The 112106-nt window shown below is 68.4% G+C and carries 98 protein-coding genes and 4 pseudogenes (1 of these 102 running past the window's edge); 59 read left to right on the plus strand and 43 right to left on the minus strand.

The features are described from left to right. On the plus strand, positions 1–1095 hold the full coding sequence (locus ACREYQ_RS17620; protein WP_012354866.1) for a replication protein RepA: 1095 nt from the start codon (positions 1–3) through the stop codon (positions 1093–1095). A 130-nt stretch (positions 1096–1225) separates the two neighbouring features. Here ACREYQ_RS17620 and ACREYQ_RS17625 read toward each other — a convergent pair whose 3' ends face one another. Continuing rightward, a complete protein-coding gene (locus ACREYQ_RS17625; RefSeq protein WP_006159056.1) occupies positions 1226–1429 on the minus strand; it encodes a cold-shock protein in 204 nt (67 codons plus the stop codon). 378 nt (positions 1430–1807) lie between these two features. Between ACREYQ_RS17625 and ACREYQ_RS17630 the strand changes: the two genes are divergently transcribed. Both ACREYQ_RS17630 and ACREYQ_RS17635 read left to right on the plus strand, forming a co-directional pair. Beyond that, positions 1808–2464, plus strand: coding sequence for an AAA family ATPase (locus ACREYQ_RS17630; RefSeq protein WP_432262688.1), 657 nt, complete (start codon positions 1808–1810; stop codon positions 2462–2464). A 5-nt stretch (positions 2465–2469) separates the two neighbouring features. Next, a complete protein-coding gene (locus ACREYQ_RS17635; RefSeq protein WP_432261506.1) occupies positions 2470–3483 on the plus strand; it encodes a ParB/RepB/Spo0J family partition protein in 1014 nt (337 codons plus the stop codon). 87 nt (positions 3484–3570) lie between these two features. On the opposite strand, the gene ACREYQ_RS17640 is transcribed toward ACREYQ_RS17635, so the two are convergent. Then, complete coding sequence (locus ACREYQ_RS17640; RefSeq protein WP_432261507.1) at positions 3571–5184, minus strand: phage integrase family protein; 1614 nt, start codon at positions 5182–5184, stop codon at positions 3571–3573. A 520-nt stretch (positions 5185–5704) separates the two neighbouring features. Here ACREYQ_RS17640 and ACREYQ_RS17645 point away from each other — a divergent pair. From ACREYQ_RS17645 to ACREYQ_RS17695, 11 genes are all read left to right on the plus strand, one after another. Next, the gene (locus ACREYQ_RS17645; protein ID WP_432261508.1) at positions 5705–6559 is read left to right on the plus strand and encodes a response regulator transcription factor; all 855 of its coding nucleotides are present in this window, start codon (positions 5705–5707) and stop codon (positions 6557–6559) included. A 290-nt stretch (positions 6560–6849) separates the two neighbouring features. Continuing rightward, a complete protein-coding gene (locus tag ACREYQ_RS17650; RefSeq protein ID WP_432261509.1) occupies positions 6850–7338 on the plus strand; it encodes a DNA-binding response regulator in 489 nt (162 codons plus the stop codon). A gap of 96 nt (positions 7339–7434) precedes the next feature. Further along, positions 7435–7743, plus strand: a complete 309-nt coding sequence (locus ACREYQ_RS17655; protein WP_432261510.1) for a hypothetical protein — start codon at positions 7435–7437, stop codon at positions 7741–7743. A gap of 444 nt (positions 7744–8187) precedes the next feature. Further along, the gene (locus tag ACREYQ_RS17660) at positions 8188–8865 is read left to right on the plus strand and encodes a phosphatase PAP2 family protein (RefSeq protein ID WP_432261511.1); all 678 of its coding nucleotides are present in this window, start codon (positions 8188–8190) and stop codon (positions 8863–8865) included. Positions 8866–8992: 127 nt separating this feature from the next. Further along, entirely contained in the window at positions 8993–10396 is a 1404-nt protein-coding gene (locus ACREYQ_RS17665) for an undecaprenyl-phosphate glucose phosphotransferase (protein WP_432261512.1), read from the plus strand. Positions 10397–10503: 107 nt separating this feature from the next. Continuing rightward, positions 10504–10755, plus strand: coding sequence for an acyl carrier protein (locus tag ACREYQ_RS17670; protein WP_432261513.1), 252 nt, complete (start codon positions 10504–10506; stop codon positions 10753–10755). Next, positions 10752–11957, plus strand: a complete 1206-nt coding sequence (locus ACREYQ_RS17675; protein WP_432261514.1) for an acyl-CoA dehydrogenase family protein — start codon at positions 10752–10754, stop codon at positions 11955–11957. Before ACREYQ_RS17670 ends, ACREYQ_RS17675 begins: the two co-directional genes overlap by 4 nt. A gap of 10 nt (positions 11958–11967) precedes the next feature. Next, positions 11968–12960, plus strand: coding sequence for an amino acid--[acyl-carrier-protein] ligase (locus ACREYQ_RS17680; protein ID WP_432261515.1), 993 nt, complete (start codon positions 11968–11970; stop codon positions 12958–12960). Beyond that, positions 12960–13940: a DUF1839 family protein gene (locus tag ACREYQ_RS17685; RefSeq protein WP_432261516.1), complete on the plus strand. Its 981-nt coding sequence runs from the start codon at positions 12960–12962 to the stop codon at positions 13938–13940. Before ACREYQ_RS17680 ends, ACREYQ_RS17685 begins: the two co-directional genes overlap by 1 nt. Beyond that, entirely contained in the window at positions 13937–16546 is a 2610-nt protein-coding gene (locus ACREYQ_RS17690) for a glycoside hydrolase family 2 protein (RefSeq protein WP_432261517.1), read from the plus strand. The genes ACREYQ_RS17685 and ACREYQ_RS17690 overlap by 4 nt, the downstream gene beginning before the upstream one ends. A 429-nt stretch (positions 16547–16975) precedes the next feature. Continuing rightward, positions 16976–17698: a Crp/Fnr family transcriptional regulator gene (locus ACREYQ_RS17695; RefSeq protein WP_078198677.1), complete on the plus strand. Its 723-nt coding sequence runs from the start codon at positions 16976–16978 to the stop codon at positions 17696–17698. Positions 17699–17755: 57 nt separating this feature from the next. Here the strand turns inward: ACREYQ_RS17695 and ACREYQ_RS17700 are convergent, their stop codons facing one another. Further along, a complete protein-coding gene (locus ACREYQ_RS17700; protein ID WP_432261518.1) occupies positions 17756–18823 on the minus strand; it encodes a DUF1839 family protein in 1068 nt (355 codons plus the stop codon). A gap of 362 nt (positions 18824–19185) precedes the next feature. Between ACREYQ_RS17700 and ACREYQ_RS17705 the strand changes: the two genes are divergently transcribed. The 4 genes from ACREYQ_RS17705 (at position 19186) to ACREYQ_RS17720 (ending at position 26674) form a co-directional block, all read left to right on the plus strand. After that, entirely contained in the window at positions 19186–20766 is a 1581-nt protein-coding gene (locus ACREYQ_RS17705) for a mannose-1-phosphate guanylyltransferase/mannose-6-phosphate isomerase (RefSeq protein ID WP_432261519.1), read from the plus strand. Between the two features lie 104 nt (positions 20767–20870). Further along, positions 20871–23216 carry a polysaccharide biosynthesis tyrosine autokinase gene (locus ACREYQ_RS17710; protein ID WP_432262689.1) on the plus strand — a complete coding sequence of 782 codons (2346 nt, stop codon included), beginning with the start codon at positions 20871–20873 and terminating at the stop codon, positions 23214–23216. 118 nt (positions 23217–23334) lie between these two features. After that, the gene (locus tag ACREYQ_RS17715) at positions 23335–25182 is read left to right on the plus strand and encodes a serine aminopeptidase domain-containing protein (protein ID WP_432261520.1); all 1848 of its coding nucleotides are present in this window, start codon (positions 23335–23337) and stop codon (positions 25180–25182) included. A 61-nt stretch (positions 25183–25243) separates the two neighbouring features. Continuing rightward, the gene (locus ACREYQ_RS17720; RefSeq protein ID WP_432261521.1) at positions 25244–26674 is read left to right on the plus strand and encodes an aldehyde dehydrogenase family protein; all 1431 of its coding nucleotides are present in this window, start codon (positions 25244–25246) and stop codon (positions 26672–26674) included. Positions 26675–26933: 259 nt separating this feature from the next. Here the strand turns inward: ACREYQ_RS17720 and ACREYQ_RS17725 are convergent, their stop codons facing one another. The 4 genes from ACREYQ_RS17725 to ACREYQ_RS17740 all read right to left on the minus strand — a co-directional run bounded on the left by ACREYQ_RS17725 (position 26934) and on the right by ACREYQ_RS17740 (position 31554). Next, positions 26934–29183 carry a polysaccharide biosynthesis tyrosine autokinase gene (locus ACREYQ_RS17725; RefSeq protein WP_432261522.1) on the minus strand — a complete coding sequence of 750 codons (2250 nt, stop codon included), beginning with the start codon at positions 29181–29183 and terminating at the stop codon, positions 26934–26936. Then, positions 29180–29683, minus strand: coding sequence for a low molecular weight protein-tyrosine-phosphatase (locus tag ACREYQ_RS17730; RefSeq protein WP_432261523.1), 504 nt, complete (start codon positions 29681–29683; stop codon positions 29180–29182). Before ACREYQ_RS17730 ends, ACREYQ_RS17725 begins: the two co-directional genes overlap by 4 nt. Before the next feature lie 3 nt (positions 29684–29686). Next, positions 29687–30772, minus strand: coding sequence for a polysaccharide biosynthesis/export family protein (locus tag ACREYQ_RS17735; RefSeq protein WP_432262690.1), 1086 nt, complete (start codon positions 30770–30772; stop codon positions 29687–29689). A 227-nt stretch (positions 30773–30999) separates the two neighbouring features. After that, positions 31000–31554 (minus strand): putative colanic acid biosynthesis acetyltransferase, encoded by a 555-nt coding sequence (locus ACREYQ_RS17740; protein WP_432261524.1) that lies wholly within the window; start codon positions 31552–31554, stop codon positions 31000–31002. 197 nt (positions 31555–31751) lie between these two features. On the opposite strand from ACREYQ_RS17740, the gene ACREYQ_RS17745 reads away from it, so the two are divergent. Beyond that, positions 31752–32852, plus strand: coding sequence for a glycosyltransferase family 4 protein (locus ACREYQ_RS17745; RefSeq protein ID WP_432261525.1), 1101 nt, complete (start codon positions 31752–31754; stop codon positions 32850–32852). Here the strand turns inward: ACREYQ_RS17745 and ACREYQ_RS17750 are convergent. Then, positions 32849–33592, minus strand: a complete 744-nt coding sequence (locus tag ACREYQ_RS17750) for a polysaccharide deacetylase family protein (RefSeq protein WP_432262691.1) — start codon at positions 33590–33592, stop codon at positions 32849–32851. The genes ACREYQ_RS17745 and ACREYQ_RS17750 overlap by 4 nt on opposite strands. 261 nt (positions 33593–33853) lie before the next feature. On the opposite strand from ACREYQ_RS17750, the gene ACREYQ_RS17755 reads away from it, so the two are divergent. Genes ACREYQ_RS17755 through ACREYQ_RS17775 form a run of 5 tightly spaced genes read left to right on the plus strand, consistent with a single transcriptional unit; the run spans position 33854 to position 40143 of the window. Next, a complete protein-coding gene (locus tag ACREYQ_RS17755; RefSeq protein WP_432261526.1) occupies positions 33854–35062 on the plus strand; it encodes a glycosyltransferase in 1209 nt (402 codons plus the stop codon). Further along, a complete protein-coding gene (locus ACREYQ_RS17760) occupies positions 35059–36336 on the plus strand; it encodes a hypothetical protein (protein ID WP_432261527.1) in 1278 nt (425 codons plus the stop codon). The genes ACREYQ_RS17755 and ACREYQ_RS17760 overlap by 4 nt, the downstream gene beginning before the upstream one ends. A gap of 24 nt (positions 36337–36360) precedes the next feature. After that, a complete protein-coding gene (locus ACREYQ_RS17765; protein WP_432261528.1) occupies positions 36361–37551 on the plus strand; it encodes a glycosyltransferase family 4 protein in 1191 nt (396 codons plus the stop codon). Continuing rightward, a complete protein-coding gene (locus ACREYQ_RS17770) occupies positions 37545–38882 on the plus strand; it encodes a hypothetical protein (protein WP_432261529.1) in 1338 nt (445 codons plus the stop codon). Before ACREYQ_RS17765 ends, ACREYQ_RS17770 begins: the two co-directional genes overlap by 7 nt. Positions 38883–38913: 31 nt before the next feature. Continuing rightward, a complete protein-coding gene (locus ACREYQ_RS17775; RefSeq protein WP_432261530.1) occupies positions 38914–40143 on the plus strand; it encodes a glycosyltransferase in 1230 nt (409 codons plus the stop codon). 67 nt (positions 40144–40210) lie between these two features. Here ACREYQ_RS17775 and ACREYQ_RS17780 read toward each other — a convergent pair whose 3' ends face one another. From ACREYQ_RS17780 to ACREYQ_RS17800, 5 genes are all read right to left on the minus strand, one after another. Next, a complete protein-coding gene (locus ACREYQ_RS17780; protein ID WP_432261531.1) occupies positions 40211–41461 on the minus strand; it encodes a glycosyltransferase WbuB in 1251 nt (416 codons plus the stop codon). Positions 41462–41487: 26 nt separating this feature from the next. Continuing rightward, on the minus strand, positions 41488–42480 hold the full coding sequence (locus tag ACREYQ_RS17785) for a GDP-L-fucose synthase family protein (RefSeq protein WP_432261532.1): 993 nt from the start codon (positions 42478–42480) through the stop codon (positions 41488–41490). A gap of 6 nt (positions 42481–42486) precedes the next feature. Beyond that, entirely contained in the window at positions 42487–43698 is a 1212-nt protein-coding gene (gene gmd, locus ACREYQ_RS17790) for a GDP-mannose 4,6-dehydratase (RefSeq protein ID WP_432261533.1), read from the minus strand. A 135-nt stretch (positions 43699–43833) separates the two neighbouring features. Next, a complete protein-coding gene (locus ACREYQ_RS17795; RefSeq protein ID WP_432261534.1) occupies positions 43834–44799 on the minus strand; it encodes a glycosyltransferase family 2 protein in 966 nt (321 codons plus the stop codon). A 74-nt stretch (positions 44800–44873) separates the two neighbouring features. Next, the gene (locus ACREYQ_RS17800) at positions 44874–45845 is read right to left on the minus strand and encodes a response regulator transcription factor (protein WP_432261535.1); all 972 of its coding nucleotides are present in this window, start codon (positions 45843–45845) and stop codon (positions 44874–44876) included. A gap of 170 nt (positions 45846–46015) precedes the next feature. Here ACREYQ_RS17800 and ACREYQ_RS17805 point away from each other — a divergent pair, with 170 nt between their 5' ends. Further along, positions 46016–46291, plus strand: a complete 276-nt coding sequence (locus tag ACREYQ_RS17805; RefSeq protein WP_432261536.1) for a hypothetical protein — start codon at positions 46016–46018, stop codon at positions 46289–46291. A gap of 258 nt (positions 46292–46549) precedes the next feature. Here ACREYQ_RS17805 and ACREYQ_RS17810 read toward each other — a convergent pair whose 3' ends face one another. Further along, positions 46550–46705: a hypothetical protein gene (locus ACREYQ_RS17810; RefSeq protein WP_432262692.1), complete on the minus strand. Its 156-nt coding sequence runs from the start codon at positions 46703–46705 to the stop codon at positions 46550–46552. Positions 46706–46983: 278 nt separating this feature from the next. On the opposite strand from ACREYQ_RS17810, the gene ACREYQ_RS17815 reads away from it, so the two are divergent. Continuing rightward, positions 46984–47121: a hypothetical protein gene (locus ACREYQ_RS17815; protein ID WP_164704904.1), complete on the plus strand. Its 138-nt coding sequence runs from the start codon at positions 46984–46986 to the stop codon at positions 47119–47121. Positions 47122–47123: 2 nt separating this feature from the next. Next, a pseudogene (locus tag ACREYQ_RS17820) lies at positions 47124–47210 on the plus strand (cyanase); the annotation flags it as partial. 18 nt (positions 47211–47228) lie between these two features. On the opposite strand, the gene ACREYQ_RS17825 reads toward ACREYQ_RS17820, so the two are convergent. Together ACREYQ_RS17825 and ACREYQ_RS17830 are read right to left on the minus strand one after the other, a co-directional pair. Further along, positions 47229–48515 carry a cyanate transporter gene (locus tag ACREYQ_RS17825; RefSeq protein ID WP_432261537.1) on the minus strand — a complete coding sequence of 429 codons (1287 nt, stop codon included), beginning with the start codon at positions 48513–48515 and terminating at the stop codon, positions 47229–47231. After that, on the minus strand, positions 48490–48948 hold the full coding sequence (locus ACREYQ_RS17830) for a nucleoside deaminase (RefSeq protein ID WP_432261538.1): 459 nt from the start codon (positions 48946–48948) through the stop codon (positions 48490–48492). The genes ACREYQ_RS17825 and ACREYQ_RS17830 overlap by 26 nt, the downstream gene beginning before the upstream one ends. A gap of 177 nt (positions 48949–49125) precedes the next feature. Between ACREYQ_RS17830 and ACREYQ_RS17835 the strand changes: the two genes are divergently transcribed. Together ACREYQ_RS17835 and ACREYQ_RS17840 are read left to right on the plus strand one after the other, a co-directional pair. Next, positions 49126–50025 carry a LysR family transcriptional regulator gene (locus tag ACREYQ_RS17835; protein WP_432261539.1) on the plus strand — a complete coding sequence of 300 codons (900 nt, stop codon included), beginning with the start codon at positions 49126–49128 and terminating at the stop codon, positions 50023–50025. A gap of 129 nt (positions 50026–50154) precedes the next feature. Next, the gene (locus ACREYQ_RS17840; RefSeq protein WP_432261540.1) at positions 50155–50844 is read left to right on the plus strand and encodes a phosphoribosyltransferase; all 690 of its coding nucleotides are present in this window, start codon (positions 50155–50157) and stop codon (positions 50842–50844) included. 15 nt (positions 50845–50859) lie between these two features. On the opposite strand, the gene ACREYQ_RS17845 is transcribed toward ACREYQ_RS17840, so the two are convergent. The 4 genes from ACREYQ_RS17845 to ACREYQ_RS17860 form a co-directional block, all read right to left on the minus strand. Further along, the gene (locus ACREYQ_RS17845; protein WP_432261541.1) at positions 50860–51405 is read right to left on the minus strand and encodes a 3-isopropylmalate dehydratase; all 546 of its coding nucleotides are present in this window, start codon (positions 51403–51405) and stop codon (positions 50860–50862) included. Positions 51406–51452: 47 nt separating this feature from the next. Further along, complete coding sequence (locus ACREYQ_RS17850; protein WP_432261542.1) at positions 51453–52739, minus strand: 3-isopropylmalate dehydratase large subunit; 1287 nt, start codon at positions 52737–52739, stop codon at positions 51453–51455. Beyond that, positions 52736–53779 carry a tripartite tricarboxylate transporter substrate binding protein gene (locus ACREYQ_RS17855; RefSeq protein WP_432261543.1) on the minus strand — a complete coding sequence of 348 codons (1044 nt, stop codon included), beginning with the start codon at positions 53777–53779 and terminating at the stop codon, positions 52736–52738. Before ACREYQ_RS17855 ends, ACREYQ_RS17850 begins: the two co-directional genes overlap by 4 nt. A gap of 107 nt (positions 53780–53886) precedes the next feature. Continuing rightward, positions 53887–54672, minus strand: coding sequence for a GntR family transcriptional regulator (locus ACREYQ_RS17860; RefSeq protein WP_432261544.1), 786 nt, complete (start codon positions 54670–54672; stop codon positions 53887–53889). A gap of 686 nt (positions 54673–55358) precedes the next feature. Between ACREYQ_RS17860 and ACREYQ_RS17865 the strand changes: the two genes are divergently transcribed. From ACREYQ_RS17865 to ACREYQ_RS17900, 8 genes are all read left to right on the plus strand, one after another. Continuing rightward, entirely contained in the window at positions 55359–56966 is a 1608-nt protein-coding gene (locus tag ACREYQ_RS17865; protein WP_432261545.1) for a hypothetical protein, read from the plus strand. 181 nt (positions 56967–57147) lie between these two features. Further along, positions 57148–57558, plus strand: a complete 411-nt coding sequence (locus ACREYQ_RS17870) for a hypothetical protein (protein ID WP_432261546.1) — start codon at positions 57148–57150, stop codon at positions 57556–57558. Beyond that, positions 57555–58253, plus strand: coding sequence for a C39 family peptidase (locus ACREYQ_RS17875; protein ID WP_432261547.1), 699 nt, complete (start codon positions 57555–57557; stop codon positions 58251–58253). Before ACREYQ_RS17870 ends, ACREYQ_RS17875 begins: the two co-directional genes overlap by 4 nt. 10 nt (positions 58254–58263) lie before the next feature. Continuing rightward, positions 58264–59265, plus strand: a complete 1002-nt coding sequence (locus ACREYQ_RS17880) for a flagellin (protein ID WP_432261548.1) — start codon at positions 58264–58266, stop codon at positions 59263–59265. 78 nt (positions 59266–59343) lie between these two features. Further along, complete coding sequence (locus ACREYQ_RS17885; protein WP_432261549.1) at positions 59344–60759, plus strand: acetate kinase; 1416 nt, start codon at positions 59344–59346, stop codon at positions 60757–60759. 215 nt (positions 60760–60974) lie between these two features. Then, positions 60975–61487, plus strand: a complete 513-nt coding sequence (locus ACREYQ_RS17890) for a DUF1269 domain-containing protein (protein WP_432261550.1) — start codon at positions 60975–60977, stop codon at positions 61485–61487. A gap of 271 nt (positions 61488–61758) precedes the next feature. Continuing rightward, a complete protein-coding gene (locus ACREYQ_RS17895) occupies positions 61759–62895 on the plus strand; it encodes an ABC transporter substrate-binding protein (protein ID WP_432261551.1) in 1137 nt (378 codons plus the stop codon). A gap of 41 nt (positions 62896–62936) precedes the next feature. Then, on the plus strand, positions 62937–63728 hold the full coding sequence (locus ACREYQ_RS17900; RefSeq protein ID WP_432261552.1) for an SDR family oxidoreductase: 792 nt from the start codon (positions 62937–62939) through the stop codon (positions 63726–63728). Positions 63729–63793: 65 nt separating this feature from the next. Here the strand turns inward: ACREYQ_RS17900 and ACREYQ_RS17905 are convergent, their stop codons facing one another. Next, on the minus strand, positions 63794–64699 hold the full coding sequence (locus tag ACREYQ_RS17905) for a LysR substrate-binding domain-containing protein (protein ID WP_432261553.1): 906 nt from the start codon (positions 64697–64699) through the stop codon (positions 63794–63796). A gap of 114 nt (positions 64700–64813) precedes the next feature. Here ACREYQ_RS17905 and ACREYQ_RS17910 point away from each other — a divergent pair, with 114 nt between their 5' ends. The 3 genes from ACREYQ_RS17910 to ACREYQ_RS17920 are packed head-to-tail and all read left to right on the plus strand — an operon-like array spanning position 64814 to position 67558. Next, positions 64814–66175, plus strand: a complete 1362-nt coding sequence (locus ACREYQ_RS17910) for an acyclic terpene utilization AtuA family protein (protein WP_432261554.1) — start codon at positions 64814–64816, stop codon at positions 66173–66175. Between the two features lie 12 nt (positions 66176–66187). Next, positions 66188–66541 (plus strand): AtuA-related protein, encoded by a 354-nt coding sequence (locus tag ACREYQ_RS17915; RefSeq protein ID WP_432261555.1) that lies wholly within the window; start codon positions 66188–66190, stop codon positions 66539–66541. A 42-nt stretch (positions 66542–66583) separates the two neighbouring features. Continuing rightward, positions 66584–67558 carry a Bug family tripartite tricarboxylate transporter substrate binding protein gene (locus tag ACREYQ_RS17920; RefSeq protein WP_432261556.1) on the plus strand — a complete coding sequence of 325 codons (975 nt, stop codon included), beginning with the start codon at positions 66584–66586 and terminating at the stop codon, positions 67556–67558. 424 nt (positions 67559–67982) lie between these two features. Here the strand turns inward: ACREYQ_RS17920 and ACREYQ_RS17925 are convergent, their stop codons facing one another. Continuing rightward, positions 67983–68372, minus strand: a complete 390-nt coding sequence (locus tag ACREYQ_RS17925; protein WP_432261557.1) for a GNAT family N-acetyltransferase — start codon at positions 68370–68372, stop codon at positions 67983–67985. Between the two features lie 187 nt (positions 68373–68559). Between ACREYQ_RS17925 and ACREYQ_RS17930 the strand changes: the two genes are divergently transcribed. The 3 genes from ACREYQ_RS17930 to ACREYQ_RS17940 all read left to right on the plus strand — a co-directional run bounded on the left by ACREYQ_RS17930 (position 68560) and on the right by ACREYQ_RS17940 (position 70707). After that, positions 68560–70047, plus strand: a complete 1488-nt coding sequence (locus ACREYQ_RS17930) for an AMP nucleosidase (protein WP_432261558.1) — start codon at positions 68560–68562, stop codon at positions 70045–70047. Positions 70048–70188: 141 nt separating this feature from the next. Further along, the gene (locus tag ACREYQ_RS17935) at positions 70189–70389 is read left to right on the plus strand and encodes a hypothetical protein (RefSeq protein ID WP_432261559.1); all 201 of its coding nucleotides are present in this window, start codon (positions 70189–70191) and stop codon (positions 70387–70389) included. A 3-nt stretch (positions 70390–70392) separates the two neighbouring features. Beyond that, positions 70393–70707, plus strand: a complete 315-nt coding sequence (locus ACREYQ_RS17940; protein WP_432261560.1) for a type II toxin-antitoxin system RelE/ParE family toxin — start codon at positions 70393–70395, stop codon at positions 70705–70707. Between the two features lie 85 nt (positions 70708–70792). On the opposite strand, the gene ACREYQ_RS17945 is transcribed toward ACREYQ_RS17940, so the two are convergent. Beyond that, a complete protein-coding gene (locus ACREYQ_RS17945; protein WP_432261561.1) occupies positions 70793–71437 on the minus strand; it encodes an OmpW/AlkL family protein in 645 nt (214 codons plus the stop codon). A 341-nt stretch (positions 71438–71778) separates the two neighbouring features. Beyond that, the gene (gene leuA, locus ACREYQ_RS17950; RefSeq protein ID WP_432261562.1) at positions 71779–73488 is read right to left on the minus strand and encodes a 2-isopropylmalate synthase; all 1710 of its coding nucleotides are present in this window, start codon (positions 73486–73488) and stop codon (positions 71779–71781) included. A gap of 640 nt (positions 73489–74128) precedes the next feature. Between leuA and ACREYQ_RS17955 the strand changes: the two genes are divergently transcribed. After that, positions 74129–75439, plus strand: a complete 1311-nt coding sequence (locus ACREYQ_RS17955; protein WP_432262693.1) for a hypothetical protein — start codon at positions 74129–74131, stop codon at positions 75437–75439. Between the two features lie 372 nt (positions 75440–75811). Here the strand turns inward: ACREYQ_RS17955 and ACREYQ_RS17960 are convergent, their stop codons facing one another. The 4 genes from ACREYQ_RS17960 to ACREYQ_RS17975 all read right to left on the minus strand — a co-directional run bounded on the left by ACREYQ_RS17960 (position 75812) and on the right by ACREYQ_RS17975 (position 79685). After that, the gene (locus ACREYQ_RS17960) at positions 75812–76129 is read right to left on the minus strand and encodes a DUF6587 family protein (RefSeq protein WP_432261563.1); all 318 of its coding nucleotides are present in this window, start codon (positions 76127–76129) and stop codon (positions 75812–75814) included. A 14-nt stretch (positions 76130–76143) separates the two neighbouring features. Beyond that, the gene (feoB, locus tag ACREYQ_RS17965) at positions 76144–78000 is read right to left on the minus strand and encodes a ferrous iron transport protein B (protein ID WP_432261564.1); all 1857 of its coding nucleotides are present in this window, start codon (positions 77998–78000) and stop codon (positions 76144–76146) included. Between the two features lie 14 nt (positions 78001–78014). Further along, on the minus strand, positions 78015–78329 hold the full coding sequence (locus ACREYQ_RS17970) for a FeoA family protein (protein WP_432262694.1): 315 nt from the start codon (positions 78327–78329) through the stop codon (positions 78015–78017). 420 nt (positions 78330–78749) lie between these two features. Then, positions 78750–79685: a LysR substrate-binding domain-containing protein gene (locus ACREYQ_RS17975; protein WP_432261565.1), complete on the minus strand. Its 936-nt coding sequence runs from the start codon at positions 79683–79685 to the stop codon at positions 78750–78752. Between the two features lie 120 nt (positions 79686–79805). Between ACREYQ_RS17975 and ACREYQ_RS17980 the strand changes: the two genes are divergently transcribed. The 3 genes from ACREYQ_RS17980 to ACREYQ_RS17990 all read left to right on the plus strand — a co-directional run bounded on the left by ACREYQ_RS17980 (position 79806) and on the right by ACREYQ_RS17990 (position 83839). Then, positions 79806–81602, plus strand: a complete 1797-nt coding sequence (locus ACREYQ_RS17980; protein WP_432261566.1) for an acyl-CoA dehydrogenase family protein — start codon at positions 79806–79808, stop codon at positions 81600–81602. 94 nt (positions 81603–81696) lie between these two features. Next, on the plus strand, positions 81697–82671 hold the full coding sequence (locus ACREYQ_RS17985) for a Bug family tripartite tricarboxylate transporter substrate binding protein (protein ID WP_432261567.1): 975 nt from the start codon (positions 81697–81699) through the stop codon (positions 82669–82671). A 46-nt stretch (positions 82672–82717) separates the two neighbouring features. Then, positions 82718–83839 (plus strand): CaiB/BaiF CoA transferase family protein, encoded by a 1122-nt coding sequence (locus ACREYQ_RS17990; protein WP_432261568.1) that lies wholly within the window; start codon positions 82718–82720, stop codon positions 83837–83839. 180 nt (positions 83840–84019) lie between these two features. On the opposite strand, the gene ACREYQ_RS17995 is transcribed toward ACREYQ_RS17990, so the two are convergent. The 5 genes from ACREYQ_RS17995 to ACREYQ_RS18015 form a co-directional block, all read right to left on the minus strand. Beyond that, on the minus strand, positions 84020–85720 hold the full coding sequence (locus ACREYQ_RS17995) for a lactate permease LctP family transporter (RefSeq protein ID WP_432261569.1): 1701 nt from the start codon (positions 85718–85720) through the stop codon (positions 84020–84022). A 243-nt stretch (positions 85721–85963) separates the two neighbouring features. Then, positions 85964–87343, minus strand: a complete 1380-nt coding sequence (locus tag ACREYQ_RS18000; RefSeq protein WP_432261570.1) for an IS4 family transposase — start codon at positions 87341–87343, stop codon at positions 85964–85966. A 150-nt stretch (positions 87344–87493) separates the two neighbouring features. Beyond that, positions 87494–88939 (minus strand): LutB/LldF family L-lactate oxidation iron-sulfur protein, encoded by a 1446-nt coding sequence (locus tag ACREYQ_RS18005; protein WP_432261571.1) that lies wholly within the window; start codon positions 88937–88939, stop codon positions 87494–87496. After that, a complete protein-coding gene (locus ACREYQ_RS18010) occupies positions 88936–89637 on the minus strand; it encodes a LutC/YkgG family protein (protein ID WP_432261572.1) in 702 nt (233 codons plus the stop codon). The genes ACREYQ_RS18005 and ACREYQ_RS18010 overlap by 4 nt, the downstream gene beginning before the upstream one ends. Continuing rightward, entirely contained in the window at positions 89634–90416 is a 783-nt protein-coding gene (locus tag ACREYQ_RS18015; RefSeq protein ID WP_432261573.1) for a (Fe-S)-binding protein, read from the minus strand. The genes ACREYQ_RS18010 and ACREYQ_RS18015 overlap by 4 nt, the downstream gene beginning before the upstream one ends. A 126-nt stretch (positions 90417–90542) precedes the next feature. Here ACREYQ_RS18015 and ACREYQ_RS18020 point away from each other — a divergent pair, with 126 nt between their 5' ends. Further along, positions 90543–91262 (plus strand): FadR/GntR family transcriptional regulator, encoded by a 720-nt coding sequence (locus ACREYQ_RS18020; RefSeq protein ID WP_432261574.1) that lies wholly within the window; start codon positions 90543–90545, stop codon positions 91260–91262. Between the two features lie 45 nt (positions 91263–91307). Here the strand turns inward: ACREYQ_RS18020 and ACREYQ_RS18025 are convergent, their stop codons facing one another. Then, complete coding sequence (locus ACREYQ_RS18025) at positions 91308–92342, minus strand: AI-2E family transporter (RefSeq protein ID WP_432261575.1); 1035 nt, start codon at positions 92340–92342, stop codon at positions 91308–91310. Positions 92343–92544: 202 nt separating this feature from the next. Here ACREYQ_RS18025 and ACREYQ_RS18030 point away from each other — a divergent pair, with 202 nt between their 5' ends. Both ACREYQ_RS18030 and eutC read left to right on the plus strand, forming a co-directional pair. After that, positions 92545–93927 carry an ethanolamine ammonia-lyase subunit EutB gene (locus ACREYQ_RS18030; RefSeq protein WP_432261576.1) on the plus strand — a complete coding sequence of 461 codons (1383 nt, stop codon included), beginning with the start codon at positions 92545–92547 and terminating at the stop codon, positions 93925–93927. A 10-nt stretch (positions 93928–93937) separates the two neighbouring features. Beyond that, complete coding sequence (gene eutC / locus ACREYQ_RS18035) at positions 93938–94729, plus strand: ethanolamine ammonia-lyase subunit EutC (RefSeq protein ID WP_432261577.1); 792 nt, start codon at positions 93938–93940, stop codon at positions 94727–94729. An 86-nt stretch (positions 94730–94815) separates the two neighbouring features. Here the strand turns inward: eutC and ACREYQ_RS18040 are convergent, their stop codons facing one another. Next, positions 94816–95289, minus strand: a complete 474-nt coding sequence (locus tag ACREYQ_RS18040) for an aminoacyl-tRNA deacylase (RefSeq protein ID WP_432261578.1) — start codon at positions 95287–95289, stop codon at positions 94816–94818. Between the two features lie 81 nt (positions 95290–95370). Then, positions 95371–96297, minus strand: coding sequence for a LysR family transcriptional regulator (locus tag ACREYQ_RS18045; RefSeq protein WP_432261579.1), 927 nt, complete (start codon positions 96295–96297; stop codon positions 95371–95373). Between the two features lie 310 nt (positions 96298–96607). Here ACREYQ_RS18045 and ACREYQ_RS18050 point away from each other — a divergent pair, with 310 nt between their 5' ends. Continuing rightward, positions 96608–96946: a hypothetical protein gene (locus ACREYQ_RS18050; protein ID WP_432261580.1), complete on the plus strand. Its 339-nt coding sequence runs from the start codon at positions 96608–96610 to the stop codon at positions 96944–96946. Between the two features lie 205 nt (positions 96947–97151). Then, the gene (locus ACREYQ_RS18055) at positions 97152–97922 is read left to right on the plus strand and encodes a ferredoxin--NADP reductase (RefSeq protein ID WP_432261581.1); all 771 of its coding nucleotides are present in this window, start codon (positions 97152–97154) and stop codon (positions 97920–97922) included. A gap of 77 nt (positions 97923–97999) precedes the next feature. On the opposite strand, the gene fumC is transcribed toward ACREYQ_RS18055, so the two are convergent. Further along, positions 98000–99406: a class II fumarate hydratase gene (gene fumC / locus ACREYQ_RS18060; protein WP_432261582.1), complete on the minus strand. Its 1407-nt coding sequence runs from the start codon at positions 99404–99406 to the stop codon at positions 98000–98002. A gap of 116 nt (positions 99407–99522) precedes the next feature. Here fumC and ACREYQ_RS18065 point away from each other — a divergent pair. Then, positions 99523–99876: pseudogene (locus ACREYQ_RS18065) on the plus strand (LysR family transcriptional regulator); the annotation flags it as partial. Positions 99877–99922: 46 nt separating this feature from the next. Here ACREYQ_RS18065 and ACREYQ_RS18070 read toward each other — a convergent pair. After that, positions 99923–100273, minus strand: coding sequence for a four-helix bundle copper-binding protein (locus tag ACREYQ_RS18070; protein WP_432261583.1), 351 nt, complete (start codon positions 100271–100273; stop codon positions 99923–99925). A 317-nt stretch (positions 100274–100590) separates the two neighbouring features. Here ACREYQ_RS18070 and ACREYQ_RS18075 point away from each other — a divergent pair, with 317 nt between their 5' ends. Beyond that, a complete protein-coding gene (locus ACREYQ_RS18075; RefSeq protein WP_432261584.1) occupies positions 100591–100965 on the plus strand; it encodes a hypothetical protein in 375 nt (124 codons plus the stop codon). A gap of 18 nt (positions 100966–100983) precedes the next feature. Here the strand turns inward: ACREYQ_RS18075 and ACREYQ_RS18080 are convergent. Continuing rightward, positions 100984–101177: pseudogene (locus ACREYQ_RS18080) on the minus strand (hypothetical protein); the annotation flags it as partial. Between the two features lie 50 nt (positions 101178–101227). On the opposite strand from ACREYQ_RS18080, the pseudogene ACREYQ_RS18085 reads away from it, so the two are divergent. From ACREYQ_RS18085 to ACREYQ_RS18100, 4 genes and pseudogenes are all read left to right on the plus strand, one after another. Continuing rightward, positions 101228–103513, plus strand: a pseudogene (locus ACREYQ_RS18085) (EAL domain-containing protein); the annotation flags it as partial. A gap of 163 nt (positions 103514–103676) precedes the next feature. Then, a complete protein-coding gene (locus tag ACREYQ_RS18090; protein WP_432261585.1) occupies positions 103677–104780 on the plus strand; it encodes a putative 2-aminoethylphosphonate ABC transporter ATP-binding protein in 1104 nt (367 codons plus the stop codon). Continuing rightward, the gene (locus tag ACREYQ_RS18095) at positions 104777–106504 is read left to right on the plus strand and encodes a putative 2-aminoethylphosphonate ABC transporter permease subunit (RefSeq protein WP_432261586.1); all 1728 of its coding nucleotides are present in this window, start codon (positions 104777–104779) and stop codon (positions 106502–106504) included. Before ACREYQ_RS18090 ends, ACREYQ_RS18095 begins: the two co-directional genes overlap by 4 nt. 63 nt (positions 106505–106567) lie before the next feature. Further along, a complete protein-coding gene (locus tag ACREYQ_RS18100) occupies positions 106568–107605 on the plus strand; it encodes a putative 2-aminoethylphosphonate ABC transporter substrate-binding protein (protein ID WP_432261587.1) in 1038 nt (345 codons plus the stop codon). A 95-nt stretch (positions 107606–107700) separates the two neighbouring features. On the opposite strand, the gene ACREYQ_RS18105 is transcribed toward ACREYQ_RS18100, so the two are convergent. Continuing rightward, positions 107701–108024 carry a PadR family transcriptional regulator gene (locus tag ACREYQ_RS18105; protein ID WP_432261588.1) on the minus strand — a complete coding sequence of 108 codons (324 nt, stop codon included), beginning with the start codon at positions 108022–108024 and terminating at the stop codon, positions 107701–107703. 533 nt (positions 108025–108557) lie between these two features. Here ACREYQ_RS18105 and ACREYQ_RS18110 point away from each other — a divergent pair. Beyond that, complete coding sequence (locus tag ACREYQ_RS18110; RefSeq protein WP_432261589.1) at positions 108558–109475, plus strand: DMT family transporter; 918 nt, start codon at positions 108558–108560, stop codon at positions 109473–109475. 20 nt (positions 109476–109495) lie between these two features. On the opposite strand, the gene ACREYQ_RS18115 is transcribed toward ACREYQ_RS18110, so the two are convergent. The 3 genes from ACREYQ_RS18115 to ACREYQ_RS18125 all read right to left on the minus strand — a co-directional run. Then, a complete protein-coding gene (locus ACREYQ_RS18115; RefSeq protein WP_432261590.1) occupies positions 109496–109759 on the minus strand; it encodes a hypothetical protein in 264 nt (87 codons plus the stop codon). After that, positions 109731–110198, minus strand: a complete 468-nt coding sequence (fur, locus tag ACREYQ_RS18120) for a ferric iron uptake transcriptional regulator (protein ID WP_432261591.1) — start codon at positions 110196–110198, stop codon at positions 109731–109733. The genes ACREYQ_RS18115 and fur overlap by 29 nt, the downstream gene beginning before the upstream one ends. A gap of 648 nt (positions 110199–110846) precedes the next feature. Next, positions 110847–112106: the 3' portion of a response regulator gene (locus ACREYQ_RS18125; RefSeq protein WP_432261592.1), read on the minus strand. The gene runs 3033 nt beyond the window's last position; the window shows 1260 of its 4293 coding nt (coding positions 3034–4293); the start codon falls outside the window, past its right edge — the gene reads right to left on this strand; it ends in the stop codon at positions 110847–110849.

Here is a 112106-nt window from a genome sequence, read left to right on the forward strand (position 1 = left end):
ATGCCCATCAAACGCTCCCCGGCCGCCACGGGGGATCGCAGCGTCCTCGACCTGGACGCCGAACCCTCCCGCATCATTGTTCCCGGCAACGAGAACAACCTGGTTCCGTCCGAGAAATTCCAGCGTCTGTTCGACGAAGCGCAAGCCATGGAGCGCGAAGACGCCTGGCAAAGCGGCGAAGTGGGTTTCCTGAGCCGCGCCAGCGTCCAGGTCACGTTGCCCTACCGCGCGCCCAAGGGCGCGCCGCCGGTGTGGACGCGCACCAGCGGCAATATTTCGCTGATGATCCAGCCGGGCTATTTCACGCAGCAGCGCTCCGAGCGTGCCGCCAACGGCCGCCAGAAGCTGGTGTCCGAGACGGTGTCGCTGGGCTACCCGTATGGCTCCTATCCGCGCCTGATGCTTGCCTGGATCGGCAAGGAGATCATGGCGAAGAAGAAGCGCGGGGAATTTACCGGCACGGTGGAAGACCGGCGTATCTCGCTGGGCAATTCGCTGTCCGAATTCATGTACAACCTGGGCATCCCGATGGCCACCGGCGGCAAGCGCGGCACCATGACGCTGGTGCGCCAGCAGATGATCCGGCTGTTCTCGGCGACCATTGCGATCGTGCAGAACAAGTCGACACCCAGCCAGAACCAGAATCCCAACCACGAGCCGCTGTCGATCGACCGCGTGGGCTATCTCCTGGCTGACCAGCTGTCGACCTGGTGGGACCCGATGCAGCCTGGCCAGGGGTCGATGTTCGAGAGCTTCGTGGTGCTGTCCGAGCCGTTCTTCAACGAACTGGTCAACCGGCCGGTGCCCGTCGACATGCGCGCACTGAAGGCCCTCAAGCAGTCGCCATTCGCGCTCGACGTGTATTCGTGGCTGACGTACCGCTTTTTCACGATCCAGCGCCGCACGGAGATCCCGTGGGAAGCGCTGCAGATGCAGTTCGGCACCGAAACCGAAAGCGAGCGCAAGTTCCGCGCGCTGTTCCGCAAGGCGCTGAAGGATGTGCTGGTGGTGTACCCCGGTGCCAAGGTCGACGCGGACTCGTCCAAGGCACTGATCCTGCAGCCGTCGCGCACCAGCGTGCGCAAGCTCGGCTAAGTGCCTGGCGGGGCCACCGTCGGTAATGAGGGGCCCTGGATGCAAAAAAGGCAAGCGTAGAACGCTTGCCTTTTTTGTTTGCCCGCGACGGACGGATCCGCAGCGGGCGAGGGGATCCGCCGAGGCTGGATCAGGCCGGCTTGATCGCCGAAGCCTGCAGGCCCTTCGGGCCTTGCTTGACTTCAAACGTCACGCGTTGCCCATCCTTCAGGGTCTTGAAACCCGAACCCTGGATTTCGGAGAAGTGCGCGAACAGGTCTGCACCACCGTCGTCGGGGGTAATGAAGCCAAAGCCCTTGGTCTCGTTGAACCACTTGACCGTACCGGTTGCCATAGGAATTTCCTTTTCGAAGCAAGTTCTTGTACACAACGCAAACAACCGTTCAAGCACGTTGAGTTCTCGTAGATACCGAACGGAAGCCGACGAGGTGACACGACTTGACTCGACTGTAGCGCGCATCATAACCACTTTGGATTGCGGTGTCATGTGCGGCGTAATGCGCACTATAGATACTTTAGGCATATTCCAGCCTGCTTTTCAAGCAATTTTACGGTCTTGCGTTTTTCCGTGCCCGAGAGGGTGGTTTCTGCCCTGGAGAGCATATACATAAACTTTGTAAAATTGAAAAACGGTTGATACGTCACCTCGTTTTGGCTACAGTTGCGCCTTAAGAATCAACCGCGCGCTTTCAGCGCTGAAAGAGAGGTCGCAGTGCCAGCCAAAATCATCACAGTCTTTAACCAGAAAGGCGGTTGCGGCAAGACCACGGTCAGCATGCACCTTGCCGGAACACTCGGCCTGCGCGGCGCGCGCTCGATGCTGGTCGACATGGACGAGCAAGGCACCGCCACCCGCTGGGCCGCACAGGCCAGCGACGAGCGGCCTTTCCCGGCCTCCGTGATTGGCCTGGCGCCGTCCGGGGGGGCCATGCATCGCGAGGTCCGCAAATTTGTCCAGGATTATGACTACATCGTCGTGGACTGCCCGCCGGCGGTGCATTCCGCAGCGCCCTCGAGCGCACTGCTGATCTCGGACCTGGCCATCATCCCGGTAGTGCCGTCGCCCCCGGATCTGTGGGCGGCGGTGGCCGCGAAGACGCTGGCACAACATGCCCAGGTCCAGAACGAGTCGCTGCTGATTCGGGTGATGGCCAATATGGTCCAGCGCCGGGTTTCGATTGCCCGCCAGGCGATTGAAATCCTTGGCGATGACGGCGACGTTCCGCTGTTGAATTCGATGATCGGGTCGCGCTCGGCATTCCGCGAATGCCAGGCGATTGGCTGTACCGTGCATGGCGTCGCGGGCGCGCGCGAAGCGGTGCAGGAAGTCGACATGATGGTCGACGAAATATTGTCCTTGATTGAGTAATAGGCATGGCTACCAAACTGAAGAGCCTGAAGGCTGGCATGCTCGCCGGCATGGCGGCCGAAAAGAACCGCAGCGAAACCCTGGACCGCTTTGCCCGCGCAGAAGCGGCTATTTCCCAGCATCCGAATGGTTTGCTGCAAGGCAGGGGAGCCGATGCGACTCCTGCTTTCAGCGCTGAAAGTCTTGGCGATGCAGCGGCCGGCCGGCAGCTGATCCGGATCCCGCTGCCGCAGTTGCACGACAATCCCCTGAACGCACGGCGCATCTACGATCCCGCGGTGGTGCAGGAGCGGGCTGCGTCGATCGCGACACATGGCCAGAAGACACCCGGCCTGGCGGCGCCGGATCCGGCGCGTCCCGGCCACTACATCCTGATCGACGGCCATTACCGCAAGCGAGCCCTGGCGTCTGCCGGCAAGCTCGAGATGGAATGTTTTGTCGAAAACGACTTGAGCGACCTGGACTTCTACCGGCTGTCGTTCATGCTCAACGAGCAGCGTTCGGACCAGTCGGCGCTCGACAATGCCATCGCCTGGCGGCAGCTGCTGGATGAGGGCAAGGTCCAGAAGGAAGAGGAGATCTGCGAACTGACCGGGATCTCGGCAGGCACCGTGAACAAGACCCTGGCGCTGCTGCGCCTGCCGGAGTCCGTGCTCGGCGTGATGCGCGAGCGCCCAAGCGCAATCGGCATTGCCGCGGGCTACGAACTGACTTTGTACTGCAAGCTGGCGGGCGAGGAGCGCACCCGCGAGCTCGCCGCGCGCATTATCAATGACGGGCTGTCCAGCCGCGAAGTCGAGGCCATCCGCAAGCACGCGCAGGAAGGCAAATCACGCAAGGTCAAGGAAATCAGCCGCCAGTACAAGATCCGCACCGACAGCGGCCAGTTGCTCGGCACGATCAAGGAATGGGACTCCGGACGCGTGATGCTGGACGTGCAGCTGATCGACCGCAGCGCCCGCGAGGCGCTGGTCGAAGCGCTCAAGACCCGCTTCGGGCTGGACAAGACGCTGCTCTGAGCCGGGCGCGCACCAGACTTCCTTCGGACCGCCGGGCGTCCTGATAGTCTGACATGCGCGGCAGTCGCACCACTGCCTGCGCCATCTTCAGGCGAGCAGGTCGCGTGGCGACCTGGCCGCAAACGCCGGATCACAAGCCTCGCGATAGCGCTCGACCATGGCCGCGAGCAGCGCGTGAAGCCCTCGCACCGAATAGCCACCGAGCGGCAGCGCCGCACGCTTGCGCCTTGCACGGCTGGTCGGTGGTGCTGCGGGCGGGCCGATCAGGCAGGCTTCTTCGGTGCCCGAGCCATCCCATGGCAGGTCGCGGTCGTGCCAGTGCAGGGCCAGCGCGCGCAGTGTGCCAGAGGCAAGGACATCCGACGGATGGCTTGCGCCATCGGCGCCTTCGAGCGTCTCTTGCGCCGTGCCGCATGCCGGCCCGTGTGCCACCAGCGAACGCCGCGTCGCCGATGTCAGCCGTTCCAGGCTGAGCCCGTGGTCCCGCAACAGCAGGATGGCCGCGTGGGCGGTGCGGTAGCGCTGGCCGTCGCTGGCGCATGCCCGATGCTGCAGCCAGGACAGGAAGGGGGCCAGGCGGTCATCGGACAGCGGTATGCGGCCCGGCGGCGCCGTCACAGCCGCAGGCGCGGCAGCGTCCATCGAAGCCACGGCTGTCTCCGCGGCTTGCGCCGGCCAGCGTGCCGCAAACGGGTAGCCGTTGTCGTGCATCCACCGGAACAGGGCCGCCAGCACGCGCATGCTGTGGCGCTGGCTGGCAGGGCTGAGCGGCCCGGTCAGGGGCCGCCATGCGGCCTGCTGCCGCGGCGCCCGCGGGCCACACCAGCGGCTGGCGGGCTCGGGCCGCGCGAGGAAGGCCAGGTAGGCCTGGCGGTCGTCCAGGTCCAGCTGGCGCAGCCCCTTGTGGCGTTCCAGCGCCGCCCACAGCAACAGGCGCTCCGCCTCCTTGCGATAGGCCGCAAAAGTGCTGCTCCGGCCTGCCGCTGCCTCGCGCAACCAGGCTTTGACCACGGTGACACCCTCGCTGTACGGGCAGCCGCTGCCGGCGTCCGGCGCAGACGCGGAGGGAGCCTCGCTGAGCGATTCCAGCGGCAGCGGCTGCCGCATGGCAGGGCCCAGCGCAGCCGGCGCCAGGGGCGCCCGGTTGCCCACATGCGCGCCCAGCAGCGGCTTGCCATCATCCCCCTTGAAGACCGAACGATGTTCGCCGAGCCAGCGGTTGATTGCGCCGCCGGCGAGTGCGCCAATGCGCGGCACGGCCCGCCACCAGGCGCTGCCGCGTTGGTTGGCCATCCCAATAAGAGCATCAAGCGTCACAATTCCGGCATTGCGCAGGCGTCGGGCCAGCGCGGGCGCAAACCACAATTCCACGCCATGCTGCGCGCGCGGCGCCGCCGTGCCCAGTCGTTCCAGCTCGCCCAGCGCGTCCACGCGGCGATCCATGCCGCGATTGGAGCGCCCGGGACCGGCCAGCAGCAACTCGGCCAGGTCCGCGCGGCCGTGCAGGTGCGCCAGCTGCACCATGCGGTCGCGCAAGGCGAGCAGGATCCGCAGCGCCGATTCGGCGCCGTCATCGTCGTCGTCGGCTTCGTCAGCCAGGTAGCGCGGCACGACCATTGCCGCCGGCATGCCCTGGACATAGGCGCGCACGGCGGCGAACTCGCTGCGCGTGAGGCTGATCGTGGTCGTGGCGGGAATCATCGGCAGGCTTGCGCTGTATAGCTAACTTATTGATTTATAAGGCACTTCAAGGAAGCGAGAATTCATCCGCCCGGAAATGCATAGCAAAATGCAATGCCGATAATTTTATGCGCGATTTCGCTGCCTGGACATCCCCCGCAGCATTGTGCAGTTCGTATGCTTGGGGTCAACGGCGGATTGACGCGGGTCGGCGTCGAGTCGGGGATTACCCGCCGCAGCACCCCACCACCTTGCATTCGCCGGGTGCGTTTCATATGCTGCAGGTCAGGAGTTATAAAAATTAAGATCAGACTTCAGTCACATCTAAACGTCTTAAACATAAGCGTCTAACAACGCAAACCGGGGCGATCCGGTATCTCCAGGGGAAGTACGGACCTGCGGCCAGACGGGAAGGCTGCACGGCGGCCCGGAGCACTGGCGGATCGTATGGAGGTGCAACCGCAGGATAGCGGTGCACGTCCGGCAAGCAAGTGCGGATTGTCGCGAGGTCCGTGCTTGCCGCAATAATAAGAGAGCGGCCATGGCCACCATCCTCTTGATCGAGCCTCACCCCCTCCTGCGCCTGGGTCTGCGCCATCTGCTGGCCCAAGCACACATTCCTGGCGACCTGATCGATATCGATCCCCTGGCGCCGATCGATTCCGACCTGTGGCTGGACAATGCAGATCTGCTGGTCTATGGCCTGCCGGCCGACCAGGCCAGCGGATGGCCGATGCTGGATGAACTGTGCCGACGGCTGCGCCCGCAACGGGTGCTGGTGCTCAGCGACCAGGGAGCGCCTTCGCTGCCGGACGCCGGCCTGCCTGAACCGGTGCGCGGCTTCATTCCCAAGCGTTGCAGTGCGGATGCGCTGGACGCGGCGGTGCGCCTGGTGCTGGCCGGCGGCGAATGCTTCCCGGCGTCGGCCCAGCACGTTCCTGGCCAGCAACCCGAGGCCGATGCGGGGCATGCGCTAGTGCCAGCGGCAGCCGGACACGGTGACCCCCGGGTGGTGGCGCTGCGCGCCGGCGTGGGCGATGCCGTGCACGACAGCACGGCGCCGATGCCCCACCGTTATTTCCAGGCGCACGCGACGGAATTCGAGACCCCGTCTGCCGGCGCGCACCTGCTGAATATTACCGAGCGACAGTATGAAGTGCTGGCGCTGCTGGCACGGGGCTATCCCATCAAGACCGTCAGCCGCATGCTGAACATCTCGATTGCCACCGCAAAGACCCATGCCTGCACGCTGTACCAGCGCCTGCATGTGCGCAACAAGGGCGAGGCCGTCTATGTCGCTCTGCAAAAGGGCGCCACGCTCAACTGGGCGGGCCCGGCCAGCACCGCACCGCCGCTGCGCTCGCCGGCGCTGGCTCCGGACTGCCAGGCTGCCTGAACCGGCATGACCGGTGACGAGAAGGTGGCGCATGGGCCGAAGCGGACAGCAATGCCCGGATGAGGGCGCGGCTGCGGCGCGCCCTCATCCATCTGGCGCGCCGCTCTCAGCCAAAAGCATGAGGCAGGGGCCAAAACGGCTTGCTACCTTCTGAGGGAAGGCATCTGCAGACACTTTCGCCGGCGGAATGGCGCTACGTGGATGCCGTGCAAGCCGGGCCGCGCCGCAGCCCGGATCCCGACCGGGTGGCAAGCGCAGTTGCGGCCCGGGGCTGCCGCCGGACCGAGTCAATGTCGACCTACCTGATCGCCAGCAACGAAATGATGTGCCGGGTTCTGGCACGGCGCCTGAACACGCTGAACTTGCCGCAGCCGATTACCTGGCGCACCCCGCAATGGCTGCAGGAAGCGCAGCCGTCGATGTGTCCTGCGCCGTCGCCCGCTTCGGCGCCGCCGGACCCTGCCGATATCGCCGTGGTCGATTGCACCGGCCTGGAGGGCGACCCTCGCGTTTTGCTCGACCAACTCCAGGCGCGCCTGGCGCCGCGGCGCTGGCTGGTGCTGTCCGACCGCCTCGAGCCCGCGTTGATCGTGCATGCCGCGCTGCTTGGCGCCAGCGGATGCCTGGCATTGCCGGCAGCGGTCGACCTGGTCTGCGCGGCCACCGCGCTGGTGTGGGCCGGTGGCCAGTGTTTCCCGCGCATGGCACTGTCGCTTGCCGGGGCCTGCCCGGTGTCTTCCTCCCTCGTTTGTGCGAGCCGTCCTACAACCACCGGATGAGGGCCGCGACGATGCTGATCGCCTATGCTTGATTCGCCCGGAGCAGAAGCTGGCCCTCATTCGCAGGCCGGCCGCCCCGGGAGGGAAGGGGGTCGTATGAAGCCCGGACTGGAATTCCTCGTCGTGCGCGGCTTTGCCGTGCGCGAAGGCCGAGGCAAGTGGGCGTGCTGCTTCGAAATCAGGCTCGCAGCCCAATATGGCGAAGGATGCGGCGCGGATTGCGCTGCCGGCAGCGACGAACCGCTGCTCTACCGGGGAGAACTGCACGGGCGCCAGTTTGATTGCGAGCTGGCTGCCGCCGATGCCGCGCGCGCGGCCGGCGAGCGCGAAGCGCTGCTGCGCGTCGAAAGCCTCAAGGCGCTGATCATTGCCCAACATCGGCTGCGCGTGCCACTGGTTACCTGAGCCTGCAGGCAAGCGCGCAGCGCTTGTGCAGCGGCACCCGGCGCGAGCGCCCGGTGCCGCTGTGCGTTTGCAGCTTCCTTGTCTGCGCGCTTGCCGGCGCCTGGTGAACTTCCCTGGCACGGGTGGCCAAAAAAAGAAGCCCGCCGACCGGGGGACCATGCGGGCTTTGAAAACGCTGCCCGGTGAAGCATGGGCAGCGATCCCGATTGAACATATCCAATTGCGGAAAGACTCTCTATCCACCAGAAGGCCAATGCCGCAATGTGCCCTCAACCTTCTCTGCACCTCTTCCGGCAAGCCTGAACGCACTTGCTCATTCGTCGACGATGCGTGCGGCCGGCGCCCCAGGCAATGCGGACGATGCCGCCGCCTGCCACACGATGGTAGGCTGTCACACTGCGTTCCGACTCCTGACTTCTGACGTTTACAGCGCCCGCACGCCCCATGAGCCACTGGCCCCACTGGCATCTTGTCTCCCTCTTCGGCGAATCCGCATACCTGCTGCCGTGCGCACTGTTCCTGTGCCTGTGGCTGTACTGGCGCGGCGCGCCCGGCAGCGCGCGTCACTGGGTGCTGGCGTTCCTGCCGGCGGCGCTGCTGGTGCTGGCGTCCAAGCTTGCCTTCCTCGGCTGGGGCATCGGCAGCGAGGCGCTCAATTTCACCGGCTTCTCCGGACATGCCATGATGGCCGCGTCGGTCCTGCCCGTGATGTTCTACCTTGCCGTGCCTGCCGCCTGGACGCGCCGCGGGTGGGCGGCAGCAGGGGCAGGGGTGTGCCTCGCCTTCCTGGTCGGCGTCTCGCGCCTTGCGCTGCATGCGCATTCGGTATCCGAAGTCGCGGGCGGACTGGCCGTGGGCCTGTGCGTGAGCCTGCCGTTCATCGCGCGCCGCACCACGCCGCACGGCCCGCTGGCGATGGTGCTGGCCGGGGTGGCGCTTGCCAGCGCGCTGGTCGTGCCGATGACCGGGACCGTGGGCGCCTCGCACACGCTGATCCAGCAACTGGCCATGTTCCTGTCCGGACGTGACCGCACGTTCGAGCGCGGCGAGTGGGCCATGCTTGCTCCCGTGCATCTGCACAGCGACATCCACGCTGCCCTGCGCGCACGACTGCCCCACTGAGCTGCCTCTGGGGGCCGCCGCACCAGGTTGACCACCGCGCCGCGGGCTGTGTGCGCCCGCCAACAGACACTGCATGGTGGCTCGGCAACTATCGTCCCATCAAGCTTGCATGTGCGGTGGGGCGGTCATGGCATCCATTTCGACCTTTACGGCAGATCGCTATACGGCGTTGCACATCCTGTACCGGCTGGCTGACGCCGTGCTGGTCGGAGCCTGTGCGATCGTGATCGGTGCCCTGTACTTTCCGGAGGGCATCCGTGGCGCCGCGCCGGTCCATGGCTTCCTGGCCGCCTTGTGTTCGGTCGGGGTGCTGGCGGTGTTTCCCGCCTTCGGCATCTATGAGTCGTGGCGCGGCCGCAGCCGGGCGGCGCTCGTGCTGCGCCTGCTCGCGGCCTGGAGCACCGTCTTCATCGTCGGGCTGATGACGGCCTTCCTGATGCACCAGATCGCTGCGGTGTCGCGGGTCTGGTCGCTGGGCTGGTTTGGCTGCAGCCTGCTGGCGCTGGCCGGCGTGCGTGCCGTCATGTTCCGGATGCTGGGCAATGTGCGCGAGCAGGGCATCAACGCCAAGCGCGTGGTGATCTTCGGCTACGGCCCGCTCGGCCGCGAGATGTACCAGCGGGTGGACCAGATCCGCGCCGCGGGCTATCGGGTCGTCGGCATCTACCATGAAGAGCCCATCATCGTGCCGGACGGCGTGATCCCGCTGCGCACCATGTCCGAGGTCAGCATCTTCGTGCGCAGCCAGGGTGTCAGGGAAATCTGGCTGACCCTGCCGATGGTGGCCTGCCGGGACCTCTATGACGTGGTGCGGCAGTTCCGCAATGAGCTGATCGACATCCGCTGGATCCCCGACGTCATGTCGGTGGAGTTGCTGGGCCACCGCTTCAGCGAATTCCTCGGCCTGCCGGTGATCGACCTGAACAGCCCGCCGGTGTCGGGCATCACCGGCCTGCTCAAGGCCAGTTTCGACCGCGTCTTTGCCCTGGCTGCGCTGGCGGGCCTGTCGCCGGTGCTGCTGGTGGTGGCGGTGCTGGTGAAGCTGTCGTCGCCGGGGCCGGTGCTGTTCCGCCAGCAACGGCTTGGCATGGACGGGCGCCCGTTCGATGTCTTCAAGTTCCGCACCATGCGCGAGCACGCCGATATGGGCGTGACGCAGGCGGTACGCGGCGATGCGCGCATCACGCGCGTCGGCGCGTTCCTGCGCCGCACCAGCCTGGACGAACTGCCGCAGTTCTTCAACGTCCTGCGCGGCGACATGTCGGTGGTGGGTCCGCGCCCCCATGCCATGGAGCACAACGAGCTCTACAAGGAACTGATCGACCGCTACATGCTGCGCCACCGCGTCAAGCCGGGCATCACCGGCTGGGCGCAGATCAACGGCCTGCGCGGCCAGACCGATACCGTCGAGAAAATGCGCCGGCGTATCGAGTTCGACATCTATTACATCCAGCACTGGTCGTTCCAGCTAGACCTGCAGATCATCCTGCGCACCGCCCTGCACGGCTGGACCGGGGCGAGTGCGTACTGATACGGCGTCGGCGGTGCCCGGGGGCGCATTGTCTTGGTGCGCAAACGTACCGAAGCCGAAGCCTGACACGCGTGCAATAGGGCGCACCATAGAACGGGAGGTGTTCAATGAAAGCAACCATCCGCAACATCCTGGGCGAAGTCGCCCGGCTCGATGTGCCGGTCGCCGACCTGGCGGACAGCGATGACCTGTACGCCGCCGGCTTGTCGTCACTGGCCACCGTGCACGTGATGCTCGCGCTCGAAAATGCCTTCGATATCGAGATTCCGGACCAGATGCTGACGCGTCAGCTGTTCCGCAGCGTCGACTCTCTCGCCGCCGCGGTCGAGCAGATCCGGCAGCCGCGGGAGGCAGCATGAACCCCGTTGCCAGGGTGGCACTGGCCCATTCCAGTGCAGATCCCGAAGCCGTGCTGGCGAGCGGCGAAGCACTGATCGCCGCTGCCCATACCGCTGCCGGGATCGCGCAGACGCATGCCGATGCCGTCGACCGCGACGCGCGCTTTCCGCATGAGGCCTTCGACAGCCTGCGCCAGCTTGGCCTGATCGGCGCCATGGTGCCGGTGGCCCAGGGCGGCGCAGGGGCCTCGCTGGCGACCGTGGCCGCGATCTGCCGCGTGCTGGGGGCCGCGTGCGCATCGACCGGAATGATCTACGCCATGCACCAGATCCAGGTGGCGTGCGTGATCGAGCACGGCGCCGGCAGCACATGGCACGACACCCTGCTGTCACGGATTGCCGCGGAGCAGTTGCTGATGGCCTCGGCCACGTCCGAAGAAGCGATCGGCGGGGCACTGCGCAGCAGCGGCTGCGCGCTCAATACGGAGGGCGAGCGCTTTCACCTGCTCAAAATGGCGCCGACGATTTCCTACGGCGCGCATGCCGACGGCATCCTGATCACAGCGCGCCGTCACCCCGATGCCTCGCCGTCCGACCAGGTCCTGGTGTGCGCGCTCAAGTCGGACTACACCCTGCAAAGCCTCAGCACGTGGGACACGCTTGGCATGCGCGGCACCTGCAGCAACGGCTTCCGGCTTGAAACCACGGGCGATACGGCGCAGGTGTTGCCGGTGCCGTTCGGCGAGATCGCGGACGCCACCATGACGCCGGTGTCGCACATCCTGTGGAGCGCGCTGTGGCTGGGCATCTGCAGCGATGCGGTGACGCGTGCCAAGGCCTTCTTCCAGGGGCAGGCACGCGCGCGGCCGGGCTCGCTGCCGCCTTCGGCGGCTCGCGTGGCGGAAGCGGTAAGCCTGTTGCAGCTGATCGAAGGGCGGCTGGACCTGGCGCTGGACCAGCAGCGCCGGCGCCATGCCGAGCCGTCGGTGTCGGCGGCCTTCGCGCTGGCCGCCGGCATGAACGGGCTGAAGACCGCAGTGTCCACGCTGGCGCTGGAGGCCGTGCAGCAGGCCATGCTGGTGTGCGGCATGGCCGGATACAAGCACGGCACGCCGTTCAGCCTGGGGCGGCACCTGCGCGATCTGTGGTCGGCTCCGCTGATGATCAACAACGACCGCATCCTGACCAACACGGCCAATCTGTTGCTGGCCGGCCGTTCCTGAAGGAGGCCGCATGGACGCTCATACCCTGACCGACGCCGGCGCCATGGGCGGCGCCGTGGATGCCCGCGCGCCCGCGCCGGGCACCGGACCCGCGTCATTGACGCCCACGTTCCTCGAGCGGCTGCTTGCCGAGGGCCTGATGATCGAGACCGGCGTGCGCGGCATCTACGGCCGCAACGCCACCTTCGAATCCATCTGTGACGGCCTGAACGCCGTCATGACGCGCCTCGGGCACGACCAGGACGCCGAATCGCTGCGCTTTCCTCCGGCCATGGGCCAGGCGGACTTCGAGACCAGCGGCTATCTGAACAGCTTCCCGCAGCTGGCGGGCACCATCCACAGCTTCTGCGGCGACGACAAGGGCCACCGCCGCCTGCTGGCGCGGCTGGAGAACAAGGAAGACTGGACTGACCAGCAGCAGCCGACGGGCGTGGTCCTGACCCCCGCGGCCTGCTATCCGATCTACCCGGTGATCGCGCGGCGCGGCCCGCTGCCCGAAGGCGGCAAGGTAGTGGACGTGATGTCGTATTGCTTCCGCCATGAGCCGTCGCTCGAGCCAACCCGCATGCAGCTGTTCCGCCAGCGCGAATATGTCTGCCTGGGCACGCCGGAGCGCATCACCGCCTTCCGCGAGCAGTGGCTCGCGCGCGGCCTGCAGCTTGGCGAAGCGCTGCAGTTGCCGGTGGAGATCGACGTTGCCAACGATCCGTTCTTCGGGCGTGGCGGCAAGCTCGTGGCCGAAAGCCAGCGCGAGCTCAAGCTCAAGTTCGAGCTGCTGATCCCGGTCAACGACGGCGCAGGGCCCACGGCCTGCATGAGCTTCAACTACCACATGGATCATTTCGGCGCCATGTGGGGCCTGCGCACGGCAGATGGCGGCACCGCGCACACCGGGTGCGTCGGCATCGGTGTCGAGCGCATGACACTGGCGCTGCTGCGTTACCACGGCCTGGACCCGGCGCGCTGGCCGCAAGCCGTGCGCGACACGCTCTGGGGGGGATAATGTACGGCGATGGCAGGGCGAGGGTGCGAGGAGGCCGCGCCACGTGGCATGGCGGCAATCCGGTCTGGTCCCATGCGAACCAGCATATCGACCTGTGGGTCGAGCTGCTGCAGGGATGGGACCTCGAGCCCATTGCTGCCCTGCCGTTTACCGTGGCCCAGGATTTCGAGGGTGACCAGTTCACGCTCTCCGCATTTCCGGCCAATGACCTGGAGCGCCTGTACGGCATCGTCACCCACGAGCTGTCGATGTACGACCGGCTCGAGGCGCATGTCGCGGCACAGACCGCGCGCGGCAACGTGGTGCTGCTGGAGGTCGACAGCTATCGGCTGCCGCCGCCGGCCGGCACGTATCGCCGCCAGCATATGCGTTCATGCATCGGCATCGACGTGCTGGTGCCCGAGGCCGCCGCCGTGGGTTACTTCCACGGCGACGGCTACCACACTGCCAGCGGCGATGACTATGCCGCCATCTTTCGCCCGGCGGCAGGCGCATACGGGGATTCGCCGGCCTTTCCGCATGCATCGGTGGCGCGGCGGCGTTTTTCCGCCCTGACCGATGCCGCGCTGATGCGCAGCTCGCTCGAACTGCTGCGCCATCACTTGTCGCGCCGTCCGCAGGAGAACCCGATCAGTGTGTTCCGCATGGCGTTTCCGGGCCATCTCGAACACCTGATGACACGGGGCGAGCCCAACTTCCAGGTCTATGCGGCAAGCGTGCTGCGCCAGCTCGGTGTCAATTTCGAACTGCTGGGGCGCTACCTGCGCTGGCTGGTCCTGCACGGCCATGCGCTGCCGGATGCCATCGGCGAGGCTTGCTACACCATGGCGTCCGAAGCCATGGTGATGCAGTTCCGCCTGATGCGCGCTGTCATCAGCCGCAAGTCCGACCCGTGCCAGGACTGCCTGGATCAGCTTGAGCAGGCCTATCAGGGCACCGTGCCGGCGCTGGCCTCGCACTTTGGCGCGAGTGTGACATGAGCGCGCGCGACGTGGCGCAGCTGGCGCAAGCGCAGCCCGCGGCCACGGCCACAACCGCAGCCACAACCTCCACGGCGGCCACCTCGACGCTGCTGGCGATCGCGCCCGGCGTTGCCGTGGGCCCGTGCACCCTGAGCGGCGAGTGGGGCTGGCTGGAGACCCTTGCCGGCGCGGCGCAAGGCCCGGCGGAGTTGTCGGCGGACGCGGCCTGGCTGCCCGCGCCGGTGCCCGGCACCGTGGCCGCGGCCATGCGCGCGGCTGGCCGCTGGGACGACAGTGCGCCGCCGCCGCTGCATCGGCATGACTACTGGTACCGCCTGCGCTTCGCCGGCAGCGGCCGGCGCCAGCTGCGCTTCAATGGCCTGGCCACGCTGGCGGAAGTGTGGCTCAACGGAGTGCTGGTGCTGACCACGCGCCATATGTTCGCCGCGCACCAGGTGGAAGTGCAGCTGGCCGGCGAGAACACCCTGCACCTGTGCTTTCGCGCGCTGCATCCGTGGCTGCGCAAGCAGCGCGGCCCGGTCCGCTGGAAGCCGCGCATGATTGTGCCGCCGACCCTGCGCGCGGTGCGCACCACGCTGCTTGGCCACATGCCGGGCTGGTGTCCGCCGGTGCACGCGGTCGGGCCGTGGCGCGATATCGAGCTGCTCGATCCCGTCAGCACCGATGCGCTGCACGGCGTGCGCGCCGACGTGTCCACGCAGCTGGAGGGGGCGGACGGCGTGATCACGCTGAGGCTGCACTTCCCGGGACCGGCGCCGGCGCAGGCATGCTGCCGGGCAGTGGATGCCAGCGGCGAAGTCTGCGGCAACCTGGAGCGAGTGTCGGAGCATGTGCTCTGTGGCACGCTGCGGGTGGCGCAAGCCCGGCGCTGGTGGCCGCATACGCATGGAGAACCCGCGCTGTACCGGGTCGAGGCCCAGCTCGGCGGGCAGGCCCTGCACTGCGCGCAGGCGGGCTTTCGCACCATCGAAGAGGACCGCGACGGCGAGCCCGGCGCGTTTGCGCTGCGCGTCAATGGCGAGCGCGTGTTCTGCCGCGGGGCCTGCGTGTCCAGCCATGACCTGCCCGGACTGGCCGACACCGACGAGGCGGTGGGCCGTTGGCTGCGTCTGGCGCGCGATGCCGGCATGAACATGGTGCGGGTCAGTGGCGTGACCTGCTACCCCGGCGAGGCCTTTTACCGCCAGTGCGACGAGCTGGGCCTGATGGTGTGGCAGGACTTCATGTTCGCCAATTTCGACTACGGCGCGGATCCGGATGCGTCGCGCGGCCTGATGGAAGATGCCACGCGCGAAGTCGGCCAGTGGCTGCAGTCCACGCGCGCCCATCCGGCCATCGCGGTGCTGTGCGGCGGCAGCGAGGCCGAGCAGCAGGCGGCGATGATGGGCACGCCGCGCGGCGACTGGCGCCAGCCGCTCTTTGACGAACTGATTCCTGGCCTGGTGGCCGCGCATCGCCCCGGCGCAGTCTATGTGCGCAACTCCCCCAGCGAAGGCGCCTGGCCGTTCCAGCCCGATACCGGCATCACGCACTATTACGGCGTGGGTGCCTACGAGCGCCCGCTGCCGGACGCGCGGCTGGCCAAGGTGCGTTTTACGTCCGAGTGCCTGGCATTTGCCAACGTGCCGTGCACACGCACCCTGAATGAAAGCGGCCTGACCCAGCCGCTGCACGATCCGCGCTGGAAGGCGCGGGTGCCGCGCGATGCCGGCGCGGCCTGGGATTTCGAGGACATCCGTGACTTCTACCTGCGCGCCTTGTACGAGGTGGACCCGCCGCGCCTGCGCTACGAGCGTCCGGCGCGCTACCTGGCGCTGTCGCGCGCGGTGGCGGCCGAGATCATGACCGAGGTCTTCAGCGAGTGGCGCCGCGTGGGTTCCACCTGCTGGGGCGGGCTGGTGTGGCAGCTGCAGGACCTGCTGCCGGGAGCGGGCTGGGGCATTGTCGATGCGTGCGGGCGGCCCAAGTCGCCCTGGCATGCCCTGCGCAGCGTGTGGCAGCCATTGCAGGTGCTGCTGACGGACGAGGGCCTCAATGGCCTGCATGTGCATGTCATCAACGAAACCGCGCGGCCACGCGCCGTGCAGCTGACGCTGCGCTGCCTGCGCGATGGCGAAGCGGTTGCGGCACAGGCGCGGCAGCCGCTGACGCTGCGCCCGCGCGAGTCGTGCCGGATCGCCGCGGCGGCCATGCTCGACCATTTCTTCGATTTCACCTACGCTTACCGCTTCGGGCCGCCGGCCCACGATGTGGTGCTGGCCACCCTGCATGCGGACGATGACAGTGGCGGCGCGCCGCTCAGCCAGGCGGTCTATCTGCCTGACCGCCGCGCCAGCGCGCTGCGCGCGCCGGAGTTGCGCGGCAGCGTGGAATGCGTGCAGGGCGAGTGGTGGCTGGCGGTCGGCACCCGGCGCTTCGCGCGCTGGGTGCATATCGAGGATCACGCCTTCCTGCCCGAGCAGGACTGGTTCCACCTCGGTCCCGGGGAAACGCGGCGTATCCGCCTGATGCATGAGAGCGGACCGGGTGCACTGGCCGGCGCCATCCCTTCGGGCGAGATCTACGCCATCAACGCCGACCAGCCCGCCAGCTACGACGCGTAGGGCGCAAGCATCCCCGCGAGCTTCCTTTTCCCTTGCCGTGCCTTGCCTGGCCGCGCGCCGTCGCCGGCAGGCACTTGCATTCGCCGCCAGCCGGACGCGCCATGACGCGCCACGAGGACGCCGTCGTGACGGCGTTCCCGCCTGCTACCAACCAACCAATGGATGAGCGAGTACCAACCGTCAGCCTACTGTCGCTTCAGTGTGCGATAGCACTTAATACAGTCAGCAAGGCAGCACAAAGCGCACCGCGGCCTTGCGCGGCAGTACGGCAAAGAGGGGTTGCAGCCAGCCACGAGTCAGTCGTCAGCAGTGTCAACAAGTCGATAGGCGTCAGTCAGGGGTGGAATGGCAGCGCGGGTTCGTCTGCACCACGCAGCCAGCGCGCGCTGGCGGGCCAGTGCCGCTCTCGGGTGAACGGGGAGAAACAACATGATCACGCAACGGTCGGACCTGCATGTCAATCATCTGCTCAACGCGTTGCCGCGGCAGGAATGGGAGACGCTGTCGCGCCACTTTGAACTGGTCCGGCTGCGCGCCGGCGAACTGTTGACTGACACCAGCCAGCGCATCGTGCATGTGTATTTTCCGACGACGTCGGTGGTGTCGCTGCTGTCGCTGCTTGAAGACGGCGCCACGGTCGAGTTTGCCGCGGTGGGCAACGAAGGGCTGGTCGGCATTCCGGTGGTCACGGGCGGCGACACCATGCCCAGCCGCGTCGAAGTGCGCAGCCCGGGTTTCGCCTACCGCATTCCGGCGCGCGCGTTGCGGGCCGAGCTGGCTTACCTGCCGACGCTGCAGCGCGTCACGCTGCTGTATGTGCAGGCGGTGCTGACGCAGATCGCGCAGACCGCGGCGTGCAACCGCCATCACTCGCTGAACAAGCAACTGTGCCGCTGGCTGCTGCTGGCCCGCGACCGCATGAACTCGGACGAACTGGTGATCACCCAGCAGGTCATTGCCAACATGCTGGGCGTGCGCCGCGAGGGCGTCACCGAGGCCGCCGGCAAGCTTGAGAACCTGGGTTTGATCCATCACAGCCGTGGCCATATCACCATCCTCGATCATTGTGGCCTCGAGAAGCACTCGTGCGAGTGCTACAAGCTGGTCAAGCGCGAGTATGACCGCCTGTTGCCGGCGCTGGCCCACGCCTGAAACGTTGGCGCGCGCGGCGCATGCAGCGCCGCGCGCCCTTTGCGCATGCGGATTGCGTCAGGCCTGCGCCGGATCGATGGCGCCGAACGACGACAGCAGGCCGGCGATGAGCTCCTCATAGGCGGACTCGATCGTGCCGAGGCACTCGGTGCAGCGGTCCGGACGGCCGCGCGCGACGGCCCGGGCCAGGCGGAACTGCAGCACCTTGCTTTCCGACGCAATGCTGTGGGCCGCCTGCGCGACGCGGGCGGGCACGTCGTAGCCATGCTCGCCGAACCAAGCGAGGCAGTGATGCAGCATCTCGAAGTTCGCCCCCAGCTGGCGCGGCAGATTGAAGCCGTAGTGGTAGAAGTAGGCATCGCCGCGCGCCAGTATGACTGCGACGTGCTCGTCGAACTCGGCGCGCCAGCGCGCAACCGGGTTGACGGCGGGGCGCCGGCCCAGATGACGGCGCATCAGCGTGGCGGCGGCCTCGCGGGCAGCCGCGCCGCGCAGCGGCGGGCGCACGCGCTTGGCGTATTCGGCATACGGAAACAGGATGTTGCCATCGCTGAGCTCGGGCGTGAGGCGCAGCAGGCCGCGGTAATCCTCATCCTTGGCGCTGTGATACCCCAGGTTGTGGTAGTAGGACAGGCGCTGCGCCACGGGGTCGATCTGGTCGATGGCGACCGTGGTCTTCACATGCCCCTGGCGATAGGTGGTGGCGCGCGTGTCGGGCAGGTAGTAGCTGTCCATTTCCACCAGCACGGTATTGCCGCGCCCGACCTGTTCGACAACGTGCGCCTGCATCGTGTCGTAGACCGCCATCTCCAGCACCACGGTGCCATACAGCAGTTCAAGGTCAGCCTGCGGATACTTGAAGAAGGTGAAATGGTCGCCCTCGAAGTCCTGCGTCACGGTGAAGGCCAGCGCGGCGCGCGGATCAAGCCCCCAGCCATACAGCAGCTCGATCCACAGATCCATATAGCAGTTGCTCTCCTGCCAGATCGAGGCTTCGTCATGCAGCAATCGCTGCGCCGGCCTGGCCGCATGGCGGGGGGGGTGGGGGGCGTCGTGGCAGGCCTCGCTGCCGGCGGTGCCGGCATCCGCCGCCGTGGTTGCCGTTGTTGCCAGTTCCCGCTCCATGTCGTTCCTCCGCAGTGTGCGCATGCCCCTCAACCGCGATGGCAAGCGGCGCGCTTGCACGGTCCACTGTATTGCAGCGCCTGCGGCCGCCGGCTTCGGTGCGCTCTCCAACAGAGCGCGCGTGATTGCGTGCGCCCTCGTCCCACTTCGCCTGCTTCGCCGCGGCCGGGCAGAACGGCGCAAGAAGCGTGTGCGGAATCGAACAGATTCAGCCAGCCAGCCTGCCTAGACTGGCTCACATCCCCGTCAAGACGCTCAGGGATCGCTGCCGGGCGTACCCGTTTCTGCGTGGCCGGCACGGTGGCTGCGCGTTGCGCAATGGAACGCCCGGGACGCTTGGAACGGGCTACAGGCCAGGAGGCATGATGCGAACTCGGACCCGGGACCAGATTCCGCCGCCATCGGCGATTAACGGCGGCGTGCATGCAGCCATACAGGCGCTGGCCGACAGACCGGTGCGTTGCGCCGCGCCGCTGCCGGTGGTCCAGCCCGTCATCCTTGCGGGTGGCACCGGGACGCGCCTGTGGCCGCTCTCGCGCGAGCAGTTCCCGAAGCAGTTGCTCAACCTGATTGCCGAAGACACGCTGCTGGAAGCGACCGCCAACCGCCTGGCGGGCGTGGCGGCGCTGGCGGGCCGCCCGGCCGGCAAGGAGGCGGCGCAGATCGTGGTCTGCGGCGAAGAGCACCGCTTCATGATCACCGACATGATGCAGCGCGCCGGCAAGCCGGCGCGGGTCCTGTCCGAGCCTTGCGGGCGCAATACCGCGCCGGCGCTCACGGTGGCGGCGCTGCATGCGCTCTGCGCGGCGGGCGACAATGGCGATGCCGTGCTGGTGGTCACGCCGGCCGACCACAGCGTGGCCGACGTCGGGGCGTTCCGCCAGGCCATCGCCACGGCGATACAGCATGCCGACCTGGGCGCCATCGTCACGCTGGGCGTGAAGCCGGCCGCGCCGGAAACCGGGTTTGGCTACATCCGCGCGGCGGGTGGCGCGGATCGCGGCGCCTTTGTGCTTGACCGTTTCGTCGAGAAGCCGCATCTGGAACTCGCCAAGCACTATGTGGCGTCCGGCGAATTCTGGTGGAACAGCGGCATCTTCGTGGTGCGGGCCTCGGTCTGGCTCAGGGCCGTGGCCGAACTGCAGCCCGAGATGGCCCGGCTATGCCGCGCCGCTTATGAGGCGAGCGAACGCGCCGCCTGCGCCGGCGAAGTGCTTTGCCTCGGCAAGCAGGCCTTTGATGCCTGCCCTTCCGACTCCATCGACTACGCCGTGATGGAGAAGCTTGAGACGCTGCCGGATATCGCCGGCATGCTGGTGCCGCTGGATGCGGGCTGGTCCGACGTCGGCTCGTGGGCGGCGATCTGGGATATCGCGCCCAAGGACGCCAGCGGCAATGCCGGGCGCGGACGGGTGCTGTTCGATGGCGCCACGTCGTGCCTCGCGCATTCCGAGGGGCGCCTGATTGCATGCGTCGGGGTGCAGGACGTGGTGGTGGTGGAGACCGCCGATGCGGTGCTGGTGGTGGACAAGGCGCATGTGCAGGATGTGAAGAACATCGTGCAGCGCATCCGCTCGGAGCATGGCAATGAAGTGGTAAACCATCGGAAAGTGCGCCGGCCCTGGGGCTGCTATGACTCCATCGATCGCGGCGACCGCTTCCAGGTCAAGCGCATTGTAGTCGAGCCCGGCGCCAGCCTGTCGTTGCAGATGCATTACCACCGCGCCGAGCACTGGGTGGTGGTGCGCGGCACCGCGCGCGTGACCTGTGGCGACAACATCAGCATTCTTTCGGAGAACCAGTCGACCTATATCCCCATCGGCACCCTGCACCGGCTGGAGAACCCGGGCAAGACTCCGCTGGAGATCATCGAGGTGCAGTCGGGAGCGTATCTCGGCGAAGACGACATCGTGAGGTTCGAGGACAACTACGGACGCAAATAGGGTTTGGCAGCCGGTGTGTGGCGCCACCCGTCGGCAGACGTGGCAGCACGCACCGGTTGCTGCAGCAAGGGCAGCATGTGGCGGGGAGATATGTCGTGAGCAGAATGTCATTTGCCGGCGCCATGCCGGTACCCGGTCAGGTGTCGCCGCGCAGCGGCGCGAATGCGCGCGTCTTGCTGGACCATGCGGGCTGGATTGTCGCGGCAGGACTGGCCGGCGCGGCCCTTGCCGGGCTGGCGTCGCTGTCGACGCCCGACCTCTATCGCGCCAAGGCACTGGTGCAGGTGCAAAGCCGGGACAGCGGCGCCGGGGCCAGGCAGGCCGCGCCGCAGCTTGACCTTGGCATGCTGAAGAGCCGCGCCGTGGTCGGCCCGGTGGTCGAGCGCCTGCATCTGGATATCGAGGCGCACCCGCTGCGCGCGCCGCTGCTGGGCAGCGTGGTCAACCATTTCTCGGAACCCGGCAAACTGCGCGGGCCGTGGCCGGCGGAACTGGGCTACGCCTGGGGCGGCGAGCGCCTTGCGGTGCAGCGCCTGCACGTGCCCGAGCGCCTGCTCAACGTGCCCCTGACACTGGAGGTCCTGCCCGACGACGGCTTCCGGCTGCTTGGGCCGAATGCGCAGGTCGAGGGCCGGGTGGGCCAGGTCGCCGAGGCCGGCGGCATCTCGGTGCTGGTGGCGGGGATCGAAGCCCGTCCGGGCACCCGCTTCCTGGTGACGCGCCGCGACCTCACGCTGACGGTCGATGCCGTCACGCGCGAGCTGCGCGTCGACAGCGAGTCCAGCGATGCCACCACCCTGCGCATCAGCTGGCAGAACCGCGACGGCGCCACCGCGGCGGCGCTGGTCAACGGCATTGCCGATTCCTATATCAAGGGCCAGGCCGAGCAACGCCAGGACGACGCGGCCGCGACGCTCGCGTTCCTGTCGGGCGAACTGCCGCGCGTCAAGGCGGAACTCGAACGCGCGGAGAGCGCGCTTACGCGCTACCGCTCGCGCTCGGGCTCGCTGGCGCCCAGCCAGGACGTGCAGTCCTACCTGAACGGCAGCATGGAATACCAGCGCCAGATTGCCTTGCTGCGCCTGGAGCGCACCAAGCTGCTGCAGCGCTTTACCACCGAGGCCAACGAGGTGCGCACGGTCGACAGCCAGATCCAGCAGTTGGTGCGCGAGCGCCAGGAGATGGACGCGCGCATGCAGAACCTGTCGGCGTCGGAGCGTGAATCGGTGGCGCTGACGCGCGATGTCAAGGTCGCCGAAGACATGTACATGACGCTGCGCAACAAGGTCGAGCAGCTGTCGCTGGCGCAGCTCGACCGCACCGGCCAGATCCGCGTCGTCGACAACGCGCTCACGCCCATGGTGCCCATCGGCATGGGGCCATGGCCGCCGGCCGCGGGCGGCGGCGCGCTGGGAATGCTGCTGGCGATGGGCGTGCTGACGCTGCGCCAGCGCGTGCGTCCCACGGTGGCAACGGCCAACGACGCCGAGGCCACGCTCGGCATCACCATGCTGGGCGACATTGCCTTCAGCCGGGAACAGGCGGTGCTGGAGCGCATGGTGTCGGCCAAGGCCCTGCTCGGGGTGGCCGCCGGCTACGCCGCGCTGCCCACCGCCCGCCTTGAGCGGCCGCGGCCTTCCAGCGCGGTGATCGACGTCGCGGCGCTGGAAGACGACAGCGCCGACCGGCTGCTGCGCCTTGGGCTGCACGACCAGTTCCTGCTGGCGCGCAACGCGCCGCATTCGCTGGCGGTGGAGGGGCTGCGCAGTATCCGCGCGGCGGTGCATTTCGCCCTGCGCGAGGCCCCGGACCGTGTCATTGCCGTGACCAGCCCGGCGCCCGGCGCGGGCAAGACTTTTGCGTCGGTCAACCTGGCGGTGCTGTTCGCCGAAGCCGGCCAGCGTGTCCTGCTGATCGACGCCGACCTGCGCCGCGGGCGCGTGGCCAACTGGTTTGACCAGCCCGCAGAGTCCGGGCTGGCTGAGTTGCTGACCGGGCGCGTGGCGCTGTCAGCCGCGTTGCGGCCCACGGTCATCAACGGCCTGTCGATCCTCCCGGCGGGCCTGCCCCCGCCGAATCCTTCGGAGTTGCTGATGCGCCCCGGCATGGCCGAAACCCTGCGCCAGTGCGCCGCCCGCTTCGACCTGGTGCTGGTCGATACGCCGCCGGTGCTGGCGGTGGCCGATGCCACCCTGGTGGCCAACCTTGCCGGCTCGACCCTGGTGGTGTTGCGCGCCGACACCACCCTGCCCGGGCAGGTCGACGAAACCCTCAAGCGCCTGCAGCGGGCCGATGCCCGCATGCTCGGCGGCGTGCTTAACTGCGTGATCACCAAGCGCAGCAACCGTGCAGAGTTCAGCAGCGTCAATCCATACCTCGGGATGCCGGTGACGGTGCCCCCATCGCACCGGATCGGGCAGGCGCTGCATATGGAAGACAACGACGAATAATCGACCGCTCCCGGTGGAGCGTACCCGTTTCTGCGAGAGCGTCCGGGTCAGCTTCTGCATGCGCGTGCGCGTGTGCTCTACCGGTCTGTGGGCGACCATCCGCTCGCCAGGAGGCGACATGAGGCGCCTTATGTTCGAAGGCTGTGCCGGCTGGCTGCACGAGGCACAGGGAAAGACCGGGGTGGTCCTGTGCGCGCCGCTGGGCCATGAAGCCATGTGGTCGCACCGGGCGTGGCGGCACCTGGCCGACGATCTCGCGGCGGCGGGCGTGGCGGCGCTGCGCTTTGACTATCCCTGCACCGGCGATTCCGCCGGCGCCTGCGACGAGGCCCATTTCGTCGGGCGCGCCGTATCCAGCATCGTGGCCGCGGCAGCGCAGCTGCGCGCGCTGGCCGGGGTCGAGCGGATCGTGCTGTGCGGCCTGCGGCTGGGCGCGAGCCTGGCGGTGCAGGCTGCCGAGGCGATGCACGCGCAGCCGGCATGGCAGGGTGGCGTGGCCGGGCTGGTGCTGCTGGCCCCCGTGGTCAATGGCCGCGCCTACCTGCGCGAATTGCGCGCGCTGCATATGAACTGGCTGAACAGCGTCGGCCCGGCCGAACCTTCCCATCCGCCTCCGCCCGGCGCGCTCGACGTGCTGGCGTTCCGCTGCATGCCCGACACCGTGCGCGAGCTCGAGGCGCTGCGGCTGGACCGCGTCACCCCGTGCCCCGCGCCGCGGCTGCTGCTGCTCGATGCCTGGCCCGGCGCCACCTCGGCGGCCGCTGCGCTCGCGCGGCAATATGCCGACGGCGGCGCGCAGGTCGAACAGGCGGCGTTCGCCGAATACCCCGCGATGATGCAGTCGGCGGAAAATGCTGCGGTGCCGGCGCAGGCATGGCAGCAGGTGATTGCCTGGCTGACGCCTGAGCCGGCTGCGGCGCCGGCGGCCAGGCACCACCTGCGCGGCACTATCGGGGCCCCGGCCCTGCGCGCAGCCGTGGATGGCGTCGTCGAGGAGGCGGTCTGGCTCGACGCCGAGCGGCAGTTCGGCATCCTGTGCCTGCCGCGGGATGCGGCGCCGGCCCCGCTCGCGGTGATCTTCCCGAATACGGGGGGCAATCACCATGTCGGCGACGGGCGCATGTATGTCACGCTGGCGCGCCGGCTGGCCAGGCAGGGCGTGGCCTCGCTGCGGCTGGACGTGGCGGCGCTGGGCGACAGCCCGCGCGCGCAACGCTGCATGAGCATTCAGGCCATCTATTCGCCCGCTCCGCGGGCCGATGTCAGCGCGGCTGTCGACTGGATGCGCGCGCGCGGCTTCGGCCGTATCGTGCTGGCCGGCGTGTGTTCGGGTGCCTTTCTCAGCCTGCAGGCTGCGCTGGCCAACCGTGGCGTCAACGGCCTGGTGCTGGCCAACCTGGTGATGTTCCGCTGGGACCGGGCCGACAAAGTGATCGTGGGCCACGGCAACCGGTCATGGCGCGGCTGGCTGTCCGCGGCACGCCATGCCAGCAACTGGCAACGGCTGCTGCGGGGCGATGCGCGGGTCGGGCCGATTGCGGCGGCGATCGCGCGCAAGGCGTACCGCCGCGCCGCCGAACGCCTGGCCTTCCGGCTGAGCCGTCTGCGCGGCGGCGAAGAGCTGCCATCGATCACCGCTTACGCGCGCGCCGCCATGCGCGACCTGGACGGCCGTGGCGTTCGCACGGACCTTGTCTATGGCGCCGCCGACATCGGGCTGGCCGAGGCCAGGCTGCGCTTCGGCAAGGACCTGGAAGCGCTGGCGCGGCTCACGCATATCGCCGTGCACCGGCACGCGTGCATGGACCACGCCCTGTTCCTGGCGGGCGGCCGGCAGGCCTTCTGCGACCATGTGGTGCAGCACGTCGAGCAGCAGCTTGCCGGCATGGATGCGGCACAGGCCGAGCTGGCGCATGCCCCGGAACTCGCCGCCGAGCGCAATTCCATGTTCCCCGGCGTGCCCTGACCCCTGGGCGCAGAGGCTCCGGCGGGGATAACGCCAATCCACCAAACCGAGAACCGTGGCCATGCAACGACGAGACCAGCTCTTCATTAACGGCAAGTGGGTCGCTCCCCACGGCAACGGCAAGATCGACGTCATCCACTCCACCACCGAGGCGGTCATGGGGACGATTCCGGAAGGCACGGCGCGCGACGCCGAGGATGCCATCCAGGCGGCGCGCGCGGCCTTCGACAGCTGGTCGGCGACGCCGCCGGCGGTGCGGGCCGAATACATCGCCAGGATCGCCAAAGGGCTGAAGGCGCGCATCGAAGAGCTGGCCCAGCTGATCGTCGGCGAGGTCGGCATGCCGATCAAGCTGGCGCGTCCGCTCCAGGTGGCCACCCCGGTCTACAACTGGCGCCTGGTCGCCCGCCTGCTCGAGAATTTCCGCTTTGAGGAAGAGGTCGGCAACTCGCTGGTGGTGCGTGAACCTGTGGGCGTGGTGGGTGCCATCACGCCATGGAACCTGCCGCTCAACCAGATCACGCTGAAGGCGGCGCCGGCGCTGGCCGCCGGCTGCACCGTGGTGCTCAAGCCTTCTGAGGTGGCGCCGCTCAATGCCTTCGTGCTGGCCGAGGTGATCGAGGCCGCGGGCCTGCCGCCGGGTGTGTTCAACCTGGTGACCGGCTACGGCCCGGTGGTGGGCGAGGTCCTGGCCAGCCATCCGGATGTCGACATGGTGTCGTTCACTGGTTCGACCCGCGCCGGCAAGCGCGTGTCGGAACTGGCCGCGCAGACCGTCAAGCGCGTGGCGCTGGAACTGGGCGGCAAGTCTGCCGCGGTGATCCTGGACGATGCCGACCTGGCGGCGGCGGTGAAGGGCACCATCGATGCCTGCTTCCTGAATTCCGGCCAGATCTGCTCGGCGCACAGCCGCATGCTGGTGCCGCGCGACCGTTATGACGAAGTCAAGGCAATCGCGCTGAAGGTGGTCGGGGGGTTTACCGTGGGCGACCCGCTGCAGGACACCAGTCTGGGACCGCTGGTCTCCGCGGTGCAGAGGGACCGCGTGACCAGCTATATCCGCCGTGGCCTGGCGGAGGGTGCCGAACTGGTGGCCGGCGGCCCCGAGACCCCGGAAGGGCTGGACCAGGGCTTCTTCGTCAAGCCGACCGTGCTGGGCAACGTGGCGCCGGGCGCGACCGTGGCGCAGGAAGAGATCTTCGGGCCGGTGTTGTCCATCATCTGCTATGACACCGAGGAAGACGCGGTGCGCATCGCCAACGACAGCATCTATGGCCTGGCCGGCGGGGTCTGGTCGGGCGACGAAGCGCGCGCGATCCGCGTGGCGCGCCGCATCCGCACGGGCCAGGTCGATATCAACGGCGGCCCGTTCAACATGCAGGCGCCGTACGGCGGCTACAAGCAGTCAGGCAACGGGCGCGAACTGGGCAGGTATGGCCTCGAGGAATACCTGGAGTACAAGTCGCTGCAGCTGAAGCGGCCCGCTGCCTGACGGCGGGCATGCCAAAGCCGGCAGTGCTATGGGGTTCGGATAACCGTTGGTGTGCTCCCTCTCCCGCGTGCGGGAGAGGGTTGGGGTGAGGGTCGGCGTATCCACGAGGTAGTGCGAGTGGTATGCCACCGCCTGTCCTCACCCCCTGCCTCTCTCCCGCAAGCGGGAGAGAGGAGCAAACCGCCAGCATGCAGGCGTTTTCAGTCATTTGAAGGCCGGCATCTGCCGGCCTTTCGTTCTTCAGGCTCTTGTTGCCGCGCTAGGCTCGCTTGGCGTGGTTGCCTCCATACTGGTTCATGTAGCGGTACTTGCCGAAGTGATAGTGGGCACGGTACCAGCGCCCCTCCACCTTCAGGCCGTTGAAGATCACGCCCTTGATATCGCTGCCGGCCTGCACGATCGCGCGCCGCGTGGCCTTGAGTTCCGATGCCGTGCTCGCGTCCGCGCGGGCCACCAGAAACACCGCGGCCGCCTTGGTTGCCAGCACGCCGGCGTCGGAGGTGGCCAGCACCGGCGGGGTGTCGAGCAGCACCACGTCGTAGCGGTTTCTGAGCGTGGCCAGCAGCGTATCCATGCCGCGGGTCTGCAGCAGGTCGGCAGCCAGCGGCGGCTCCGCGCCGGTCGCGATGAAGTCCAGGCCCGGCACCACATCGCGCTGCAGCACCTGGTCCAGCGGCGTGCCGGTCAGCAACTCGGTCAGGCCCGGCACCCGCGGCTTGCCGAAGTGGTGGTTGAGGCCACCGCGCCGCAGGTCGGCATCGATCAGCACCACGCGGCGCCCGGCGGTGGCCAGCACGGTGGCGAAGTTGGCCGAGATGAACGACTTGCCCACTTCCGGCGCTGCGCCGGTAATCACCACCACGTTGTTGCTGTCGCTGTTGAGCATGGCAAATTGCAGCGCCGTGCGGAAACTGCGCAGGCTCTCCACTGCCGGGTCGTCCGGCATGCGCCGCGCCAGCAGCTTGTCGGCATCCGGTCCGCTGCGCAGGCGCTCCTGCTGGGCGCTGTAGGGCACCGTCGCGTATACCGTCATGCCGGTTTCGCGCTCGATCTCATCCGCATCGGCCACGCCGCCGTCGAGCAGGCGCCGCAGCACCACCACGGCAACCCCGGCCAGCAGGCCCAGAATCACAGAGGCCGCGGCGATCAGCTTGCGGTTCGGCTTGGCCGGGCGGATCGGCACCTCGGCCGGATCCACCAGGCGCGCCGTGCCCACCTTGCTGGCACGCACCAGCTTGAGCTGCTGCACGTCGTTCAGCAGCGACTGGTACATCTCGGTGCTGACCTTCACGTCGCGCATCAGCCGCAGCACGTTCTGCTCGACATCCGGCAAGCGCTGGATCTTGCTGCCGACGGCGCCGAGCTGCGCGTTCAGGTCGGCAATCTGCTTGTCCATGATCTCGATCGCGGGATGGTTCGGGGTGAAGCGCGTAATCAGCTCCTGGCGCTTCTGGTGCAGCTCCTGCAGCTTGGCCTGCGTCGCCACGGACTGCGACAGGATCAGCTTGGATTCCTCGCTCAGATCGATGGTGCCGCGCTGGTTGCGCATGGCGTTGTAGCGCGTCTCGGCGGTTTCCACCTGTTGCTTGAGTTGCGGCAGCTGTGCTTCCAGGAAGGTCAGCGATTTCTCGGCTTCCGCCCCCTTGCGCGCCTGGTTCTGCTGGACATACGCGTTGCCGATTTCGTTCAGGGTAGCTGCCGTCATGTCGGGCGAGACGCCTTCCAGCGACACCCCGATGACGCCGCTTTGCTTGCCGCGCTCGGTGATGACCAGCAGGTTCTGCAGGTCCGAGATGGCGACGGCGCGCGGCAGGCGCGTGACATCGAAGATCGCACCCGGGTGCCCTTCGAGCTCGCTCACCGTGATGGTGACATTGCCGCTGGCGGTGGCCACCGCCAGCGGCACGCCGACGGTCCCCTCCGCGATGGCGTCATCGCTGGCGAACGCCAGCCGGTACTTGCCGTTGCCCAGCGCCGTGACGGTGATCAGGCGGCGCTCCATCGCCGGCGGCACGTCAAGGCGCGATACGGCGATGGCTTCGCTGCCCCACGCATAGCCGCCCTTGCCGAACAGGCCGGGCTGCGACAGTTCGTGGTTGAAGCTGGCCAGGGCCGCGCCCACTACGGGGAAATAGCGCGGCGCTGCCGTGACGTCCAGATGCAGGGCATCCACCGCCTTGCCCACCACCATGCGCGAGCGCAGCAACTCGATCTCTGCCGACGGGGCCGGCTTGACGTCGTAAACTGGCGAGACGGCGGCGCCTTGCTTATTGTTGCCGCCGCCGCCGGCATTGTTCTGCTCCTCGACCTGCACCAGGATGTCGGCGCGAAACACCGGCTTGGACAAGAAGGCGAAGAGCAGGCCCGCCGCCATGACCACCGCAGTGACCAGGAGAAAGGTCCAGCGATAGCGGACCAGCACGTCGACATACGAAGTCAGGTCCGCCTCCGGCCCGTCCGCTTCCTGTGTCTGCGTCTCGTAGTCACGCAGGTTCTTGATGTTGCTCATGTTGCCTCCCCGTAACGGGTTGCGGGTGCCTCGGATTGAATTCTTGCCGCCCATGACTGGACGCCCTGCCGGATCAGGCCGAGCACGATCACGAACATGGCCTGCGAGCAGCCATAGGGGTCCGGGATGTCCGCCTGTTCGGCTTCGCACAAGCGGTGCGTCTTGCCGCGCGCGGCCGGAAACTGCGCCTCCAGCCATTCGCGCTGCTCGTGGTCCATCACCAGGACCAGGTCAGCGCCGGCCACCATGCCGGCATCCAGCTCGCGCGCGCGGTGCGGCGCCAGGTCCAGCCCTTCTTTCGCCAGCAGCCGGATCACGCGCGGGTCGGCGCCCGCGCCGACTGGCGGCGCCAGCCCGGCCGAGGCGACGCTGCATGCGGGCAAGGCCTGGCGCAGCAGGTCGGCGGCCATCGGGCTGCGACACCGGTTGCCCAGGCAAACCACCAGGATCGAGCGGATCATCGCGGCCTCGGCTAATTCCAGGGTCAGCGGCTGCAGCATGGCTCAGGGCTTGGCCAGGCCGCCAATGCCAACCACCGGCTGCACCACCAGGCTCATGACACGGCTCCAGCGCACCACTTCGCGCGCGTCCACGTACACCACGTCCTTCGGTTCGAGCTCGAAGCCTTCGGCAATCGCCAGCGCCACCGGCGAAGTGCCGTCGAGGTGGTACACCTTGGGCGCATCGTTGGCCATCTTGCGGATTACGTAGATCTGTTCGGCATTGGCCGACGTGGGGTTCACGCCGCCGGCGTCTCCCAGGGCCTCGTTCAGGGTCATGCGTCCGTTGCGCATCAGCAGCGAGCTCGGCCTGACCACTTCGCCAGTGACGAAGATCTTGCTGTCCTCGCGCTGCTCGACCCGCACGATGTCGCCGGAGCGCAGCAGGATGCGCGCCGGGTCGACGCCCTTGGCCAGCATCGCGGGGATATTCACGTACCAGCTGCGGTCGCCGCGCGTGACGCGAATGCGGCTGTTGTCGCCGGTGGTGTTGAGCACGCCGCCGGCGCGGTTCAGCGCTTCGACCAGCGTCATCGCCGCGTCGTCGATGGCCAGCATGCCGGGCGTCCTCACCTCGCCGTCGACATAGACGCGCTGGCTGCGAAAGCCCAATACGCGCACCGTCATCTGCGGGTTGCGCACCACGCGCGAGAGCACGCGCGCCATTTCGTCGCGCACCTGGTTGGCGGTCTTGCCCGAGACCCTCATCACGCCGGCATAGGGAAACTGGATATCGCCGTTGGGGCTGACGACATAGCCCGGCATGTTCGATCCGCCAGTCGACGTCGGGATCTCGAAGGCCGCGCCGATGCTGTAGGTCTGTGTCGGGAACACCAGCTCTGGGTGGTCCCAGACCACCACCGAGATGATGTCGCCGGGGCCGATCACATAGGGCTTCGCCGTGGCAAAGAGTTCCTCGACGTGGTCATTGGTGGGCTTGGATCTGGCGCGCATCTCGCGCACCAGGTCCATGGTGATGGGAGTGATGTCCGGCTTCGCATCCGGCCCGACCGCGTTCACGTTCGCGCTGGGATTGAAGTACATCCCCGGAGCGGCGCAGCCCCCCAGCAGCAGGGCGGCGCCAAGCATGGCGCACAGGCCCGGCAACGAGCGGGACCGGACCTGACGCTTGGCGCGGGTGAGGCAAGCAGTGCGGCATTGACTGGTTTCCACGACATTCCTCCTGCACATTGGGGCTGGGCCCGTGTCGGGCACGGCATGCCCACGATGCTCCCAGCCTATGGCTGCGTGGGGGCTGGAATCGGTGCGCTCTCGCACACTCGCGCAAGCGCTCCGGGTGGTGCGCCGCGCACGGCTCAGGCCTGCGGCCGGCGCTGGCCGATGGGCCGCGCAGGAGTGCCGCCGTACACGGTCCACGCCTCGCGCAACGGCTTGGTGACCACCGAGCGCGGCGCGATCACGGCGCCCTCGGGCAGCGTCACGCCGGGCGAGATGAACGCTTCTGCGCACACCCAGACATGGCGCTCCAGCGTGATCGGTGACGCGATCAGCTGGAAGGTCTCGCTGTTGTAGTCGTGGGACCCCGTGCACAGGTGCGAGCCCTGCGAGACGATGGCGTAGTCGCCCAGCGTGATCGGACTGATGTTGTAGAGCGTCACGCCATCCGCGACGGCGGTGTGGTCGCCCATCACGAGGTTCCAGGGCGCCCATATCCTTGCGGCCGGGTAGACGCGGGCATCGCGGCCCAGCCTGGCGCCGAACAGCCGCAGCAGCGCCGCGCGCCAGGCGTGCATCGGGCGCAGGCTGGGCCGGAACAGCCACAGCCACACCCAGTTCCATAGCTGCCGGCGCACCCGGTTCGACAGCGCAAAGGAGGGACCGGAAGTGCGGTGGGTTTGCTGGATGATCATGGAAGGGCGACCCCGGACGGCTTGCATTGCGGCCATGCTCGCCCGAAGCCGCCCGCGCATCGGTGCGCCGCGCCACAGAACGGGGGCGGGCTGGCGCGTGCGCCAGCGCACCGAAATGCACGCGGCCCCGGCGCATGCTGCGCGCACACCAGCTTGCGCAGGCCCGATGCCAATGCGCGCTCCGGAACCCTGACCAGATGATGCAACCATTGCGGCCAAGCGGCGCGCCAGGCGTCCTGATCTACAGCGCTCCATTTCATCCTGCAGTCGGCGGCATGGAGCGCTTTGCCGAGGAACTCGCAACCGGGCTGACAGAACTTGGCTACCAGGTCGAGGTGGCCACGCGCACGCCGGCCGCGCCCGGTGATGCCACCGCGTTCCCGTTTGCCGTGACCCGCGTCCGCGGCCGGCTCCAGCTGGCCCGCGCCATGTTGCGCCACCGGCGCGTGCTATTTGTCGGCCTGACCTTCTACGATGTGATGCTGGCGACCGCGCTGCGCCGGCGCATCGTGCTGACGCATCACGGCCCCTACACCGTCTATGGCGACACGCGCCGGGCTTACGCCGGCGCCATCAAGCGCTGGCTGACGCGCTTCTACGACGGCATCTGCGTGAGCCAGTACTTGGCCGGGTGGTTGCCGGGCCAGCCGCTGGTGATCCACAACGGCTATCGCGATGAACTGTTCGCGGGCTCGGTGCCAGCCGCCGCGCGGCCCGCAGGGAGCTTTATCTTTGTCGGGCGCCTGGTGACGGAAAAGGGCGTGGACCTGTTGGTGCGCAGCTTTGCCCGGCTGCACGCAACGCGGCCGCAGGCGCGCCTGACCATTGTCGGCGACGGGCCGGAGCGCGACTCGCTGACCCGCCTTGCGGCCGGGCTGGGGTGTGCCGGCGCGGTGCACTTCGCCGGCAGCCAGCCAGGCGCGGCCGTGGCGGCGATGCTTGGGCGCCATCAATGCCTGGTAGCGCCATCGCTGGGCTATGAGTCCTTCGGCATCGTGGCACTGGAAGGCCTGGCGGCCGGCTGCGAGGTGATCGTGAGCCGGCGCGGCGGCCTGCCCGAAGCCGTCGGCGGCTTCGGCTGGGTCGTCGAGCCGGAGACCGGGCCGCTGCACGCGGCCATGGAAGCGGTGCTGGCGGGGCAGTCGCGGCGCACCGAACCCGGCACGCGGCTGTTCCTGCGCGAGCACGAGTGCAAGGCCGTCGCGCGCCGCTACGCCGAGGCCATTACGCGGTTCACGCAGCCTCCGCGCGAGCTCCGGGACAGCGTGCCGTTCAGCTCGGAAAAGCAGGGGCCCTAGGGTCTGAACAGACCCTGGGCCTGGCGCCAGCGGTCTTCATGCGCGGTCAGGCATTTGCGCAGAAAGCCCAGCGTGCCGGTGCCGCAGTACACGCAGATGCGGGGCAGGCCAAACGGGTCGTCGCTGGCGCGGGCCAGGCCGCGCGCGGTGATGGTGGCGTTGGCGTAGCCGGCGTCCCGGACCATCATCCGGTGCGAGGCATCCTGGCTGCCATACGGGTAGCAAAAGGCCGTCACCGGCACGCCGAGCAACTGCTCGAGTTCGTCCTTGGAGTGCGCGATCTGCCGGCGCGCCTCGGCCGGCGTCATGCGCAACAGGTCGACATGATCCAGGGTGTGCGAGCCGACCTCATGGCCGCCTTCATGCCAGCGCCGCATTTCCGCCAGGCTCATCAATGCAGCCGGCCGTATGCCCAGTGGCCGGTCCCATACATTGCTGCCGGAGATCTGCCCGCAGACGAAGTAGTTGGTCGCGGTGAAGCCGAGCGCGTCCAGCTCCGGCATGGCGTACTGGTAGACATTGTGGAAGCCGTCATCGAAGGTGATGCCGAATACCTTGCCGCTGCGCTCGCCGCGGATATAGGGCATCAGTTCGCGCATGGACAGGCCGCGATAGCCCAGCCGGTGCATCAGCCGCATCTGGCGGCCGAAGCGCGCCGGCGGCACCCAGAGCCCGCGGCCGGGCGAGCGGCGCGGCGGCGGCTCGTCAATCTGGTGATACATCAGGATCGGAATCGGCATGGCACAGGCAGAGAAGGCATGAAAGGCGGCGCGCATGTGGCCGCCGGATGGCAGCCATTCTGGTGCAGTGCATGACGGGGCTCGGTGCGTTGCCACACACCCGCGCCCGCCGGCGCGGGTGTGTGGCAACGAACAGAGCCCACAGGCCGCGTGGCTCATGCTTCGGGCACGCGGACTTGTCCTCCCGCGTGCCTCTGGCGCCGGTTCCCGATGGGGACGTTGGTGCAGGGCACAAGCGGTTCCCGGAGATCGCCCTGGATCATGAAACTGCTGCACGTCATTCCCTCCATCGATCCCGCCGGCGGCGGGCCCATCGAGGGCGTTCGCCAGTTGCGCCGGCCACTGAGCGAACGCGGCGTCGAGGTTGACGTCTGCTGTGGCGACGCGGCCGATGCGCCGTTTGTGCGCGGCAGTGAAATGAACGTGTTCGCGCTGGGCCCGTCTTCGCTGAAATATGGCTTCAACCCCAGGATGCTGGCGTGGCTGCGCACCCATGCCGGGGATTACGACGCCGTGCTGGTCGAAGGCCTGTGGCAGTTCCATGCGCTGGCCACATGCCTCGCGCTGCGCGGCGGCAGGGTGCCGTACTTCGTCTTTACGCACGGCATGCTGGACCCGTGGTTTCGCCAGCGCTATCCGCTCAAGCACATCAAGAAGAGCCTGTACTGGCTGCTTGGCGACTACTGGGTGCTGCGCCAGGCGCAAGGCGTGCTGTTCACCTGCGAGGAGGAACGGCGGCGTTCACGCAATGCTTTCTGGCCCTACCATTGCCGCGAGGTGATTGCCGGCTATGGCACCGCGCAGCCCCCGTCGGAGGCGGACCGCCTGCGCAACGTGTTCCTGGCCGCGTTTGCAGCCTTGCGCGACCAGCGCATCGTGCTGTTTCTCGGCCGTATCCACGAAAAAAAGGGCTGCGACCTGCTGGTCGAGGCGTTCGCCGACGTTGCCGGCGCGGACCCGCGGCTGCACCTGGTGCTGGCCGGGCCGGTCGACGCGGTGCTGCGCGAGCGCCTGGAGCGGCTTGCCGCCTGCCATCGGCTGGGCCAGCGCGTGACCTGGACCGGAATGCTGTCGGGTGAACTGAAGTGGGGCGCCTATCATGCCGCCGACGTCTTCTGCCTGCCCTCGCACCAGGAGAACTTCGGCGTCGCCGTCGCGGAAGCGCTGGGCTGCGGCGTGCCGGTGCTGATTTCGGACAAGGTGAACATCTGGCGCGAGATTGTCGCCGACGGGGCCGGCTTTGCCGGCGCGGATACCCGTGCCGGGACCACTGCATGCCTGCAGCAGTGGCTGATGGCGGGGCCGGCCGCGCATGCGCGCATGCGCAGGCAGGCACAGGACTGCTTCCGCCGGCGCTTCGAGGTGCAGCAGACCGCGCAGCGGCTGCTGGAGATCCTCGGCGGGCGCGGCGTGGAGGCTGGGCCGGCGGCCGATGCCGCCCTGGGCCCCACCCCGGCGGGCACGCCATGAAAGCGCTCAGCATCTTCGCCTATGCCGTGCTGTCCCAGGGACTGGGCGCTGTCACCGGCCTGCTGCTCGCGCATTGGCTCAGCGTCGGGGACTATGCCATCTATACCGTGACGGGCGCCATCGTGGGTGCCATGTCCATCATCACGAAGGGCGGCATCCACTTCGGCCTGAACGCGATCCTGGGCCGCACCTGGCCAGACCGCCGACGCGCCGCGCAGGCGACCCAGGCCGCGCTGGACCAGCGCAAGCGCATTTCGGCCTTCCTGTTGCCGCCGCTGCTGATCGTTGCCGGCGTGCTGATGTATCGCAACCACGCCGCGCTGGCGCTGGTCGCCGCACTGCTGCTGACACTGCTGGCGATGTGGTACTTCGACATGCAGTCGCGCGTGGTGGACCAGGTGCTGCTGTTCGCCAACCGGGCGCCGGCGCTGCAGTCACTGGATGTCGGCTTGTCGGGGACACGCCTGCTGCTCTCATGGGGGCTCTATCTGCTCGGGCTGCAAAGCGCGCTGGCAGCCAGCCTGGTCAATACCCTCTTCGCCGGCTTGCGGGTGCCGTTCGTGCGCCGCTGGCTGCGGCGCGAACTGCCGGCGGGCGCGGCGGCGCCGGTGGCGGAGGATCAGCGCTCGATCCGCGCGATCACGCGCCGGCAGATTCCCATGGACGCGTTCTACTGCCTGCAGTCGCAGTTTGCCTTCGGCATCGTGGCCTACTACGGGGCCGCCGGCCAGACCGCGGCAATCGGCGCATTGTCGCGCATCGGACAGTTGCTAGTGCCGGTCAGCATCGTGGTCGGCGCCTACGTCATTCCCCGCTTTGCGCAGGCACGCGAGCACGTGCTGCGCCAGTACCTGGGCTGGCTGCTCCTGGCATCGCTGCCGGCGTGCGCGCTGGTGCTGCTGGCCTGGCTGTGGCCCGGCCTGCTGCTGCGCCTGATCGGATCCCACTACGCCGGCCTCAACCTGGAACTCCTGATCGCCTGCACGGGGGCCGCTGCCTACAGCATTGTCGGCATCGCATGGGAACTGCTGGCCAACCGGGGCTTGAATCACTTCAACTTCATGCAGGTGCCGATGGTGATCGCGTGGTGCCTGGCCGCCCCGCATCTGCTCGACCTGTCTACGCTGGGGGGCGTGCTCTGGTTCGACGCCGGGCTGTCGTCTGGCCTTGCCGCCGCGGTGCTGTGCGAGCTGGCCAGCGCCATCCGCGCCGGGCGGCTGTTGCCGCCGCCTGTGCTGTCTGTCAATGGAGCCGCCAATGAATACATCCGCTAGCGATCGGCAGCGCCGGAGCCCCGCATGAAGGCACTGGTGACCCATCCCGGCCTGCAGCATTCGCACCAGATGGCGCAGGCCCTCTACGAGCAGGGCATGCTCAGGCAGTACTGGTCCGGGGTGCCGGTCCGGGGGCCCGGCGAGCCGGTGCCGTGGTGGCTGCCGCCGGGGTATCGGGCCAGGGTCAGGGAAGTCGGCATTCCGCAAGCGCTGCGGCGCCATCCCTTGTGGTTCCCGGGCATGCTCAAGCTGGGCCTGAACCGCCGCGTGGGGCTCAACCGCGTCATGGGCCTGTCGCAGTCAGCCTATGCGCACCGGATCTTCCACCTGTTCGACGACTGGGTGGCGCGCCGGGTCGAGGTCTTGCGCCCGGAGGTCGTGGTCGCTTACGAGAACTCGGCCATGCGGACCTTCGAAGCGGCGCGGCGCATCGGCGCGCGCTGCGTGCTGGACGCGCCGGCGGTGCATCGCGTGACGGCGGCGGCCATGCTGAATCTGCCGCCCGACCGCTGCCAGGCCGAGATCGACGCGCGCAAGGACCGTGAGGTGGAACTGGCGGACCTGGTCATCACCTGCTCCGAGTTCGCTGCGCAGTCATACGCGGATGCGGGCGTGCCGGCCTCGAAGCTCAGGCCCATCCTGCTCGGGGCCAGCGCGCCGGGCAATGTGCAGCGCCGGCGCGCGCGCGCCGGCACGCGCTTCCTGTATGCCGGCGGCCTGACCACGCTCAAGGCCGTCGATTTGCTGCAGCAGGCCTTTTCCATGGTGCGCGCGCGCGTACCGGAGGCGGAGCTGGCCGTTGCGGGCTGGGGCGCGGACCCCACGCTTGCCGCGGCGCTGGCCTCGACCCCGGGGGTAACCCTGCTCGGCGCCTTGCCGCAGCCTGTGTTGTTCCAGGAGATTGCCGACGCCGACTGCCTGGTGCTGCCGTCCCGTTTCGATTCATTCGGCATGGTGGTGGCCGAAGCGCTCGCTTGCGGCACCCCGGCGCTGGTGTCCGAGTGTGTGGGGGCGAAGGAAATCCTGCAGGAGTTTCCGCGCGCGGGCTGGATCGTTCAGGTCAGCGCGCAATCTTTGTATGACCGCATGCTGGAGCTTGCCACGGTGCGCGCCAGCCTGGACGAGGCGCGCCAGTACGCGAGCCTGGCCGGGGAGAAGTACACCTGGGCCAGGTATCGCCGCGCCGCGGTCGCAACCATTGCGACGCTATGCTGACCCGATCCGCCGCACACCTGGGGCCGCCGGTGCACTCGCGCACCCGCCGCCATGCACGCACTACCTTCGGCACCGTCTTCCTGATGGTATTCCTGGTGGCTGTCTTCGAGGGCGCGGCGCGCAAGTGGGTATCAGGCTCCCTGAGCCTGCCGCTGGTCCTGTTGCGGGATCTGCTGGCGCTCTATGGCATCTACCACGCGATGCGCTATGGCGGCTTCACGCTGGCGCGGCAGGCGGTGCGCATGCTGCTGCTGTGGACCGGCATGGTGTGCGCATGGGGACTGCTCCAGATCATCGCGGGCGACGGCTCCTTGCCCATCATGCTGGTCGGGCTGCGTTTCTGGCTGCTCTATGTCTGGTTCGGCGTCGCCGCGGCGCTGCTGCTCGACACGCAGGACGTGGAGGCGATCTGCAAGGCCACGCTGGTGCTGATGGTGCTGATGGCGCCCCTGGTTGTGCTGCAACATTACCTGCCACCCGGCAACTTCCTGAACCGGCAGGTCGATGGTGACGAGGACAAGGTGTTCATGATGGTGGAGGACATCGTGCGCACCACCGGCACGTTCTCTTTCACCCTGGGCTACACCACCTTTCTGGCGATTGCCATGCCGATGGCGCTGCAGTACGTGATTGGCGGCAGCGGCAAGTGGCACTGGCTGTACGCGCCGGTGGTGCTGGGCGGCGTGCTGGTAAGCGCGCTGGTGAGCGGCTCGCGCGCCACCGTCTTGCTGCTGCCGGCCATGTTCCTGGCCGCGGCGCTGTGCATGCTGGTGTTCGGGCGCGGGGCGGTGAAGCGGCGGGTGCTGTACTGGGCGGGCATCGGGGTGCTGCTCGGCGCCGTCGGCATGACCGTCTTCAGCGATTCGGTGCAGGGCACGATCCAGCGCTTTCACGACGCCGCCGAGTACGAGGATTTCGGCACGCGGGTGGAAACCATTTTCCTTGGCGAGGGGGAAGCCTACGTCAAGCAAAGCCTGCTTGGCGCGGGGCTGGGGCGTGGCAGCAACTTGGCGAGCTACCTCGAGCGCGGCCAGATCAGCTTCATGCTGTCGGAAACCGAGACGGCCCGGACCATCGAGGAAGCCGGCTTGCTTGGCTATGTCTTTGTGGCGCTGAAGCTCCTCATCTGCATGACCGGCATGGGGCGGGCCATCGGCGTGGCGCGCAGCACCGGCCGGTGCTTTGCCATCCTGCTCTGGCTGGTGGGCACCCTGTGCCTGATGTCATGGTCGCTGATCGGCCAGTTGACGTCCAATGTGCTGGGCTTCCTCTTTATCGGATTCACCATGGCGGTGACTCGGCTGGAGCGGCGGCGAGGGCGAGCCCGGTAGCCGCGCTGCAAGAACATTTGCGAAACGCAATATGAAGCTCATCTTGTTCGGTCATCCGTCGTTCTTCGGCAGCCACAGCATGGATCGCTTTGCAGCCATGATTGTGGAGGGCATGCGCGCGCGCGGCCACGATGCGCAACTATGGACCCCGCCGGCCATGCTGGTGCGGCTGTCCGGGCGCCGGGGCTTGCGCAAATGGCTGGGCTATATCGATCAATACGTGATCTTTCCAGCGCTGGCGTGGTGGCGGCTGCGGCGTGCCGGCCGCGGCGCACTGCTGGTGCTGACCGATCATTCGCTCGGCATGTGGATGTGGCTGCTGCATCGCCGCCCGCATGTCATCCATTGCCACGATTTCATCGCCCAGCGCACGCTTGCCGGCGAGTTCACCGAGCGCCGGCTTTCATTCAGCGGACGGGTCTACCAGTCGCTGATCATGCGCGGGATTGCGCTGGGCCGGAACTTTGTCGCGGTGTCGGACAAGACAGCGCAAGACCTGCTGCGCTTGTATCCGGAGCCGGCCCCGCTGGTGCAGGTCGTCCACAACGGGCTCAACTACCCGTTCCGCCCGCTCGAGCCCCGGGTTGCCGTGCGGCGGCTGCAAGCCGCGGGCATCGATGACGTCAGCCCGGGCATGCTGGTCCATGTCGGCGGCAACCAGTGGTACAAGAACCGCGAAGGCGTGCTGGCGCTGTATGAAGCCTATTGTGAAGCCTGTTGCGGGGAGACCGGCGCGCCGCGCCCGCTGTGGATGATCGGCCCTGCGCCTACACCCGCTATGCGCGAGGTAGCCGACAGGGCGCAACGGCTGGGCGGCAAGGTGCGCTTCCTGCATGGCATGTCCACGGAGGCAGTCCATGCCGTGTATGCGCTGGCCGCGGCGCTGCTCTTTCCCAGCCTGGAGGAGGGCTTCGGCTGGCCTGTGATCGAGGCCATGGCCTGTGGCATTCCGGTACTGACGACGGCGCGTGCGCCGATGGAGGAGGTCGGGGGCGGGCTGGCGCTGCTGGTGGAGCCGATGGCGCCTGGCCACGCGCACGCGTGGGCGCGGCGCAACGTGGGGGTGCTGCTCGATCTCCTGTCGTGGCCCGAAGCGAGGCTCGGCAAGCTGTCTGCGGACTCGCTGAACTGGGCCCGGCATTTCTCCGCTGACCTGGCGCTGGACCAGTACGAGGCCATCTACCTTGCCGCGCTGGCGCCCGGGTCTGCCGGCGAAGCATCGGGGCAGTCCCGGCGGATGGCCCAGAATATGGAAAGCTGACAGCGCGCGCGCGGCCCCTGTTGCAGTGTGAATACAACCGCGGGCAATGCGCGTTGAGCCTCTGCGCTCAGGCGACCGCAGAGGCGTCCGGCGTGGCAGGCGACGACATCAGTTCCTGCAGCGCGGATTCCAGCCCCGACAGCACGGCGTCGCGGCCAAGATGCGTTTCGGCCCATGCGCGGCCTGCGGCGGCAAGCATGGCGCGCCGCTGCGGCTGGCAGGCGAGCGTTGCAATGGCATGCGCCAGCGCGCTGCCATCGCCCGGCGGCACCAGTACACCCACGCGCGCCACCAGGCGGCCCAGTTCGGTATCGGGCAATGCGGTGGCAATGACCGCGCGCCGGCTTGCCAGCATGCCGGCGAGCTTGGAGGGCATCACCAGGTCGGCGGCATCGGCGCGCTGCGGCAGCAGGTGGATATCGGCCGCCGCCATCATGGCGTGGAACCGCGCCTGTGGCTGCAGCGGCAGGAAATGCACGCGCGCCAGGCCGGCGCAACGGTCCTGCAGCGCGGCGCGGCCGCTGCCATCGCCGCACAGCACCACGTGGATGCGCTGATGGCCCTGCAGTGCCTGGGCGGCGTCGCCCAGCACTTCCAGGCCCTGCTTGTTGCCCATATTCCCGGCATACAGGGCCAGCACCGCATCGGCGGGAATCCCCAGCGTCTGACGGAAGGCGTGTGCTGCGTCGGGCGATGCCTCGTGCAGGTCGGCCCAGTTCGGCAGCAGTTTCAGGCGCGCGTCGCTGACGCCCTTGGCGAGCAAGGCATCCGCCATCGCGTGCGAGATCGTGGAAACCCGGTGGTAGCGCGTGGTCAGGGCCCGCTCCATGCGCGTGGCCAGGCGGCGCAGCAGCGGATGCCGCAGCACGCCCAGGGCGAAAGCGGCATCGACTTCGAGATCCTGCACATGCAGCCAGGTCCTGGCGTGGGTCGCACTGCCGAGCAGCAGCGCCGCGGGGCTGCACATCAGCGTGGGCTCGACGGCAAAGATCACGTCGGGGCGCCAGCGCAGTTGCGCTGCCAGGCATGGCAGCGTGGTCAGCGCAAAGCTCATCAGGTGCAGGATGCGCGGCAGGCCGGAGGGCTTGTGCGGCACCCAGATCGGTGCGCGGTAGACCGTGACCTGGCCGTGCATCTCGCGGCGGTAGCGCCAGGCGCTGTAGCCTTCGCCGACGCGCCAGGCGGGGTAGTACGGCGGGGCGCAGATGACGCGCACTTCATGGCCGCGCGTGGCCAGCCATTGCGCCTGTTCGCCGGTGTACTTGCCGATGCCGGTCAGCTCCGGCGCGTAGTTCTGGCAGTAGATCAGGATCTTCATGGCGGCTCCGCGCGCGCGTTCCGTGGTCAGGCCAGCGCCGGCGCGACGCCGCTGGGCAGCATGCCCGTGCGGCAGGCCTCCTCGTACACGCGGTGCAGGCCGTCTTGCAAGGGAATCTGCGGGCGCCAGCCCGTGCCCATGATCGCGGCGCTGTCCAGCCGCTTGCGCGGCGTGCCGTCGGGCTTGTCGGCCTCGAAGCCGAGGGTGCCGCGATAGCCGGTGACCCGTGCCACCAGTTCCGCCAGCGCACCGATCGAGATCTCGTCGTCGCTGCCCACGTTGAGAAAGCCCGCCGGGGCTGCCTCGCGGTATGCCGGCGCAGGCAGGGCCATCACGTGCAGGCAGGCGCGCGCGAGATCGTCGGCATGCAGGAATTCGCGCAGGGGCCGGCCGGTGCCCCACACCGCCACGCGCGGGGCACCGGCCAGGCGCGCATCATGGAAGCGGCGGATCAGCCCTGGGATGACATGGCTGTTCTCAGGGTGGTAGTTGTCGCCCGGCCCATAGAGGTTGGTCGGCATCACGCAGCGGAAGTCGGTGCCGTATTGCCGGTTGTAGCTGTCACACAGCATGATGCCGGCGATCTTGGCGATCGCGTAGGGCGCATTGGTCGGCTCCAGCGCGCCGGTCAGCAGCGCCGCTTCGGGGATCGGCTGCGGCGCCAGCCTGGGGTAGATGCAGCTCGAGCCGAGAAACAGCAGGCGCCGCACGCCGGCCTGCCACGCGGCATGGATCACGTGCGTGGCGATGGCAAGGTTCTGGTGGATGAATTCCGCGGGATAGGCGTTGTTCGCATGGATGCCGCCGACACGGGCGGCGGCCAGGTAGACCTCGTCGATGCGCTGCGCGGCAAAGAAGGCCTGCACCTGCTGCTGGTCGCACAGGTCCAGCTCCGTGTGCGTGCGTGTCACGATGTCGGCCGCGCCGCGCGCGCGCAACGCGCGCTCGATGGCCGAGCCGACCATGCCGCGGTGGCCGGCGACAAAGACGCGCGGGCGCAGTGCGATGGCCTCGGTCATGGCGGGCTACTCAAGATGATTGAAGGCCTGGAACCCGGCCAGCCTGATCAGCGCATCGCGCCGCGCGGTGGCGTAGTCGGCTTCAATCATTTCCCTGACCAGTTCCGCAAAGCCGGTGCGCGGGGTCCAGCCCAGGCGCTCGCGCGCGCGGCTGGCGTCGCCCAGCAGCGTTTCCACCTCGGTCGGCCGGAAGTAGCGCGGATCGACCCGCACCACGATTTCGCCCGGCTTGCATGCCGGCACAATCCTGGCGCCGCGGGGGTCTGGCTCGACATGCTCGACCATGCCGACCTCATCGACACCGCTGCCGTGGAACGTGATGGTGATGCCCAGCTCGCGCGCCGCGCGCTGCACGAATTCGCGCACGCTGTGCTGTTCTCCGCTGGCGATGACAAAATCCTCCGGCGCGGGCTGCTGCAGCATCAGCCATTGCATCTCGACGTAGTCGCGCGCGTGGCCCCAGTCGCGCAAGGCCGACAGGTTGCCCAGGTAGAGCGTTTCCTGCAGGCCCAGGGCGATGCGGGCGATGGCGCGCGTGATCTTGCGCGTGACGAAGGTTTCGCCGCGCACCGGGCTTTCATGGTTGAACAGGATGCCGTTGCAGGCATACATGCCATAGGCCTCGCGGTAGTTCACCGTGATCCAGTAGGCATAGAGCTTGGCGGCGGCATACGGGCTGCGCGGATAGAAGGGCGTGGTTTCCTTCTGCGGGATTTCCTGCACCAGGCCGTAGAGCTCGGACGTCGACGCCTGGTAGAAGCGGGTGAGCTTCTCCAGCCCCAGGATGCGGATCGCCTCGAGCAGGCGCAGCGTGCCGACCGCGTCGGTGTTGGCGGTGTATTCGGGTTCTTCGAACGAAACCTGCACGTGGCTCTGCGCGGCAAGGTTGTAGATCTCGTCCGGCTGCGACTGCTGCACCACGCGCACCAGGCTGGCAGTGTCGGTCATGTCGCCGTGGTGCAGGATCAGGCGGCGCTCCTGCGCCTGGGGATCCTGGTACAGGTGGTCGATGCGCTCCGTGTTGAAGAGCGAGCTGCGCCGCTTGATGCCGTGGACTTCATAGCCCTTGGCCAGCAGCAGCTCGCACAGGTAGGCGCCATCCTGGCCGGTGATGCCGGTGATCAGGGCGCGCCGGATGCCATTGCGTCCGCGCGGCGCGGCGCGTTCCGGCCCGCTAGCGGTGATATGCCCAAGAGTGTCCAGCTCGTTTGCGCCCATGGCTCTGATCCGTTAGCAAGTGTGGCGACTGTAGCGCCGCGGGCCGGCGGCGAACGTCTGCTACCCCACACAAGGACCCAGGGCCGACGTGGGCCCGGCGCTACGGATCAGGATTCGGGTCAGCGCACCAGTCCACTATTCGGTGGACTGGGTGCGCGATATCGGCGCCGCGGCATCGGCGCGCCCCTGGTCTTCGGGGGAGGCATGCTCCGGGGCGAGCCGCAGATGCCGCCAGAGCAGCTGCGTGGTCACCAGGAACGGTGCCACGCCGCGCCAGCCGGAGCGATGCAGGTGACGGCCGAGATTGTGTGGCAAGGCCAGCATCAGGAACAGCGCTGCCTTGGTCGGGCGGTGCTGGCTGCGTCCGTACCGGTGCAGCATGGTGACCATGCGCGCAGCATCGGCGGCGGGGCTGCCGGCGCACGGCGCGGGCACCTCCGTGTGCAGGTAGTTCACTGCGCTGGGAACCAGCTCGATGCGGCACCCCCAGCCGTAGACGGCGCGCCCGGCGAGATCGGTGACGTCGTAGCCGGAGTCCAGGCGCTCGTCGAACGGCAGGCGATCCAGCAGCGTGCGCGGAAAGACGGTGCTGGACAGCACCACCGAGCAAAGCGGACGCGTGCGCGAGCCATGGCGCAAGGGCGCGCGCAGAGGCTGTCCGAGGAAGTCATGGTCCTGCGGGCGCAGGCATTCGCCCTCGCACATGGCAATGCCGGTCAGCACCAGGGTGTCGGCGTTGCCGCCCGCGGCAACGCGGTAGATGAAGTCGTCGGCCAGACGCTCCCCCATCTGCTGCAGGAAGGTCGGCCCCAGCGTGGTGTGGTCGTCGAGAAACAGCACGTGCGAGCCGGTCGCCGCGCGCAGCAGCCGGTTGCGGTTGGCCGCGCCGCTGCGCCGGGGTCCTTCCAGGTACGGAACGTGCTGGTACGCCGCGCGCATCAGTTCGCGGGTGGCGTAATTGCTGCTGTCGTCGGAAACGATCAGCTGATGCGGCGGCATGGTCGATTCAGCGACCGACTGCAGTGTCTGACGCAGGCCGTCCGGATGGTCGCATGTGCTCACGCACACGGAAAAGCTGGGCAAGAACGTGCTGGCTGGCATGATGACCCCTCCCTGGCCGGCAATCGCCGGCACTTGTGCCGGCCCGTCTGCGCGGGCGCGGCGCGGCAAAGCACTCAGACTGCCGGGCTCGCCGCCTGGCACGGCGGTTCGTTGCGCCTTGGCGCCACCGCGGCGCCGGTGTTGGATTCGCGCGTGATGCGTTCGTCGCCGCTGACCCATTCCAGCGTGGCGCCGCGCTGCAAGGCTGCATACACCGCCTCGCCCTTATTGCGCACCTTCAGCCGCTGGTAGAGCGTGCAGGCGTGGCTCTTCACCGTGGCCACCGAGATATTGAGCATGCGGCTGACCGTCTTGATCGGATAGCCGCGTGCCAGCAGCACCAGCACTTCATACTGGCGCGGCGTGATCTTGAGCATTTCAGCTTCGTCGTAGCCGGGTCCTTCCTCGGTCAGCGACACCGCATCGGCTGCTGCAGAGGCCGGCGCAGACAGCGGCTGGCCGGGCCTGAGGTTGGTCAGGTCACGCACCGCGACGGCGGTGCGCAGCACCGCGCGCGGGGTGCTGGCGCAGGCCGCCAGCGACAACGGCTCCCCCGGAGGGGGGGCCGGGTGCGCGGCGCTGAGCGGCAGCGGCGCGGCCGAGGCAAGTGACTGCGTGGCCGGCATGGCCGAGCGCGATGCCGAGGGCAAAGCGCCGGTCTCGGCGGCGAACAGCAGCCCCTGCACGCCCGACACCGCCATCCGGATGGCAGCCTCGATCACCGCCAGCGAGGCGGACTTGGGCAGGCAGCCGCATACGCCGCGCGCGCTGTCCGCGGTGGGCACATGCAAGGGCAGGGTGTCGGCCAGGATAAGAATGCGCTGTGGGGCCAGCGCTTGCCGGGCCTGTTCCAGGTGCGCCCAGCCGGGCCCCGCATCGGCCGGCATGCCGAACACCAGCAGGTCCGCATTGTGGTGCCGGGCGTCCAGCCTGGCGATATCCGCGGGCACAATAGCGGCAACCGTGGCGGATTCCTGGATGCTCTCGAGCATCTGCAAAAGCCCGAGCCGGAGCAGCGGATGCTCCTCGATCAGCAACGCATTCATGGCCTTCACTCCCCGTTTTTCCGCGGCGGACTGCAGGGCGCTTTGCGTATGGAGGGCATGACAGGACCCCAGTCACCGAGGCGACTGGCGACTGACTCTGTGGCTGACCCCCATGCTTCCATGCCCGGCGGTTCCGTTCTTCTGGTTGGAACTTGTCGACAGCTGGAAGGATGACCCTGAACCCGACCCGGAAGATACTTACTCCTAAATCAATTGAAATTCATCTTATGGGCTGGTTGAATGGAATGCAAGCAGGTGGAGTGGGGGTAGGTGAGGGTGGAAATGAATGGACATTAATAATCCTTTCAAAAATCACCCGAATGTGTCGTGCCAGGTTCCGAGAACGCCGCGCTGGCGCGGGTCGTGGTGGTTTCATCGGTGTGACATTCAGAATTAAATTGGTTGCAGGAGTGAAACAGATTGGATTATCAATACCCCTAAAATGACGATTTTATAACCCTATCGTGGGGTGTCCGTAATATACCTTCAGCGGCGCTGCTCCAATTTTGAAACGAGCCTCCGGACGGTAGTTGTGAAATCAATCTGCCCGATTTTTTAGCAGGTCGGGCGCATGGTCTAATGCTTCTGGATGAGGCCAGGCAGCCACCGGGGATGAGCGCTGCGGTGCCGGCAGCACCGGCCGCGCCGGGCTTGCCACCTACCGCCGGAGGGCGGGGTGCAATCCCGGCGTGGCCGGTCCGGCATCACCGTACCCGGTGGCCCGGACGCATGACCCGGCCGTGCGGGACATTGCGGTAGCCCGCGCGCCGGGCCTGCCAGTAACCGCCGCGCCAGGCGTAGCGCCCGCCGATGGCTTCCCAGTGGCCCGGCACCGACGCCTGGCCGCGCCGCGCGGCCATGGTGGACAAGCAGCACGACCAGTGAGAGGGCGCGTTTCACATGGGCTCCTGGCGGGATCGCGTTGGACACAGCTTCAATCTGGCGGCCGGCCCCGCCCGGGCACGCAGAAACGGGTACGTCCGGACGGTGCGCGATGCCTCGGCATGGCGCGGCACCGGGCGCGCAGGCACCGTTACGATGCATGCACGGGCGCAATGCCGGCCGTTGGCAGTGGCATAAAGCTTGCGCCATGGGCTATACCAATCGGAAGTGGCCTCGTGTGCTTGAAGGAGGCGCCATGCCCGTCATGCTCATCGTGCTTGCCTTGCAATGGTTGCAGGGGCTGTCGCCGCCCGCCGCGGCCTTGTTCGCGCTGCCGCAGGAGTCGGCGCCCGCGGATGCAACGGCCATTGTCGAGACGGCCGTGACACGCTGACCCGGCGGGACCTGCAGCGCGAGCCCGATCCCAACTGGGACCGGGTGCGCATCGAGATGTCCGGCAAGTTCCTGCCCTGCAAGACGTAGCGACGACCTGCCCGGGACCTACTGCGGGGCGCAGCTGGCCGCGCGCACCGGCGGCATCGCAAAGGACACGCCATAGTGCGCCGGATCCAGGCGCGTGGTCAGTACGCCGACCAGTGCGGCGCAGGCCAGGTGGTACCACCAGCCGGCGGCGAAGTCGCCAGTGTGTTCATGCAGCATGGCGGTAATCCACGGCGCCAGCGACGCCAGCAGGAAGCCGCCGCCCTGCATCACGGCGCTCAGCGCGCCGGCGCTGTCGGGGTCCGGCAAGTGGTCCAGCGCCACCACCAGGTACAGCGCAAAGCAGCCGCCCAGGCCGGCGCCGCCGATCACGGCCCACGCCTGCGGGGCCGCGTCGGGCCACAGCGCGAGCCCGGCAAAGCCCGCCACCTGCAGCGTAAGCGCCAGCGCCATCCACGCGCGGCGGTCGAGGCTGCGCGCCGCCAGTGCCGGCAGCAGCAGCGCCGCGGCGGCCTGCGCCACCGCCATCAGTGCCACCAGCGAGCCGCTGGCCGGCGCGCTCCAGCCGTGGCTCTGGTAGAACGGCGCCAGCCACGCCACCAGCGAGGCATAGCCGCCGTTCATCACGCCAAAGCACGCCATCAGCAGCCAGGTGCGCGGGCGCCGCAACAGCGCGCGGGTCGCGCCCGCCGGGCGTTTGGGGAGCGCGGCGGGCACGCTGGCCGCGGCACGCGGCAGCGCGACCCAGGCCAGGGCCAGCGCCGCCAGCGCGGGCACGGCCCACAATGCCAGCGCCTCGCGCCAGCTGCCGGCCAGGTCGGTCACATACGGCGACAGCTGCGCGCCCAGCGCGCCGCCGCCCATCAGCGCGGCGGAATACAAGCCCATCACCGGTGCCACGCGCCCCGGGAACTCCTGCTTGACCAGGCCCGGGCAGGCCGCCTGCACCACCGCCACGCCCAGCCCGCACAGCGCCGCCGAGGCGATCAGCCAGGTGCCGTCGGCCACGTCCAGCCGCAGCGCGCAGCCGGCGCCCAGCAAGGCCAGCGCACCCAGCACCGCAGTGCGCGCGCCCAGCCGCGCACGGATGGCCGGGCCGAAGAACGCCCCCACGCCCATCAGCAGCATCGGCAGCAACGTCAGCCACGCCATGCCCTGGTAGCTGAGGCCGGTGCCGGTGCGAATGGCCGGGGCCAGCGGGCCGACCGCGGTCAGGAACGGGCGCAGGTTCAGGCCGATGCCGGCGACGGCCACCAGCACCAGCCAGCGCGGCGGCGCCTGGCGCGCGGTGCCGACGGCGCGGGTGGCGTTGTGCGCGGCCTCAGCCACGGGGAGCGCGCGGGCCATAGAGCTGCGCGGCGCTGAGGTCGACCGGCACCCGCGTAAGCGGCAGCGGCGGCGGGGTGAGCGGCAGGCGCAGCGCCTGGTAGGCGGCCTCGCTCGACATGCCGTAGGGCGCGGCGTCGTTGTTGTCGAAGGCGTAGTAGACGGCCTGCACGCCGGCCATGGTCATCGCCGCCAGGCACATCGGGCAGGGGTGGCCGCTGGCATAGACCACACTGCCGCGCAGGTCGGGGCGGCCCAGCCTGCGCGCGGCGGCGCGCACCGCCTCCATCTCGGCATGGGTGGTGGGGTCGTGGCTGTGGACGATATCGTTGACGCCGGTGGCGACGGCCTCGCCGTCGAGCACCAGCACGGCGCCGAAGGGGCGCGCGCCGCGGTCACGATTGGCAACGGCAAGGCGAACCGCCTCGCGCATGAATTCCTGGTGAGTGGTCATGATCGGCAGAAAAGTGAGTACATGCTCGCGAGCAGGGCGGCATGGGTCTTTGACGGGCTTGCCCGGCGGCGGCAGGACGCTGGCCGGGGGAGCGTGCCAACTGTACGCCGGGGCTTGGTAATTGGGAAATTAAATGATGAAATCGCCGGCAGTGGAAAACCCAATGGATAACCGGCCATGCAGGACCCTCGCCTCGATCCCGTGCTGCTGCAGAGCTTTGTCGCTGTCGCCGAGAGCGGCAGCTTTACCCGCGCCGCCCAGCGCGTGCATCTGACCCAGTCGACCGTCAGCCAGCAGGTGCGCCGGCTGGAGGACCAGCTTGGCTGCGTGCTGCTGGACCGCGGCGGCCGCTATGTGACCACCACGCCGGAAGGCGAGCGCCTGCTGGGCTACGCGCGCCGCCTGCAGCAGTTGATGGCCGAGGCGGTGGGGCAGCTGCGCCAGAGCGCCGGCCAGGGCGAGATCCGCATAGGCGTGCCCGAGGATTTTGCCGCGCGGCCGCTGACGCCGGTGCTGGCGGGGTTTGCCGATGACTGGCCGGGCATGCGGCTGGAGGTGACCAGCGGCATGAGCCATGAGTTGTGGCAGCGCTTCCAGGACCGCGAGCTGGACCTGGTGCTGGTCAAGCAGCGCACCGGGCAGGCGCCGGGGCTGGCCAGCTGGCCCGAGCCGCTGTGCTGGATCGACAGCCGCGGCCGCCCGGCCGTGGTGCGCGACCCGGTGCCGCTGGTGGCGTTTCCGGTGGGCGGGCTATACCGCGCCGAGATGACGCACGCGCTCGACGCCGGCGGCCGGCGCTGGCGCGTGGCCTTTGTCAGCGCCAGCCTGGCCAGCATCCTGGCCGCGGTGGCAGATGGCCTGGGCGTGACGCTGCTGCCGCGGCGCCTGGCCACGGCCCACCACACGGTGCTGGAGGACGGCTGGCCCGCTGCGGTGCCTGACGTCGAACTCAGCCTGCACGCACAGCCGGACCTGCCGGCCGCGGCGCGCGACATGGCCGCGCGGCTGGCCGCGCTGTGCGAGATCGTGATGGGGCCGGGCGCGCCGCCCGCGGCTCAGCCGAAGAATTCGTTGTAGCAGCGGGTGCAGGCGCCGGCCGGCTGGAAAGTGTAGGGCAGCTCGGCCATGGCGCCGCCTGCTGCGGCAGGGTCTATATTGGCGAAGGGGCGGCCCGCACCGGGTCACTCCCACCCCTTGGATTCCGCCATGCCACTGCCACCGTGCTTTGCCGATCGCCGCGAGGCAGGCCAGTACCTGGGCCGCCACCTCGCCCGGCTTGGCTTTGGCGCTGCGCAGCTGGGTCAGCCGGCGCTGGTGCTGGCGCTGCCACGCGGTGGCGTGCCGGTGGCCTTTGAAGTGGCGCGCGCGCTCGATGCACAGCTGGACGTGCTGCTGGTGCGCAAGATTGGCGCCGCCGGCTACCCGGAACTGGCGCTGGGCGCGGTGGTGGAGGGCGATGCCGGCGGCGGCGGGCCGCATACGGTGGTCAATGACGACCCATGGGCGCGCCGCGCCGTCGAGAGCGGCAGTTTCGACGCCGAGCGCGGCCGCCAGCTCGATGAGATCGCCCGGCGCCAGCAGCGTTACCGCGGCGGTGCGCCGGTGCCGGCGCGCGCGGGCCGCACGGTGATCGTGGTCGATGATGGCGTGGCCACCGGTGCCACCATGCGCGCGGCGCTGGAAGGCGTGCGCATGGCCGGGGCGGCGCGCGTGATCGCGGCCACGCCGGTCGGGGCGCAGGACGGGCTGGCCAGCCTGATGCCCGCGGCGGACGAAGTGATCTGCCTGAACACGCCGCCCAGCTTCGGCGCGGTGGGGGCCTTCTACCTGGATTTCAGCCAGACCAGCGACGAAGAGGCGCTGGCCCTGCTGCGCGCGGCGGCGCCGCCGCCCTGAAGTTCAACCCGCCGCTCAACCCTGCTGGCCGCGTTCCCGGGCCAGGCGCGCCTTCAGGTGCGGCACCAGTCCGCCGGCGGCCAGGATCGCGCGCAGGAACTCCGGAATGGGCTCGCACGCGACCAGGCTGCCGTCGTCCAGGCGCAGTTGCGCCGTGTCCAGGTCCAGCACCGCGTGCGCGCCGTCGGCCAGCCGGCCGGTGTCGGCGCAGAGCAGCACCGGCAAGCCCAGGTTGATGGCGTTGCGGTAGAACAGCCCGCCAAAGGATTGCGCCACCACGGCCCCCACGCCCAGTTCGCGCAGCGCCTGTGGCGCCTGTTCGCGCGACGAGCCGATGCCGAAGTTGGCGCCCGCCACCAGCAGGTCTCCGGGACGCACGCTGCCGGGAAACTCCGGTCGCACCGAGGCCAGGCAATGCCGGGCCAGCACCGGCAACGGCGATTTCATCAGCACGGCCGGGGCCATGGCATCGGTGTCGATGTTGTCGCCGAAGCGCCACAGGCGGCCGGCAGGGACAACAACATGGGCGGGGACAGGATTGGGGGCGTCAGCAGAGGTCATGCAAGCAGTGGGTCCCGCCGGGCGGGCTCGAAGTCAGGTCCGCGGCGTTACGCCAGCAGCGTGCGCGGATCGGTAATGCGGCCAGTGACGGCGCTGGCGGCCACCGTCATCGGCGAGCCCAGCCACACGGCGCTGCCCGCGTCGCCCATGCGGCCGGAGAAGTTGCGCGCGGTCGAGGCAATGGCGCTGCTGCCCGCCGGAAAGCGCGCCGCGCCATAGCCGGCGCAGGCGCCGCAGGCATTGGGCAACAGCGTGGCGCCGGCGTCGGCCAGGATGCCAAGGGTGCCTTCCTGCTCCGCCTGCAGCTGGTCGCGGCGCGAGGCCGGCGCCACCTGCAGCGTCACGCCGGCAGCCACGCGGCGCCCGCGCAGCACGCGCGCGGCCATGCGCAGGTCTTCCAGCTTGGCGCCGGTGCAGGCGCCCAGGTAGGCGATCTGCACGGGCTCGCCGGCCGCCTGGTCCACCGGCGCGCTGTTGGCCGGCGAGTGCGGCGCCGCAACCTGCGGCGCCAGCGCCGCGGCGTCGAAGCAGTGGGTGGCAAGCACCGGCGCGCCGGGGTCCGTGCACCAGTGGGCCAGGTCGATCGCCGCCAGCGTCTGCGCCGGCACGCCGGTTTCGGCCAGCCAGCCGAGCGTGACCGCGTCGGGCGCCACCAGGCCGGTCTGCGCGCCCAGTTCGGCGCTCATATTGGCCAGCGTCATGCGCTCCTGCATCGGCAGCGCGGCGACGGCGCTGCCGGTATATTCCAGCGCCTCGTAGCGCGCACCGCCCATGCCGAGGGTGGCGCACAGGAACAGCATCATGTCCTTGGCGCAGACCCCCGGCGCAAGCTGGCCATCCCACTGCAGCCGGATGGTGTGCGGCACCCGCAGCCAGATCTCGCCGGTGGCCAGCACGCCGGCCATCTCGGTCGCGCCCACGCCGAACATGTAGGCGCCGAAGGCGCCGCCAGTAGGGCTGTGGCTGTCGCCGCCGACGATCAGGCGGCCCGGCAGCACATGGCCGCGCTCGGGCAGCACCACGTGGCAGATGCCTTCGGCGTCGATGAAGTGGGCCCCGGCCTGGCGCGTCCAGTCGCGCGTAAAGCGCAGGATGGCCTCGGCCTGGGCATCGCCGCCCGGCACGAAATGATCGGTCACCACCACATAGCGCGCCGGATCCCAGACGCCGGCGCCAAGCTCGTCCAGCAGCGGCGCCACCCGGCGCGGGCCGCTGGAGTCGTGCGACATCGCCAGATCGACCCGGCAGATCACCACGGTGCCGATCCCGGCATGCGCCAGCCCGGCGGCGCGTGCCACCAGCTTTTGCGCGAGCGTGGCGGGGGTGGAACTCATTCCGGCGAGGCTCCCGAATACCTGACCACGGCGGCCCAGCGCTTGACGTCCTGCTTCACGAAGGCGGCGAAGGCCTCGGGCGGCGTGCCCATCGGCTGCGCCCCGTCGTTTTCCAGGCGCTTGCGCACTGCGGGGGCTTCCAGCCCCTTGCGCGCGGCCTGATACAGCGCCTGCGTGACCTCGTGCGGCATGCCGGCCGGTCCGAACAGCCCGAACCACGCGCTCGACTCGAAGCCCTTGACGGTGTTGCCGATCGGCGCCGCGCCGGGGAACTGCGGCAGCGGCGCGGGGCTGGTCACGCCCAGCACCTTGAGCTTGCCGGCGCGCACGTGCGGCAATACGTTGATGGTGCTCGCGAACATCAGGTCGCACTGGCCCGCCAGCACGTCGGTCAGCGCGGGCGCGGTGCCCTTGTATGGGATGTTGACGATGTAGGTGCCGGTCATCATCTTGAACATGTCGCCCGCCATGTGCAGCGACGAGCCGACCGAGCCGATGGCGAAGTTCAGCTTGCCCGGCTGGGCGCGGGCCAGGCGGATCAGCTCGGGCACATTGTTGGCCGGCAGCCTGGGCGTGGCCACCAGCACGCTCGGCACGGTCGCCACCAGCGTGATCGGCGTGAAATCCTGGATCGGGTCGAACGGCAGCTTCTTGTACAGCGTGGCGTTGATGGTATGGCTGGTGAAGCTCATCAGCAGCGTGCTGCCGTCGGACGCGCTCTTGGCGACCAGGTCGGCGGCGATATTGCCGCCGGCGCCGGGGCGGTTTTCTACCACCACCGGCTGCCCGAGCTCCTGAGACATTTCCTGGGCGATGGTGCGCGCCAGCGTGTCGGTGGTGCCGCCGGCTGGCGCGCCCACCAGGATCCGGATCGGCTTGCCGCCGGCAAGCTGGGCCTGGGCGGCGGCGGACAGCGGCAGTGCCAGCGCCAGCGCGCAGGCGGCCAGGGTGCCAAGCGCGGCGAGGCGCTGCACCGCCGCGCGGCGGGCAATCGAAGGCAAACGGGACGGGCTGGACGGGACCGGGCGGAACACTGGCATGACGGCGGCTCCTCGCTTGCTGTGATCGGGAATGCGCAGTATGGCCCGGAATGTGACGGGACGCACCGCCTGCAGCGCTGCCATCGGGGTCTGCAGTGCCCGCGGTGTCAGTCGCGCAGACCGGGGCGGGTCTCGCTTTCCACCCAGACATTGGCGCTGTCGACGCCGGCGGGCGACAGCTCCATCCGGTATTCATAGCGGTCCGGGCGGTACTGGCCGAGCAGCAGCTGCACCGGGCGCCCGGACTGGTCCTTCACCACGCGCCGCACCGCCAGCAGCGCGCCGCCCACCGGCACGTCCAGCAGCGGGGCCACCACCACGTCGGCCAGGCGCGCCGACAGCACCTGGCTGGCACGTCCCAGCTTCACGCCGCCGGCTTCCAGCAGCCGCAGCACCGGGGTTTCTTCCAGCGCCTTGCGCGTGATCGGCCGTCCCAGCTCGGCCGGCAGGTAGACCGTGATGTGCGACAGCGGCCGGTTGCGGTAGTGGCGCACGCGCACGATCTTCACCACGGGGTCGCCCGGCTCGATCTGCAGCGACTCGGCCACGTCGGGCGTGGCATGGACCTCGTCGATCGAAATCACCTTGACCGACGTCTTCTGGCCCATGTCGATGATGTTGTCGAGCAGGCTGGTGCCGCGCTCCTCGCCGGCCGCCGCGGCCGGGCGCGCCGGGTGCGGATTGACGAAGGTGCCAAGCCCGCGGTGGCGGCGCACCAGCCCTTCCTGCACCAGGCGGTCGAACACGCGCCGCATGGTCACGCGCGAAGCGTGGAACTGCTTGGCCAGGTCGATCTCGCCGGGCAGGGGACCCTGGCCGAAGCGGCCCTCAACAATCTGCTGGCGCAGCACCACGTAAATCTGGTGATACAGGGGAACGACGGCTTCACTCATGGTTTCCCTTGCGTAAGAGATGACAAGTCTGCAATGCCTCTAATGTACTTTAAATCAGACATGGGGCCTAGCGCGGAAATACGCTGAGGTGTTTTCACGACAAGGCCAGCGGCCCTGTTGCAGCGATGCATCCCGATTGCGCCAAGGCCTCGAGGCCGTTTTGCGCCAGGGCCGGCCTGTCTTGCGTCGCCCTGAAAACGCTGGCGGCCCAGGCTTGCACATGGCGCCAGGCACGCGTCAACCAAGTTATGTGGGCTGCCCCACATGGGCGACGGGTAGGGCACCCTCGCGCCCGTGTTTCACCGTCGATACGCGGCTGGCTAATCAGGGCAAATCCTGAGCAAGTGTCATAAACGCATGAAAACTAAGGTGTTTTTCCAAAGCTAAGGCGACACATTGGAGCGGGTTGGGACGGCCCTGTCACAGCGATGTGACATGGCGCCTGCCGCACACAACCGCGGGGCCGATGTTGATCCGGCAAAACATCGGAAAGTCCCGCGAGGAGCGCCGGATGGCCCTTGTAATACAAGGACTTGCCGCCGCAGGTGACGAAGCTGGCACCGATTATGCGCAAGGGCAGGCTGGTTTGGCAGGAAGCCGGACCTGAACCTCCAGCCGTCGTCCACAGATGAGCGCCGGCCAGGGGCTGAGCCGCTGTGACTGTGAAATCCTCCTGGGAGCATCGTATGAACAAGACACTTCTGGCGTCGGCGATTGCCCTCGCCTTTGCTGGTTCGGCGTGGGGTAACCCGACCAATAACAACACCGACGGCGACTGGAACCACCAGACTGCCATCGCCAACTCACTCCAGTCCGGCGGCGGGTCCTCGGCTAACGAGGGCTCGACGTCCACCCAGGACAATTCGGATCACAGCACGAACACCAAGACCACTACGGTCAATGCCAACAAGACGAAGACCAATTCCGACAACGAGACCACCACGGTTGCGGTCGACAAGTCGACCAACAACTCCAACAACAAGACCAACACCAACTCCAACAACAAGACCAAGACCAACTCCGACAACAAGGCCAAGCTGACGATGGAGCACGGCGTTGGCAACGCCGGCGCCAACGGCGGCAACGCATCGTCGAGTGTCGCCAATGCCTTCAACACCAGCAAGGCGATTGCAGTCAGCAAGCTGAACGGCGCGGTGTCCGGCAACAACGTCAGCCACGTCGGCAACTATGCCTCGAACACCGGTAGCGCCAACGGTGGCACCGGCTACGGCGGCAAGGGTGGCACCGGCGGCAACGGCGGCAACGGTGCTGTCGGCACGGGCGGAGCCGGTGCTACCGGTGCAGTCGGTGCGGTCGGTGCCAAGGCATTTGCCTACAACGGCGGCGCCAGGGCCGGCAACGCCACCAGTGGCGCGGCGAATGGCGGCGACGGCGGCAATGGCGGCCAGGCTATCGGCTGGGGCGGCGACGGTGGCAACGCTTACGGCAAGGGCGGCAGCGCGCTCAGCGCCGCAGGCAGCAGGGGCGGCAGCGGCGGCGATGCCGCCGGCGTTGGCGGCGGCGCTCTGAGCGCTTCGCTCGGCGCAGGCGGCCGGGGTGGCAGCGCTGGCGCAATCGGCGGCGGCGGCCTCGGCGCCAGCGGTGCCCTGGGCGGACTGGCCGGCTCGGCCGGCGGCGCAGGCGGCAGCGGCGGCAATGCCGGCTGGGGTGCCGACAACGGTGGTAATGGCGGCGCGGGTGGCGGCGCTGGGGGCTCGAGCGCAACCGGCACAGCCGGCGCAGGCACGGGCACGGGCGGCGGCGCCGGCGCGACCGGCGGTGCGGGCGGTGCCGGGACTTCCGGCGCGCTCGCAACCGGCGGTGCCGGCAGCGGCACTGGCGGCGCCGGTGGTTCGAGCGGCGCGGGCTCGACGGCGACGGCTGGCACGGGCACGGCGACTGGCGGTGCCGGCGGCGCGCAGAACAGCGTCGGCGGCGCCGGTGCCGCTGGCGGTGCGGCCAACTCCGGGGCGGCCACCAGCGTGGCCACGAACGGCAGCAACTCCGCGGGTAACGGCGGTAACGGCGGCAACGGCGGCAGCGGCGGCAGCGGCGGCGCTGCGGCCGGTGGTGCCGGTGGCACCGGCGGCGTCGGCAACGGCGGCCTTGGCGGCAATGGCGGCAACGGCGGCTACGTCCTGGTCGACGCGGGTACGTTCAACATGTCCAACACCATGACCAGCGTTGGTCAAACGGCGGCGGGCATCATGATGGCGACCCAGAACAGCGGCGTCGCATCGCTGGTGCAGCAAAGCGTGAACGTGCAGGCCAACCTCAACGTGGGCGGCAGGTAAGACGCGCAACGCGGCCGGTCCCGGGGGTTTGCACCGGGGCTGGCCGGCAGTTTCGCAGTCATGCCGGCAGGACCGGCGCCCGCATCCTGTGTGCGGGCGCCCGGGTCCTGTCATGCCTACGCAAGCCTAATTGCCATGCAGCCGCCCGGATGGGGGCGGCGCGCTGGCAGGGGGAGACACCATGCAACCGGTCCGCTTCGCCGTCGGCGCATTCGCGACGGTATTACTCGCCTGGCCAGCATTGCACGCTTACGCGGAGCCGCCAGGGCTGGACGCCGCCATGGCGTCCGCGCGCGCGGCCACCAGCACGGAGCAGCCGGCAGCCAGGGCTGGCTTGTTCGCCGGGGTGGCGAAAGCTGTTCCTGTGTCTAAACTGGATGACATCCGTGGCGGCGCCGAAGTCACAGTCAGCGACATGCGCCTGCGCGGCACCGTGGCCGACAACGCCGCGGTCGATGTCCAGTCCGGCGCGAACCGCATCACGGCAGGGGCCTTTGCGAACGCGGCGGGGATACCCACCGCGATCCAGAACTCGGGCTCCAACGTGCTGATCCAGAACGCGACTATCGTCAACGTCCAGTTCAAGCAATGAACCCGCTGCGCATCCTGTTGGCGTCTGTGCCGTTCCTGCTGGCCGCGGGCGGCTTCCCTTGCGCCCACGCTGCCGACACCCCGCTGTACGGGCCAGTCGGCGAACCCTACAACCTCAGGGTCACCAGTGTTCGCGAGGCGCGCTTCAAGTCCACCATCCGCCAGCAGTTCGACTTCAGCTGCGGCTCGGCCGCGGTGGCCACGCTGCTGACCTACCAGTACGGCCATCCGATCAACGAGGCCGCGGTCTTCCAGAGCATGTACCTCAACGGCGATCAGCAGAAGATCCGCGCCGAGGGGTTCTCGCTGCTGGACATGAAGCGCTTCCTGACTGCGCTCGGCTACGAGGCCGACGGCTTCGAGCTGCCGCTGTCCAAGCTGGAAGAAACGCAGGTGCCGGCGATCGTGCTGATCGTGGAGAACGGCTACCACCATTTCGTGGTGGTCAAGGGCGTGAAGGGCGACCGCGTGCTGGTCGGCGATCCCGCGCGCGGCACGCGCGCGATGTCGCGCGCGCAGTTCGAGAAGATCTGGGACAGCCAGCTGCTGTTCGTGATCCACAACCGCACTGAGATGGCGCGCTTCAACCTGGCGGCGGACTGGCGCGTTGCGCCCAGTGGCCCTTACTGGATGGGAGTCAACCGGGATAGCCTGTTCTTCACCGTCATGCCCAAGCATGGCGCGAGTGATTTTTGAGGAACGCATCATGTTGCAGACTTCCTTGCCGGCCCCGGCAGTTTCCCGCAGCACCGCTTCGGCGGCCGCCGCGGTGCTGCTTGGCGCCGGTCTGGCCTGCGCCGGCACGGCACAGGCCAGCATGCAGCCGCAGACCGACGCGCTCGACGCATCGGCGCTGCCGTCGCAGGCGGCCATGCCCGCGCGCGACCGGGCTGGTTCCAACCCTCTGGCTGCCGCGCGCGGCAGCATGGCCGGCTGGAAGCCGGTGGCACAGGAAAAGCTTGACGACATACGGGGCGGCTTCGAGATGCGGGGCCTGCACGTTTCGTTCGGTATCGAACGCGCGGTGTACATCAACGGCGACCTGGTGGTCGCGACCAGTATTAACATCCCTGACGTCAGCCGCATCACGGCAGACCAGGCAGCGCGGCTGGCCAAGACGCTGGGTCCGGCCATTGTGGCCAGCACCAATGCCGCGGTCGCCGGCGCCCTGGCTGGCAATCCGGTGACGGCCGGTGCCGCCGCTGCGGGCGCCGGTGGCACCAACGGCAGCGCCAGCGCGGGCAGTGCCGGCGCGGCGGCGTCGGCCGCTGGTGGACCGGGTGGCGCTGGTACCGCTGCTGCGGACAGTGGGGCTGCCGCGGTGGCGGCCAACGGCGGCACGTCCGGCACTGCCGGCGCGCCGGGAGCCAGCGCGAGCGCCGCGGGTGCGGCAGGTTCTGCAGGTGCCGCAGCTTCTGCAGGTGCGGCAGGTACGGCGGGCCCGCCGACGACAGTAGTGAGTACCGCCACCGGCCAGGTCGTGACCAACGGGCTGCTGAACGTGATCCAGAACGGCCCGGGCAATGCCGCATCGGTGGGGGCGCTGGCGGGAACGCCGGCGACCGTGATCCAGAACACCCTGAACAACCAGAGCATCCGGAGCCTGATGACAATCGACGCAAGCGTGAATACGCTGCAGGCCTTCCGGTCACAACTGGCCAACACGGCGCTGAATAACGCGCTGATGCGGGCCGCGAGCATGAGGTAGCCGTTAGCGAGGTATCAGGCGCAGGACAGGTCTCAGACTCCTGCACAACAGTCTGCCGTCCCGGGGGAGGAAGACGCGATGAAGAAGCGGTCGATGCAGGGCATCCGCAATGCTGCGGGATGCTCGACGTTGCTGTTGCTTGGCGGGCTGGCACAGGCCCAGACGCCGCCGGATGCGGGACCACCCGCGGCCGGACTCGAATCACTGCAGAGGGAACTCGCCGATCAGGCCAGCCAGCTCGACGCCATGAAGCGGGCCCTGGCCGAACAACAGGCGCTGATCCACGAACTGCGCAGTGTGATCGGCAACGATGTGCTGGCCACCAAGCGTGGCGGCCAGCGTTCAGGGCCCGGCGTGATGCCGGCGGACAACGTCACCAATGCCGCCAGCGCCACGCAGAGCGGGCCAGGCCTGGTGAACAACCCGCAGCAGGTGACCGACCAGCCGCCGCAGGCGGCAGCGCAGCAGGGCGAGTCCGCCAACGCGCAGACGCTGGCCGCGGATGAGCCCGTGGGCCGCCCGCCCGAGAGCGACCGGCGCCCGCCCGAGATCGCGCCGCTGATCGACCAGCCCGGCGTGCTCACCGCGCAGGGCAAGTTCGTGGTCGAGCCCGGCTTCCAGTACGGCTATTCGTCGAACAACCGGGTGGCGCTGGTCGGCTACACGATCATCCCGGCCATCCTGATCGGCCTGATCGATGTGCGCGAGGTCAAGACCTCGACCTATATCGAATCGATCGCGCTGCGCTACGGCATCACCAAGCGGCTGGAGATCGAGGCCAAAGTGCCGTACGTGCAGACCTCGGGCTCGACCATCAGCCGCGAGGTGTTCACCGGCAGCGCCGTCAACAACGTGTTCGATGCCAGCGGCAAGGGTCTTGGCGACGTCGAGGCCACGTTGCGCTACCAGCTCAATTACGGCAACGAGAGGATTCCATACTTCGTCGGCTGGCTGCGCTACAAGTCCAACACCGGCAAGGACCCGTTCGAGGTGGTGACCGATTGCGTGACGCGCTGCGTGGGCAATACCACCGGCACCGGCCTGCCGCTGGGGCTGCCAACCGGCACCGGCTTCCAGGCGATCCAGCCCGGCATCACCTGGCTGCTGCCGACCGATCCGGCGGTGTTCTTCGGCACCTTCAGCTACCTGCACAACTTTGCGCGCGACAATGTCAGCCGCACCGTGCTCAACGGCGAGAGGGAGAACCTGGGCAAGATCGCGCCGGGAGACATCTTCGAGTTCAGCTTCGGCATGGGCCTGTCGCTCAATGAAAAGGCGTCGTTCAGTATCGGCTATGACCAGGCCATCATCTGGCCGACCAAGCAGAACGGCCAGACCGTGCCGGGTTCGGTGCGCGTGACGCAGGGAACCTTGCTGGTGGGGTATTCGTACCGCTTCAACAACCGCTACACGCTGAATCTCTCGGTGGGCGCGGGGCTGACGCGCGACACGCCCGACCTGCAGGTGAATCTGCGCCTGCCGATCACTTTCTGAGGCGCTGCCCCGCGCGTTTGCGCAGGACGTGACGCGTGCCCCGCATGGGCGGGGCACGCGTGCGCATCACATCCGCCGCCACGGTGCGCAGGCACCGAAACGCGCCTTGCGCTGGCCCCATGAACGGCGTACAAAGAAATTACCCCGCGCCGCCAGCGGTACTTTCTGACCAGGTTCAACCTTACCGGTGGTGCGGCCTGAAAAAGGAGAGAGACATGCGCAAACGCATCTTCTGGTTGTTGCCCGACCTGGCGAGTGCCCGTCGCACCATGGACGACCTGTTGCTTGCCCGCGTCGAGAACCGCCACATCCACTTCGTGGCGCGCGACGGCGCCGACATGACGGGCCTGCATGAAGCCAACCTGTTCCAGACCTCCGACATCGTGCATGCCGCGGAAATGGGCCTGATGGTGGGCGGCGGCGTGGGCGTCGTGGCCGGCGTGGTGGTGGCGATGTTCCCGATCGTCAGCGACTCCCCGCAGTGGGGCCTCGTCGGCGTGCTGGCGGTGCTGGGCGCGGTGTTCGGCGCATGGGCCGCAAGCATGATCGGCAGCTCGGCGCCCAACAGCAGGCTGCGTGCCTTCGAGAAGGACATCGAGTCTGGCAAGATTCTGCTGATGCTGGACGTTCCGCGCGGCCGTGTCGAGGAAATCGAAACCCTGCTGCAGAACGCGCATCCGGAAGCAAGGTTTGCCGGGCTGGATCCCGCCGTACCAGCTTTCCCCTGATCCGGCACGTATCGCCGGCCAGCGCCGTTTGGCGCTGGTGCATGTCTCTGCGCGCGCCCATGCGGCGCGTTCTGGCGCGCATCCTTTAGCGCGCCCCGGCACACACCGGAGCCGTCCCGCGGTTCCGGTGTGATGCTGCTGCAACACTCCCGTCTTTCCCGGTTTGCCCCCATGAGATGCATGCGGTAACTTGCGTGACGACGCGCGCGCCATGCATGCCGCGCCGCAAAAAAACCAACGGGTCAGCTGCACCGGCAAAGGGGTCGAGACAATGAAGGCGAAATGGATCGCGTGCGGCATGCTGGCCGCCACGCTGGGATGGGCCGCGCAGACGGCCCTGGCGGAAGCGGGCGTGACCCGCAATACCATCCGCATCGGCCAGTCGGCCGGCGTCACCGGCCCGGTGGCCGGCTCGGTCAAGGAGCAGATCGCCGGCGCGCAGGTGTACCTGCGCACCGTCAATGCAAGCGGCGGCGTGGCGGGCCGGCGCATCGAACTGGTCACCTACGATGACGGCTTCGACGCCAAACGCACGCCCGACAACGTGCGCAAGCTCCTCGACGAGGACAAGGTGTTCGCGCTCTTCATGGTGCGCGGCACGCCGCAGAACGAAAGCATCCTGCCCATCATCGCCGCGCAGAAGGTGCCGCTGGTGGCGCCGCTCACGGGCGCCATCACGCTGCACCGGCCGGTGAACCGCTACGTGTTCAACGTGCGCGCCAAGTACCAGGATGAAGTGGCGCGGGCGATCAACCATCTGGCTACGTCGGGCATGAGCCGCATCGGCATCTTCTACGCCAGCGACGGCTTCGGCCGGGACGTGCTGGAAGGCTACACCGCCGCGCTGCAGGCGCGCGGCGTGCAGCCGGCGGCGACGGTGAACTTTGCCCGGCCCATGGGCGACATCAGCCAGGGCGTGGCCGCCATGAACAAGGCCAGCCCGCAGGCGGTGCTGGTGATCGGCTCGGGCTCCGAGGCGGCGCGCGTCATCCGCGAATTGCGCCGCGGCGGCAGCCAGGCGCAGTTCGTCACGCTGTCCAACAATGCCGCCGATTCCTTTATCCGCGAACTGGGCGAGGATGCGCGCGGCCTGATCATCACCCAGGTGGTGCCCGGCACCAACTCCAGCCAGATGACGCTGGCCAGCGAATACCGCAACCTGGCCAGGCAGCAGGGTGTGGACCCGTCCAACGCCGGCATGGAGGGCTTCATGTCCGCCAAGGTGCTGGTCGAGGGGCTGCGCCGGGCCGGGCCAGACCTGACCCGCGAGCGCCTGATCACGGCGCTGGAAGGCATGCGCGATTATGATCTCGGCGGCATCCTGATCAGCTACAGCACGGCGCGCCACACCGGCTCGTCGTTTGTGGAAATGTCGATCGTCTCGTCCACCGGCAAGCTGATCCGCTAGCGCCCCGGCGGGCAGGGAGGTGCTGCGGTATAGTCGCCCGCATGGCTACTCCTACCCCCTCCTCTCATTCCCGCGCCCCGTTCTCGCTGCACGGCCGCGTGGCGCTGGTGACCGGCGGCGCGCAGGGCCTGGGCCTGGCGATCGCCGCCGGGTTGGCCGACGCCGGCGCCCATGTGCTGGTGGTGGCGCGCAACGCGCAGCGCGTGCATGAAGCCGTGGCCGCGCTGGCCGCGCGCGGCGGCAGCGCCGAGGCGCTGGTGCTCGACATCACCGACGAGGCTGCCGTGGCGGCGGCGTTCGACCGCATCGACGCGGACCATGGCCGGCTCGACATCCTCGTCAACAACGCCGGCGCGCGCAACCGCAGCACCATGGCCCAGCTCGATGCCGGCGACCTGCGCGCCATGCTCGAAACCAACCTGGTGGCCCCCTACGCGCTGTGCCGGCTCGCCGCGCAGCGCATGCGCGGCGGCGACTATGGGCGCATCGTCAATGTCAGTTCGATCGCGGGCCAGGTCGCGCGCGCCGGAGACGTGCTCTACCCCGCCACCAAGGGCGGCCTGGATGCGCTCACGCGCGCCATGGCCGCCGACCTGGGCCGCCATGGCGTCACCGTGAACGCGATCGCCCCGGGCTACTTCGCCACCGAACCCAACCAGCCGATGGTCGAGGACGAGAGCGTGGCCGAGTGGCTGCGCCAGCGCACCTCGCTGGGCCGCTGGGGCCAGCCCGAGGAAGTGGCGGGCGCAGTGGTGTTCCTGGCGTCGCCGGCCGCGTCCTACGTCACCGGGCAGGTGCTGGCCGTCGACGGCGGCTATCTCGGGCACTTCTGACGCGCCGCCGGCAGCAAAGCGTACCCAATTCTGCGTGCCGCTCTTGTCGGCTTTTTGTCGGCTTTTCAGCGCCGTGCAGGCGCCTTGCCGCCGCGGTAGAACGCCCGCAGGGAGTCGATCATCGCGCCCGCGGCGGCCGAGTCGCCGCGGTCCTTGAGCCGCACCAGGCAGATATCGCGCACCAGCGAGGGCAGCTGCAGCGGCCGGATCGCCAGCCCCTCGCGCCTGAACTGGAAGAGCGCCAGAGAAGGCACCGCGCTGATGCCCAGCCCCGCCTGCACCAGCGCCGCCACCGTCGCCAGGTGCTCCACCTCCATCACGCTGGTCAGGCGCAAGGGATGCAGCGCGGCGTCCAGGTGCTGGCGCACGCTGGTCGTGCGCGACAGCTGGATGAACGGCAGGCCGGCCAGCGTCTCGGGCGCGATGCGGCGCTTGCGCGCCAGCGGATGGTCCGCCGGACACACCAGGTGGAAGGTGTCGCGCACCAGCGGCTCGACGCGCAGGTCGTCGTCCTGGGCCGGCGCCGGGGCCAGCGCAAAGTCGGCGCGGCCCTGGCGGACCAGTTCAATGCAGCCGTCGGCAAGCTGGTCGAACAGTTCCAGCACGATGCCCGGATAAAGCGCGCGGAACTGCGCCAGCAACGGCGGCAGGTCGCCGCCGGCCAGCGACGGCAGCGCCGCGATCGACACCCGACCCTTGCGCCGCTGCGCATGCGCGCGCAGGTCTTCGAACGCGGTCTCGAAATCGGCCAGCAGCCGCCGCGCGGTCTGCTCGAAGCGCACGCCGTCGCTGCTCAGCTCCACATGCCGCGTGGTGCGCTCGAACAGCCGGCTGCCGGCCTGTTCCTCCAGCGTCTGCACCAGCGCGCTGAAGGCCGACTGCGACAGGTGGCAGGCGCGCGCCGCGCGCGTGAAGTTGCGGCAGGTGGCCAGCGCCACGAAGGCGCGCAGATGCTTGACCGAGAGGTTCATGGGGTCTGGTGGATTTATCCAGCAAGTCGATAGATTAATCCAAATAATCCGTTTTTTGGCTGGACGTGCCCACCCTAGAATGGGACCGACCCCACCAACAACCTGCCCCCGACCATGACTGCTCCCTTGCTGATCGGCTCCGGCGCCGGCTTCTCCGGCGACCGCACCGATGCCGCGCTGCCGGTGGTGCGCACGCTGATTGCCGCCGGGCAGCCGGCCGCGCTGATCTTCGAGACCCTGGCCGAGCGCACGCTGGCGCTGGCGCAGCTGGCGCGGCGCAACGATCCCGCGCAGGGCTATGAGCCGCTGCTTGACGCGCTGCTGGTGCCGGTGCTGGGCCTGTGCCTGCAACACCGCATTCCCATCGTCGGCAATTTCGGCGCCGCCAATCCGCGCGCCGCGGCGCGGCGCGTGCTGCGGCTGGCGCAGGAACTGGGCCTGCCCGCGCCGCGCGTGGCGGTGGTGGAGGGCGACGACCTCTCGGACGATGCGGGGCGCACATGCTTGCAGGGCATTCTTGGCGATGCCTTCGACGCCGACCGCTTCGTCTGCGCCAACGCCTATATCGGCGCCCAAGGCATCGCCGAGGCGATCACGGCCGGCGCCCAGGTGGTGGTATGCGGGCGCGTGGCGGATCCGGCGCTGGCGGTGGGGCCGGCGATGGCGCACTTCGGCTGGTCGTGGGACAACTGGGACCGGCTGGGCGCCGCCACCATGGCCGGCCACCTGCTGGAGTGCGGGGCGCAGGTCACCGGCGGCTACTTTGCCGATCCCGGCATGAAGGACGTGCCCGAGGTGCACGCGCTGGGCTTCCCGATCGCGCAGCTCGACGCCGGCGGCGGCATCGAGATCTTCAAGGCCGCCGATACCGGCGGCTGCGTGGACCTGCGCACGGTCAAGGAACAGCTGCTGTACGAGGTCCACGACCCGGCCGCCTACCTGACGCCGGACGTGGTCGCCGATATCGGCGCCGTCGCCGTGGCGCAGCTGGGCCCGGACCGCGTCGCCGTGCGCAATGTGCGCGGCCATCCGCGCCCGGCGCAGCTCAAGGCCAATGTCTTCAGCCACGGCGGCTGGCTGGCCGAGGGCGAGATCTCGTACGCCGGCCCCAACGCCGCCGCGCGCGCGCGGCTGGCCGCCGACATCCTGCGCCGGCGCATGCAGCTGCTGGGCCATGACGCGCCGATCCGCTTCGACCTGATCGGCGTGCTCAGCGTGCTGGCCGACGACGGCGGCGCCATGTTCGCGCAGCGCCAGCCGCGTGAGGAAGCGGCGCAGGATGTGCGCCTGCGCGCCGCACTGGCGCATGACGACCTGGCGGTGGCGCAGGCCCTGCAGCGCGAGGTCAATGCGCTCTACACCTGCGGCCCGGCCGGCGGCGGCGGCGTGCGCACCGCGCAGCGCGCGCGGCTGAACGCGGTTTCCTGCCTGGTGCCGCGCGATGCGGTCGCGCCCGCTCATACCTTTATCGCCTGAGGAGGCCCGCACATGACCGCCACCGCCGCGCTCTACCAGTTCGCCCATGGCCGCACCGGCGACAAGGGCAACCGCTCCAACATCAGCGTGATCGCCTATGACGCGCGCGACTACGACCACCTGGTCGCGCATGTGACGGAAGACGCCGTGCGCGCGCTGTTCCGCGAGCGCCGGCCCGCGGCCGTCACGCGCTACCTGGTGCCGTCGCTGCAGGCGATGAACTTCGTCCTCGACGGCGTGCTCGATGGCGGCGTCAACGACGCGCTCAACCTCGACACGCATGGCAAGGCGCTGTCCTTCCGCCTGCTGCAGCTTGAGATACCGGTGCCGCCGCGCCTCGCTGGCGCCGCCCCGGATAACCACTGATCCATGGCTTCACACCGACAACGATCTGAACAGGAGACCACCATGACCCCCACGACCTCGTTCCTCAAGCCGCTGGCCGTTGCCGCGCTGGCGCTGATCCTGCCCGCGGGGCAGGCCTGGGCCGAGTTCCCCGACAAGCCGATCCGCTTTGTGGTGCCGTTCGCCGCCGGCAGCGCCACCGACCAGCTGGCACGGGCCATCGGGCAGGCCATCACCGTGGACAGCAAGGCCACCGTGGTGGTCGACAACAAGCCGGGCGCCAACGGCTTCATCGCCGCGTCGGACGTGGCCAAGGCCGCCCCGGACGGCTACACCGTGCTGATCGGCACCAACACCACGCATGCGGCCAACGAGCACCTGTTCAAGAAGCTGCCGTACGATCCGGTCAAGGACTACACGCCGGTCACCGCGCTGGGCCGCGGCGGCCAGATCATGGTGGTCAACCCGCAGGTGCCGGCCAGGACCGTGGGCGAGTTCATCGCGCTGGCAAAGCAGCAGCCGGGCAAGCTCAGCTTTGGCAGCGGCAGCTCGTCGTCGCGCATTGCCGGCGAGCTGTTCCAGCAGATGGCGCATGTGCAGCTGCTGCACGTGCCCTACAAGAGCAACCCGCTGGCCATCACCGACCTGCTCGGCAACCAGATCCAGATGATGATCACCGACACCGCCACCGGCCTGCCGCAGGTCAAGAGCGGCAAGCTGCGCGCGCTCGGCGTATCGGGCAAGGCGCGCTCGCCGCTGGCGCCGGACGTGCCCACCATCGACGAAGCCGGCGTCAAGGGCTATGAGATGAGCTACTGGTTCGCGGCCTATGCGCCCGCGGGCACGCCGCAGCCGGTGGTGGCGAAGCTCAACGCCATGATGGTCAAGGCCGCGCGCAGCGATACGGCTGCCAGCTTCTACAAGGCGACTGGCACTGAAGTGTTCACCAGCACGCCCGCGGAGCTGGCGAAGTTCCAGTCGCAAGAGTCCGGCAAGTGGGGGCGCATCATCAAGGCGGCGAATATCCAGCCTGAGTGAATGCAGGGCAGCGCAAGCTCCCATGCATGGAAAGCGGAGCCAGGTGGCCCTAATGCCGTTCAGTTGACCACCGTCGTCCCCCCGAAAGCGGGGACCCAGTGACTTCATCCCCAAAGGGGACGTGAAAGACGCTGGATTCACGCCTGCGCGGGAATGACGGTAGCGTTTGATACCTTAACTGAACGCCATCAGGCCAAGTGGCCCGGTTTTTTACGCAGAAGTAGGTACGCTTTGGTGCTTCCGGCCTTGATGGACAAGGCCCGCCGCCCACCGGGGCGGCCTCTTCCTGAAGAAATGTGTGTGCTGATACCCGACCCTGTTCTCATCAGGACAGCCGGAAGCGGTCATTGCGCTGCTCGCAGAATTGGGTACGCTTGCACGAAAGACCGGCGCACGCTGACCGTCCGCCGGTGGGACGCGCGGCTCAGGGCCGGCGCCGTTCCATTGCCACCATCGACGGCGTAAAGCCGAGCTGGCCGAAGAAGGCGGCTTCCGAGGAACGCGCCGCGCGCAGCATCCAGCTGATATCGGGGTCGTTGCCGACGATTTGCCGCACCAGGGCGCGGCCGATGCCGCGCCGGCGGTGGCTGGGCGCCACGGCAATCATCGACAGAAAGCCGTCGCAGACGTCGTCGCACAGCGCGCGGGCAAAGCCAACCACCTCGCCTTTTTCGACCGCCACGACCACGCGCTGGGAATTGGCCACCAGCCGCGCGAATTTTTCGGGGCCGCCTACCCGGTGAGCCCAGCCATTGGCGATCAGTAGCTGTCTGGCTGCCTCGATGTCGTCGGGCAACAAGTTACGGATTTCCATTGGCGGCTCTCCCAGTCAAGCGCGTACGGCCCCTCGCCGCTCCCTGCCACCGGGAGCGCCGCGAGTCGAGAACGGCACGGGAACCCGTGCCGCGCAATTGGCGGAGTGTAGCGAGCGTGCGCGGGCGCGTCAATTTGGCCTGCGGCAGGGTGGGGGGCTGCTCACGCCGGCGCGCCGGCGCGGTATCATGGCCTCCATGAACGCCCCAGTCTTCTCCTCCGCGCATCCGGCCGATCAACTGGCCGAATTCACCGACGCGGATGCGGCGATCGCCCGCATCCGCGACATCTACGATGCTTCGGTCGGCGCCGTGCGCGCGCGCTTCGACGCCTTCGCCAACGGCAAGCCGCTGCCCTCGGCCGCGCATGCCTGCTATCCGTACCTGGGCATCTCGGTCAACATCGAGACCATGGTCACCGACAGCCGGCCGTCATGGGGCACGGTGGCCTACCCGGGCGTGTACGGCACCACGGTGACGCGCCCCGACCTGCTGGCCGACTACTACCGCGACCAGATCGAGCGGCTGATGCGCTATCACCGCGTGCCGGTGGTGGTGGGACTGAGCCGGCGCCCGATCCCGCTGCCGTTCGTGATCGAGGCCTCCACCACCGATATCAGCTACACCCAGGCGCGCGAGCTGGAGGCATCGTTCGTGCTGCCGGAGCTGAGCCGCATCGACGACGGCATCGCCAACGGCACCTATGAGCCGGTGCCGGGCGAAGCCTGGCCGCTGTCGCTGTTCCCGGCCGAGCGCGTTGACCTGGCGCTGCAGCGGCTGTACCACTACACCGGCACGGCGCCGCAGCACTTCCAGCGCTTCGTGCTGTTCACCAACTACCAGCGCTATGTCGATGAGTTCGTCACGTTGGGGCGCGGGCTGATGGCCAGCAGCGACGGCGGCGGCTACACCCGCTTTGTCGAGCCCGGCGACGTGGTGCAGGAACTCGGCGGGGCGGAGCCCGACGACGCCACGCGCCCGCGCGCGCTGCCGCAGATGCCCGCCTACCACCTGGTGCGCGAGGACAAGCTGGGCGTGACGCTGGTCAATATCGGCGTGGGCCCGTCCAACGCCAAGACCATGACCGACCACCTCGCGGTGCTGCGCCCGCACTGCTGGCTGATGGTGGGCCACTGCGGCGGCCTGCGCCGCTCGCAGCAGCTGGGCGACTATGTGCTGGCGCACGCCTATGTGCGCGACGACCACGTGCTCGACCACGACCTGCCGCCGTGGGTGCCGGTGCCGCCCATCGCAGAGATCCAGGTGGCATTGCAGGAAGCCGTCGCGCGCGTGACCGGGCTGTCCGGCAACGAGATGAAGACCCGCATGCGCACCGGCACCGTGGTGTCGACCGACGACCGCAACTGGGAGCTGAAGTCCAAGTCGCTGTATGCGCGCTTCAACCAGTCGCGCGCGATTGCCATCGACATGGAAAGCGCGGCGGTGGCGGCCAATGGCTTCCGGCTGCGCGTGCCGTATGGCACGTTGCTGTGCGTGTCGGACAAGCCGCTGCATGGCGAGCTCAAGCTGCGCGGCATGGCCAATGCGTTCTACCGCCAGCGTGTCAGCCAGCACATGACTATCGGGCTGGAGGCGATCCGTATCCTGCGTGAGAACGGGGTGGAGCAGCTGCATTCGCGCAAGCTGCGCAGCTTTGATGAGCCGGCGTTCCGGTAGAGGCCGCCGATCGTTGATTGGCGTACCGGATGCGCCGGAGACGTTGGCGGAGCGCTACGGCGGGCGCGTTGGAGTGATGTCGGAGACGCTGGCCGCTGAAGAAGGTCAGCGGGTGCAAATAGCACTTGGTAGAATGGGTGCATGGCTCGCCTGACCCCACCTCCCTCGCAGAAGTACCTGATGCCGCGTGCTGCCGATGCTGTCGGCCCGCAGAACGAGGCTGAGCGCCAGTTGTATGAACAGATCGTAGAAGGCCTGCACAGTGGCGCAGGTACTGAGTACGAGCATGTCGAGGAGTTCGCTGCCGAACTCCGCGCCCGCCTGAAGCGTCGCAATCGTTAAGAGGTGTCGCTTCGCCTGAGGCTACGCCCCGCCGCGCGCCGGGATGCCTACGACGCGCAGGATTGGTATGACGAGGCCGCCCCAGGCCTCGGTGAAGCCTTCACCGATGAATTGCTGAGCGCGCTTGCCTTCCTGGCCGCGCATCCCGCAGTTGGCTCCCGCCGCTACAGCCACTTCCTGCTGGACGCATCGCTGCGCGTCTGGGCGCTCGACCGATTCCCCTTCCTGATTTTCTATCGTGTGAGCGGCGAGACGCTGGACATTGTACGGGTATTGCACGAGCGTCGGGACATCGTGGCGAGTCTGATCAGGCATTGAAGCTCGGTGGCTGCGCTATCGACATGTCATCCGCAGAAAAAACGACGCCTGATGGCGCCGCTTCTTTTTGCATGTGGCCCGCAACTCAGAACCGATACCCCACCCCCATACTGAACAGCCACGGATCCAGGTTCACCTTCGATACCTTCATACCCCCCGCCTTCACATCGCTGGACAGCCAGATCTTCTTGATATCGGCGTTCAGGAACCAGTTCTTGGTCAGCTTGTAGTCCATGCCGATCTGCAGCGCCGGACCAACGCTCCAGCTGTCGAGCTGCAGCGAGTTGTTGGCGATGTCTGCACCCCAGATGCGGGTGAAGTTCAGGCCGGCGCCGATATACGGGCGGAAGGTGCCGTTGGGAATGAAGTGGTACTGCACCAGCAGCGTCGGCGGCAGATGCTTGAAGGTGCCGATCCTGTTGCCGTCGAGGTAGACGTCCTGCTTCTGCGGCACCGTCAGCACCAGTTCCGCCGCGATGTGCGGCGTGAAGAAGTAGGTGACGTCGAATTCAGGGATCCACTTGTTGTTGACCGTGATGCGGTCCGACGGGCCGATGCCGCCGACGGGGTCGGCGCTGTTGGCCATGTCGAGGTAGGTGCCGCGCAGGCGCACCATCCAGTTGCCCTGCGCCTCGTCAGCGGCGGCAGCGGGGGTGGCGAAGGCGCCCAGCATGGCGCAGGCGGCGATGGCGGAACAGGTGACCCGGGTGCGAAGAGAGAGAGTTTTCATGTGGTTCTGCTTGGTCTGGTATCGAATCCGGGCCCAGTTTGGCCGAGCAGGCCGGCACGGGCCTTGACCCAGAACAAGCAGAAGGCAATGGGTGCGCGGCGTCGCGATGACGCCACAGCGCAGCCTTTGCGCAGCCGCGGCTTGCACCGGCGCTTCTAAACACATGCGGAATGATTCGTGGCGCCGCGCGGTACCGCCGCTTAAGCTGTGTGAAAGATCCACGCGCGCCGGCAGCGTGTGCGGATCGGCATCGGGCATGTCGTGGGCGTCCGCCAGGGCGTCTTTCCGGGTGTGCCCCGTGGGGGCGGGGCACACCGGTTTTCTTGCGGCGGCTGGCGGTGTCAGGCCTCGGCCGCCTCGTCAGGCACTGCGGTCACCGCAGACCGCGGCGCCACGCCGAAGCCCGCCTGCAGGTGCCGGTTCACACCCGAGATCACCGCGCGCAGCGAGGCCGTGACCAGGCTGGCGTCGATGCCGGCGCCGAACCCTGTCGGTGAATCGCCCACACGCACTTCCACGTAGCACGCTGCGCGCGCGTCCGCGCCTGCGGTTATCGCATGCTCGTGGTAATCCATCACGCATACCGGGAAGTCCAGCGCATTGACGAAGGCGTCGATGGGCCCGTTGCCGCTGCCGCGCACGCTGCACGGCTTGCCGTCGCGCACCATCTGCACCGCGATCTCCGTGGCGCCATCGCGGTCCGATACCAGCTGGTGCGATACATAGCGCAGCGGCGTCTGCTGAGCCAGGTACTCGCGCTGGAACAGACCATAAAGGTCATCGGCGCTCGCTTCCATCCCGGTGTCGTCAGTCATGGCCTGCACCGCGCGGCTGAACTCGATCTGCAGGCGGCGCGGCATGTAGATGCCATGCACCTGTTCCAGCAGGTAGGCCATGCCGCCCTTGCCGGACTGGCTGTTGACGCGGATCACCGCGTCATAGCTGCGGCCGAGGTCGGCCGGGTCGATCGGCAGGTAGGGCACCTCCCAGATACCGTCCGGCTGCTGCTGCGCAAAGCCCTTGCGGATCGCATCCTGGTGCGAGCCCGAGAATGCGGTGAACACCAGGTCGCCTACATATGGATGGCGCGGATGCACCGGCAGCTGGTTGCAGTGCTCCACGCACTGGCGCACCGCATCGATATCGGAGAAGTCCAGGTTGGGCGCCACGCCCTGCGTATAGAGGTTGAGCGCCAGCGTCACCAGGTCGACATTGCCGGTGCGCTCGCCGTTGCCGAACAGGCATCCTTCGACGCGGTCGGCGCCCGCCATCAGTGCCAGTTCCGCGGCGGCCACCGCGGTGCCGCGGTCGTTGTGCGGGTGCACTGACAGCGCAATGTGTTCGCGCCGGGCGAGGCGGCGGTGCATCCATTCGATCTGGTCGGCGAACACATTGGGCGTGCTGCATTCGACCGTGGTCGGCAGGTTCAGGATCATCGGGCGGCCGCGGCTGGCTTGCCAGGCGGCAGAGACCGCGTCGCTCACTTCCAGCGAGAAGTCGAGTTCGGCCAGGCTGAAGGTCTCCGGCGAATATTCATAGGTCCACGCGGTTTCTGGCATGGCATCGGTCAGCGCCTTGATCAGGCGCGTGCCCGATACCGCAACCTCCTTGATCTCTTCGCGCGATGCGTTGAAGACGATGCGCCGCCAGGCCGGCGCGATCGGGTTGTACAGATGCACCGTGGCGCGCGCCGCGCCGCGTACGGACTCGACCGTGCGGCGGATCAGGTCTTCGCGCGACTGCGTCAGCACCACGATGGTGACGTCGTCGGGGATGCGCTGCGCTTCGATCAGCATGCGCACGAAGTCGAAATCGGTCTGCGAGGCCGCGGGGAACGCGACTTCGATTTCCTTCAGGCCGATCTTTACCAGTTGTTCGAACAAGCGCAGCTTGCGCGCCGGGTTCATCGGCTCGATCAGGGCCTGGTTGCCGTCGCGCAGGTCGGTGCTCATCCAGCGCGGTGCGCGCGTGATGGTGCGGCCGGGCCAGGTCCGGTCAGGGATGTCGACGGTGGCGGCGGGCTGGTACTTGGTGGCGGGATTGCCGAGCATACGGGGTCTCCTTCCTCGCTAGGGGAAAGTGAAAAAAGACAAACGGAAAAAAGGTGGCGAAAGGCTGCCGAACTGCCACAGGGCTCTAGGCCCGGCAACCGATCGGTAGGCTTAGCAGTAGCGAGGAAGCGCGCAGGGCGCGGCCCGATGCCAGGGCAGCCAGCACGCGTGCGCGGGCAGCGATGCGGGACGCATCGGCAGCCTGGCAGGGAGTGCTGGTGTAACGGTTCATCGTGGCTGGAGAGGGTGGGCCGGAGCCGCTCGGGGTGTGTGCACATGCGGCGCGGCGCCGCATTGCCGGGCAAGATTAGTCGACAACTCCCGCCTCGGTCAAGCGGCGGAGGGGCACGGCACGCCAGCGTGGCCCAATCGGGGGATCGCCCTGTGCGAAGTGCGCCAAACGGTTGGGGGCGGTCCGCCGCCGGGCCGCTGCCGTCCGTTTTTCTCCCGTCCGTATGGCGGTGACACTGCGCTGTATGGATGAGGCACGCGCATGTTCTGTGCGCTGCACCTCAGTCGTCTGGACGGTATTGCGCCGGCACCTTTGTGCCTAGGCTGATAGCGCGGGAAGAAAACGACTCGGGGGATCATCATGAGAATGAGAACGTGGGCATCCTGGCTGTCAGGTTGTGCCGTGACGATGCTATTGGCGGCTTGCGGCGGAGGTGGCGGCGGTTCAAGCGCGCCCGCCGCGCCGGCCGCGGGCGGCAGCACGGCGCTGACCTATACCACGAAGATAAGCGTGACCTCCGGCGAGGTCGGCGTTGGCCGCACGATTACCATCAGCGCGCTGGCGGTGGACAGCAACGGCGTCGACGTATCGGGCAACACCACCTTCAACTGGACCAGCACCGATAACACCGTGGCCACCGTGGCGGCGAGCGCCACCACGCCGGGCAGCGCCGTGGTCATGGGCATTGCCCCCGGAACCACCACCGTGCAGGTGGTGGCGACGGTCAAGAGCGCCGACAACACGACAGTTCAGCTGCCCGCGCAGTCGGCCACCATTACCGTGGTGCCGGCGTCGACGCTGACCTATAGCCTGTCGATCCCGAACACCAGCCTGTCGATGAGCGACGGCCAGGCACTGCCGGTAGCGGTATCGCTGGTCGACAGCAACGGCAGCGACGTGTCGGCCAGCGTCAACAGCTGGGCATGGTCCAGCAGCGGCACCGCGGTCCAGGTCACCGCCAGCCAGAACAGCGCCACGCTGAAGGCGAGCAACAGTTCGTCCACCACTGCTGCCACGGCCAGTGTCTCGGTGTCGGTCACAGCGCCCGACGGGCATACCCTCGGCGGCGTGATCGCGGTAACGGTGCAGAAGAACGGCGCCGCCGCCTATCGCGTGGTGACCACCAAGGGCGGACGCGAGGTCAACGCGCTGCAGGTATTCAGCAGTCGTCCGGATACCTTCACCTCGCGCGTGCTGCGCCAGGATGGCCAGGACGTGACCGCGGATTTCGACGGCGCCTGGACCTACACGGCGACCTCGGCCACGCTGTCTGCGTCGGAAGCCGCGGGTACGCATGATGCGACGGTGCGCACCAGCCTGGCCAACGACAAGGGTCCGGTCCAGGGCAGCCTGACCGTGACCGCGGTCAGCAGCAAGCTTGGCGAGCGCCGCAGCGCCGCCCTGACGGTGACGGAAAATCCGGCCTGGGCGCTGGTCAGCGACAACCAGGATCCGTTGACGCTGCTGCTGATGCCGCCGATCCCCGTCGAAGTGACGGCACGCATGAAGCATCTGGGCGACGACGCGCAGTACACCGCCTGCGGCAACTGGGCATGGTCCAGCACCGGTCCGGTGTCCCTGAGCCCGAGCGTGGTCATGCTGCCGAACCAGGTGCGCGCCACCGGCACCGCGGCGGGCGACTTCACCATTACCGTGACCTGCACCGCGGTCGCCGACAATACGCCGCTGAAGCTGGTCTTCTACGGTACGGTCAAGTAAGCAGCAGATTTCCGCACCTGGCGAAACGCCCTCCATCCGGAGGGCGTTTTGCTTCTGGCGGAACGGATGCCGGCAAAGCGTACCCGATTCTGCGTGGCCGGCACGAGGCATCTTGCTGATGCCGGCGCGTACCGCCAATGGCGTCGGATCAAGTCCGGACCTGCCCTTGCAAGTCGTCCCCGAGATGCCCGGCAGGCCGGCTTGCGCGCAAAGCGTACCCAATTCTGCGTGCACGCGCGCAAGCCTTCACTGGCTCGTTCTACCCCCGCCAGACAGCTTGCAGACGAGCGCAAACCGACGCTTCCGCGCTCGGCGGAAGCAGCGGGCGTACCCGTTTCTGCGTGGAAGTCTTTGCGCAGGAAAGCGCGCCGTTCAGCCCTTGCGCACGAAGCGCACCACCTGCTCGGCGGCCTTGTCCTGCCCGCTGGCGGTGTTGCTGGCGGTATTGGCGCCGCACGTGTTGCAGCCGCCGTCGTCGCAGCCGCTGGCGCAGCCCGCCGCGGCCTGCGGGGCGAGCCAGCGCACCAGCCGGCCGCGCCAGCCGGTGGCGGCGGTGCCGCCCAGGTGCGCGGCCAGCGCGGCCTTGACGCGCTCGCGCGTGCGCGGCGCGTAGCGCGCGAGCACCGACACCGCGCACGCCAGCACGATCAGCGGGACCAGCAGCGTTTCGATGGCGTGATAGAGGCTCATGGCGACGGCTTTTCTCAGCTGAACATCAGCGCGACGCGGTAGGTCGCGAACGCCGCCAGGTAGGCCAGCCCGGTCAGGTAGGCCGCCGACAGCGCCATCACCTTCCACGAGTTGGTCTCGCGCCGGATCACCGCCAGCGTGGAGATGCACTGCGGTGCAAATACGTACCAGGCCAGCAGCGACAGCGCGGTGGCCAGCGACCACTGGGCAGCGATCATCGGCGCCAGCTGCGTGGCCACGGTCTCTTCACTGCCCGACAGCGCATAGACGGTCGCCAGCGCGCCCACGGCCACCTCGCGCGCGGCCAGGCCCGGCACCAGCGCGATGCAGATCTGCCAGTTGAAGCCCACCGGCGCGAACACCTTCTGCAGCGCATGGCCGATCATGCCGGCAAAGCTGTAGTCGATGGCCGGCGCGGTCGCGCCCACGGGCGCCGACGGGAAGGTCGAGAGGAACCACAGCAGCACCGTCAGCGCCAGGATCACCTTGCCCACCCGCGACAGGAAGATGCGGGCACGCTCCCACAGGCCGATGGCCACATCGCGCGGGTTGGGAATGCGGTACGAGGGCAGCTCCATCAGCAGCGGATGGTCGGCCCGGTCGCGGCGGAAGAACTTGAGCGCGTAGGCCACCACCAGCGCGCTGACGATGCCTGCCACGTACAGCGCGAACAGCACCAGCCCCTGCAGGTTGAACAGGCCCATCACGGTGCGCTCGGGGATGAAGGCGCCGATCAGCAGCGCATACACCGGCAGCCGCGCCGAGCAGGTCATCAGCGGCGCCACCAGGATGGTGGTGAGCCGGTCGCGCGGGTCCTGGATGGTGCGCGTGGCCATGATGCCGGGAATGGCGCAGGCAAAGCTGGACAGCAGCGGGATGAACGAGCGCCCCGACAGCCCCGCGCCCATCATCAGGCGGTCCAGCAGGAAGGCCGCGCGCGGCAGGTAGCCGGATTCTTCCAGCGTCAGGATGAACAGAAACAGGATCAGGATCTGCGGCAGGAACACCACCACGCTGCCCAGGCCCGCGACCAGGCCGTCGACCAGCAGGCTCTTGAGCATGCCGTCGGGCAGGTGCGCGCCCAGCATTTCGCCGGCCCAGTGCACGCCGCCCTCGATGCCTTCCATCAGCGGCGCGGCCCAAGAAAACACCGCCTGGAACATCAGGAACAGCAGCACCGCCAGCAGCAACAGGCCGAACACCGGATGCAGCACGATGCGGTCGATGCGGTCGTCCAGCGCGGCGGTGCGCGCCGGCATGCTGACCGCGGCCGCCAGCAGGCGGTTGACCTCGGTGTGCACGTCCATGTCGCTGGCGGGCTCCGGGGAGGCCGGCGGGGCCGGCGGCAGGGTGTTGTCGAGCAGCTTGACCAGCGCCGCGGCACCATCGCGCTTGACCGCGACGGTGCTGACCACCGGCACGCCGAGCGCAGCCGACAGCTTGTCGCGGTCGATCTGGATGCCGCGCCGCGCGGCGGCGTCGCTCATATTGAGCACCACCACCATCGGCAGGCCAAGGCGGCGCAATTCCAGCACGAAGCGCAGGTGCAGGCGCAGGTTGGTGGCGTCGACCACCGACACCAGCAGGTCCGGGCGCTGCTCGCCGGGGCGCACGCCCATGCAGACGTCGCGGGTGATGGCTTCGTCGAGGCTGGCCGCGTGCAGGCTGTAGGCGCCGGGCAGGTCCAGGATGCGCACCTGGCGCCCGCCCGGCGACATGAAGTAGCCTTCCTTGCGCTCGACGGTCACGCCCGCATAGTTGGCCACCTTCTGGCGGCTGCCGGTCAGGCGGTTGAACAGTGCGGTCTTGCCGCAATTGGGATTGCCGACCAGCGCAATGCGCAGGGCAGAAGTAGAAGGAGCTGCAGACATAATCCGGGGAAGGCTCAGGCAGTCCGTTTTGCGGACAGTTTGGCGGTCTGGTCGCCGCCCTGCGTGACCGGGGCGATGCTGGTGACCGAGGCACCGGCGATCTCCACGCCGATGCGCGCCGCCTCCGAGCGGCGCAGCGCAAAGCGGGTGAAGCCTACCTGCGCCACCAGGGGGTCCATGCCGAAGGGCCCGTGGGCGATGATCTGCACGGCTTCACCGGGCACGAAGCCCAGTTCGCGCAGACGGCGCGCGACCGGGTCCGCGGGGGTGGCGTCGTCCACCGATTGCACTACGGCGGGCGTGCGCCGTGGTAGTTCAGACAACCGCATCATGCTTCCAGTCCGTGGCGCGGTCTGCCGCCAAGCGGTCTGCGCGACCACGCCGGGGTATGTAAATGAAAATCGTTTTCATTGTATAGCAAATGAGGCATGGCGTTGCCCCTAAAAGGACGAGTACGCCGGCCTGTGCCGCATCATTGGGCGGCTGGAGGCGAATGATAACCGCTCAGGGTTCGGGTGACAGCGAGCGACGGTCAGCCCGCGCACCACTGCCAGTGTCAGCGCGCGCCGAACTGGCCGGACAGGCCGTTGCGCGTGGCGGCATCGAGGCTGGCGGGCCATCAGGCAACGCGAAACCGAATGCAACCCGTTTCATGCAATTGCGAACAAATACTACATTTGCGTTATTGGATGCCGCCAGCCGGCGGCGTTAAGCTGCGAGCACGCTGAACACCCCGTTCCACGCGTACTTCACAAGCCATCGGTCTCAGGATCGGTGGCTTTTTCTTTGGGGCTGCCCTCGGCGGCGGCCGTCATCTCCCGCACCATGCCGACGAAATGATCGCGTGCCGGATGGTCCGGCGCCGTCTTCCACGCGCAGTAGACCTCCGAGCGCACCGCCGCATCGGCCAGCGGGCGGAACGCGGCGCCGGCCATGCCAGAGCGCGCCAGCGCCGCCGGCACCACCGCCACGCCCATCCCCTGCGAGACCAGCGACACCACCGACAGCCAGTGCCGCACCTCATGGCGGATCTGCGGGTAGAAGCCCTGTGCCGCGCACATGTCGAAGATCCGGCTGTAGTAGTCCGGCGAGGCCTTGCGCGAGAACAGCACAAAGGGCTCGCCGCGCAATGCCGTCAGCGGCAACTCCGGCAGCGCGGCCAGCGCGTGGTCGGCCGGCAGGCAGCAGACAAAGGGTTCGGTATGCACCAGGGTCGCTTGCAGCGTGTCCGGCACCCGGCCAGTGTGGATAAAGGCGGCGTCGAGTTCGTCGTGCAGCAGCGCGTCGATCTGCTCCTGCGAGTTGAGCTCGGTCAGCGCCACCTGGATGCCGGGATAGGCCGCCTGGAACGCGCGCAGGGTCTGCGGCAGCCCGCGATACAGCATCGAGCCGACAAAGCCCACCCGCAGCCGCCCGACCGCGCCGGCCTCGATCTCGCGTGCCAGCACCCGCGCGGCCTCGGCCTGGGCCAGCAGTGCCGTGGCCGATTCGCGGAAGGCGCGTCCGGCCGCGGTCAGCCGCACGCCGCGGCTGTCGCGGTCGAACAGCCGCGCCCCGACCGAGGCCTCCAGCTGCTGGATATTGAGCGACAGCGGCGGCTGGGAAATGGCAAGCCGGCGCGCGGCCCGGCCGAAGTGCAGTTCCTCGGCCAGCACGAGGAAGTAACGCAGGTGTCGGAATTCCATGGTGATACAGAAATTATATGGATCAAGCCAATTTTAGAATTAGACGCAAATCCTTGGGGTTTGAATAATGGTGTCCAGGGGACCGCCAGCCGGAGCCCGCCCAATTCCAGGAGACCAGCCATGCCGTCCAGCGCCGTGCGCGACACCACCCATCAAGCCCACGCCGCTGCGCCGGCAGCCGCCCACCCGGTACCGGACCGCCAGGGCGGCAGCCTGTTTGCCGCCGACCCGGAGCTGCGCGCGTTGCTGCCGCTGTACCTGCCCGCCGACCTGTTCAACCACCTGCTGCCGCATCTCGAGCGCATGGGCGCCCTGGCCGGCGGCGTGCTCGACGAGCTGGCCGGCGTGGCCGACCACCATCCCCCCGAACTCACCTACCGCACCCGCGCCGGCGTGGACGCGCAGCGCATCGACAAGCATCCGGCCTATGTGGAGCTGGAGCGTGTGGCCTTTGCCGAATTCGGCCTGGCGGCGGCGTCGCACCGCGGCGGCGTGCTTGGGTGGGACAAGCCCATGCCGCCGGCGGCCAAGTACGCGCTCACATATCTGTTCGTGCAGGCCGAGTTTGGCCTGTGCTGCCCGCTGTCGATGACCGACTCGCTGACGCGCACGCTGCGCAAGTTCGGCGATCCGGTGCTGGTTGAGCGCTTCCTGCCCAACCTGACCACGCAGGTCTTTGACGATCTGTACCAGGGTGCGATGTTCATGACCGAGCAGGGCGCCGGCTCCGACGTGGCCGCCACCGCCACGCGCGCGGTGCGCGACCCCGCTGCCGAGGGCGGCTGGCGCCTGCTGGGCGACAAGTGGTTCTGCTCCAACCCCGATGCCGCGCTGGCGATGGTGCTGGCGCGCGTGGAGGATGAGGCCGGCAACGCCGTGCCGGGCCACAAGGGCGTGTCGCTGTTCCTGCTGCCGCGCAAGCTGGCCGACGGCAGCGACAACCACTACCGGATCATCCGCCTGAAGGACAAGCTGGGCACGCGCTCGATGGCCAGCGGCGAGATCCGGCTGGAAGGCGCGCATGCTTACCTGGTCGGCGAACCCGGCCGCGGCTTTGTGCAGATGGCCGACATGATCAACAACTCGCGCCTGTCCAACGGCGTGCGCGCCGCCGGCCTGATGCGCCGCGCGCTGACCGAGGGCCTGTTCATCGCGCGCGAGCGCCAGGCATTCGGCAAGCGCCTGCAGGACATGCCGCTGATGCGCCGCCAGTTGCTCAAGCTGACCTTGCCGACCGAACAGGCGCGCACCATGGTGTTCCAGACCGCCGAGGCGCTGCGCCGTGCCGATGCGGGCGAGGCCGACGCCTACCCGCTGATGCGCATCCTGACGCCGCTGATCAAGTTCCGCGCCTGCCGCGACGCGCGCAAGGTCACCGGCGACGCCATGGAGATCCGCGGCGGCTGCGGCTATATCGAGGAATGGAGCGATCCGCGCCTGGTGCGCGACGCCCACCTTGGCTCGATCTGGGAAGGCACCAGCAATATCGTCGCGCTCGACGTGCTGCGCGCGGTCCGTCGCGAAGGCGCGCTGCCGGTGCTGCAGGCGCACCTGGCCGGGCTGCTGGCCGATACGCCGATGCATGCGGCCGCGCGCGCCGCGTTTGAAGGCGCCATCGCCGCCGCTGCGACGCTGGCCGCGCAGGCTGCCGATGCCGGCGCGCAAGGCGAGCTGCTGGCGCGCCAGGCGGCCTCGGCGCTGTACCACGTCACCAGCGCGGTGGCGATGGCATGGGAGGCCGGGCGCATCGGCTCGGTACGCCGCATGCGGCTGGCCCAGCTGGTCCTGCGCCACCGCGTGCTGCCGCAAGACCCGCTGGCCGCGCAGGCCGAGCCCGAGTGGCTGGCCGAGACCGTCGCGCCGGCCGACGGCACGGTGCGTGCCGCCGGCGCGATCGACCAGGTCAACGTGTTCTGACCGGCCCGACGGCCGGCCCGCATCTGTCACACCATCCCCCGCAATACCATCCCGCCCCGGGGCGGGAGATGTCCTACACCCAGGAGACAACGCCATGAAACTCTGGCACCGCGTCGCGGCCATCGCTGCCTGCTCGCTCGTTATCACCCCCGCCTTCGCCCAGAAGGACTTCCCGTCCAAGCCGATCATGATGGTCGTCACCTACCCGCCGGGCGGCCCCACCGATGCCATGGCGCGCACGCTTGCGGCCGCGCTCAAGTCCAGCCTGGGCCAGCCGGTGGTGGTGGAGAACCGCGCCGGCGCCGGCGGCAATATCGGCGCCGAAGCGGTGGCGCGCGCCGAGCCCGATGGCTACACGCTGATGTTCGGCACCTCGGCGCCGCTGGCGATCAACGTGAGCCTGTATCGCAAGATCAACTACGACCCGGTCAAGAGCTTCGCCCCGGTGATCCAGATCGGCCAGCTGCCCAATGTGCTGGTGGTCAATCCGTCGGTGCCGGCGAAGAACGTCAACGAGCTGATCGCCTATGGCAAGGCGCACCCTGGCAAGCTGACCTATGCCTCGTCCGGCAACGGCGCGTCTTCACACCTGGCCGGGGTGCTGTTCAACAACGTCACCGGCACGGATTTCCAGCACATCCCGTACAAGGGCACGGGTCCCGCGCTGAACGACCTGCTGGGCGGGCAGGTCAGCATGGCCTTCACCGACGTGCTGACCGCGATGCCGTTTATCAAGAGCGGCAAGATGCGCGCGCTGGGCGTGACTACCAAGGCGCGCTCGCAGGCGTTGCCGGACGTGCCGACCGTGGCCGAGCAGGGCGTGACCGGGTTCGACGTATCGGTGTTCTTCGGCGTGGTCGCGCCCGCCGGCACGCCGCCCGAAGTGATCGGCAAGCTCAACCGCGCCTTTGCCGATGCGCTCAGGCAGCCCGACGTACGCAAGACCCTGCAGGCGCAGGGCCTGGAGTTCGCGCCATCGACCACGCCCGAGCAACTGGGCGGCTTCGTCAAGGCCGAGGTCGGCAAGTGGCGCACCGTGGTGCAGAAATCCGGCGCCCAGCTGGACTGAACCGCTTGACTGAACCGCACGACCGAACCGCACAGAGATACCAGCCATGACCCAAACCAGCCCCGGCGCGCTCGCCGGCATCCGCGTGGTCGACCTGTCGCGCATCCTGGGCGGCCCGTACTGCGGCCAGGTCCTGGGCGACCACGGCGCGGACGTGCTCAAGATCGAACCGCCGCAGGGCGACGACACCCGTACCTGGGGGCCGCCGTTCAAGGACGGCGTGGCCTCCTACTACTTCGGCCTGAACCGCAACAAGCGCGTGATGCGGCTGGACCTGACCGCCGAGGCGGATCGTGAAGTCCTGCTTGCGTTGCTGGCCGAGGCCGACGTGCTGGTCGAGAACTTCAAGACCGGCACCATGGAGAAGTGGGGGCTGGGCTACGACACCCTGTCCGCGCGTTTCCCGCGGCTGGTGCATTGCCGCGTGTCGGGCTTCGGCGCCGACGGCCCGCTGGGCGGCCTGCCCGGCTATGACGCCGCCATCCAGGCCATGTCCGGCATCATGAGCATCAACGGCGAGGCCGATGGCGATCCGCTGCGCGTGGGCTTGCCGGTGGTGGACATGGTGACGGGCCTGAACGCCGTGATCGGCGTGCTGCTGGCCTTGCAGGAGCGCGCCCGCAGCGGGCGCGGCCAGTTTGTCGAGGCCGCGCTCTATGACTCCGGCCTGTCGCTGCTGCATCCGCATGCGGCCAACTGGTTCATGAGCGGCAAGACGCCGCAGCGCACCGGCAACGCGCATCCGAACATCTACCCGTATGACACCGTCGCCACCGCCACCGACCCGATCTTCCTTGCCGTGGGCAATGACCGGCAGTTCCGCATCCTGTGCGAGCACCTGCGGTTGCCTGCGCTGGCCGATGACGAGCGCTATGCCATGGCCGGCGCGCGCTCGGTGAATCGCGTGGCGCTGAAGGCGGAGCTGGAAGCCAGCCTGCGCGAATTCGATGGCAAGGTGCTTGCCGATGAACTGGTGGCCGCCGGCGTGCCGTGCGCGCCGGTGCTGTCCGTGGCCGACGCCTTGCAGCATCCACATACGCAGCACCGCGAGATGGTGGTGGAGATGGAAGACGGCTACAAGGGGCTGGGCGCGCCGGTCAGGCTGAGCCGCACGCCAGCGACGTACCGGTATGCGCCGCTTACTGAAGGGGACGAGTTCCTCGAATAGGCGCGACGGCACCGGCCCTGCACCGCTGGTTTGCTCCCCTCTCCCGCTTGCGGGAGAGGGGCAGGGGGTGAGGGTAGGCGCGGGCATACCAACGGCCTGAACTTCGTGGATATGCCCGCCCTCACCCCAGCCCTCTCCCGCAAGCGGGAGAGGGAGCCCCCAATCGGTAACGTCCAGGCGTCAGCCCGGAATCATCCCAGGCAACAGGTAAGCCTGCACCACCGTGATGATGCCGATGATCACGGCAAACAGCAGGCTGTGCCTGACCGTAAAGCGGAACAGCTCCGACTCCTTGCCCACCAGCCCGGTCGCCGCGCAGGCCACCGCGATCGATTGCGGCGAGATCATCTTGGCGGTGACGCCGCCGGTGGTGTTGGCAGCCACCAGCAGCGTGTTAGACACGCCGATCTGGTGCGCGGTGGTGTTCTGCAGCGCGCAGAAGAGCGCATTGGACGAGGTGTCCGACCCCGTCAGGAACACCCCCAGCCAGCCCAGGTACGGCGAGAAGAACGGGAACGCCGCGCCGGTGCCGGCCAGCAGCAGCGCCAGCGTCGACGACATGCCCGAGTAGTTGGCGACAAAGGCGAACGCCAGCACCAGCCCGATCGACAGCACCGGGCGCGCCAGTTCCACCAGGGTCTCGCCGAAGGTGGCCAGCAGCGCGCGCGGCTTCATGCGCAGCAGCACGGCCGAGATCAGCGCGGTCAGCAAAATGGCGGTGCCGACGGCGGAGAGCAGGTCGATCTTCAGCACCGCGTCATAGGCCTTGGGCGTGGCCACGATCGGCGCGGCCTTGATCACCATCTGGTCCAGCCCCGGGATCTTGAACTTCAGCACCGTACCGGCCAGCGCGCCGTTGGCGGCAAACAGGGCCTTGAACGGCTGCAGGCTCCACACCGTGACGATGGCGGTCAGGATGCCGAACGGCGCCCACGCGCGCAATGTCTGCGCCAGGGTGTAGGGCGACGCCTTGCGGCTCGCCATGTTGCCGCCGAATCCGCCGCCGAAACCAGCCAGCGCTACCGTGCCGCCGCGGACATTGCCGCCGGCACGTTGCGACGCGCTGCGCGGCTGCCATACCTTCAGGAAGGCCGCCAGCGACACCAGGCTCACCAGTGCCGAGGTGATGTCCGGCAGCTCGGGCCCGATATGGTTGGAGGTGAAGTACTGCGTCACGGCAAAGCTGCCGCCGCACACCAGCGCCGCCGGCCACGTCTCGCGCACGCCCTTGGCGCCGTCCATCATGAACACCAGCCAGAACGGCACCATCAGCGACAGCAGCGGCAGTTGCCGGCCCGCCATGGCGCCGATATGGAAGGGATCGATGCCCGTCACCTGGCCCGCCACGATGATGGGGATGCCCATCGCGCCGAATGCCACCGGCGCGGTATTGGCGATCAGGCACAGGCCCGCGGCGTACAGCGGATTGAAGCCCAGGCCCACCAGCAGCGCCGCGGTGATCGCCACCGGCGCGCCGAAGCCCGCGGCGCCTTCCAGGAAGGCACCAAAGGCAAAGCCGATCAGCAGCATCTGCAGGCGCTGGTCGTCGGTGATCGACAGCACCGAGGCGCGGATCACGTCGAACTGGCCGGTCTTGACCACGATCTTGTAGAGGAACACCGCGGTCACGATGATCCACGCGATCGGCCACAGGCCGTAGGCAAAGCCGAAGCCGGCCGAGGCCAGCGCCTGCCGCACGGGCATGCCGTAGGCAAAGATCGCCACGGCCAGCGCCAGCAGCAGGGTCACCGCGGCGGCGACATGGCCCTTCATGCGCAGCACGGCCAGCGCGATGAAGAAGAACAGGATGGGGATGGCTGCCGCCAGCGACGACAGCCACAGGCTGCCCAGCGGCGTATAGAGTTGGGTCCAGGGTTGCACGGTTTAGTCTCCTGCTTTGGTGGTGTTTCGGGAAATCTTTGATTTGTTGGTGAAGGCTGCGGGCATCGAATTACCGAGGGCATCGAAACGCCGCTTGTTTGCTCCCCTCTCCCGCTTGCGGGAGAGGGGCAGGGGGTGAGGGCAGGCCAGCGTTATGCGACAGCGCTGCACTTCGTCGACGCTCCCGCCCTCACCCCAACCCTCTCCCGCAAGCGCTTGCCTTTACCCACAACTTCCGGCGGCTTACTCGTTTTTCTGGAAGATCCGATACATTTCGGTGATTTCGTGCAAAACGAGGAAGCCGCGCCAGAGGACAGTAGCACCGGGGGGATCGTCGTTTTTGCGACCCAGGTAGCCACCGAGCTTGGCGATCCAAAGGACCGTTTCGCTGAGTTTGGGTGCCTGCTCCGGTGGCTTGGTTGTGCCGTGCGTGCGGCAGTACAAGGCCTGCCATTCGAGCGACTGCAATAGCACCGAGCAAGGGATATCGGCTTCAAGCCGGCCGAGCATGGTCGCGTACATGATGCGCCAGCCGATCACGGCGAACAGCGCCGTGGCGCGCAGGAACCGCTCCAGCGTCCCGAACTGCCGAGCCTCGATCTGGCAGCCACTTTTCAGGACACGATGCCAGGATTCAATGGTCCAGCGCCGGGCATACCAGCTCAGCCGTTCCAGCACATCTTCCAGCGTTTGGGTGGGCATCGAACTGAGCAACATCCATTCGAGCGGCTCAACACCTTCGGGCGGATCGATTTCCAGTGCGTGAATGGCAAACACTTCGAGGCTTGGTAGGGCCTCTGCACCGCGGCTGCGCGGCGGTCGCAGTTGGACGGGCACACAGCGCAAAGCCAGTCGGGCGCTACGCGCTTGCCTGGCGCCACTCCTGGGCACGTGCAGGACGGTCTCCCCGAGTACGGGGGCCGCAGCAACCGTCTCCCACAGATACTTCTCTGGGTGATCCACGCCCCGATTCCAGGCGGCCCGCACCAACCAGTCCACCCCCGCTGGGCGCTGCGCCAGGAACACGTCGTACACATCGCCCTCGCGATCGCTGACGGCAACAAGGTGCGTGTCCGGACACTGCATCTTGAGCGGCTCAAGGCATTCCAGCCCCTCCAGCCACTTCACGCTTTCCTTGTCACGAATGGACAGCGCCCGGCGCTGCCTGGCCTTGCCCGATGCTTGCGGCGCACGCACCCACGTCTTCATGCTCAACACGCCCAGTGGCAGGCCCTCAGGCGTCACCGCCAGCACGCTGTGCAACATGAATCCGCGCAAATTGCCGCCCGTGCCGTGACCAAGTCCCTCAGTCGCGGGCAAATTTGCCAGATTGAATTCCGTGGTGTCCTGCACCGCCAATACGACAGGTACCTGCTGCATGCGACCCACGGTTTGAACGACGTGGCTCGCCAGTATTCCGTCCGGGTCGACCGCCTCATTATCAAAGAAGCGATATGCCGCCTTGAGTTGGGCACCACTCAAGGCCTGCGGGAACGAAACATGGGCTTTTTGCGCTAGTCCGCGCGCCAATGCCACAAGGCGCTGCGTGCGACGTGCATCGCCCAACTGAGCGCCACCGAATTCGTCGCTGGCCCAGTCTTCCAGATCTTCCGTATCAGACAAAATTGCCACCACTGATTGTCAACTTCCCCGAAGTTAACACCGTCCAATCCCGTTTACAACCTTTCCTATCGAGATGTGGGTAAAGACAAGCGCAAGCGGGAGAGGGAGCACACCGTCGGGAGCGGAACCGCTCGCGTCCTCGATGACGGCCTACTCCGGCTGCCCCTTCTCCCTCAGAAGATCCGCCAGGCTCTTCGCCGCCGGCTTCAGCGGCGTGCGGTGCTGGGTCCATCCCATCTGTTTCGCCGGCGTCAGCGCGCGCAGCCGCGTGGCGGCCCAGCGGAACAGCCGGTACGTCGCCGGATGCGAATACGCGCCGCTCCAGAAGCGCCACACCAGGTGTTCGCCGCGGCTGTACTTGGCGCCCTGGCCGCGCAGCGGGTTGGCAACCTGCTCTTCGGGATCGCGGTTGGCTTCGGTGCGCAGGCGCACCAGCAATTGCGGAATCGGGATGCGCACCGGGCACACTTCGCCGCAGGCGCCGCACAGGCTCGACGCGGTGGCCAGGTCGGCGGTGGCGTCCAGCCCCAGCAGGTGCGGCGAGATGATCTTGCCGATCGGGCCGGGATAGGTCGTGCCATAGGCGTGGCCGCCGATGCGCGTGTAGACCGGGCAATGGTTCATGCACGCGCCGCAGCGGATGCATTGCAGCGTGGCGCGCAATTGCGTATCGGCGTAGGCCTGGGTGCGGCCGTTGTCGAGCAGCACCAGGTGGACCTCGCGCGGGCCGTCGCGCTCGCCCGCGCGGCGCGGCCCGGAGATCAGGTTGAAGTACGTGGTGATGGCCTGCCCGGTGGCCGAGCGCGTCAGCAGCGTGGACAGCGGCACGATATGTTCCAGCCGGGCCACCACCTTTTCCATGCCCATGATGGCGATATGCACATCGGGCACGGTGGTGGACAGTCGCCCGTTGCCCTCGTTCTCCACCAGCCATAGCGTGCCGGTATCCGCGGCGGCGAAGTTCACGCCGGACAGGCCGATATCCGCTTCGACAAAGGCCTGGCGCAGCGCGCGGCGCCCGGTCTGGATCAGCGCGTCGACATCCTCGGTATAGGGCGTGCCGGGGATATGCGCCTCGAACAGTTGCGCGATATCGCCCTTGGTCTTGTGAATGGCCGGCATGACGATATGCGAGGGCTTTTCGCCGGCGAGCTGGACGATGTACTCGCCCATGTCCGACTCGATGCAGTCCACGCCGCGCTCGGCCAGGTAGTGGTTCAGCTCGATCTCCTCGCTGGCCATCGACTTGCCCTTGATCACGCGCCTGGCCTGCTTCGATGCCGCGATGCGGTGGATGATCGCGTTGGCCTCGTCGGCGTTCTCGGCCCAGTGCACCTGCACGCCGGCGGCGGTCAGCCTGGCCTCCAGCTGCACCAGCAGGTCGGGCAGGTTGGCCAGCGCGTGCTGGCGCACCGCCTCGCCCAGGTCGCGCAGGCGCTCCAGCTCGTCGGCGTCGGGGAACTGCGCCAGGCGCTTGCCCTGCAGGAAGTCCATCGCGCCGCGAAAGCTCTGGCGCAGCTTGGGGTCGTCCAGCGCCTCGCGGGCGCGCGCCTTGAAGTCCTGCGGCGGAACAAAATTCAGTATCTGCTGGCTCATTGCCCGGCCTCCCCGGTGTCGGTTTCGATGACGACCCACAGCCGGCGCGGACCATGCGCGCCGTAGGCCAGCGTCTGCTGGATGTCGGACGTTTTGGACGGGCCGGAGATCAGCACCAGGTTGGTCGGCATGCCGTCGGACCAGCGCTCGGTGCGCGCGGCCATATGCAGGTCAACGTGCAGTGTCGACGCGCGCACCAGCGCGACGTGCAGCGGCGGCACCAGCGACACCGTGCGCGGCGAGCCCGCGTCGGGCGCGACCACCAGCGTGCCGGTGGCGGCGATGCCGGAGCGCGCCACGGTAAAGCCGGCGTCGACGGTGTCGAACAGCTCGGCCTTCCAGGCTTCGATGGGGCGGCCGTAGCCGATGGCTTCGATCTGGGCCGGCAGTGCGGCGGCCAGTGCGGCGCCGGCCTTGCTGGCAGGATCGAGCAGCAGACGCTTCACGCCCGCATTGCCCAGCTCAGTGGCCAGCAACGCCGGCCAGGCCGTTTCGCCGGCGCACCAGACTTCGGCGTGCAGGCCTTGCAGCGCTGCCTGCATCGCGGCCACCAGGTCGCCCACGGGAGGCGTGCCGTGGCGGCGCGCTGCGAAATGGCTGTCGATGCGGCGGTCGAGATCCGTGGTGGCGGGGGAGGGTGCGGGCGCGGCGGCGCGCAGCCGGCCGAGCATGCGTTCGCGGGCGCCGGGCGTGCTCATGCGGCACCTCCGGTGCGGCGCCACAGGAAGCTGGCGAGGTGTTCCACCTGCAGCGGCGCGCCGTCATGCGCGGCGGTATGGCCGATATTGAGCAGGCAGCCGCAGTCGGCCGAGACCAGCCGGCCGCAGCCGGTGGCGCAGGCCGAGGCCACCTTGTCGCGCACCATGGCGCCGGAGATATCGGGATGCTTGAGCGAGAAGGTGCCGCCGAAACCGCAACATTCGGACTCGCGTTCATGCTCCACGCGGACCACCCCCGGCAGGGCGTCGACCAGGGCCACGCCGTGCTGGCGCGTACCCATTTCCCGACGGGCGCCGCACGAGGTATGCAGCACGATGCGCTCCTGCGGCTGGCTCGCCGGCGCGGCATCGCCAAAGTCCACTTTCAGCACATGCAGCAGGAACTCGCCTAGTTCATAGATGCGCCCGGCCAGTTCCAGCGCCTTGGGACCGGCCACCGGATCGTCGGCAAAGAGTTGCGGCCAGTGGTGGCGCATCATGCCCGCGCACGAGCCGGACGGCACGATCACCGGCCACGGCTGGCTGAACAGGTCGAGCTGGGCGCGCGCCACGGCGCGGGCGGCGTCAGGGTTGCCGCTGCTGTAGGCGGGCTGGCCGCAGCAGCTCTGGCCGCGCGGGAAGTGCACGGTGAGCCCTTCGCGCTCGAGCAGCCGCACGGCATCGAGGCCGGCCTGCGGCACGAACATGTCGACCAGGCAGGTGGCAAACAGGTAGACCTGCGTGGGGGCAGGGCCGGTGGGGTACTGACGATCCTTCATGTCTCGCTCCGGGCGTGCTGGGGTCGCACGTTTGGGCGCATAATTCCCGCTTCCGCGCGGCGGTACAAATTGGTTGGACCAATTCTCCCGGCGACCCGCGCAAGTTCAGGAGCGAGGACACACGGCATGACGGCAGCAAGGCACGGGCGCACCCGCGGACGCGTGGAGTCGGTGATGCGCGGGATGGAGACCGCATTGCTCGACGGCACCTGGCCGCCCGGCACGCGCCTGCCGGCCGAGCGCGTGCTGGCCGGGCAATTCGAGGTGGCGCGCAACACCGTGCGCGAGGCGATCCAGCGCCTGGCCGCGCGTGGCCTGCTGCAGAGCCGGCGCGGCGCGGGCGTCTACGCCACCGACCAGCTGCGCGCCGGCATTGCCTCGCCGTGGGGCCAGCTGGTGGCCGACCACCCCGCGCTGCGCGACGACATCCTGGAGTTCCGCCGCGTGCTGGAGGGGGCCACGGCCTACTTCGCGGCGCTGCGCGCCGACGCCGCCGACGTCAGGCGCATCCGCGCGCTGATGGCTGAACTGGAACGCGCGCGCACCGCCGACGACAAGCAGGCCGAGGCCGATGCCGATGCCCGGCTGCATGACGCCATCGCCCAGGCCTCGCACAACACCATGTTCCTGCACCTGCATACCAGCGTGATCGGCATGCTGCGCGAGCACATCACCATCAACGGCACCGGCCTGCGCGAACAGGACGACAGCGCGTCAGACCTGCTGCTGCTGCAGCATCGCACACTCTGCGAAGCGATCTGCGCGCGCCGGCCCGAAGAGGCGCGCACGGCCATGCAGACCCATATCGACTTCGTGCGCAGCCGGGTGGAGCAGGACGGCGCCTGAGCAGGCATTGGTCCTACCAGCGGCCCGGCGTGACGGCTGCGCCATTCAGACCAGCCCGGCGCCGGCCAGCTCCCGCTTCAGATAGGCATAGAAGATCGGCCCGGCGATCACGCCCGGGATGCCGAAGAGTGTTTCCATCAGCAGCATCACCGTCAGCAGCTCCCACGCCGCGGCCTGGATGCGCGCGCCGATGATGCGCGCGTTCAGGAAGTACTCCAGCTTGTGGATCACCACCAGGAACACCAGCGACGCCACCGCGATCGGCAGCGACACCGACAGCGATGCGACCACGATGGCCGTGTTCGAGATCAGGTTGCCCAGCACCGGCAGCAGCCCCGCCACGAAGGTGATCACCAGCAGCGTCTTGGTCAGCGGCAGGTGCATGCCGAACAGCGGCAGCACCAGCAGCAGGTAGATCGCAGTCAGCACCGTGTTGATGGTCGAGATCTGGATCTGTGCGAAGATGAACTGCGAGAACGCCTGCTGCAGCGTGCGCGCGCGCGCCACCAGCGCCGCGGCCAGCGGCCGGCGGTTGGGACGCGCCACCGCGCGGTACAGCGCCACCATGGCGCCGATCACCAGCCCGATCAGGATATGCACCAGCGTGCGCAGCACTTCGGCGCCCAGCTTCTGCGCCATCGCGGCATGCTCGCGCAGCGTCTCGATCAGCGTGTTGGCCAGTTCGTCCACGCCATTGGGCAGCGCATCGCTGAGCCACCGCGGCAGCTGGCCGTGCGAGCGGTCGATGATGTCCGCCACACGGTTGAGCAGCCCGTCCAGGGTGCCCTCGCCGCTGACAAAGCGCACCAGCAGCCAGCCCGCCAGCGTCAGCCCCAGCAGGATCACCGCCGACAGGATGGCCACGGCCAGCGCGTCGTGGCGCTGGTTCAGGCGCTTCAGGCGCGGCGCCAGCACGTCCACCAGCGAGTACAGCAGCAGCCCGGACAGCAGCGCCGCCACCAGGTTGGCGTGCAGCACGGTCAGGAGCGCGAGGGCGGTCAGCAGGTAGGCGACGGTGCCGACGCTGTACCACGCGGCCGGCAGCAAGCGCGGGGTGGTGGTCGGGTCGGGGTCTTTCATCGGGGTCTCCGGCATGCAATTTGCTGAAAATTATTCTGGATTCTCGCCGATCCAGATGTTGCGCCTGAGTCAGGCCGCGCGCGCTGTCGCAATGTCTTCGCAATGTTGGCATAACGCCACACGCAAAGGGTGTCTATATTAGGGGGAATCGTGCCCGGCGCACCGCTGTCGTCGTCTGGCCCCAAGCCCAGGAACGGAACGCATGGCCTACTCCCATACTATCGGCACCCGGCGCCACGTCTTCGCCGACCTCCGCACGCTGCTGGCGCGCGCCAGCCCGGCGCGCTCCGGCGACGCCCTGGCTGGCGTTGCCGCGGCCAGCGAGCAGGAGCGGATGGCAGCGCGGCTGGCGCTGGCCGAGGTGCCGCTGGCCCGGTTCCTCAATGAAGCGCTGGTGCCGTACGAGGACGACGAGGTCACGCGCCTGATCCTCGACCGCCACGATGCCGCCGCCTTCGCCGCCATCGGCGCCACCACCGTGGGCGACCTGCGCAACTGGCTGCTGCGGCATGAGACCGACAGCGCGATGCTGGCGCGGGTGGCGCCTGGCATCACCCCGGAGATGGCCGCGGCGGTCAGCAAGCTGATGCGCAACCAGGACCTGGTGGCGGTGGCGCGCAAGTGCCAGGTGGTCACGCGCTTTCGCAGCACGGTGGGGCTGCCGGGCCGGCTCTCGGTGCGGCTGCAGCCCAACCACCCGACCGACGATCCCAAGGGCATCGCCGCATCGATCATCGACGGCCTGCTCTATGGCTGCGGCGATGCCACCATCGGCGTCAATCCGGCCTCGGACAACCTGGGCGCCATCGTCTCGCTGCTGCGCATGATCGACGAGCTGCGCAGCCGCTTCGACATCCCCACGCAATCCTGCGTGCTGACCCATGTCACCAACACCCTGCGCGCGATCGGGCAGGGCGCGCCGGTGGACCTGGTGTTCCAGTCCGTGGCCGGCAGCGAGCGCGCCAACGCGGCCTTCGGCATCAGCCTGTCGCTGCTGGCCGAGGCCCACGACGCCGCCCAGGCGCTGGCGCGCGGCACCGTGGGCGACAACCTGATGTACTTCGAGACCGGGCAGGGCAGCGCGCTGTCGGCCAATGCCCACCACGGCGTCGACCAGCAGACCATGGAGGCGCGGGCCTATGGCGTGGCGCGCGCGTTCTCGCCGCTGCTGGTCAATACGGTGGTGGGCTTTATCGGGCCCGAGTACCTGTACGATGGTAAGCAGATCATCCGCGCCGGTCTGGAAGACCACTTCTGCGGCAAGCTGATGGGCGTGCCGATGGGCTGCGACGTCTGCTACACCAACCATGCCGAGGCCGACCAGGACGACATGGACACGCTGCTGACGCTGTTCGGCGTGGCCGGCATCAACTTCATCATGGGCGTGCCGGGCGCCGACGACATCATGCTCAACTACCAGAGCACCTCGTTCCACGACGCGCTGTACCTGCGCGAGGTGCTGGGGCTGCGCCCGGCGCCGGAGTTCGAGGCCTGGCTGCAGCGCATGGGCATTGCCGACGGCACCGGCCGGCTGCTGGAGCCCGCGGCGCGCCAGCCGCTGCTGCAGACGGCCCACAGCCTGTAAGGACCAGCCGATGACGGCCAGACGCCAGCCCCCTGCCAGTCCTGCCCCCGCCGAGGTCGACGTCGATCCCTGGCAGCGCCTGCGCCGGTTCACGCGCGCACGCATTGCGCTGGGCCGCACCGGCCACAGCCAGACCACCGATGCCGTGCTCGCCTTCGGCCTCGCGCACGCGCAGGCGCGCGATGCGGTGCACCTGCCACTGGACGTGGGCGCCGTGACCACGGCGCTGGATGCGGCAGCGGTGCCGAACGTGGCCGTGCACAGCGCGGCGCCGGACCGCGCGCACTACCTGCGCCGCCCCGACCTGGGCCGCCGCCTGGACGATGCCAGCCGCGAGCGGCTGGCGGCGGCGCGGCCGCATGAGGCGCCGGATGTGGTGTTCGTGATTGCGGATGGCCTGTCCGCGCTGGCTACGCAGACCCATGCGCTGCCGCTGCTGGATGCCACGCGCCAGCGCCTGCCGCAGGGGTGGCGCATCGGCCCGGTGGTGGTGGCCGAACAGTCGCGCGTGGCGCTGGGCGATGAGATCGGGGAGATCCTCGGCGCGCGCCAGGTGGTGATGCTGATCGGCGAACGGCCGGGGCTGAGCTCGCCCGACAGCCTCGGCATCTACCTGACCCATGCGCCGCGCACGGGGCGCACCGACGCCGAGCGCAACTGCATCTCCAACGTGCGCCCCGAAGGGCTGCCCTATGCGCAGGCCGCCGACCGGCTGGCCTTCCTGCTGCGCGGCGCGGCAGCGCTGGGGCGTTCCGGCGTGGACCTGAAGGATGACAGCGTGCCGGTGCTGCCCGCGGGCTGAATGGTCCGCAGCAGCCGCTGCGCCAGCATGCAAAACGGCCACCGCGCGGGTACGCAACCCGCGTGGTGGCCGCTGCCGCGCGACGCTTACATCATGCGGCGCGAAAACTGCCCATGCCCCGCATCCGACATCAGCTGCGAGAACTGCTCGCCGCTCATGTGCACCAGTTCCTGGTGGTCGCCGCCCTCGAAATACACGTCGGGCTGCTGCATCAGGCTGTCATCCACATAGGTCTGCATGCCGTAGGCCATGGCCACCGGCGGAATCGCGCCAAGGTCGCAATCCTTGAAGATCTCGCGGATCTCGTCCTCATGCGCCAGCACCAGGTTGCGCCCGGTCTGTTCGCAGATGGCGGCCATCTGCAGGTGATGGCTCGAAGGGATCACAGCGGCGACGTAGCCGCGGTCATCTTCCAGCAACAGCGTCTTGGCCAGCCGGTCCCCGGGCACATGCGCGGCCTCTGCCGTGGCCATGCTGCTCAGGGTGTAGGGGTGGCGGATGATGTCGTATTGGGTGTTCTTGCTGCTCAGGCAGTTTGCAAGCGTGCTAGCGAGGGCCATGGTTGCTCCTTGGTGCGGATGCGCCGACGGTTATCCTTGTGCTCCTACTATAGTGCCTGGCGCCATCCCCGACGGGGCGAGCTACCGGTGCAGCCGCGGCCACACCGCCTGCAGCTCGGTCTTCAGGAAATTCAGCAGGTAGCGCGTGGCCAGCGTCTGGTAGCGGTTGGGCATGGTCAGCATATAGAGCTTGCTGCCGAACACGCTGATGCGGTAGTCGGAGAGCAGCGGCACCAGCGCCCCGCTGCCCAGTTCCGCGCCGATCGCATAGATCGGCAAGATGCCGATGCCCAGGCCCGCCAGCACCGCCTCTTTCAGGAAGGCAAAGTTCTCGGAGGTGAGCGTGGGTTCCAGCACCACCTGCTCACGGAATTCACCGCCATCGGCGCCGTCCTGCCGCGTGCCCGCCGCCTTGAGCTTTTGCCCCTCGGGCGACGCGCAGACGAACGCATGTTCCTGCAGCCCGGTCAGCGTTTGCGGCGCCGGGTGGCCGGCCAGGTACACCGGCGACGCGCACACGACCCAGTCGACTTCGCCGATCTCGGTGGCGACCACCGAATCCGGCGGCGTGGAAATGATGCGCAGCGCCACCTCCACGTCCTCGGACACCAGGTTGCGCACGCGGTTATCGAAGACCACGTCGAGCGTGATGTCGGGGTAGCGCTGCTTGAACAGCACCAGCAGCGGCGACAGCAGCGAATGGCCCAGGCCGGTCGGCACCGAGAGCCGCACATGGCCCTGCAGGCTCTTGCCCATATTGCTGATCAGCGCATTGGCGGCGGCGACCTCGCCCAGGATGTTGCGGCCGTGCTCGTAGAGCCCGGCGCCGACCGGGGTCGGCTCGACATGGCGCGTGGTCCGGCGCAGCAGCTGCACGCCCAGCTCTTCTTCCAGCGCCTTGAGCCGGTAGCTGACATTGGCGCGCGTCATCTTGAGCTTGCGCGCGGCCGCGCTCAGGTTGCCCGCGTCGACGATGTCGACAAACAGGCGCAGGGCGTTCAGGTCCATGGGGTGATCAATGAAAGACGGGGGCGGTCTGGCGGTTACGGCCCCCGTATATTGCCACGCTCGCGCAGGCGTCCCGCGGCCTTGCACCGCGGCTGCGTATCAGTGGTCGGTGCAGCCTACGTAGTTCCCCGCGACGCAGCCATCAGGGTTTGCGGGCGATTGTTCGTCTGGCTGGACACTGAATCCCGCCTGGGACCGTCTGGCGCCGAATCGCAACAGGATATTGCACGCGCTGCGGCTTGCACTGTGCGCGGGTCTGGGCAATGATGCGAGCCAGACCTTCAACCGGCCCACTGCGCCCCCGTTTGCCATGCACCGCTCGTTGTGCCGATGGCTGTGCCTGCCATTGCTCTTTGCCGGCGCCAGCGTCCTCGCCCAGGACCTGGTCGAATGCAAGCGGATCGAGCACGACCAGCTGATCACCGCCTCGCAGGAAACACTGCTGTTCCTGCGCTGCCGCGCGCGCCAGGTCGCGTACGAAGCGCCGCGCCTGAAGGGTGTGTCGCAGCGCGTGAAGGACGACCTGGTCTTCGCCTGCCTGGACCAGGCAGATGCCGTGGAACACCAGCTGCGCGTGCGCCACGGCTACTCGCGCGAGGCGCTGGCGCGCCAGCGCTGCGAACTGTCAGGGCCCGCGCCGGGGGGCTGACGCGCAAGGCAAATGAAGCAGGCGGAACTTCCCCGCATCCCCGCAATACCCCGGCGTGCCGCATGCGCCGCACTGGCGCCCCCCGTCGCCGAATTCCCGCGCTGGCATTGCAGGCTCCGCCTGCGCCGCCCCCGGGCATGCGTTAAGATCCTTCCTTTCCAGCCGTCTTTGGTGCTGTATTCCGCCGCTGTAGCCGCATTTCGCCATGAGCAACCTGAACCAGCAATCCATTCTTTCCGTCCATCACTGGACTGACACCCTTTTCAGCTTTACCTGCACGCGCGACCCCGGTTTCCGCTTTGAAAATGGCCAGTTCGCCATGGTCGGGCTGGAGGTGAACGGTCGCCCGCTGCTGCGTGCCTACAGCATCGCCAGCGCCAACTACGAAGAAACGCTGGAGTTTTTCAGCATCAAGGTCCCCGACGGCCCGCTGACCTCGCGCCTGCAGCACCTGCGCGAGGGCGACCAGATCTACGTGGGCAAGAAGCCGACCGGCACGCTGCTGGTGGACAACCTGCTGCCCGGCAAGACGCTCTGGCTGCTGGCCACCGGCACCGGCCTGGCGCCGTTCCTGTCGATCATCCGCGACCCGGATGTCTACGAGCGCTACGACCGGGTCGTGCTGACCCACACCTGCCGCTTCGTGGAAGAGCTGGCCTACCGCGAACTGATCCAGGAGCACCTGCCGCAGCACGAGCACCTGGGCGAACTGGTGCGCGAGAAGCTGGTGTACTTCCCGACCGTGACGCGCGAGGAGTTCGACAACCAGGGCCGCATCACCGACCTGATCGCCTCCGGCGAGTTGTTCGACCGCCTGGACGTGGCGCCGTTCTCGACCGAGAACGACCGCATCATGCTGTGCGGCAGCCCGGACATGCTCAGGGACGTCCGCGGCCTCCTGGAGGCGCGCGGCTTCACTGAAGGCAATATGAGCCACCCCGGCCATTTCGTGCTGGAAAAGGCCTTCGTCGGCTGAACCTTCGCCGGCTAGAACCGGCTTGCCCCCGGCGCGGAACGCTTCCGTGCCGGGGCGCGTCCCCGCTGCACCTCCCGCTACACCTCCCGCGTCATCCCCTTCAGGTCGATCCACTCGGCGAACTGCGCCTCGGTGACATGCCCTGACGCGATCGCCGCCTCGCGTAGCGACAGGTTGCGCTTGACCGCCAGCTTCGCGATTTCCGCGGCCTTGTCGTAACCGATATGCGGATTGAGCGCGGTCACCGGCATCAGCGAGCGCTCCAGCAGTTCGGCGATGCGTTCGCGGTCGGCCTCGACGCCTTCGACCATATGCTCGGCAAAGCTCGATGCAGCGCCCGCCAGCAGGCTCACTGACTGCAGCAGGCTGTAGATGATCACCGGCTTGTAGGCGTTCAGCTCCAGCGTGCCCAGGCCGTTGGCCAGCGTTACGGTGGTGTGGTTGCCGATCACCCGGCAGCACACCATTGCCAGCGCCTCGGCCTGGGTCGGGTTGACCTTGCCCGGCATGATCGACGAGCCCGGCTCATTGGCCGGCAGCACCAGCTCGGCAAAGCCCGCGCGCGGGCCCGAGCCCAGCAGCATGAAGTCGCGCGCGATCTTCAGGAACGACGAGGCCGTGGTGTTGAGCGCGCCGGACAGGTCGGCCAGCGCGTCGTGCGAGGCCTGCAGCGCATAGCGGTTGGGCGCGGGCTCGAACGGCAGGCCGGTGTAGTCGGCCAGCGCCCGCGCGAAGGCCGCGGCGAAGCCGTGCGGCGCGTTCAGGCCGGTGCCCACCGCGGTGCCCCCCTGCGCCACCGGCATCGCGCGCAGCATGGCCTGCTGCAGCCGCGTCTGGGCATCGGCCACCTGCGTCATGTAGCCGGAGAACTCCTGGCCCAGCGTCAGCGGCACCGCATCCTGCAGGTGCGTGCGGCCCACCTTGACGATATCGGCAAAGGCCTCCACCTTGCGCGCAAAGGTCTGCTGCAGCTGCTCCAGCGCCGGCAGCAGTTCCTGCCGGATCGCGCGCGTGGCGGCGATATGCATCGCGGTGGGAAAGCTGTCGTTGGAGGACTGGCTGGCGTTGACGTGGTCGTTGGGGTGCACCGGCGTCTTGCTGCCGACCTTGCCGCCCAGCAGCTGGATGGCGCGGTTGGCGATGACCTCGTTCAGGTTCATATTGGTCTGCGTGCCGGAGCCGGTCTGCCAGACCGAAAGCGGGAACTCGTCGGGCCAGCGGCTTTCGATGACCTCGGTCGCGGCCTGTTCGATTGCCTGCGCCAGTTCGGGCTTGAGCACGCCAAGTTCGCCGTTGGCGCGCGCGGCGCACAGCTTCAGGATGGCAAAGGCCTCGATCAGCGCCGGCGGCATCTTCTCGGTGCCGATGCGAAAGTTCTGGCGCGAGCGCTCGGTCTGGGCGCCCCACAGGTGATCGGCCGGCACGGGCACGTCGCCCAGGCTGTCTTTCTCGATGCGGGTGGCGGAGATGGACGGGTCAGACATGGGCGGACTCCTGTGCAGGCAGCGGACGGTTGGACCGGGTGGCTTGGTGCAGTCCATTAGAATACCGCTTCGCCGTGACAGGCGCCCGGCCGCCTGCCGCCTTGCCTTGCCTTCGCATGCTTATCGCCCGGCTCAAGTCCTTTTTCATGGTGGCCCGCATCGGCAGCGTTACCCAGGCTGCCAGGCGCCTGGGCCTGTCGCGGCCCACCATTACCGCGCAGATCCGTGCGCTGGAGGAAGCGTACGGAGTCGAGCTGTTCCACCGCGGCGGGCGCCGGCTGGCGCTGTCGGACGCGGGGCTGGCACTGCTGCCGCGCGTGGAGGCCACCGCGCCGTACTAGGTGCTGGAACTGATCAGGCGCTTCAGCGACCGCTTCCCGGCGACCGGCAACTCGCAGGAAGTGCTGGAAGCGCTGCAGGAGTACCGCGTCGATATCGCCACCTCGTCGCACCGCGTGGACGCGTCGCGCTGGCAGACCCGCCGCAAGCGCAGCACGGGCCTGCCGGCGCCTGCGCCTAGGCGGTCGCCTTCAGGCACTGCTCCATGCAGGCCGCGCAGGCGCGCGCGCACTCCTGGCAGTGCTCGGCATCATGGCGCTCGCATTCCTCCTTGCACCACTTGCAGACCTCGGCGCAGTCTTCGCACACCAGCGGCGCGAACTCGCTGTTGCGCAGCATGTAGGACGCGGCCAGCTGGGCAATGCCGGCGCAATCCATGTCCAGCGCGATGCAGCGCGCCATCTTGCGCACGTCCTGTTCTTCCAGGCAGGCTGCGGCGCACTTCAGCGCGGCAGCGGCTGCGGCATTGCAGGCGGCAATGCAGTCGGCGTAGCGGGCGGCGTTTTCCTGCACGGTGGGTCGGATCATGGAACGTCCTCCTTCGGGGGTTGGTGGATGGGACCGGCATGCCCACGGTGCCGGAAGCGGCGCATCCGCACCCGCAGGCATCGTTATCCACAATAGCAGGCGCCGCCGCTTCCTGTCGGCCCGGTATTTGCTGCGCCGCGCTGGTTACAATGCCGGCTGGACGCGGCAGACTGGCGACGGCGCGCGCAACGCGGCCGTCACCTGCGGCAAGGGCCGGGCACCACCGGCCCGCATCGCGCATCTAACAGGCACGGACCGGCCGCACTGGCCGGGCCGATGCAAACATACACCGGCAGCACGGGGAAGGAAGGCACATCATGGGCGAGGCAAAACGGCGGGGTACCCCCGAGGAGCGTGCGGCACAGGCACGCGCAAAGATCGAGGCCTTGCGCCCCGCCCAGCTGGTCTGCGGGCACTGCAAGACCGCGTTTGCGCAGTTCGACGCGCTCGACGTGCCGGGCCTGCCCGGCATCGACGCCGTGTTCGGCGGTGAGTGTCCCAACTGCGGCAACGACGTGGTGGTGTTCAAGGGCGCGCCCGATGCCGTCGCCCAGGCCATGATCGCCTGGGAGAAGATGCTGGGCGCCGATGCGCAGCTTGGCTACCAGTCCAGCGATGGCCGCCACGTGCCGTTCGAGCCCGAAGGCGCGGGCGGCCCGGCGTCGGACAAGCCCGCTGGCACCATTCACTGAGCGCCTGGCGGCGCCGGCTTACCGGGGGCCGAATTCGCCCGCCAGTTCCGGCGGGCCGATCTCATAGCGCCCGCGACCCGCGCCCTTGGCGCGGTATAGCAGCACGTCCGCCAGCCGCATCAGTTCGCAGTCCTGCGCGGGGCCGCCGCGTTGAACAGCGCCACGCCGATGCTGACGTCGACGTCGGCGCGCACGCCTTCGACATCGAAGGGGGAACCGATCCACCATGACTCTGACTTCGTTTCCCCCTGCCTTGTTGTCATTGCTGGCCGCGGGCGCGCTGGCGACGCTGTTGCTGGCATGGCTTGTCCATGCGCTGGCACGCCGGGGCCGCGCCGCGCGCCAGGGCCAGGCAAAGGCCGTGCATGCCTGGGAAGATGACAGCGCCATGCTGCAGGCGTGCCTGGCGCAGTCGGCCGACGGCTTCCTCGTGACCGATGCGCAGGGCGTGGTGGTGCGCGCGAGCGAGCGGGCCGGGCAGCTGTTCGGCACCAATGCGCAGCGCCTGGCGGGCCGGGGCCTGGAAAGCCTGGTTCCCGGCGCCGCCGGGGCAGTTTCCGCCGATGGCGCGCCAGGGGCCGGGATCCGCCGCGAACTGGCAGGCGTGCGCGCCGACGGCAGCCGCTTTGCGCTGCGCGCCAGCGGGGCTCGCCTGCCCGCCGCCGAAGGCGGCGCGCCGCACTGGCTGTGGGCGATCACTGACCTGGAGCCCGAGCGGCGCGCGCAGGCGAGCGCCGCGGTGCAGGCCGCGCGCTATGCCGGGCTGTTCGACCACGCCGCCTTTTGCGTCATCACCTTCGACGAGAACGGACTCATCACCGGCATCAACGCCGCCGGCCAGCGCATGCTCTGGTACACCGGCGCGGAACTGGCCGGCCACATGAACATGACCGGCCTGCATGTTGCCGCTGAACTGGCCGAGCATGCGCGCGCCCTGAGTACCGAGCTGGGCGCGAGCGTGCCGTCCGGGCTGCCTGCGCTGCTGGCCAAGGCGCGGCTGGGGCTCACCGACGAGCGCGAATGGACCTGGGTGCGCAAGGGCGGTTCGCGCATGCCGGTGCAGCTGGCGGTGTTCGCCTTGCCCGCTCCCGCCCCCGTGGTGGTGCCGGCCAGTTCTTCGGACCCTGCCGCACCGGGCTTGCCCTCGCCCGGCTACCAGGCCATCGGCTACGACCTGACCGAGCGCCGCCGCGTCGACGAGTACATCCGCCACCTGGCGCTGCACGACCCGCTGACCGGCCTGCCCAACCGCGCCGAACTGAGCGAACGCGCCCAGGCCCTGCTGCAGCACGCGCGCAGCCACGGCGAGCGCATGGCGCTGCTGCTGCTCGACCTGGACCACTTCAAGCACATCAACGACTCGCTCGGCCACCCGGTGGGCGACGACGTGCTGCGCACCATGGCCGACCGCATCAAGGGCACGGTGCGCCAGGGTGACCTGGTGGCGCGCATGGGCGGCGATGAATTCGGCGTGGTGCTGGGCGGCCTGCGCCATGACAGCGAAGCCGAGCTGATCGCCGCCAAGATCCAGGCGCGCGTCAATGAAGAACTGCAGGCCGGCGGCCAGCGCCTGCGCGTGACGCCGTCGATCGGCATGGCGATCTTCCCCGACGACGGCGACACGCTGACCGAACTGCTCAAGTCCGCCGACTCGGCCGTCTATGCGGCCAAGCAGGGCGGACGCGCGCAGCTGAGCCGCTTTGCCAGCGAAATGGCCGAGGCCTCGCTGGCGCGCTTCACCATTGAAGCGCTGCTCCGGCGCGCGCTGGCCGGCAACGAGTTCCGGCTGCGCTACCAGCCGATCGTCGAGACCGCCACGCTGACCATCCCCGGCGTCGAGGCGCTGATCTCCTGGGAAACCCCGGAACGCGGCGTCATGCACCCGGCCGAGTTCATCCCCATCGCCGAGCAGAGCGGCCTGGTCGCGCTGCTGGGCGAATGGACCCTGGCCACCGCCTGCCGCGAGATCCAGGCCCTGCGCCAGGAACTGGGCCGCGAGATCGAGGTGGCGGTCAATGTCTCGCCGCTGCAGCTGCGCCAGGCCAACTTCCCCGACACCGTGGCGCGCTGCCTGCAGCAGGCCGGGCTGCCGCCGCAGGGATTGGTGATCGAGGTCACCGAGGGCATCCTGGTCGATGGCGGCGAGACCACCATCGAGACCTTCCGCCGCCTGCGCGAGCTTGGCGTAGGGCTGTCGATCGACGACTTCGGCACCGGCTACTCCGGGCTCAACTACCTGACCCGGCTGCCGATCAACCGGCTCAAGATCGACAAGTCCTTTGTCGACGACGTGGCCACGCCTGGCCACGACCAGGCGGTGGCGGCGGCGATCATCGCCCTGGGCCACCAGCTGCACCTCAAGGTGATCGCGGAAGGGGTGGAAACGGCGGCGCAGTTTGAATTCCTGCGCTCGCAGGGATGCGACGGGCTGCAGGGGTTCCTGTTCAGCCAGGCGGTGCCGCAGCAGGCGTTGCGGGCGCTGCTGGGGCAAGGGTTGGACATGCCGGTGCCGGTCTCTGCCGGCGTGTCCGGGCAGCACGCATCCTAGTCGCCCAAGCGCACGATCGATAACTTTCCGGCATGCCCGCGCCGGCGTCCGATCCCAAATCCCCCGATACCTCCATCGAAATACTTTGCCGATCTGCCACACGGCTGGCATCTGCGTTGCCTATGCTGGCGACCGATTCGATTGAGATTGCGGAGATTCGGTGATGCAGGCAGGCAAGTCCGGGGAGGACAGGGCATTCCTGGCGGTGGAGCAGGTCAGCAAGCGCTTTGGCGGCGCTGGCGGCTTCGTGGCGCTGGACGGCGTGTCGCTGTCGGTCGGGCAGGGCGAGCTGTTGTGCCTGCTGGGTCCCTCAGGGTGCGGCAAGACCACATTGCTGCGCATCATCGCGGGGCTTGAACGCGAGGACGCCGGCCGTATCCACGCCGGTGCGCGTGAGCTGACCGGCCTGCCGCCGCAGGCGCGCGACTACGGCATCCTGTTCCAGTCCTACGCGCTGTTTCCCAACCTGACCGTGGCGCAGAACGTGGCGTATGGCTTGCACGGGCGCGGCATGGGCCGCACGCACCGCGACGCGCGCGTGGCCGAGATGCTCGACCTGGTCGGCCTGTCCGGCAGCGAGCGCAAGTTCCCGGGCCAGCTCTCCGGTGGCCAGCAGCAGCGCGTGGCGATGGCCCGCGCGCTGGCGCCGGCGCCGTCGCTGCTGCTGCTCGATGAGCCGATGTCGGCACTCGACGCCCGCGTGCGCGAACACCTGCGGCTGGAACTGCGCCAGTTGCAGCGCCGCCTGAACATCACCACGGTGATGGTCACCCACGACCAGGAAGAGGCCATGACCATGGCCGACCGCATCGCCGTGATGGACGGCGGGCGCATCGTGCAGGCCGGCACCCCCGCCGAGATCTATGAGCAGCCGGCCTCGGCCTTTGTCGCCGGTTTTGTCGGGCAGGCCAACTGGCTGCCGGGGCGCAGCGCACAGGCCGGACGCTTCACCGTTGGCGAGGGCAGCCAGGCCGTCGATTTCCTGGTTGGCCCGGCGCAGCCGGCGGCATCCGCCGGCCGGCTGTGCTGCCGCCCGGAAGCCGTGCGGCTGGACCCGGACCCCGCCGAGCCCAACCGGCTGCTGGCGCGCGTGGTCGACCAGACCTACCTGGGCAATCGCTACCGGCTGGCGCTGGAGGCCGACCGCCTGCCGGGGCTGACCCTGTTTGCCGACGTGGCGCGCGAGGCGCGGCACCGGCTGCCCGATGCGGGCGGCCACAAGTTCTGGATCGCGCTGCCGGCGCAGGCGCTGCGGGTGTTTGCATGATGCGCGCGGCCACTGTCGTCCTGCCCGAGGCTACGCAAGCCGCATCGGCGCGCGGCACCGGCCTGGCCTCCCGGCTGGCGCACGGTGCGCCCGCCGCGATGAAGTGGATCTGGCTGGCGGCGCTGGCGGTGGGCTTGCTGCTGCCGCTGCTGGCGCTGTTCCGCCAGGCCTGGTTCGATGGCGCGGGCCAGTGGGCGCTGGGCGCGCGCATGGCGGCACTGGTGGCCAGCCCCAACTTCCTGCCGATGCTCGGCCGCAGCCTGGCGGTGTCGCTGGCGGTGGTGGCGCTGGTGGTGCCGCTGGCATTCGGCTTTGCCTATGCGCTGCAGCGTTCCTGCATTGCGTTGCGGCCGCTGTGGCGCGGCATTGCGCTGCTGCCGCTGTTCGCGCCGTCGCTGCTGCCGGCGATCGCGCTGGTCTACCTGTTCGGCAACCAGGGCATCTTCCGCGGCGCCTTCGGGCCGGGCGGCATCTATGGCTTCTGGGGCATCGTGCTGGGCGAGGCCTTCTACACCTTCCCGCATGCGCTGATGGTGCTGGTGGCGACGCTGTCGCTGGCCGACGCGCGCCTTTATGAAGCGGCGCGCGCGATGGGCGCCAGCCCGTGGCGCACCTTCCGCACGGTCACGCTGCCGGGCGCGCGCCAGGGGTTGTTCGCCGCCGCGTGCCTGGTGCTGACGCTGGTGGTCACCGACTTCGGCGTACCCAAGGTGGTGGGCGGCGGCTATCCGGTGCTGGCGCTGGAGGCATACAAGGCGGTAGTCGGGCAGCAGCAGTTCGACCGCGGCGCGCTGATCGGCATGCTGCTGCTGGCGCCCGCACTGCTGACCTTTGCCGTGGACATGGCACTGCAGCGGCGCCAGCGCACGCAGATGGGCAGCCGCGCGCAGGTGTATGTGCCGGCGCCGGAGCGCGGCCGGGACAGTGCGTGCCTGCTGCTGGTCCTGCTGGTCAGCGCCGCGCTGCTGGCAGTGATCGCCACCGCGGTGGGCGCATCGCTGGTCAAGCTGTGGCCGTACAACCTGGGCCTGACGCTGGCGCACTACGACTTCGACAACATGGACGGCGGCGGCTGGCTGGCCTACCGCAACAGCCTGAAGTTGTCGGCGCTGACCGCGCTGGCGGGCACGGCAGCGATCTTCCTGGGCGCCTGGCTGACGTTGCGCACGCGCGGCCCGGCCTGGCTGCACGGCGTGCTGCGCGCGGGCTTCCTGTTGCCGATGGCCGTGCCGGGGCTGGTGCTGGGCCTGGGCTACGTGTTCTTCTTCAACGCGCCCGGCAATCCGCTGCATGCGCTGTACGGGACCATGGCGCTGCTGGTGCTGTGCAACGTGGCGCACTGCTACACCACCGGCCACCTGACCGCGGCCGCGGCGCTGCGCCAGCTCGACACCGAGTTCGAGGCCGCCGCGCTGTCGCTGGGGGTGGCGCCGCTGGTGACGTGCTGGCGCGTGACGGTGCCGGTGTGCCTGCCGGCGCTGCTCGATATCTTCCGCTACCTCTTCGTGTCGTCGATGACCACGGTCTCGGCGGTGATCTTCCTGTACGGCCCCGACACCGTGCTGGCCGCGATCTCGGTGCTGAACATGGACGACGCCGGCGACACCGCGCCTGCCGCCGCGATGTCGACGCTGATCCTGCTGACCTCGGTGCTGGCGGCCTTGCTGCTGCACGCGGTTTCGGCCGGCTGGCTGCGCCGCGCGCAGCGCTGGCGCACTGGCTGACCTTGTTCCACTTCGCCGTACCCACGCCTTCCCGAACACTGACTGAATCCCAAAGGAGAAACCATGTCCCGCATCCCCCGCATTGCCGCCGCGCTGGCCGCCGTTGCCGCGCTGCCGCTGCTGGCCATTCACGCCAGCGCCGCCAGCGCCGCCACCGTGCTGACGGTCTACACCGCGCTTGAAGCCGACCAGATCGCTGCCTACAAGGCCGCGTTCGAGAAGGTGCATCCCGAGATCGAGATCAAGTGGGTGCGCGACTCGACCGGCATCGTCACCGCCAAGCTGCTGGCGGAAAAGGCCGCGCCGCGCGCCGACGCGGTCTGGGGCCTGGCCGGCTCCAGCCTGGCAATCCTGGACAAGGAAGGCATGCTCGACCCGTACGCGCCGAAGAACCTGGCCGCCATCGATCCGCAATATCGCAGCCCGGCCAACCCGCCGGCATGGGTCGGCATGGATGTGTGGGGCGCCGCGATCTGCTTCAACACGGTCGAGGCGCAGAAGCTGGGCCTGCCCAAGCCCACCTCGTGGGCCGACCTGGCCAAGCCGGTCTACGCGGGCAAGGTGGTGATGCCGCATCCGGCCTCGTCGGGCACGGGCTTCCTCGACGTCAGCGCCTGGCTGCAGATGATGGGCGAGCAGAAGGGCTGGCAGTACATGGATGCCCTGCACAAGAACATCGGCCTGTACACGCATTCGGGCTCCAAGCCGTGCAAGATGGCCGCGCAGGGCGAGTTCCCGATCGGCATCGCGTTCGAGTACCGCGCCATGAAGTCGAAGAAGGAAGGGGCGCCGATCGATATCGTGCTGCCGAGCGAAGGCCTGGGCTGGGACATCGAGGCTACCGCCATCGTCAAGGGCACGAAGAACCTGGATGCGGCGCGCAAGCTGGCCGACTTCTCGGCCTCGCGCGAGGCGATGGCGCTGTATGAAAAGAACTTTGCCGTGCTGGCCGTGCCCGGCATTGCCAGGCCCGACGCGCTGCTGCCGGCCGACTATGAGAAGCGCCTGATCAAGAACGACTTCCGCTGGGCGAGCGACAATCGCGACCGCATCCTGGCCGAATGGAGCAAGCGTTACGAAGGGAAGGCGGAGAAGAAGTAAGGCAGAAAGTCAGGCAAAAAGCGCGCCTGGCGGCGAGGGGCGGACCCGCAGAAACGGGTACGCTCCCTGCATCCGCGGTGGCTGCCCTGGCCGGATCAGGCCTGGTGCGGCAACTCGTCGGCGGCCGCCTGGCCTGCGTGCAGGCGGCGATAGAGCTCGTCGATGCGCTGGCGGCTGGCCTGCAATTCTTCACGGCCGCGCTCGGTCAGCAGGTAGACCCGGCCGATGCCATCGCGCAGCACGCTTTCCATGTAGCCTTCCATTTGCAGGGCGCGCAGCAGCGGGCGCACGGTGCCGATATCGACCTGGAAGCCGTATTCCAGCAACATGTCGGCAAGCATGGCCACCGTAGCGGGGACTTCGAGCGCAAATTGCAGGACGTAGACGCGGGCCAGCAGGCCCAGGAACTGTCGTTTCATGTGGACTGGCAACGCGGCAGGGGCCGCGCCGGTTGACGCAGGCGGCCGTCCGGGGCCTGGTTGGCAGGCGTTGTGACGCCGGCAGCGCGGCGCTTGGGAGTCCTTCCGGACCTTGCCATGCCGAGACGCCGGGCAAGCCGCATTTTCTCCGTTCAGAAAAAAAGAAGCCGCCAGGAACCCTGGCGGCTTGTCGGGAATGCGTCGGAGGGGTCAATTAACTCTGGCGCAGACCAGAGTTTAATTTAATCGAATGCGGCTTGTCACGCGCCGGCAACAAGGCCCCCTCCTGCGTGGGGTGATGATGAAAGCCTTTGGTAAGGAAAGGGGCGAGTGAACGCGACATTGTGCGTGAAGAATCTCCTAAAAGCGTCATAGACTCGTCAACGTCGCTTAAATTTCGGCCGGTCGCATGCTGTCATGCCGGCGGCGGCGGGGCACATGTCCGAATCCGGCTTGCGGTATGCACGGCGCAGGCGTCAAATCGCGGCAATCCCAACCCGCGCCAGCCTGCCCGGCGCCCTCCGGCTCCCCTGATGAAACCCGCCGATCTTGCCCGTTTGCTCGCCCTGGCCGCCATCTGGGGCGCCAGCTTCCTGTTTATCCGCATCGGCGCGCCGGTGCTGGGGCCGTTGCCGACCGCCTTCGTGCGGGTACTGATCGGCGCGCTCGCGCTTGCCGCTTGTCTGCCGCTGCTGCGGCTGCGCTGGGACATGCAGGGCAAATGGCCGGCCGTGCTGGCGCTGGGCGTGGTCAATTCCGGCATACCGTTCGTGATGTATTCGGTGGCGGCGCTGTGGCTGCCAGCCGGCTACTCGGCCGTGTTCAATGCCATGACCCCGCTGATGGGCGTGCTGATCGGCGCGCTGGCGTTCTCCGAACGGCTCACGCGCGCCAAGGCCCTGGGCGTGATGCTTGGCGTGGCGGGCGTCGCGGTGCTGACCCGCACCGGGCCGGTGGCCTTCTCGACCGAGGTGCTGCTGGGCGCGCTGGCCTGCCTGGTGGCCACCGCCTGCTATGGACTGGCCGGCTTCCTCGCGCGGCGCTGGATTACGCAGCGCGGCGGCCTCGACAGCCGGCTGGTCGCCGCCGGCAGCATGGTCGGCGCCACCGTGTTCCTGCTGCCCTTCTGCCTTGCCGCGCTGTGGCGCCACAACACGCTGCCCGCTGCCGGCGCCGGGGTCTGGGCTGCGATGCTGGGGCTGGGCGTGCTGTGCACGGCGCTGGCCTACATCCTGTACTACCGCCTGATCGCCGACCTGGGCCCGGTGCGCTCGCTGACCGTGACCTTCCTGATCCCGCCGTTCGGCATCGTCTGGGGCGCGTTGTTCCTGGGCGAGGCGCTGTCGTGGGCGCACGCGGCAGGTGGCGCGCTGATCGGGGTCGCGGTGTGGCTGGTGTTGCGGCCCGTCGCGGGGACGGCGCCGCAGGGTCGGCCGGTGGTTGGGCGCTGAGGGCGTCGCAGGCCGCTAATTCACGCCTGTGCCGCCGTGCCCGCCGCCACGTTGTATTGCTCGCGCACCATCATCACCACGCGGCGCGCCTGACGCACGTGGCGCACGGCGTCGGCTTCGCTGCGTTCCGGGAAATCGACTTCGGCGCTCCAGTTGCAGCCGGTGTGGTCGGGCCGGTGCACGCACACCGCGCGCAGCTGGCAGTCGTGGCAGCCGGGCTCCTGCCGCAGGCACAGGTTGATCAGGCGTTTCAGTTCAGGCAGGGGTTTGTTCAGGCGCTCCATGGATGGCTCCGTCAGGTGCGCGGCATTCGGGGCAGATGCCGTACAGCACCAGCATGTGCTCGCGCAACACAAAGGCGTTGTCGGCGGCCACCTGGCGCTGGCGTTGCTCGATGCTTTCGTCGCGGAATTCCTCCACGCGGCCGCAGGCGACGCAGATCAGGTGGTCATGGTGGCCACCCTCGTTGAGTTCGAAAACGGCGTGGTCGGACTCGAAGCTGTGCCGCAGCAGGATGTCGGCCTGCACCAGCTGGTTGAGCACGCGGTACACCGTGGACAGCCCCGCGTCCTCGTCCTGCGCCAGCAGGATGCGGTAGACGTCTTCCGCGCTGAGGTGGCGCCGGGCGCTGGTGTGGAACACATCAAGGATGCGCATCCGCGGCGACGTGGCTTTCAGGCCGGCGCGCTTGAGATGGATCGGGTTTGTGCTCTCGGATGACATGGCGGATGGCATTGGCAAGCTGCGGCTGGCGCCCCGCAGTCAGGGCGGCGCCAGTGGCTTGGCGGAATTTCAGGCGGGAAGCACCAGGGCCGCCTGAGCGCTGGCGCCCGCGTCCCTGGTGGCGCGCCGTGCCTGCACGGCGCGCGGAATAAAAAGGTGGCCTGGCTTGTCACCGGAAGACGCGATCGGGAAAGCGGGGTCTGGTTGCTTTCCCGATCTTCCGAAGACTGGCTACTGCCAAACGCTCCGCGTGACGGAGCGGTCCCCACAAAAGTCGGTGTCGAAGGCCGCTGCTGCGGCATCCGGAATTCTGTTGTCCCTGCCAGCGTTGCTCGCCGCCGCAGTGCCGGCGAGGCTGGCCTGCCTGTCGGTCGGGAGGTGCGCCGCGCGTCAGGCAGTGATCGAATAGTAAATGGGAAGCGATCTCATTACAAGATAAATTTTATGGGCAGATCAATCCTGATGATTCGATGCCCGCTCCGCGCCATGTCCGGACGTCCCGTGTTGTCCGTCCTTCTGCCGATGGCGCGCCCTGATGCCGCGACCACGTCCACGCTTCTGTGCATCGCGATCTACGCCGCCGCGGCCATTTGGGCCTTCGCGGCGCGGCGTCTGTCTGCCGCCTGGGCGATAACGTCGCCGAAGCGTTCATGCCGGTGCCTTGGCGCCACGCAGGGCATCCAGCAGCGCCTGCGGGGGGTATGGCTTGCGCAGCACCGTGGCGCCCCCAAGCGCGTTGCGCTGAGCCGGCGTCAGCGCCAGTTCATAGCCGGTGGCGAACACCACGCGCAGCCCCGGATGACGCTTGCGCGCGGCCAGTGCCAGGTCGATACCGGAGTCGCCCGCCAGCGCCACGTCGGTCAGCAGCGCGTCGACGGCGTTGCCGGCAAGCAAGGCCAGCGCCTCGGTCTCGCCATCCGCTTCCAGTGCCTGAACGCCATATGCGCGCAGCAACTCCGCCGTGCCGGCACGCACCAGCGCATCATCGTCGACGCACAGCACGCGCAAGCCGCAGGCAAGGGGCGCGTCATCGGCTGACGCCGCGCCGGTGGTCATTGCTGCACGCTGGCCGCGGTTGGCCAGCACGTGCTGCACCTTGCGTGCCAGCGCTTCGTGCGTATAAGGCTTGCTGAGCAGTTCGATGCCGGCATCGAGCTTCCCGCCATGAACGATGACGCTGTCGGTGTAGCCCGATGTAAACAGCACGCCGATGCCCGGCAGCCGTTCACGCACCCTGCGGGCCAGCTCCGTGCTGCGCAGCGGGCCGGGCATCACCACATCGCTGAACAACAGGTCCACTGGCACGCCGCGCTCCACGATCGCCAGCGCGGCTTGCGCGTCGCGCGCGCGCAGCACGTGGTAGCCCAGGCTGGCCAGCAACTCGAACACCGTGGCGCGCACATCATCGTCGTCTTCCACCACCAGCACGGTCTCGTTGCCGCCGCGCGCCGGGTTTGCCGCAAATTCGATGTCCGGGTCTTCTTCCTGCCGCGCGCGCGGCAGGTACAGCGTGACCGTGGTGCCGTGGCCTGGTTTGCTGAGGATCCTCACGTGCCCTTCCGACTGGCGGACGAAGCCATACACCATGCTCAGGCCCAGGCCGGTGCCCTGGCCCTCGGGCTTGGTGGTGAAGAAGGGCTCGAAAACATGCTCCTGCACCTCGGGCGGCATGCCCACGCCGGAATCCGTGACAGCCAGCGCCACGTACTGCATCGGCGGGGGGCCCGCCGGTTCATCCGGCGCCTCGCCGGGTAACGCATTGCGGGCCTCGATCATGAGCCGCCCGTGCCCGTGCATGGCATCGCGGGCGTTGATCGCCAGGTTCAGCAGCGCGTTCTCGACCTGGAACGGGTCGACCAGCGTATTCCACAGGCCCTGAACCACCACGGTTTCAATCTCGATGCCATC

It is taken from the genome of Cupriavidus sp. TMH.W2, assembly GCF_050847365.1.
Classification (GTDB): Bacteria; Pseudomonadota; Gammaproteobacteria; order Burkholderiales; family Burkholderiaceae; genus Cupriavidus.

What these genes read in the sequence shown, in the direction of transcription:
- ACREYQ_RS17765 (WP_432261528.1), top strand. Translation starts at nt 36,361, where the DNA reads ATGAAGGCACTGGTGACCCATCCCGGCCTGCAGCATTCGCACCAGATG.
- ACREYQ_RS17830 (WP_432261538.1), bottom strand. Translation starts at nt 48,948, where the DNA reads ATGACCACTCACCAGGAATTCATGCGCGAGGCGGTTCGCCTTGCCGTT.
- ACREYQ_RS18115 (WP_432261590.1), bottom strand. Translation starts at nt 109,759, where the DNA reads ATGGAGCGCCTGAACAAACCCCTGCCTGAACTGAAACGCCTGATCAAC.
- ACREYQ_RS17835 (WP_432261539.1), top strand. Translation starts at nt 49,126, where the DNA reads ATGCAGGACCCTCGCCTCGATCCCGTGCTGCTGCAGAGCTTTGTCGCT.
- ACREYQ_RS17955 (WP_432262693.1), top strand. Translation starts at nt 74,129, where the DNA reads ATGCTATTGGCGGCTTGCGGCGGAGGTGGCGGCGGTTCAAGCGCGCCC.
- ACREYQ_RS18015 (WP_432261573.1), bottom strand. Translation starts at nt 90,416, where the DNA reads ATGAAGGATCGTCAGTACCCCACCGGCCCTGCCCCCACGCAGGTCTAC.
- ACREYQ_RS17700 (WP_432261518.1), bottom strand. Translation starts at nt 18,823, where the DNA reads ATGGAGCGGGAACTGGCAACAACGGCAACCACGGCGGCGGATGCCGGC.
- ACREYQ_RS17785 (WP_432261532.1), bottom strand. Translation starts at nt 42,480, where the DNA reads ATGACCGAGGCCATCGCACTGCGCCCGCGCGTCTTTGTCGCCGGCCAC.
- ACREYQ_RS17715 (WP_432261520.1), top strand. Translation starts at nt 23,335, where the DNA reads ATGAGGCGCCTTATGTTCGAAGGCTGTGCCGGCTGGCTGCACGAGGCA.
- ACREYQ_RS17895 (WP_432261551.1), top strand. Translation starts at nt 61,759, where the DNA reads ATGAAGGCGAAATGGATCGCGTGCGGCATGCTGGCCGCCACGCTGGGA.
- ACREYQ_RS17980 (WP_432261566.1), top strand. Translation starts at nt 79,806, where the DNA reads ATGCCGTCCAGCGCCGTGCGCGACACCACCCATCAAGCCCACGCCGCT.
- ACREYQ_RS17990 (WP_432261568.1), top strand. Translation starts at nt 82,718, where the DNA reads ATGACCCAAACCAGCCCCGGCGCGCTCGCCGGCATCCGCGTGGTCGAC.
- ACREYQ_RS17695 (WP_078198677.1), top strand. Translation starts at nt 16,976, where the DNA reads ATGATCACGCAACGGTCGGACCTGCATGTCAATCATCTGCTCAACGCG.
- ACREYQ_RS17970 (WP_432262694.1), bottom strand. Translation starts at nt 78,329, where the DNA reads ATGCGGTTGTCTGAACTACCACGGCGCACGCCCGCCGTAGTGCAATCG.
- ACREYQ_RS17675 (WP_432261514.1), top strand. Translation starts at nt 10,752, where the DNA reads ATGAACCCCGTTGCCAGGGTGGCACTGGCCCATTCCAGTGCAGATCCC.
- ACREYQ_RS17920 (WP_432261556.1), top strand. Translation starts at nt 66,584, where the DNA reads ATGACCCCCACGACCTCGTTCCTCAAGCCGCTGGCCGTTGCCGCGCTG.
- ACREYQ_RS17885 (WP_432261549.1), top strand. Translation starts at nt 59,344, where the DNA reads ATGAAGAAGCGGTCGATGCAGGGCATCCGCAATGCTGCGGGATGCTCG.
- ACREYQ_RS17935 (WP_432261559.1), top strand. Translation starts at nt 70,189, where the DNA reads ATGGCTCGCCTGACCCCACCTCCCTCGCAGAAGTACCTGATGCCGCGT.
- ACREYQ_RS18105 (WP_432261588.1), bottom strand. Translation starts at nt 108,024, where the DNA reads ATGAAACGACAGTTCCTGGGCCTGCTGGCCCGCGTCTACGTCCTGCAA.
- ACREYQ_RS18045 (WP_432261579.1), bottom strand. Translation starts at nt 96,297, where the DNA reads ATGGACCTGAACGCCCTGCGCCTGTTTGTCGACATCGTCGACGCGGGC.
- ACREYQ_RS17905 (WP_432261553.1), bottom strand. Translation starts at nt 64,699, where the DNA reads ATGAACCTCTCGGTCAAGCATCTGCGCGCCTTCGTGGCGCTGGCCACC.
- ACREYQ_RS17865 (WP_432261545.1), top strand. Translation starts at nt 55,359, where the DNA reads ATGAACAAGACACTTCTGGCGTCGGCGATTGCCCTCGCCTTTGCTGGT.
- ACREYQ_RS17855 (WP_432261543.1), bottom strand. Translation starts at nt 53,779, where the DNA reads ATGCCAGTGTTCCGCCCGGTCCCGTCCAGCCCGTCCCGTTTGCCTTCG.
- ACREYQ_RS17850 (WP_432261542.1), bottom strand. Translation starts at nt 52,739, where the DNA reads ATGAGTTCCACCCCCGCCACGCTCGCGCAAAAGCTGGTGGCACGCGCC.
- ACREYQ_RS17755 (WP_432261526.1), top strand. Translation starts at nt 33,854, where the DNA reads ATGAAACTGCTGCACGTCATTCCCTCCATCGATCCCGCCGGCGGCGGG.
- ACREYQ_RS17720 (WP_432261521.1), top strand. Translation starts at nt 25,244, where the DNA reads ATGCAACGACGAGACCAGCTCTTCATTAACGGCAAGTGGGTCGCTCCC.
- ACREYQ_RS17825 (WP_432261537.1), bottom strand. Translation starts at nt 48,515, where the DNA reads ATGGCCCGCGCGCTCCCCGTGGCTGAGGCCGCGCACAACGCCACCCGC.
- ACREYQ_RS17985 (WP_432261567.1), top strand. Translation starts at nt 81,697, where the DNA reads ATGAAACTCTGGCACCGCGTCGCGGCCATCGCTGCCTGCTCGCTCGTT.
- ACREYQ_RS17770 (WP_432261529.1), top strand. Translation starts at nt 37,545, where the DNA reads ATGCTGACCCGATCCGCCGCACACCTGGGGCCGCCGGTGCACTCGCGC.
- ACREYQ_RS17645 (WP_432261508.1), top strand. Translation starts at nt 5,705, where the DNA reads ATGGCCACCATCCTCTTGATCGAGCCTCACCCCCTCCTGCGCCTGGGT.
- ACREYQ_RS17975 (WP_432261565.1), bottom strand. Translation starts at nt 79,685, where the DNA reads ATGGAATTCCGACACCTGCGTTACTTCCTCGTGCTGGCCGAGGAACTG.
- ACREYQ_RS18005 (WP_432261571.1), bottom strand. Translation starts at nt 88,939, where the DNA reads ATGAGCCAGCAGATACTGAATTTTGTTCCGCCGCAGGACTTCAAGGCG.
- ACREYQ_RS17660 (WP_432261511.1), top strand. Translation starts at nt 8,188, where the DNA reads ATGAGCCACTGGCCCCACTGGCATCTTGTCTCCCTCTTCGGCGAATCC.
- feoB (WP_432261564.1), bottom strand. Translation starts at nt 78,000, where the DNA reads ATGTCTGCAGCTCCTTCTACTTCTGCCCTGCGCATTGCGCTGGTCGGC.
- ACREYQ_RS18070 (WP_432261583.1), bottom strand. Translation starts at nt 100,273, where the DNA reads ATGATCCGACCCACCGTGCAGGAAAACGCCGCCCGCTACGCCGACTGC.
- eutC (WP_432261577.1), top strand. Translation starts at nt 93,938, where the DNA reads ATGACGGCCAGACGCCAGCCCCCTGCCAGTCCTGCCCCCGCCGAGGTC.
- ACREYQ_RS17690 (WP_432261517.1), top strand. Translation starts at nt 13,937, where the DNA reads ATGAGCGCGCGCGACGTGGCGCAGCTGGCGCAAGCGCAGCCCGCGGCC.
- fur (WP_432261591.1), bottom strand. Translation starts at nt 110,198, where the DNA reads ATGTCATCCGAGAGCACAAACCCGATCCATCTCAAGCGCGCCGGCCTG.
- ACREYQ_RS17680 (WP_432261515.1), top strand. Translation starts at nt 11,968, where the DNA reads ATGGACGCTCATACCCTGACCGACGCCGGCGCCATGGGCGGCGCCGTG.
- ACREYQ_RS17845 (WP_432261541.1), bottom strand. Translation starts at nt 51,405, where the DNA reads ATGACCTCTGCTGACGCCCCCAATCCTGTCCCCGCCCATGTTGTTGTC.
- ACREYQ_RS18050 (WP_432261580.1), top strand. Translation starts at nt 96,608, where the DNA reads ATGCACCGCTCGTTGTGCCGATGGCTGTGCCTGCCATTGCTCTTTGCC.
- ACREYQ_RS17915 (WP_432261555.1), top strand. Translation starts at nt 66,188, where the DNA reads ATGACCGCCACCGCCGCGCTCTACCAGTTCGCCCATGGCCGCACCGGC.
- ACREYQ_RS17655 (WP_432261510.1), top strand. Translation starts at nt 7,435, where the DNA reads ATGAAGCCCGGACTGGAATTCCTCGTCGTGCGCGGCTTTGCCGTGCGC.
- ACREYQ_RS18025 (WP_432261575.1), bottom strand. Translation starts at nt 92,342, where the DNA reads ATGAAAGACCCCGACCCGACCACCACCCCGCGCTTGCTGCCGGCCGCG.
- ACREYQ_RS17705 (WP_432261519.1), top strand. Translation starts at nt 19,186, where the DNA reads ATGATGCGAACTCGGACCCGGGACCAGATTCCGCCGCCATCGGCGATT.
- ACREYQ_RS17735 (WP_432262690.1), bottom strand. Translation starts at nt 30,772, where the DNA reads ATGCTTGGCGCCGCCCTGCTGCTGGGGGGCTGCGCCGCTCCGGGGATG.
- ACREYQ_RS17775 (WP_432261530.1), top strand. Translation starts at nt 38,914, where the DNA reads ATGAAGCTCATCTTGTTCGGTCATCCGTCGTTCTTCGGCAGCCACAGC.
- ACREYQ_RS17780 (WP_432261531.1), bottom strand. Translation starts at nt 41,461, where the DNA reads ATGAAGATCCTGATCTACTGCCAGAACTACGCGCCGGAGCTGACCGGC.
- ACREYQ_RS17750 (WP_432262691.1), bottom strand. Translation starts at nt 33,592, where the DNA reads ATGCCGATTCCGATCCTGATGTATCACCAGATTGACGAGCCGCCGCCG.
- ACREYQ_RS17875 (WP_432261547.1), top strand. Translation starts at nt 57,555, where the DNA reads ATGAACCCGCTGCGCATCCTGTTGGCGTCTGTGCCGTTCCTGCTGGCC.
- ACREYQ_RS17925 (WP_432261557.1), bottom strand. Translation starts at nt 68,372, where the DNA reads ATGGAAATCCGTAACTTGTTGCCCGACGACATCGAGGCAGCCAGACAG.
- fumC (WP_432261582.1), bottom strand. Translation starts at nt 99,406, where the DNA reads ATGTCTGACCCGTCCATCTCCGCCACCCGCATCGAGAAAGACAGCCTG.
- ACREYQ_RS17930 (WP_432261558.1), top strand. Translation starts at nt 68,560, where the DNA reads ATGGCCTCCATGAACGCCCCAGTCTTCTCCTCCGCGCATCCGGCCGAT.
- ACREYQ_RS17880 (WP_432261548.1), top strand. Translation starts at nt 58,264, where the DNA reads ATGTTGCAGACTTCCTTGCCGGCCCCGGCAGTTTCCCGCAGCACCGCT.
- ACREYQ_RS17945 (WP_432261561.1), bottom strand. Translation starts at nt 71,437, where the DNA reads ATGAAAACTCTCTCTCTTCGCACCCGGGTCACCTGTTCCGCCATCGCC.
- ACREYQ_RS17710 (WP_432262689.1), top strand. Translation starts at nt 20,871, where the DNA reads ATGTCATTTGCCGGCGCCATGCCGGTACCCGGTCAGGTGTCGCCGCGC.
- ACREYQ_RS17760 (WP_432261527.1), top strand. Translation starts at nt 35,059, where the DNA reads ATGAAAGCGCTCAGCATCTTCGCCTATGCCGTGCTGTCCCAGGGACTG.
- ACREYQ_RS17745 (WP_432261525.1), top strand. Translation starts at nt 31,752, where the DNA reads ATGATGCAACCATTGCGGCCAAGCGGCGCGCCAGGCGTCCTGATCTAC.
- ACREYQ_RS18100 (WP_432261587.1), top strand. Translation starts at nt 106,568, where the DNA reads ATGTCCCGCATCCCCCGCATTGCCGCCGCGCTGGCCGCCGTTGCCGCG.
- ACREYQ_RS17740 (WP_432261524.1), bottom strand. Translation starts at nt 31,554, where the DNA reads ATGATCATCCAGCAAACCCACCGCACTTCCGGTCCCTCCTTTGCGCTG.
- ACREYQ_RS18030 (WP_432261576.1), top strand. Translation starts at nt 92,545, where the DNA reads ATGGCCTACTCCCATACTATCGGCACCCGGCGCCACGTCTTCGCCGAC.
- ACREYQ_RS17890 (WP_432261550.1), top strand. Translation starts at nt 60,975, where the DNA reads ATGCGCAAACGCATCTTCTGGTTGTTGCCCGACCTGGCGAGTGCCCGT.
- ACREYQ_RS18110 (WP_432261589.1), top strand. Translation starts at nt 108,558, where the DNA reads ATGAAACCCGCCGATCTTGCCCGTTTGCTCGCCCTGGCCGCCATCTGG.
- ACREYQ_RS17795 (WP_432261534.1), bottom strand. Translation starts at nt 44,799, where the DNA reads ATGCCAGCCAGCACGTTCTTGCCCAGCTTTTCCGTGTGCGTGAGCACA.
- ACREYQ_RS18075 (WP_432261584.1), top strand. Translation starts at nt 100,591, where the DNA reads ATGGGCGAGGCAAAACGGCGGGGTACCCCCGAGGAGCGTGCGGCACAG.
- gmd (WP_432261533.1), bottom strand. Translation starts at nt 43,698, where the DNA reads ATGGGCGCAAACGAGCTGGACACTCTTGGGCATATCACCGCTAGCGGG.
- ACREYQ_RS17650 (WP_432261509.1), top strand. Translation starts at nt 6,850, where the DNA reads ATGTCGACCTACCTGATCGCCAGCAACGAAATGATGTGCCGGGTTCTG.
- ACREYQ_RS17685 (WP_432261516.1), top strand. Translation starts at nt 12,960, where the DNA reads ATGTACGGCGATGGCAGGGCGAGGGTGCGAGGAGGCCGCGCCACGTGG.
- ACREYQ_RS17815 (WP_164704904.1), top strand. Translation starts at nt 46,984, where the DNA reads ATGCCCGTCATGCTCATCGTGCTTGCCTTGCAATGGTTGCAGGGGCTG.
- ACREYQ_RS17640 (WP_432261507.1), bottom strand. Translation starts at nt 5,184, where the DNA reads ATGATTCCCGCCACGACCACGATCAGCCTCACGCGCAGCGAGTTCGCC.
- ACREYQ_RS17810 (WP_432262692.1), bottom strand. Translation starts at nt 46,705, where the DNA reads ATGGCCGCGCGGCGCGGCCAGGCGTCGGTGCCGGGCCACTGGGAAGCC.
- ACREYQ_RS17910 (WP_432261554.1), top strand. Translation starts at nt 64,814, where the DNA reads ATGACTGCTCCCTTGCTGATCGGCTCCGGCGCCGGCTTCTCCGGCGAC.
- ACREYQ_RS17625 (WP_006159056.1), bottom strand. Translation starts at nt 1,429, where the DNA reads ATGGCAACCGGTACGGTCAAGTGGTTCAACGAGACCAAGGGCTTTGGC.
- ACREYQ_RS18010 (WP_432261572.1), bottom strand. Translation starts at nt 89,637, where the DNA reads ATGAGCACGCCCGGCGCCCGCGAACGCATGCTCGGCCGGCTGCGCGCC.
- ACREYQ_RS17635 (WP_432261506.1), top strand. Translation starts at nt 2,470, where the DNA reads ATGGCTACCAAACTGAAGAGCCTGAAGGCTGGCATGCTCGCCGGCATG.
- leuA (WP_432261562.1), bottom strand. Translation starts at nt 73,488, where the DNA reads ATGCTCGGCAATCCCGCCACCAAGTACCAGCCCGCCGCCACCGTCGAC.
- ACREYQ_RS17670 (WP_432261513.1), top strand. Translation starts at nt 10,504, where the DNA reads ATGAAAGCAACCATCCGCAACATCCTGGGCGAAGTCGCCCGGCTCGAT.
- ACREYQ_RS17900 (WP_432261552.1), top strand. Translation starts at nt 62,937, where the DNA reads ATGGCTACTCCTACCCCCTCCTCTCATTCCCGCGCCCCGTTCTCGCTG.
- ACREYQ_RS17725 (WP_432261522.1), bottom strand. Translation starts at nt 29,183, where the DNA reads ATGAGCAACATCAAGAACCTGCGTGACTACGAGACGCAGACACAGGAA.
- ACREYQ_RS18090 (WP_432261585.1), top strand. Translation starts at nt 103,677, where the DNA reads ATGCAGGCAGGCAAGTCCGGGGAGGACAGGGCATTCCTGGCGGTGGAG.
- ACREYQ_RS17870 (WP_432261546.1), top strand. Translation starts at nt 57,148, where the DNA reads ATGCAACCGGTCCGCTTCGCCGTCGGCGCATTCGCGACGGTATTACTC.
- ACREYQ_RS17860 (WP_432261544.1), bottom strand. Translation starts at nt 54,672, where the DNA reads ATGAGTGAAGCCGTCGTTCCCCTGTATCACCAGATTTACGTGGTGCTG.
- ACREYQ_RS18095 (WP_432261586.1), top strand. Translation starts at nt 104,777, where the DNA reads ATGATGCGCGCGGCCACTGTCGTCCTGCCCGAGGCTACGCAAGCCGCA.
- ACREYQ_RS18055 (WP_432261581.1), top strand. Translation starts at nt 97,152, where the DNA reads ATGAGCAACCTGAACCAGCAATCCATTCTTTCCGTCCATCACTGGACT.
- ACREYQ_RS17800 (WP_432261535.1), bottom strand. Translation starts at nt 45,845, where the DNA reads ATGAATGCGTTGCTGATCGAGGAGCATCCGCTGCTCCGGCTCGGGCTT.
- ACREYQ_RS17840 (WP_432261540.1), top strand. Translation starts at nt 50,155, where the DNA reads ATGCCACTGCCACCGTGCTTTGCCGATCGCCGCGAGGCAGGCCAGTAC.
- ACREYQ_RS18040 (WP_432261578.1), bottom strand. Translation starts at nt 95,289, where the DNA reads ATGGCCCTCGCTAGCACGCTTGCAAACTGCCTGAGCAGCAAGAACACC.
- ACREYQ_RS18020 (WP_432261574.1), top strand. Translation starts at nt 90,543, where the DNA reads ATGACGGCAGCAAGGCACGGGCGCACCCGCGGACGCGTGGAGTCGGTG.
- ACREYQ_RS17960 (WP_432261563.1), bottom strand. Translation starts at nt 76,129, where the DNA reads ATGAGCCTCTATCACGCCATCGAAACGCTGCTGGTCCCGCTGATCGTG.
- ACREYQ_RS17805 (WP_432261536.1), top strand. Translation starts at nt 46,016, where the DNA reads ATGACCCTGAACCCGACCCGGAAGATACTTACTCCTAAATCAATTGAA.
- ACREYQ_RS17665 (WP_432261512.1), top strand. Translation starts at nt 8,993, where the DNA reads ATGGCATCCATTTCGACCTTTACGGCAGATCGCTATACGGCGTTGCAC.
- ACREYQ_RS17730 (WP_432261523.1), bottom strand. Translation starts at nt 29,683, where the DNA reads ATGCTGCAGCCGCTGACCCTGGAATTAGCCGAGGCCGCGATGATCCGC.
- ACREYQ_RS17620 (WP_012354866.1), top strand. Translation starts at nt 1, where the DNA reads ATGCCCATCAAACGCTCCCCGGCCGCCACGGGGGATCGCAGCGTCCTC.